Genomic DNA, 111,987 nt, shown 5'->3' with positions numbered 1-111,987 from the left:
CCGCCGCGGCGGCGAGCGGGGCTGCGGCCCCCGGCGAGGACCTCGACCGGCTCTCGGCACGCGAGCGGGAGGTCATGCGGCTGATCGCCCGCGGCTACACCTACCGGGAGGCCGGGGCGGAGCTGTTCATCTCGGACCGCACGGTCGAGACCCACGTGTCCTCCGTGCTGCGCAAGCTCCAGCTCTCCAACCGCCACGAGCTGACCCGCTGGGCCGCGCGCCGCGGATACGCCTGAGCCCCGCGGCACGCGGCGTCGCGGGGCTCAGGGGCGGGGTGGGCGGCTCAGGCGCTGAGCAGGGCGCGGATGCGCTCGACGCCCTCGGCGAGGTCCGCATCGCCCAGCGCGTAGGACAGTCGCAGGTAGCCGGACGGGCCGAACGCCTCGCCGGGGACCACGGCGACCTCCGCCTCGTCGAGGATGAAGGCGGCCAGCTCGGCCGACGTCGTGGGGGTGACGCCGCCGCGGTAGGTCTTCCCGAGCGCCTCCCGCACGTCCACGTACGCGTAGAACGCACCCTGCGGGGTGGGACAGTGGAAGCCCGGCACGGCGTCCATGGCTTCGACCATGGCCCGGCGTCGGCGGTCGAACGCCGTCTTCATCTCCGCCACGGCGTCCAACGGGCCGGCGACGGCGGCCAGCGCGGCCCGCTGCGACACGTTGGCCACGTTCGAGGTGGCGTGGGACTGCAGGTTCGTGGCGGCCTTGACCACGTCCAGAGGGCCGGACATCCACCCGACGCGCCAGCCCGTCATGGCGTAGGTCTTGGCGACGCCGTTGAGGATCACGGACTGCTCCGCCAGCTCGGGCACGGCGCGGACGATCGAGGTGAACGGCATGCCGTCGTAGGTCAGGTGCTCGTAGATCTCGTCGGTGACCACCCACAGCCCCCGCTCCCGTGCCCACTGGCCGATCGCCGCCGTCTCCTCGGGGGAGTACACGGCGCCGGTGGGGTTGGAGGGGGAGACGAACAGGAGCACCTTGGTGCGGTCCGTGACGGCCTCGTCGAGCTGGTCCACGGTGACCTTGTAGCCCTGCTCGGGCCCGGCGAACACCTCCACCGGCACGCCGCCGGCCAGGCGGATCGCCTCGGGGTAGGTGGTCCAGTAGGGGGCGGGGACGAGCACCTCGTCCTGCGGGTCCAGCAGGGCGGCGAAGGCGTTGTACACGGCCTGCTTCCCGCCGTTGGTCACGAGCACCTGGGCGGCCTCGAGGGGCACGCCGGAGTCGCGCAGCGTCTTGGCCGCGATCGCCTCGCGCAGCTCGGGCAGGCCGGAGGCGGGGGAGTAGCGGTGGTTCTTCGGGTCCCGGGCCGCGGCGACGGCGGCCTCCACGATGTAGTCCGGGGTGGGGAAGTCGGGCTCGCCGGCGCCGAAGCCGATCACCGGGCGCCCGGCGGCCTTGAGCTCCTTGGCGCGGGCGTCGACGGCGAGGGTGGCGGAGGGCGCGATGGCGGACAGACGGGCGGAGACGCGGCGGGCGGGCGCGGCCATGGGGACCTTCTTCGAGCTCGACGGGGAGGGCGGGGCGGAGCGGGGCTCCGTCCTGCCAGGGTACTGACTGCCCGGGGCCCGTTCGACTCCCGCCGCCCGATGGCGTATCCTGGATCTCCGGTACCGCGTTCACGGTCGATCCCGCGAGGGTTCGGCCGGCTCCGTCGGTCCGAAGGGTAGTGGCGCAATTGGTAGCGCAGCGGTCTCCAAAACCGCAGGTTGCAGGTTCGAGTCCTGTCTGCCCTGCTCGATGCCGGGCCTCGTGCTCGGCATCGGACGTGTAGAAAGCGATTCGGCGATCCGACGAGTGAGGCCACGTGACTGAGATGGCGGCGAACGGCGGGGGGCCCACCCCCACGCCGAGCAGGCAGCGTCGCGGGCTGTTCGCGCGGATCGCGCTGTTCCTGCGCCAGGTGGTGGACGAGCTCCGCAAGGTCGTCACCCCCACGAGCGAGGAGCTGCTGCGCACGACCGGAGTGGTGCTCGCCTTCGTGGCGTTCATGATCCTGCTGGTCATGGGGCTGGACTGGGTGTTCGGCACCGTGGCGGGTCTCCTGTTCGGCGCCGGCGGCCTCTGAGCCCGGCGCGGACGGTCCCGACGTCGCAGGACGCGTCCCCCGCACGCCCGTGAGGGCCCTCCCCGACGGCAGGGCCCGCCGTCCGTCAGCAGAAAGCAGGAACCGTGTCCGAGCAGGAACTGGATCGTCAGCCCGCCGAGGAGTCCGTCCCGATGTCGGAGGACGCCGTGGCCGAGGAGACCGCCGAGACCGCGCAGGACGCCGGGACGCCCGTCGAGGACGCCCTGGACGAGGTCGCCGGCAGCGGTGACGAGACCGCCGAGGCCACCGTGCAGGAGGCCGACCTGGCCGTCGCCGAGGGCGAGGACGCACCGACCCCCGTCGAGGAGCAGTCCGACGACGAGCCCGCCGTGGACCCCGCCGAGGAGCTGCGCACCCGCCTGCGCCGCCAGCCCGGCGACTGGTACGTCGTCCACACCTACGCCGGCTACGAGAAGCGCGTGAAGACGAACCTCGAGGCCCGCATCCTGACCCAGGACATGGAGGACTCGATCTACGAGATCGAGGTCCCCATGGAGGAGGTCGTGGAGATCAAGAACACCACGCGCAAGATCGTCTCGCGCGTGCGCATCCCGGGCTACGTGCTCGTCCGCATGGACCTCGACGACGCCTCGTGGGGCGTCGTGCGGCACACCCCGGGCGTCACGGGCTTCGTGGGCAACGACGCCCACCACCCGCAGCCGCTCAGCCTGGACGAGGTGTACGACATGCTCGCCCCGTCCGTGATCCAGGAGGCCGCCCGCGCCGCCGAGAAGGCCGGCCTGGCCGTCCCCGCCTCGGCCGAGTCCGGTGCGCCCGCCGCCCCCGCGATCCACGTGGACTTCGAGGTCGGCGAGTCGGTCACCGTCAACGACGGCCCGTTCGAGACCCTCCCGGCCACGATCTCCGAGATCAAGCCGGAGGCCCAGCAGCTCGTGGTGCTCGTCTCGATCTTCGAGCGCGAGACCCCCGTGACGCTGTCCTTCAACCAGGTGACCAAGGCCATCTGAGGACACCCGACGCTTCCGCACCGGGCCGGCCGCCTGCCGGCCCGGACGCGGCACCGGCCGCCGCGCCACGGCGGCCACCGCCCCCGGTGCGCTCCTGCGCCGAGGGTCCCCCAGTGAGAGAAGGATCCACTCATGGCTCCCAAGAAGAAGGTCACCGGTCTGATCAAGCTTCAGATCCAGGCCGGCGCCGCCAACCCGGCCCCGCCCATCGGCCCCGCCCTGGGCCAGCACGGCGTGAACATCATGGAGTTCTGCAAGGCGTACAACGCCGCCACCGAGTCGCAGCGCGGCAACGTGGTCCCGGTCGAGATCACCGTGTACGAGGACCGCTCGTTCACCTTCGTGACCAAGACCCCGCCGGCCGCCGAGCTCATCAAGAAGGCCGCCGGCGTCGCCAAGGGCTCCGCCACCCCGCACACGGCCAAGGTCGGCACGCTGACCCAGGCCCAGTGCGAGGAGATCGCCCAGACCAAGATGGAGGACCTGAACGCCAACGACGTGCAGGCCGCCGCCAAGATCATCGCGGGCACCGCCCGCTCGATGGGCGTCACCGTCGAGGGCTGACGCCCACCCCCACCCCCTTCCAGTGGCAGGGCCGAGCGCGGTCCGCAGACCACGACTGCACAAGGAGAAGAACGCAGATGGCACAGCGCAGCAAGGCATACAAGGCGGCCAAGGCCGCGATCGGCGAGGATCTGTACTCGCCGGTGGAGGCGATCCGCCTCGCCAAGGAGACCAACCCCTCCAAGACCGACGCCACCGTGGAGGTGGCCCTCCGCCTCTCGGTCGACCCCCGCAAGGCCGACCAGATGGTCCGCGGCTCCGTGAGCCTGCCCCACGGCACCGGCAAGACCGCCCGCGTCGTCGTGTTCGCCACCGGTGACCGTGCCGAGGCCGCCCGCGCCGCCGGCGCGGACGTCGTGGGCGACGACGACCTGATCGCCCGGATCTCCGAGGGCTGGGTGGACTTCGACGCCGCCGTGGCCTCCCCGGAGCTCATGGGCAAGGTCGGCCGCCTGGGCAAGGTGCTCGGCCCCCGCAACCTGATGCCGAACCCCAAGACCGGCACCGTGACCCCGGACGTGGCCAAGGCCGTGGCCGACATCAAGGGCGGCAAGATCGACTTCCGCGTCGACAAGCACTCCAACCTGCACTTCATCATCGGCAAGACCTCCTTCGAGGCCAAGGCCCTGGTGGAGAACTACGCCGCAGCCCTCGAGGAGGTCCTGCGTCTGAAGCCGTCCTCCTCCAAGGGCCGCTACATCTCCAAGGCCACCGTGGCCACCACCTTCGGCCCGGGCGTGCCCATGGACCCGAACGTGACCTCGGTGGACTCCTCGGAGCTCTGAGCCACGCGGCCCCGGTGACCGGGGCCCACGACGCCGGCCGGTCGTCCCCCGCAGCGGGGACGACCGGCCGTCGCCGTCGCGGGTCGATTTTGCGGGCCCGTCCCGGACGTGTACGCTGGTGCCTACCGAAGACCGCCGGTCGTGGTGCCCTGCCTCCGGGCAGAGCCCACCGAAGGATCTCCCTGACGGAGACGGCCCGCGCAGGTGAACGTGAGCCACGCTCGCATCCGCACGTCGACCCTCCGGGTCCGGCCGCGTCGATGCTCCTGCTGCGCCCCGTGCATCTGCACGGGGCGTTTTCTCGTCTCGGGGTGGCGGTTCCCACGCATCATCGAGAGGAGTGCCATGGCGACGTCCGCGAAGGAGTCGGCGGTGGCTGAGCTCACGGACCTGTTCCGTGAGTCCAGCGCCGCTGTTCTGACGGAATACCGTGGCCTGACGGTGACGGAGCTCAAGCAGCTGCGTGACTCCATCCGTCAGGACGCGACCTACGCCGTGGCGAAGAACACGCTGGCCGAGATCGCGGCCAAGGACGCCGGTCTGGAGGGCCTCGAGGCTCACCTGTCCGGTCCCACCGCGATCGCGTTCGTGACCGGGGACCCGGTCAACGTCGCGAAGGCCCTGCGTGACTTTGCCAAGGATCACGAGAAGCTCGTGCTCAAGGGCGGCTACATGGATGGCCAGCCCCTGGACGAGGCCGGCATCAAGAAGCTCGCGGACCTCGAGTCCCGCGAGGTGCTGCTGGCCAAGTTCGCCGGCGCGATGAAGGGCAGCATGTCCAAGGCTGCCGCCCTGTTCCAGGCGCCGCTGTCCAAGACCGTCCGCACGGTCGAGGCGCTGCGCGCCGCGCAGGGCGAGGCTGCCTGAGCAGTCCGCCCCGGGCTGCACGGCCCACCACTTCACACGTAGTCAAGACGTACCCGCAAAGGAGCCATCATGGCCAAGCTGACCACCGAAGAGCTGCTCGCCGCGTTCGAGGAGCTGACCCTCATCGAGCTGTCCGAGTTCATCAAGGCGTTCGAGGAGAAGTTCGACGTCACCGCCGCCGCCCCCGTGGCCGTGGCCGCCGCCGGCGGTGCCGCCGGTGGTGCCGAGGCCGCCGCCGCCGAGGAGAAGGACGAGTTCGACGTCATCCTCGAGGCCGCCGGCGACAAGAAGATCGGCGTCATCAAGGAGGTGCGCGCCCTCACCTCCCTCGGCCTGAAGGAGGCCAAGGACCTGGTGGACGGCGCCCCCAAGCCCGTCCTCGAGGGCGTCAACAAGGAGGCCGCCGAGAAGGCCAAGGAGCAGCTCGAGGGCGCCGGCGCCACCGTCACCCTCAAGTGATGATCGCGGCCTGAGCCGCATCACGCTTTCTCACGAGGCCCCCGGACCCGCACTGCGGACCGGGGGCCTCGTGGCGTCCCGGGTCACGCACCCCCGGCTGGACAGGGGCGACGGGCGCGGATAGGATGGATCTTTGCATCTCCCCTGTTCCGTGCCGCCCGCAGGACCTCGCGTCCCGCCGTGGCCCGCACGGTTCCGTACGGCCTTCATATAGCGGTGGGCCGGCGCCGCCGTCTCGCGGCAGGGGAGCGAACGGAACCCAGAAGGCCTGTGGAAGGATCCTACGTGGTCGCCTCGAGCACCTCCAACGAAACCGCTACCGTCTCCCCGCGATCCGGCGCCTCCGCCGGACGCGTCTCCTTCGCCAAGATCTCCGAGCCGCTGGACGTGCCGGACCTGCTGGCGCTGCAGACCGAGTCGTTCGACCGCCTGATCGGCAATGAGCGGTGGGCCGCGCGCGTGGACGCCGCCCTGGCCGCCGACGACCACTCCGTGCCCGTCACCTCGGGACTGACGGACATCTTCGAGGAGATCTCCCCGATCGAGGACTTCCAGGGCACCATGTCCCTGTCCTTCGCCGAGCCGGAGTTCGCCGACGCCAAGATGACGGAGGAGGAGTGCAAGGATCGCGACGCGACCTTCTCCGCCCCGCTGTACGTCAAGGCCGAGTTCATGAACAACACGACCGGCGAGATCAAGCAGCAGACCGTCTTCATGGGCGACTTCCCGCTGATGACCCGCAACGGCACGTTCATCATCAACGGCACCGAGCGCGTCGTCGTCTCCCAGCTGGTCCGCTCCCCGGGCGCCTACTTCGAGCGCACCCCGGACAAGACCTCGGACAAGGAGATCTTCTCCGCGAAGATCATCCCCTCGCGCGGCGCCTGGTTCGAGCTCGAGGTGGACAAGCGCGACCAGGTCGGCGTCCGCCTCGACCGCAAGCGCAAGCAGCCCGTGACGGTGCTGCTCAAGGCCATGGGCTGGACCGAGTCCCGCATCCTGGAGGAGTTCGGCCACTACGACTCCATCCGCGCCACCCTCGAGAAGGACGGCACCGCGGACCAGGACGAGGCCCTGCTCGACATCTACCGCAAGCTGCGCCCGGGCGAGCCCGCCGCCGTCGACGCCGCGCAGACGCTGCTGAACAACCTGTACTTCACCCCGAAGCGCTACGACCTCGCCAAGGTGGGCCGCTACAAGCTCAACCGCAAGCTCGGCGTGGACGTGCACCTCGGTGACCCCAACGCGTCCGTGCTCACCGAGGACGACATCGTCCAGATGGTGCACTTCATCGCCGCGCTGCATGCCGGCGAGACCGTCATCAAGGGCACGCGCGACGGCGAGCCGGTGGACGTGCGCGTGGAGATCGACGACATCGACCACTTCGGCAACCGTCGCATCCGCGCGGTGGGCGAGCTGATCGAGAACCAGATCCGCACGGGCCTGTCCCGCATGGAGCGCGTCGTGCGCGAGCGCATGACCACCCAGGACGTCGAGGCGATCACCCCGCAGACCCTGATCAACATCCGCCCCGTGGTGGCGGCGATCAAGGAGTTCTTCGGCACCTCGCAGCTGTCCCAGTTCATGGACCAGAACAACCCGCTGGCCGGCCTGACGCACAAGCGCCGCCTGTCCGCGCTCGGCCCGGGCGGCCTGTCCCGCGACCGTGCCGGCATGGAGGTCCGTGACGTCCACCCGTCGCACTACGGCCGCATGTGCCCCATCGAGACCCCGGAAGGCCCGAACATCGGCCTCATCGGCTCGCTGGCGACCTTCGGCCGGATCAACTCCTTCGGCTTCATCGAGACCCCGTACCGCCGCGTGGTCGACGGCCGGGTCACGGACACCGTGGACTACCTGACCGCCGACGACGAGCTGGCCTTCCAGATCGCCCAGGCGAACGCCCCGGTGGATGAGGACGGCCGGTTCGAGGAGGAGCTCGTGCTCTGCCGCCAGCGCGGCGGCGACGGCGAGCCCGTGCTCTCGACCGTGGACGAGATCGACTACATGGACGTGTCCCCGCGCCAGATGGTGTCGGCGGCCACCGCCCTGATCCCGTTCCTCGAGCATGACGACGCCAACCGCGCGCTCATGGGCGCGAACATGCAGCGTCAGGCCGTGCCGCTGCTCCGCTCCGAGGCCCCCTACGTGGGCACCGGCATGGAGAAGTACGTGGCCGTGGACGCGGGTGACTCCGTGACGGCCACCCAGGGCGGCGTCGTGACCGAGGTGGCCGCGGACCTGGTGACCGTCATGAACGACGACGGCACCACCACGCACTACCCGATCATGAAGTTCGCGCGCTCGAACCAGGGCAACGCCTACAACCAGCGCGTGCGCGTGTCCGAGGGCGAGCGGGTGGAGCCGCTGAGCATCATCGCCGACGGTCCCGCCACGGACAACGGCGAGCTCGCGCTCGGCAAGAACCTCCTCGTCGCGTTCATGCCCTGGGAGGGCCTGAACTACGAGGACGCGATCATCCTGTCCCAGCGCATGGTCTCGGAGGACGTCCTCACCTCGATCCACATCGAGGAGCACGAGGTCGACGCCCGAGACACCAAGCTGGGCGCCGAGGAGATCACCCGCGACATCCCCAACGTGTCCGAGGAGGTGCTGTCGCAGCTCGACGAGCGCGGCATCATCCACATCGGCGCGGAGGTGGAGGCCGGCGACATCCTGGTCGGCCGCGTGACCCCGAAGGGCGAGACCGAGCTGACCCCGGAGGAGCGCCTGCTGCGCGCGATCTTCGGCGAGAAGTCCCGCGAGGTCCGCGACACCTCCCTGAAGGTGCCGCACGGCGAGTCCGGCACCGTCATCGGCGTGCGCATCTTCGACCGCGACGAGGACGACGACCTGCCCCCGGGCGTGAACCAGCTGGTGCGCGTCTACGTGGCGCAGAAGCGCAAGATCACCGACGGCGACAAGATGGCCGGCCGCCACGGCAACAAGGGCGTCATCTCGAAGATCCTGCCGCTCGAGGACATGCCGTTCCTGGCGGACGGCACCCCGGTGGACATCGTGCTGAACCCGCTCGGCGTCCCCGGCCGCATGAACCTCGGCCAGGTCATGGAGCTGCACCTGGGCTGGGCCGCCTCGCGCGGCTGGGACATCCAGGGCGAGCCGGAGTGGATCAAGGACCTGCCGAACTTCCCGCGGCAGTCCGGTCCGGTCAACGTGGCCACCCCGGTGTTCGACGGCGCCGAGGCGTACGAGATCACGGGCCTGCTCGGCCACGTGAACGTGACCCGCGACGGCGACCGTCTCATGAGCGACAGCGGCAAGGCGCAGCTGTTCGACGGCCGCACCGGCGAGCCGTTCCCGGACCCGGTGTCCGTGGGCTACATGTACATGCTCAAGCTGCACCACCTGGTGGACGACAAGATCCACGCCCGTTCCACGGGCCCGTACTCGATGATCACGCAGCAGCCGCTGGGCGGTAAGGCCCAGTTCGGCGGCCAGCGCTTCGGCGAGATGGAGGTGTGGGCGCTCGAGGCGTACGGCGCGGCGTTCACCCTCCAGGAGCTGCTGACCATCAAGTCCGACGACATCCACGGCCGCGTGAAGGTCTACGAGGCCATCGTCAAGGGCGAGAACATCCCGGAGCCGGGTGTTCCCGAGTCCTTCAAGGTGCTCATCAAGGAGATGCAGTCCCTCTGCCTGAACGTGGAGGTCCTCTCCGCCGACGGCCAGGCCATCGAGATGCGCGACGCGGAGGACGAGGTCTACCGCGCCGCCGAGGAGCTGGGCATCGACCTCTCCCACGCCGAGCCGAGCTCGGTGGAGGAAGTCTGAGCCGGGCCCGATCCCGCATCCACAAGACGTCACCTGAGAACCACTGAACCAAGGGAGTTCACCGGAGCATGAGCGTGAACAGCATGTCCACTGACAACTCTTTCGGCCTGATGCGCATCGGCCTGGCCACGGCGGAGGACATCCGCCGCTGGTCCTACGGCGAGGTCAAGAAGCCGGAGACCATCAACTACCGCACCCTGAAGCCGGAGAAGGACGGACTCTTCTGCGAGAAGATCTTCGGCCCCACCCGTGACTGGGAGTGCGCGTGCGGCAAGTACAAGCGCGTGCGCTTCAAGGGCATCATCTGCGAGCGCTGCGGCGTCGAGGTGACCCGCTCGAAGGTGCGCCGCGACCGCATGGGCCACATCGAGCTGGCTGCGCCGGTCACCCACATCTGGTACTTCAAGGGCGTGCCCTCGCGCCTGGGCTACCTGCTGGACCTGGCGCCGAAGGACCTCGAGAAGGTCATCTACTTCGCGGCGTACATGATCACCTCGGTGGACGAGGAGGCCCGGCACCGCGACCTGGCCAACCTCCAGGCCGAGTACGACCAGGAGACCCGTGTCCTGGCCGACCAGCGTGACTCCGACATCGCCGCGGTGGCCGCCGACCTCGAGAAGGACCTGGCCAAGCTGGAGTCCGAGGGCGCCAAGGCCGCCGAGAAGAAGAAGGCCCGCGACGCCGCGGACAAGACCATGGCGCAGATCCGCAAGCGCGCGGACGCGGAGCTGGACCGCAAGGAGCAGGTCTGGGACCGCTTCAAGAACCTCAAGGTCGCCGACCTCGAGGGTGACGAGGGCCTGTACCGGGCCATGCGGGACAAGTACGGCCAGTACTTCGAGGGCTCGATGGGCGCGGAGGCGATCCAGCGTCGCCTGCAGACCTTCGACCTCGAGGCCGAGTCCGAGATGCTGCGTGAGACCATCAAGACGGGCAAGGGCCAGCGCAAGACCCGTGCCCTGAAGCGCCTGAAGGTCGTCAACGCGTTCATGACCACGGACAACTCGCCCGAGGGCATGGTCCTGGACGCCGTCCCGGTGATCCCGCCGGAGCTGCGTCCGATGGTGCAGCTGGACGGCGGCCGCTTCGCGACCTCCGACCTCAACGACCTGTACCGTCGCGTGATCAACCGTAACAACCGCCTGAAGCGGCTGCTCGACCTCGGCGCGCCCGAGATCATCGTCAACAACGAGAAGCGCATGCTGCAGGAGGCCGTGGACTCGCTGTTCGACAACGGCCGCCGCGGCCGGCCGGTGACCGGCCCGGGCAACCGCCCGCTCAAGTCGCTCTCCGACATGCTCAAGGGCAAGCAGGGCCGGTTCCGTCAGAACCTGCTCGGCAAGCGCGTGGACTACTCGGGCCGCTCGGTCATCGTGGTGGGTCCCCAGCTCAAGCTGCACCAGTGCGGCCTGCCGAAGCAGATGGCGCTGGAGCTGTTCAAGCCGTTCGTGATGAAGCGTCTCGTGGACCTGAACCACGCGCAGAACATCAAGTCCGCCAAGCGCATGGTGGAGCGCTTCCGTCCGCAGGTCTGGGACGTGCTCGAGGAGGTCATCACCGAGCACCCGGTCCTGCTGAACCGCGCCCCCACCCTGCACCGTCTGGGCATCCAGGCCTTCGAGCCGCAGCTCGTGGAAGGCAAGGCCCTGCAGCTGCACCCGCTGGTCTGCTCCGCGTTCAACGCGGACTTCGACGGCGACCAGATGGCGGTCCACCTGCCCCTGTCGCCGGAGGCCCAGGCCGAGGCGCGCCTGCTCATGCTCTCGAGCCACAACATCCTGAAGCCCTCGGACGGCCGCGCGGTCGCCGTGCCGGCCCAGGACATGATCATCGGACTGAACCACCTCACCACGGTGCGTCCGGACGAGGTCGGCGCGGGCAACCTGTACGCGACCGTCGGCGAGGCCATCATGGCGTTCGACGGCGGCGACCTGCATCTGAACGCGCCCGCACGGATCGGCGTCGAGGGCTTCGTGCCGTCGGCGGACGTGCCGGCCCCCGAGGGCTGGTCCGAGGGCGAGATCGCCCTCATCGAGACCACCCTGGGCAAGGTGCTGTTCAACGAGCTGCTGCCGGACGACTACCCGTGGCTGGACAAGCAGGCGACCAAGGGCACCCTCGGTCAGCTGGTCAACGACCTGGCCGAGCGCTACCCGATGGTCGTCACCGCGCAGACGCTGGACAACCTCAAGGACGCCGGCTTCCACTGGGGCACCTGGTCGGGTGTGACCGTGGCGATCTCGGACATCACCTCCGACTTCGACAAGGCCGCCATCATGGAGGGCTACGAGGAGCAGGCCCAGCGCGTGCAGCAGCAGTACGACAAGGGCCTGATCGCGGACGACGAGCGTCGCTCCGAGCTGATCGACATCTGGAACAAGGCCACCGACGAGGTCGCCGCGGCCATGAAGGACGGCCTGCCGGAGCTCAACACCATCAACCGCATGGTGTCCTCCGGTGCGCGAGGCAACTGGCTCCAGGTGCGCCAGATCGCGGGCATCCGCGGCCTCGTGGCCAACCCGAAGGGTGAGATCATCCCGCGTCCGATCAAGTCCTCGTACCGCGAGGGCCTGTCCGTGCTCGAGTACTTCTCCGCCACCCACGGCGCCCGCAAGGGCCTCGCGGACACCGCGCTGAAGACCGCGAACTCGGGCTACCTGACCCGTCGTCTCGTCGATGTGTCCCAGGACGTCATCGTCCGCGAGGACGACTGCGGCACCGAGCGCGGCCTGTCCGTCACGATCGCCGCCCCGAACGCCGACGGCGAGCTGGTGGCCCACGAGCAGGTCGAGAACTCGGCCTTCGCCCGCACGCTGGCCCAGGACGTCACGGGCGAGGACGGCACGGTGCTGGCCTCGGCCGGTGCGGACGTGGGCGACGTGCTGATCGGCGAGCTGGTGGCCGCCGGCGTCACGGAGATCAAGGTCCGCTCGGTCCTGACCTGCGAGTCCGCCGTGGGCACCTGCGCGAAGTGCTACGGCCGCTCCATGGCCACCGGCCAGCTGGTGGACATCGGCGAGGCCGTCGGCATCATCGCGGCCCAGTCGATCGGTGAGCCGGGCACCCAGCTCACCATGCGCACGTTCCACACCGGCGGTGTGGCCTCGGCCGACGACATCACGCAGGGTCTGCCCCGCATCCAGGAGCTCTTCGAGGCCCGCACCCCGAAGGGCGTGGCCCCGATCTCCGAGGTCGCCGGCCGCGTGACCATCGAGGACACCGAGGCGTCCGTGCGCCTGCTGCTCACGCCGGACGACGGCTCCGAGGAGATCGCCTACCCGGTGCTGCGCCGTGCGCGCATCCTCGTGGCCGATGGCGAGCACGTGCCGGTGGGCACGCAGCTCGTGGCCGGCGCCGTGGACCCGAAGCAGGTCCTGCGCGTGCTCGGCCCGCGGGCCGCGCAGCGGTTCCTCGTGGACGAGGTGCAGAACGTGTACCAGTCCCAGGGCGTGGGCATCCACGACAAGCACGTGGAGGTCATCGTCCGGCAGATGCTGCGTCGCATCACCGTCATCGAGTCCGGTGACACCGACCTGCTGCCGGGCGAGCTCACGGACCGGGCGCGCTTCGTGGCCGCCAACCGCGCCGCCGTCGCTGAGGGCCGCCAGCCGGCCTCCGGCCGCGACGAGCTGATGGGCATCACGAAGGCCTCGCTGGCCACGGACTCGTGGCTGTCGGCCGCGTCCTTCCAGGAGACGACCCGCGTCCTGACGCAGGCGGCCATGGAGGGCAAGTCCGACCCGCTGCTGGGCCTGAAGGAGAACGTGATCATCGGCAAGCTGATCCCGGCCGGCACGGGCCTGGACCGCTACACGAAGACCGTCGTGGAGCCGACGGAGGAGGCGAAGGCCAACCTGTTCGCCTCGCCGGCCGGCTTCGCGGACTTCGACTACCCGGGCCTGGACCAGTCGCTCGGCGAGAACGACTTCCACGCCGTCTCGTTGGACGACTACGACCGCGGGGGCGACTTCCGCGCCTGATCCCCGTCCCCCAGGGGGCCCGCCGTTCCGCCGCTCACGCGGGGGAGCGGCGGGCCCCTTGGCGTGCGGGGCCGGCTCGTCGACGGCGCCGGGGCGTGCTATGCTGTCAAGGATTGTTTTTCGTGTGGCAAATTGGACGCTGTCCGGGTCGCGGGGTCATTGCGCGGCAGATGCCACACTTTTGCACGCCTGCGGACGTCTGCTCGTTGCGAGCCCCCACAGGGAGAGGCAGAGCAGAGGAACGAGCAGCCGGCGCCCCGGGCGCCGGTCGATCACGTCAGCGATCACCGAAACACAGGAAGGCTGAAGAGTGCCTACGATTCAGCAGCTGGTCCGCAAGGGCCGCTCACCCAAGGTCGTCAATACGAAGGCCCCTGCCCTGCAGGGGAACCCCATGCGTCGTGGCGTGTGCACCCGTGTGTACACCACCACGCCCAAGAAACCGAACTCGGCGCTGCGCAAGGTCGCCCGTGTGCGCCTGAACGGCGGCATCGAGGTCACGGCCTACATCCCCGGCGAGGGCCACAACCTGCAGGAGCATTCGATCGTGCTCGTCCGCGGCGGTCGTGTGAGGGACCTGCCCGGCGTGCGCTACAAGATCGTGCGCGGCGCCCTCGACACCCAGGGCGTGAAGAACCGCGGCCAGGCCCGCTCCCGCTACGGCGCCAAGAAGGAGAAGAAGTAATGCCTCGTAAGGGTCCTGCGCCGAAGCGCCCCCTCGTCGTCGATCCCGTCTACGGCTCCCCGCTGGTCACGCAGCTGATCAACAAGGTGCTCGTCGACGGCAAGAAGTCCACCGCCGAGCGCATCGTGTACGGCGCGCTCGAGGGCGCCCGTGCCAAGAACGGCGCCGATCCCGTGGCCACCCTCAAGAAGGCCATGGACAACATCAAGCCGGCCCTCGAGGTGCGCTCCCGCCGCGTCGGCGGCGCCACCTACCAGGTGCCCGTCGAGGTCAAGCCGGGCCGCTCCACGGCCCTGGCCCTGCGCTGGCTGGTCGGCTTCTCCAAGGCCCGCCGTGAGAAGACCATGACCGAGCGTCTGATGAACGAGATCCTGGACGCCTCGAACGGCCTGGGCGGCGCCGTGAAGCGTCGCGAGGACACCCACAAGATGGCCGAGGCCAACAAGGCCTTCGCCCACTACCGCTGGTGATCCGTGTGGCCCGGGGCGCGCGATCCGCGCCTCGGGCCGCAGGTGCGTCCTCTCGGACGGGCCACCCACCGCATCCACCTCACGAGCCCCCCCATTCCACCCGACCAAGGGAGACACCGTGGCACAGGACGTGCTGACCGACCTGCACAAGGTCCGCAACATCGGCATCATGGCCCACATCGATGCCGGCAAGACCACCACCACCGAGCGCATCCTGTTCTACACGGGTGTCAACCACAAGCTGGGCGAGACCCACGACGGCGGCGCGACGACGGACTGGATGGAGCAGGAGAAGGAGCGCGGCATCACCATCACCTCCGCCGCGGTGACCTGCTTCTGGAACGACCACCAGATCAACATCATCGACACCCCCGGCCACGTGGACTTCACGGTCGAGGTGGAGCGCTCGCTGCGCGTGCTCGACGGCGCCGTCGCCGTGTTCGACGGCAAGGAGGGCGTGGAGCCCCAGTCGGAGACCGTGTGGCGCCAGGCGGACAAGTACAACGTCCCGCGCATCTGCTTCGTCAACAAGATGGACAAGCTGGGCGCGGACTTCTACTTCACCGTCGACACCATCGTGAAGCGCCTCGGCGCGCGTCCGCTCGTGATGCAGCTGCCGATCGGCGCCGAGAACGACTTCGTGGGCGTCGTCGACCTGCTCTCCATGAAGGCCTTCGTGTGGCCGGGTGACGCCAAGGGCGACGTCACCATGGGCGCCTCCTATGAGACCCGCGAGATCCCCGCCGAGCTCCAGGAGAAGGCCGAGGAGTACCGCAACGAGCTCGTCGAGGCCGTCGCCGAGACCTCCGAGGAGCTCATGGAGAAGTACCTCGAGGGCGAGGAGCTCACCGTCGAGGAGATCCAGGCCGGCGTGCGCCAGCTGACCGTGAACGCCGAGGCCTACCCGGTGTTCTGCGGCTCCGCGTTCAAGAACCGTGGCGTGCAGCCGATGCTGGACGCCGTGGTCGCCTACCTGCCGAACCCGCTGGACGCCGGCTCCGTCAAGGGCCACGCCGTGAACGACGAGGAGGAGGTGCTGGAGCGCGAGGCGTCGAAGGAGGCCCCGTTCTCGGCGCTCGCCTTCAAGATCGCCACGCACCCCTTCTTCGGCACGCTGACCTTCATCCGCGTGTACTCCGGCCGCCTGGAGTCCGGTGCGCAGATCCTCAACGCCACCAAGGGCAAGAAGGAGCGCATCGGCAAGCTGTTCCAGATGCACGCCAACAAGGAGAACCCGGTGGACGAGGTGGTCGCCGGCCACATCTACGCCGTGATCGGCCTCAAGGACACCACCACGGGCGACACCCTGTGCGATCCCGCGAACCCGATCATCCTCGAGTCGATGACCTTCCCGGAGCCCGTGATCTCCGTGGCCATCGAGCCGAAGACCAAGGGTGACCAGGAGAAGCTCTCCACCGCCATCCAGAAGCTCGTCGCCGAGGACCCCACGTTCCGCGTGAACCTCAACGAGGAGACCGGCCAGACCGAGATCGGCGGCATGGGCGAGCTCCACCTGGACGTGTTCGTGGACCGCATGAAGCGCGAGTTCAAGGTCGAGGCCAACGTGGGCAAGCCCCAGGTCGCGTACCGCGAGACCATCAAGCGCAAGGTCGACAAGGTCGACTACACGCACAAGAAGCAGACCGGCGGCTCCGGCCAGTTCGCCAAGGTGCAGCTGTCCTTCGAGCCCCTGGACACCGCCGACGGCGAGGTCTACGAGTTCGAGAACGCCGTCACCGGCGGCCGCGTGCCCCGCGAGTACATCCCCTCGGTGGACGCGGGCATCCAGGACGCCATGCAGTTCGGCGTGCTGGCCGGCTACCCGATGGTCGGCGTGAAGGCCACCCTGCTCGACGGCGCGTACCACGACGTCGACTCCTCGGAGATGGCGTTCAAGATCGCCGGCTCCCAGGCCTTCAAGGAGGGTGTCCGCAAGGCCAACCCGATCATCCTCGAGCCGCTGATGGCCGTGGAGGTCCGCACCCCCGAGGAGTTCATGGGCGACGTCATCGGCGACCTGAACTCCCGCCGCGGCCAGATCCAGTCCATGGAGGACGCCACCGGCGTGAAGGTGGTCAACGCCCTCGTGCCGCTGTCGGAGATGTTCGGCTACATCGGCGACCTCCGCTCCAAGACGCAGGGCCGCGCGGTGTACTCGATGACCTTCCACTCCTACGCCGAGGTCCCCAAGGCCGTGGCGGACGAGATCATCCAGAAGTCCCAGGGCGAGTGACCGCAGGTCACCTGCTCTGAACGACCTGCCCCGGGCCGGCCGCCGCAGCCGCGGCCGGCCCGGGGCGACCGGACCGCCCTCCCCGGCGCGGCGGTCCGCGATCAGGACGGGTCAGGTCCGGTCCGCTTCCGGCGGTCCCGACGGCCTGGAACCGGACTGGCCCTCGTGAGGCCGGGATTTCCCCAACCCCGCACCATCCGAGTAGACTCAGTCAAGTTGTCAGCACGTCGCAGGCGGCTGAGCAGTCTTCTTGACGATGAACCAGTTCTTAGGAGGAACTAGTGGCAAAGGCAAAGTTCGAGCGGACGAAGCCGCACGTCAACATCGGCACCATCGGCCACGTTGACCACGGCAAGACCACGCTGACCGCCGCCATCTCGAAGGTCCTGTACGACAAGTACCCGGACCTGAACGAGGCCCGTGACTTCGCGACGATCGACTCCGCCCCCGAGGAGCGTCAGCGCGGCATCACCATCAACATCTCCCACGTGGAGTACCAGACCGAGAAGCGTCACTACGCCCACGTGGACGCCCCCGGTCACGCCGACTACATCAAGAACATGATCACCGGCGCCGCTCAGATGGACGGCGCGATCCTCGTGGTCGCCGCCACCGACGGCCCGATGGCCCAGACCCGTGAGCACGTGCTCCTGGCCCGCCAGGTCGGCGTGCCGGCCCTGCTCGTGGCCCTGAACAAGTCGGACATGGTCGAGGACGAGGAGCTCCTCGAGCTCGTCGAGATGGAGGTCCGCGAGCTGCTGTCCTCCCAGGACTTCGACGGCGACGAGGCCCCGGTCATCCGCACCTCCGGTCTGAAGGCCCTCGAGGGCGACGCCCAGTGGGTCAAGTCCGTCGAGGACCTCATGGAGGCCGTGGACGAGTTCATCCCGGACCCGGTCCGCGACAAGGACAAGCCGTTCCTGATGCCGATCGAGGACGTCTTCACCATCACCGGTCGTGGCACCGTGGTGACCGGTCGCGCCGAGCGCGGCACCCTGAAGATCAACTCCGAGGTCGAGATCGTCGGCATCCGCGACGTGCAGAAGACCACCGTCACCGGCATCGAGATGTTCCACAAGCAGCTCGACGAGGCCTGGGCCGGCGAGAACTGCGGTCTGCTGCTGCGCGGCCTGAAGCGCGACGACGTGGAGCGCGGCCAGGTCGTGGTGGAGCCGGGCTCCATCACCCCGCACACCAACTTCGAGGCGAACGTCTACATCCTGTCCAAGGACGAGGGTGGCCGTCACAACCCGTTCTACTCGAACTACCGCCCGCAGTTCTACTTCCGCACCACCGACGTCACCGGCGTCATCACGCTGCCCGAGGGCACCGAGATGGTCATGCCCGGCGACACCACCGAGATGTCGGTCGAGCTCATCCAGCCGATCGCCATGGAGGAGGGCCTCGGCTTCGCCATCCGCGAGGGTGGCCGCACCGTGGGCTCCGGCCGCGTCACCAAGATCACCAAGTGATCTGACGCATCCCGTCTCGTGGCTCCGTTGAGCCGCTGACGTGCGACGCCCCCGTCTCCGGGTCTTCCGGAGGCGGGGGCGTCGCCGTGTCCGACGACGGCGCGGCGGCGGCCGCTAGGCTGGGGAGCATGCCTGAACTGATCCTCCTCATCGCGGTGCTCGCCGTGGTCGTCGTGGCCGTGCGCTGGGCGCTGCGGACCTTCCGTCCCGAGATCGACCGTGCCCGGCGCATCCGGCGTGCGAACCGCGGCGGGGAGCTGGAGCGATGAGCCTGCCCAGCCCGCGCCGCCTGTTCGCCGTCACGGCGATGGCCGAGATGTTCACCTGGGCCGGTCTGCTGATCGCCATGGGCCTCAAGTACGGCGGAGTCACGGAGCGGGTGGTGCCGATCGCCGGCGGCGTCCACGGCTTCGTGTTCCTCTGCTATCTCGTGGTGACGGTCGCCGTGTGGATCGACGGGCGGTGGCCCGTGGCCCGCGGACTCCTCGGCCTCGGTTCGACGATCGTCCCGTTCATGACGGTCCCGTTCGAGCGGGCCCAGCGGCGGCGCGGCGAGCCGGCGTCGCGGTGGCAGGTCGTGGACCGTGCGCCGGGGGAGCGGCGGCCCCTCGAACGGCTCCTCGTCGTGGTGCTGCGCCACCCGGTGGTCAGCGCGCTCCTGGCGGTCGCCGTGGTCGCCGTCGTCTTCACCCTGCTGCTCAACGCCGGCCCGCCCACCGAGTGGGGCCGCTGAGCCCTGGGGCCGCCGGGCCCGGCCCGCCGATTGGCGGACCGGGCCCGCTTCTGTCTATACTGATTCGGTTGCTCAAGCGCCATTGCGCTGTCGTCGTGTGTCTCGCGGCGGCAGCTCGGCCCAGATGTGACGTCACCACTCCGACCCGCCACAGGCGTGTGCCCTCCCAGGAATGCGACACGCCCGACCGCGTGGACCGGAGTCCGGCGGCGGCGAGGAACCCGGTCCGACCGGATTCGCCCCGCGCGGGTGGAGGACAAGAAGGCGGGCACGATCCGCCGCACAGGGACAGGAACAGCACACCCGACGAGAGAGGCGTGACGCCATGGCGGGACAGAAGATCCGCATCCGGCTGAAGTCGTACGACCACGAGGTCATCGACGTCTCGGCCCGCAAGATCGTTGACACGGTCACGCGCGCAGGCGCAACGGTGGTCGGCCCCGTGCCGCTGCCGACGGAGAAGAACGTGTACTGCGTTATCCGTTCTCCCCACAAGTACAAGGACAGCCGCGAGCATTTCGAGATGCGCACCCACAAGCGGCTCATCGACATCATCGACCCGACCCCGAAGGCCGTCGACTCGCTCATGCGACTGGACCTGCCCGCGGACGTCAACATCGAGATCAAGCTCTGAGAGGGAGGTGCTGAGAGACTATGACCAACACCCAGAACATCAAGGGCCTGCTGGGCACGAAGCTCGGCATGACCCAGGTCTGGGATGAGGACAACAAGCTCATCCCCGTGACCGTGGTCAAGGCAGACCCGAACGTCGTCACCCAGCTGCGCTCCGAGGAGACCGACGGCTACACCGCCGTGCAGATCGCCTACGGCCAGATCGATCCCCGCCGCGTGACCAAGCCCCTGGCCGGTCACTTCGAGAAGGCCGGCGTGACCCCGCGTCGCCACCTCGTCGAGCTGCGCACCGCCGACGCCGCCGAGTACTCGCTCGGCCAGGACGTGACCGTGGAGGTCTTCGAGGCCGGCCAGAAGGTCGACGTCGTGGGCACCACCAAGGGCAAGGGCTTCGCCGGCGCCATGAAGCGCCACGGCTTCGCCGGTGTGGGCGCCTCGCACGGTGCGCACAAGAACCACCGCAAGCCCGGCTCCGTGGGCGGCGCGTCCACCCCCGGCCGCGTGTTCAAGGGCCAGCGCATGCCCGGTCGCATGGGCGCCGTGCGCCAGACCACCATGAACCTGACCCTCCACGGCATCGACGTGGAGAACAACCTCCTGCTGATCAAGGGCGCGGTGCCCGGCTCCAAGGGCCAGGTCGTGCTCGTCCGCAGCGCCGTGAAGGGAGCCTGAGACCATGGCTGAGAACTCCGTGAAGACCATCCAGGTCGATCTGCCCGCCGAGCTCTTCGATGTGCAGTCCAACGTGCCGCTCATGCACCAGGTCGTCGTCGCCCAGCTCGCCGCCGCCCGCCAGGGCACGCACAAGACGAAGCGCCGCGGCGAGGTGTCCGGTGCCGGTCGCAAGCCGTTCAAGCAGAAGGGCACCGGCCGCGCCCGTCAGGGCTCCATCCGCGCCCCGCACATGACCGGCGGTGGCGTCGTCCACGGCCCGACCCCGCGTGACTACTCGCAGCGCACCCCCAAGAAGATGAAGGCCGCCGCCCTGCGCGGTGCCCTGTCGGACCGCGCCCGCAACGGCCGCGTCCACGTCGTCGAGGCCCTCGTGTCCGGGACCACCCCGTCCACCAAGGCCGCCAAGGCGGGCCTCGCGTCCCTGAACACCGGCCGCAAGAACGTGCTGCTGGTGATCGACCGGGCCGACGACGTCGCCGCCCTGTCCGCCCGCAACCTGCCCGCGGTCCACACCCTGTACGCCGACCAGCTGAACACCTACGACGTGCTCGTCTCCGACGACGTCGTGTTCACCCAGGCGGCCTACGAGGCGTACGTGGCCCAGGCTTCCGGCGCCAAGAAGGAGGATGCCCAGTGAGCGGCTCCATCAACAAGGATCCCCGCGACGTGATCATCGCTCCCGTCGTGTCGGAGAAGAGCTACGGTCTGATCGACGAGGGCAAGTACACCTTCCTGGTCGACCCGCGCTCCAACAAGTCCGAGATCAAGCAGGCGGTGGAGCGCATCTTCAACGTCGACGTGGCCTCGGTCAACACCCTGAACCGTTCCGGCAAGCGCCGTCGCACCCGCTTCGGGTGGGGCCAGCGCAAGTCCACCAAGCGTGCCATCGTCACGCTCAAGGACGGGACCATCGACATCTTCGGAGGTCCGCTCGCCTGATCGGCGTGCGGAGACCACTTAATCGAGGAACTGACACATGGCTATCCGTAAGTACAAGCCGACCACCCCGGGCCTGCGTGGCTCGTCCGTGGCCGACTTCGCAGAGATCACCCGGTCCACGCCGGAGAAGTCCCTTCTCCGTCCGCTGCACAAGACCGGCGGCCGCAACAACACCGGTCGCATCACCACCCGTCACAAGGGCGGCGGCCACAAGCGCCAGTACCGCCTGGTCGACTTCCGTCGCCACGACAAGGACGGCGTGCCCGCCACCGTCGCGCACATCGAGTACGACCCGAACCGCACCGCCCGCATCGCGCTGCTGCACTACGCGGACGGCGCCAAGCGCTACATCCTGGCCCCGGCCAAGCTGAAGCAGGGCGACGTGGTCGAGGCCGGCCCGAACGCCGACATCAAGCCCGGCAACAACCTGCCGATGCGCAACATCCCCGTGGGCACCACCATCCACGCGGTGGAGCTGCGCCCCGGCGGCGGCGCCAAGATGGCCCGCTCCGCCGGCGCGTCCGTGCAGCTGGTCGCCCGCGAGGGCAAGTACGCCCAGCTGCGCCTGCCCTCCGGTGAGATCCGCAACGTCGACGTGCGCTGCCGCGCCACGATCGGCGAGGTCGGCAACGCCGAGCAGTCGAACATCAACTGGGGCAAGGCCGGCCGCATGCGCTGGAAGGGCGTCCGCCCGACCGTCCGTGGCGTCGTCATGAACCCGGTCGACCACCCGCACGGCGGTGGCGAGGGCAAGACCTCCGGCGGTCGTCACCCCGTCAACCGGAACGGCAAGCCCGAGGGCCGCACGCGTCGTCCGAACAAGGAAAGCGACAAGCTCATCGTGCGTCGCCGTCGTACCGGCAAGAACAAGCGATAAGGGAGCAGGGAAGACATGCCTCGCAGCCTGAAGAAGGGCCCCTTCGTCGATCAGCACCTCTACCTGAAGGTTCTGGCCGAGAACGAGAAGGGCAGCAAGAACGTCATCAAGACCTGGTCCCGCCGGTCGATGATCATCCCGGACATGCTGGGTCACACCATCGCGGTCCACGACGGACGCAAGCACGTCCCGGTGTTCGTCACCGAGTCCATGGTGGGTCACAAGCTGGGCGAGTTCGCCCCGACCCGGACCTACCGCGGCCACGTGAAGGACGACAAGAAGGGCAAGCGCCGCTGAGCCTGAGGGCACAGCACGCTTGACCTTCTCGAGAATCGAAAGAGAGAAGCAATGGAAGCCAAGGCAATTGCGCGCCACCTGCGCGTGACGCCGATGAAGGCCCGGCGCGTCGTCGACCTGGTCCGTGGCAAGCAGGCCACCGAAGCACTGGCCATCCTGAAGTTCGCCCAGCAGGGCGCTTCGGAGCCGGTGTACAAGCTGGTGGCCTCCGCGGTGGCGAACGCCCGCGTCAAGGCGGACCGCGAGGGCCAGGCCTTCGACGAGGACGCCCTCTACATCACCGAGGCCTTCGTGGACAAGGGCCCGACCATGAAGCGGTTCCAGCCCCGTGCTCAGGGCCGCGCGTACCGCATCAACAAGCGCACGAGCCACGTGACCGTGGTCGTCGCGTCCAAGGACGAGAAGGGTGGGAACTGACAATGGGCCAGAAGATCAACCCCAACGGGTTCCGCCTCGGCATCACCACCGACCACGTCTCGCACTGGTTCGCGGACTCCCACAAGGAGGGCCAGCGCTACGCTGACTTCCTCAAGGAGGACGTCAAGATCCGCGAGCTGATGACCACCGGCATGGAGCGCGCCGGCATCTCCAAGGTGGAGATCGAGCGCACCCGTGACCGCGTGCGCGTGGACATCCACACCGCGCGTCCGGGCATCGTGATCGGCCGCCGCGGCGCCGAGGCTGACCGCATCCGCGGTGAGCTCGAGAAGCTCACCGGCAAGCAGATCCAGCTGAACATCCTCGAGGTCAAGAACCCCGAGACCGATGCCCAGCTGGTGGCGCAGGGTGTGGCCGAGCAGCTCGCCTCGCGCGTGGCGTTCCGCCGCGCGATGAAGAAGGCGATCCAGTCCGCCATGCGCGCCGGCGCGCAGGGCATCCGCATCCAGTGCTCCGGCCGCCTCGGCGGCGCCGAGATGAGCCGCTCGGAGTTCTACCGCGAGGGTCGCGTGCCGCTGCACACCCTCCGCGCGAACATCGACTTCGGCAAGTTCGAGGCCAAGACCACCTTCGGCCGCATCGGCGTGAAGGTCTGGATCTACAAGGGCGACCTGACCGCCAAGGAGCTCGCGGCCAAGGAGGCCGCGCAGCCCTCCGGCCGTGGCCGTGGCGGCGAGCGCCGTGGCGGCGGTGAGCGTCGTCGTCGCAACGATCGCGCCGAGCGTGCTCCCCGCCAGGAGAACGCCGGCGCCGGCGCCGAGACCCCGGCCGCCGCTCCCGCTGAAGGAGGCAACGCCTGATGCTGATCCCCCGTCGCGTCAAGCACCGCAAGCAGCACCACCCCAAGCGTTCCGGCGCCGCCAAGGGCGGCACCACCGTGACGTTCGGCGAGTGGGGCATCCAGGCGCTCACGCCGGCCTATGTGACCAACCGTCAGATCGAGGCCGCCCGTATCGCCATGACCCGCTACATCAAGCGTGGCGGCAAGGTCTGGATCAACATCTACCCGGACCGTCCGCTCACCAAGAAGCCCGCCGAGACCCGCATGGGCTCCGGCAAGGGCTCGCCGGAGTGGTGGGTCGCCAACGTCAAGCCCGGACGCGTGCTCTTCGAGCTGTCGGGTGTCACGGAGGACGTCGCCCGCGAGGCGCTCCGCCTGGCCATCCACAAGCTGCCGCTGAAGGCCCGTATCATCCGTCGAGAGGGTGGTGAGTGATCCCATGGCGATCGGCACCAAGGATCTGAACGTCGAGTCCCTGGACGGGATGGACAACGCCCGCCTGCTGGAGGCCCTGAAGTCCTCCAAGGAGGAGCTGTTCAACCTGCGCTTCCAGGCCGCCACCGGTCAGCTGGACAACGCCAGCCGGCTGAAGGCCGTCAAGCGTGACATCGCGCGCATCTACACGATCCTGCGCGAGCGCGAGCTGGGCATCCGCGGCGATGTCGCCGCCGAGGCGCAGGCCGAGAAGAACGAGGAGGCTGCCAAGTGACCGAGCAGACCCCGGCCGTCTCCGAGGAGCGCGGCTACCGCAAGGCCCTCCGTGGCATCGTCGTCTCCGACAAGATGGACAAGACCATCGTCGTCGAGGTCGAGGACCGCAAGAAGCACTCGCTCTACGGCAAGGTGCTGAAGACCTCGAAGCGCGTGAAGGCGCACGACGAGGACAACACCGCCGGCGTGGGCGACCGCGTCCGCCTCGCCGAGACCCGCCCGCTGTCCGCCTCCAAGCGGTGGCGTCTGGTGGAGATCGTCGAGCGCGCCAAGTGATCGACCCGGCCCCCTGAGGGCCGGCGACGCAGAGGGCCGCCCCGTGCACTGGCACGGGGCGGCCTTGTGCGTTAGACTCTGATATTCGTGCGCCCTCTCGTTGGCAGGACCATCCATCCTGTGTGCCGAGGGCCGCGCACGCCGATCCCGGATCCGCCTCGGCCCTGCCCTGCGCGCCCCTCCGCTCTCGACCTCCCCGACGCTGTCTGAACACGCGTCGCCGGGGGACGACGGCGGGCGGCCCGCCTCGGGGGAGGGGTAAGCGTCCCGGGATGCCCGTTCAACCGTTCCGCAAGGCTCGCCCATCGTGGGGGAGAACCGGCGCGACGCTAGGAGAGACAAGTGATCCAGCAGGAGTCGCGGCTCAAGGTCGCCGACAACACCGGTGCGAAGGAAATCCTGACCATCCGTGTTCTCGGCGGTTCCGGACGCCGCTACGCAGGCATCGGCGACACCATCGTCGCCACCGTGAAGGACGCCATCCCCGGCGGCAACGTCAAGAAGGGCGACGTCGTCAAGGCCGTGGTGGTCCGCACCCGCAAGCAGTCCCGCCGTCCCGACGGCTCGTACATCAAGTTCGACGAGAACGCGGCGGTCATCCTGAAGACCGACGGCGAGCCCCGTGGCACGCGCATCTTCGGCCCCGTGGGTCGCGAGCTGCGTGACAAGAAGTTCATGAAGATCGTGTCGCTCGCCCCGGAGGTGATCTGACCTCATGGCCAAGATCAAGAAGGACGACCTCGTCCAGGTCATCAGTGGCAAGGACAAGGGCAAGCAGGGCAAGGTCCTGCGCGTGTTCCCGGCGGATGAGCGCGTGCTCGTCGAGGGCGTGAACCGCGTGACCAAGCACCTGCGCGCCGGCCAGGACAACAACGGTTCCACCGAGGGCGGCCTGCAGGTCGTCGAGGCCCCGATCCACATCTCGAACGTGGCCGTGGTGGACCCGGAGACCAAGAAGCCGACCCGTGTGGGCTACCGCTTCGAGACCGTCGAGAAGGACGGCGTGAGCAAGACCGTGAAGGTCCGCTTCGCCAAGGCCTCGGGGAAGGAGCTGTGATGACCGAGGTGCAGCAGACCGAGAAGGTCACCCCGCGTCTGAAGACCAAGTACCGCGACGAGATCCGCGGCGCCCTGCAGGAGCAGTTCCAGTACGGGAACGTCATGCAGGTGCCGGGTCTCGTGAAGGTCGTCGTCAACATGGGCGTCGGCGAGGCCGCCAAGGACTCCAAGATCATCGACGGCGCGGTCGCCGACCTCACCGCCATCACCGGCCAGAAGCCGATGATCACCAAGGCCCGCAAGTCCATCGCGCAGTTCAAGCTGCGTGAGGGCATGCCCATCGGCACGCACGCCACGCTCCGTGGCGACCGCATGTGGGAGTTCCTGGACCGCCTGGTCACGCTCGCGCTGCCGCGCATCCGTGACTTCCGCGGCCTGTCCGACCGCCAGTTCGACGGCAACGGCAACTACACCTTCGGCCTGTCCGAGCAGACCGTGTTCCACGAGATCGATCAGGACAAGATCGACCGCGTGCGCGGCATGGACATCACCGTGGTGACGACCGCCAAGAACGACGACGAGGGCCGCGCGCTGCTGAAGGCGCTGGGCTTCCCGTTCAAGACCGACCAGTAAGACCTCCACGCCACAGGTCCTCCACCGGTGAACCGGTGGCGGAAACCACGGCGAGAAAGGGCGTGAAGCCCACATGACCATGACCGATCCCGTCGCAGACATGCTGACCCGTCTGCGCAACGCAAACTCGGCCTACCACGACACCGTGTCCATGCCGTCCTCGAAGCTGAAGACTCGCGTCGCCGAGATCCTCAAGGCCGAGGGCTACATCCAGGACTGGCGCGAGGAGGAGGCCGAGGTCGGCAAGAAGCTGACCATCGACCTGAAGTTCGGCCCGCAGCGTGAGCGTGCGATCGCCGGCCTGCGCCGCATCTCCAAGCCGGGCCTGCGCGTGTACGCGAAGTCCACGAACCTGCCCCACGTGCTGGGCGGCCTCGGCATCGCCATCCTGTCCACCTCCTCTGGTCTCCTCACGAACCAGCAGGCCGCCAAGAAGGGCGTGGGCGGAGAAGTCCTCGCCTACGTCTGGTGACGGGCAAGACGGAAGAAAGGCTGAACTGACATGTCTCGAATCGGACGTCTCCCGATCACCATCCCCGCCGGCGTCGATGTGACCATCGACGGCGACCGCGTCTCCGTGAAGGGCCCCAAGGGCCAGCTCGAGCACTCGCTGCCCACGCCCATCACGGTCACCCTCGAGGAGGGGCAGGTCACCGTGGCCCGCCCCGACGACGAGCGTGAGTCCCGTTCCCTGCACGGTCTGACCCGCACCCTCATCAGCAACATGGTCGAGGGCGTGACCAACGGCTTCTCCAAGCAGCTCGAGGTCGTCGGCACCGGCTACCGCGTGCAGGCCAAGGGCCAGGACCTCGAGTTCGCCCTGGGCTACTCCCACCCCGTCCCGGTGAAGGCGCCCCAGGGCATCACCTTCACGGTGGAGGGCAACAAGGTCACCGTCGCCGGTATCGACAAGCAGCAGGTCGGCGAGACCGCCGCCAACATCCGCAAGCTGCGCCGCCCCGACCCGTACAAGGGCAAGGGCGTGCGCTACGCGGGCGAGCAGATCCGCCGCAAGGCCGGAAAGGCAGGTAAGTGATGTCTACTCTGAAGGTGAAGGGCAAGGGCAAGTTCAACGCCCGCACCCGCCGCCACCTCCGGGTGCGCAAGCGGATCTCCGGCACCACCGTCCGTCCCCGCCTCGTCGTCAACCGCTCTGCACGGCACATGTTCGTGCAGGTCGTGGACGACACGCAGAGCCGCACGCTCGCGTACGCCTCCACCATGGAGGCCGACGTGCGTGCGCTCGAGGGCGACAAGACGGCCAAGGCCAAGCGCGTGGGCGAGCTCGTCGCCGAGCGTGCCAAGGCGGCCGGCATCGAGGCCGTGGTCTTCGACCGCGGCGGCAACAAGTACCACGGGCGCGTCGCGGCCGTGGCCGACGGTGCGCGAGAGGGTGGGCTGCAGCTGTGACCGAGAACATCAACCAGAAGGACACTCAGGTGACCGAGAGCACCGAGACCACCGTCTCCGAGACCGGGTCGGGCTCGGCGAGCCAGACCACCGAGCGCGCCACCGGTGGCCGCGGCGGTCGCGACGGCGGCCGCGGTGGCCGTGACGGCGATCGTCGTGGCGGCCGTCGCGACGACCGCAACCGTCGTGGCGCCCAGGACGACGAGAAGGACCAGTTCCTCGAGCGCGTCGTGGGCATCAACCGCGTCTCCAAGGTCGTCAAGGGCGGCCGCCGCTTCTCCTTCACCGCCCTCGTGGTGGTGGGTGACGGCGACGGCACCGTCGGCGTCGGCTACGGCAAGGCGAAGGAGGTCCCCGCCGCGATCCAGAAGGCCGTGGAGGAGGCCAAGAAGTCCTTCTTCCGCGTCCCCCGCGTCGGCTCCACCATCCCGCACCTGGTGCAGGGTGAGGACGCCGCCGGCGTCGTGCTGCTCCGCCCGGCCTCCCCGGGTACCGGCGTGATCGCCGGCGGTCCGGTGCGCGCCGTGCTCGAGTGCGCCGGCATCCACGACGTGCTGTCCAAGTCCATGGGCTCCGTGAACGCGATCAACATCGTGCGCGGCACCGTGGACGCACTCAAGAAGCTGGAAGAGCCCCAGGCCGTCGCCGCCCGCCGCGGCAAGGCCCTGGACGAGATCGCCCCCCATGCGATGCTGCGCACCATGGAGAACGATCGCGCCCAGAAGAGCGCGAAGGCAGGTGCGTGAGCCGTGTTTGAGCCCACTCGCAAGAACATCCAGCCCTCGGACGCCACCCTGGTCATCACCCAGACCCGCGGCGTCACGGGCTCCAAGCAGAACCATCGGGACACCCTGCGCTCGCTGGGCCTGAAGCGGATCGGCCACCAGGTCACCCGCAAGGCCGACGCGGTGACGGTCGGCATGGTCAACACCGTGCCGCACCTGGTGTCCGTGGAGGAGGTCAACAATGGCTGACAACGACGCCATCAAGGTCCACGACCTGCGTCCGGCCCCCGGTGCCAAGACCGCCAAGACCCGCGTGGGTCGCGGTGAGGCGTCGAAGGGCAAGACCGCCGGTCGCGGCACCAAGGGCACCAAGGCCCGTTACCAGGTCCGTGCGGGCTTCGAGGGCGGCCAGCTGCCCCTGCAGATGCGTCTGCCGAAGCTCCGCGGCTTCAAGAACCCGTTCCGCACGGAGTACCAGGTCGTGAACCTGGACAAGCTCTCCGCGCACTTCCCCGAGGGCGGTGAGGTCACCGTGGACGCGCTCGTGTCCAAGGGCCTCGTCCGTCGCGGCCAGCCCGTCAAGGTGCTGGGCACGGGGGAGATCACCTCGGCCGTGCAGGTGAAGGCGAACGCCTTCTCCTCGTCCGCCGTGGAGAAGATCCAGGCCGCCGGCGGGTCCACCGAGACCCTCTGACACGCCGACCCATCGACCGAGGGCCCTGGCCCGGAGCAGCCGCTCCGGGCCAGGGCCCTCGGTCCGTCCGTGTAGACTCGCACAGCGGCCGCCCCGGTGTGGCCGCCGTCTCGTGCCCCGCCCCGCGGCCGGCGCGCGCCCCACAGGACCACCGCAGGAGGACTCGTGCTCAAGGCCATCGCCCGGATCGTCCGGACGCCTGACCTGTTGCGGAAGATCGCCTTCACGCTCGGGCTCATCGCCGTCTACCGGATGGGCGCCTTCGTGCCGGCCCCCGGGGTGGACTACCCGGCGGTGCAGCAGTGCCTCGCGGCGGGCAACGCCCAGGGCGGCCTGTACTCCTTCGTGAACATGTTCTCGGGCGGGGCGCTCCTGCAGGTGTCCGTCTTCGCGCTCGGCATCATGCCCTACATCACGGCGTCGATCATCGTGCAGCTGCTGCGCGTGGTGATCCCGCGCTTCGAGCAGCTCCACCAGGAGGGCCCGCAGGGCCAGGCGACGCTGACGCAGTACACCCGTTACCTGACCCTCGCCCTCGCCCTGCTGCAGGCGACCACGATGGCCTCGCTGGCCCGCACCGGGGCGCTGCTCGGATGCAGCCTGCCGCTGCTGCGCGACGGCTCCATCCTCACGGTGCTGCTCGTGGTCATCGCCCTGACCACCGGCTGTCTCATCGTCATGTGGTTCGGCGAGCGGATCACCGAGAACGGCGTGGGCAACGGCATGTCCCTGCTGATCTTCACCTCCATCGCGGCGGGCTTCCCGGCCGGCCTCGGCCAGGTGGTCCAGACGCAGGGCTGGCGCGTGTTCGCGATCGTCATGGGGATCGGCCTGCTCACCATGCTGGCCATCGTCTTCGTGGAGGAGTCGCAGCGCCGGATCCCGGTCCAGTACGCCAAGCGGCAGATCGGCTCACGGACCGTGGGCGGGTCGAGCACCTACATCCCGGTCAAGGTGAACATGGCCAACGTCATCCCGGTCATCTTCGCCTCCTCCGTGCTGATGCTCCCGGGCATCCTCATCCAGTTCAACACGCCGCAGGACGGCAGTGCGCCGGCCCCGTGGATCACGTGGCTGAGCCGGTACTTCGGCTCCGGTGACCACCCGGTGTACATGGCCCTGTACTTCCTGCTCATCATCGGCTTCACGTACTTCTACGTGTCCATCACGTTCAACCCGGTGGAGATCTCGGACAACATGAAGCGCTACGGCGGCTTCATCCCCGGCGTCCGCGCCGGCCGGCCCACCGAGCGTTACCTGCAGTACGTCATCAGCCGCATCACGTTCGTGGGTGCCCTCTACCTCGGTATCGTGGCCATGATCCCGCTGATCGCCTTCGCGGTGATCGGCACCAGCCAGAACTTCCCGCTCGGCGGCACGTCCATCCTCATCATGGTGGGCGTCGGCCTCCAGACCGTGAAGCAGGTCAGCGCACAGATGGAGCAGCGCCACTACGAGGGCCTGCTGCGCTGAGCCCCGACCCGATCCCGCAACGCCGTCCGTATCGACAGTGAGGAACACACGATGACCCGCATGCTGCTCATGGGCCCTCCCGGTTCCGGCAAGGGCACCCAGGCCGCCCGGATCGCCGACAAGCTGGGGATCGTCCCGATCTCCACCGGTGACATCTTCCGCCACAACGTGAAGTCGATGACGCCGCTCGGCGTCGAGGCCAAGAAGTACATCGACAACGGCGACTTCGTCCCCGATGAGGTCACGAACCGCATGGTCGCGGACCGCATCGCCCAGGCCGATGCGGAGCACGGCTTCCTGCTGGACGGCTACCCGCGCACGAAGGGCCAGGTCGAGGCGCTGGACGCCATGCTCGCCGAGGCCGGCCTGTCGCTGTCCGCCGTCGTCGAGCTGGAGGTGCCCGACGAGGAGCTCGTGGAGCGCCTGCTCAAGCGTGCCGAGATCGAGGGCCGCGCGGACGACACCCAGGAGGTCATCGAGCACCGCCTGGACCTGTACCACCGCGAGACCGAGTCCGTCATCCAGGAGTACGTGGAGCGCGGCATCGTCGCCCGCGTGGACGGCACCGGGCAGATCGACGACGTCACCGAGCGCCTGCTGCAGGCCGTGTACTCCGTGCGCGCAGCCACGGGCTCCCTGCCCGTGATCCAGCCGGGCGCGGAGTCCTGACCCCGTGATCGGCCGCCGCTCGCTCGAGCTCAAGACCGCCCCCCAGCTGCAGGCCATGCAGCGCGCGGGGGTGGTCCTGTCCGAGGCCCTGGACGCCACGCTGACCGCGGCCGCGCCGGGCGTCACCACCGCGGAGCTGGACGCCGTGTTCGCGGGCGTCCTGGCCGAGCGCGGTGCGACCTCCAACTTCCTGGGCTACTACGACTTCCCGGCCTCGATCTGCACCTCGGTCAACGACGAGGTCGTGCACGGCATCCCCGGGGACCGGGTCCTGCAGACCGGCGACGTGCTGAAGGTCGACGGGGGCGCGATCGTGGACGGCTGGCACGCCGACTCGGCCCGCACGGTGATCCTGGGCTCCTCCGCGGCCGGCACCGCGGACCCGGCCGACGAGCGCCTCTCGGCGATCACGCGGGAGGCGCTCTGGGTCGGCATCGCGGCCTTCGCGTCCGCCACCCATGTCGGGGACATCGGGGACGCCATCGACGACTTCGTCTCGGCGCAGCCGGGCGAGGAGCTCGGCATCCTCGAGGAGTACGTGGGGCACGGCATCGGCTCGGCCATGCACCTGCCCCCGGACGTGTTCAACTACCGCACCGGCCACCGGGGCCCCAAGATCCGCCCCGGTCTGGCGCTCGCCATCGAGCCGATGCTGGTGCGTGGCTCCATCGACACGAAGGTGCTCGCGGACGACTGGACCGTGGTGACCCTCGACGGCGCCCGCGCCAGCCAGTGGGAGCACTCGGTCTGCCGGCACGACGGCGGTGTGTGGGTGCTCACCGCGCCCGACGGCGGCGCCTCCGAGCTCGCCCGGTTCGGCGTGGTCCCGGTCCCGCCGGGGGAGTGAGCGGCCCGAGCTGTCGGCCGTCCGTCCCGCCCGTCCGGCGGACCGGGCGGCCGTCGTCGTCTGTGCTGGTTCTCAGACCGAGAATGCGGTATCGTCGAATGTTGTTCGTGTGCGCGCACTCGTGTGCGCCGGCGAGCAGACCCGTTCCCGCCCCGTCACCCGGCCCTCCGCGGCCGTGCCCGGGGCATGACGATTGTGGAGGACATGGCTAAGAAGGAAGGTGTCATCGAGGTCGAGGGCACGGTGTCGGAGGCATTGCCGAACGCGATGTTCCGGGTCCGTCTGCAGAACGAGCACGTCGTGCTCGCCACGATCTCCGGAAAGATGCGTCAGCACTACATCCGCATCCTCCCCGAGGATCGCGTCGTGGTGGAGCTTAGCCCGTACGACCTCAACCGGGGTCGGATCGTGTACCGATACAAGTAAGAACCCCCGTCCAAGCGAGCGCAGGAGGAAGAGCCGTGAAGGTTCAGCCGAGCGTGAAGCGGATTTGTGACAAGTGCCAGGTCGTGCGCCGTAAGGGCCGCGTGCTGGTGATCTGCTCGAACCCGCGCCACAAGCAGCGCCAGGGCTGATCGCCTCCCCGGGAGCCCGGGGAGCGACGCCGTCGCGTTGACCACACCACCCACCGGCCATCGGGCCGAACAGCAGGGACAGCGGTCCACCCCGTGAGGGGAGGGCCCCCACCTCCGGCCGCAGGGGCCGGAGACCGACGACGGCGGACGCCCGCCGCGGAGCACGCCGGATCTTCCCCGGCGCCGCGACGACGGGTCCGCGAGGCCCAGTGCCGCGTCGTGCGGGACGTCCCTGGTGCAGACCCCTGCTGCAGAAGAACAGGAGGACGGCCACATGGCTCGTCTTGCAGGCGTTGACATTCCGCGCGAGAAGCGCGTGATCATCGCACTCACGTACATCTACGGTGTGGGCAAGACCCGCGCTGAGGAGACCCTCGCCGCCACGGGCATCGACCCGAACATCCGCGTGAAGGACCTCTCCGACGAGCAGCTGGTGCAGCTGCGCGACCACATCGAGGGCAGCTACAAGGTGGAGGGCGACCTCCGCCGCGAGGTGGCCGCCGACATCCGTCGCAAGGTGGAGATCGGCTCCTACGAGGGCCTGCGCCACCGCCGCGGCCTGCCGGTGCGCGGCCAGCGCACGAAGACCAACGCCCGTACCCGCAAGGGCCCCAAGAAGACGGTCGCCGGCAAGAAGAAGTGATCCTGCACCGGCGGTGACCGCGTCCACGTCCGGACGCCCCGCCCGCAGCATCAGCACCAGCAGCTTTCCCGGAGGAGAATCACATGCCCCCCAAGACTCGCGCATCGGCTGCCCGCAAGCCGCGTCGCAAGGCCAACAAGAACATCACCGTGGGCCAGGCCCACATCAAGAGCACGTTCAACAACACCATCGTGTCCATCACGGACACCACGGGTGCCGTCATCTCCTGGGCCTCGTCCGGCGAGGTCGGCTTCAAGGGGTCGCGCAAGTCGACCCCGTACGCCGCGCAGATGGCCGCCGAGCAGGCCGCCAAGCGTGCGCAGGAGCACGGCATGAAGAAGGTGGACGTCTTCGTGAAGGGTCCGGGCTCGGGCCGCGAGACCGCCATCCGCTCCCTGCAGGCCGCCGGCCTCGAGGTGGGGTCCATCCAGGACGTCACCCCCATGGCCCACAACGGCGCTCGCCCGGCGAAGCGCCGCCGCGTCTGACCTGAGCGCTGTGTCCGCGTCCGCCCCCGCCCGGGGCGGACGCGGACAGGTCTGCGGACCTGCCCCCACCCCGTCCTCGTTTCCACCCACCGCGTGCGTCATATGGCGGACGCTCGCCGAAAGGAAATGTCCGTGCTCATTGCACAGCGCCCCACGCTGACCGAAGAGGTCGTCTCCGACCGTCGTTCCCGGTTCGTCATCGAGCCCCTGGAGCCCGGCTTCGGCTACACCCTCGGCAACTCCCTGCGCCGCACTCTGCTCTCGTCGATCCCCGGTGCTGCCGTGACCAGCATCCGCGTGGACGGCGTGCTGCACGAGTTCAGCACCGTCAACGGAGTCAAGGAGGATGTCACCGAGATCATCCTCAACATCAAGAAGCTCTCCGTCTCCTCGGAGAACGACGAGCCCGTGGTGGCCTACCTGCGCAAGCAGGGGGCCGGCGTCGTCACCGCCGCGGACATCACCGCGCCGGCCGGCGTCGAGATCCACAACCCGGACCTGCACATCGCGACCCTGAACGCGAAGGGCAAGTTCGACATGGAGCTGACCATCGAGCGCGGTCGCGGCTACGTGACCGCCGCCCAGAACAAGTCCGCGGACGCGGAGATCGGCCGTATCCCGGTCGACTCCATCTACTCCCCGGTCCTCAAGGTGACCTTCAAGGTCGAGGCCACCCGTGTGGAGCAGCGCACCGACTTCGACCGTCTGATCCTGGACGTGGAGACCAAGGAGAACATGCTGCCGCGTGACGCGGTGGCCTCTGCCGGCTCCACCCTGGTCGAGCTGTTCGGCCTGGCCCGCTCGCTCAACGTCGAGGCCGAGGGCATCGACCTGGGTGACGAGCCCGAGGTCGTCGAGGGCTCCGCCGACCTGGCCCAGCCGATCGAGGAGCTCGAGCTCACCGTGCGCTCGTACAACTGCCTCAAGCGCGAGGGCATCCACACCGTGGGCGAGCTCGTGGGCCGTTCCGAGGCCGACCTGATGGACATCCGCAACTTCGGCGCGAAGTCCATCGACGAGGTCAAGGAGAAGCTCCAGGAGCTGGGCCTGTCCCTCAAGGACTCGCCGGCCGGCTACGACCCGCAGGCGCACGCGCGCCAGATGGACGACGACCCGTTCTCGGACTACTGAGCCGATTCCGCACCACCTGACATCTTCGACCCGACGCCGCAGCCGGCTGAAGGGTCCCACCCGAGGAGAAACACCATGCCTACCCCCACCAAGGGTCCGCGTCTGGGCGGCAGCCCGGCCCACGAGCGCATCATGCTGGCGAACATGTCCGCCCAGCTGTTCGAGCACAAGTCGATCACCACGACGCTCACCCGCGCCAAGCGCCTGCGCCCCTACGCCGAGCGCCTGATCACCTTCGCCAAGAAGGGCGATCTGCCGGCCCGCCGCAAGGTGCAGGGTCTCATCGCCGCCAAGAACCGCACCAACAAGGCGGTCGTGCACGAGCTGTTCACCGTGATCGGCCCCGCGATGGCCGAGCGCAACGGCGGCTACACCCGCATCACCAAGATCGGCAACCGCCATGGCGACAACGCGCCCATGGCCGTGATCGAGCTGATCATGGACCCGATCTCCGGCAAGCAGGCCGTGGTGCGTGAGGCCGAGCAGGCCGCCGCGTCCGCGCCGGCCGCCCCGGCCGAGTCCACCCCGGTGGAGGCCGTCGACCCGGCCGCCACCGAGGAGGTCACCGTGGCCGAGTCGCAGGAGACCGCCGCCGAGATCGACGGCGCCGTGCCCACCACCGAGGACGGCTCGGCTCCGGCCGAGGCCACCATCAAGGGCAACGCCAGCTCGAAGAAGTACCACGTCCCCGGCTCGCGCTGGTATGACCAGACCACCGCCGAGGTCTGGTTCTCCACCGTCGAGGAGGCCAAGGCCGCGGGCTTCGAGCCCGCCGGTGGCGAGGCCGCCCAGAAGATGGCCTGACGCCATCGCGGGAGTCCGCGTCCGTCCCCGTGACGACGCATCGGCGAAGGGCCGTCCACCACTCGGTGGGCGGCCCTTCGCCGTCCCCGGCCCCGACCCGCTTGAGGAGCAGCATGAGCGAGCAGCACCGCCCGGACGCCCCGCCGGCGCCCGGGGAACCCGCGTCCGTGCGAGTCCGCCTGGACCTGGCCTACGACGGCGGCACCTTCCACGGCTGGGCCCGCCAGCCCGGTCTCGACTCGGTCCAGGGTGCGCTGGAGGACGGGCTCGAGCGGATCCTGCGCCGGCCCGTGCGCACGGTGGTCGCCGGCCGCACCGACGCGGGGGTGCACGCGCGCGGCCAGGTCGTCCACCTCGACCTGACCGAGACGGAGTGGGCGGGCCTGACCCGCGGCCGGCCCGGCCTGGAACCGGCCACCTCCCTCACCCGACGCCTCGGCGGGGTGCTCTCCGGGTGGGGCGGGGCCGTCGTCGTGCACGGGGCGCGGCGGGCCCCCGCGGGCTTCGACGCGCGGTTCAGCGCGCTGTGGCGCGAGTACGAGTACCGGATCGACGACGCACCCGCCGCGCGTGATCCGCGCACGCGGGGCTTCACCCACTGGCACGGCGCCGCCCTGGACGATCGCCTCATGGCGCTGGAGGCCGACGCCGTCCTCGGACTCCACGACTTCCTGTCCTTCTGCCGGCCCCGCGCGGGCGCCACGACCATCCGCGAGGTCCAGCACCTGGAGGTGCGACGCGATGAGGACGGCGTCGTGCGCGTCCGGATCCGGGCCGACGCGTTCTGCCACAACATGGTCCGGGCGATCGTCGGGGCGCTGCTCCAGGTGGGGGAGGGGGCACGCGAGCCCGGCTGGCTCGCTCACCGGGTGGCGAGGCCTGCCCGCGACTCCGAGGTGCGCCTCGCCCCGCCCGGGGGGCTGACGCTGCTCGCCGTCGGCTATCCCGACGAGACGGAGGAGCTGCACCGGCGCGCCGAGGGCACCCGGGCGAAGCGGACCCTGTGAGCCGGGGCGGCCCGCGGTAGCGGCTTTTGGCTCCGGGGCCCGCGTTCGGTAGGATGGGTGGACGTTGCGCATGCCCGCACCCGGATGCGTCGTGCCGCGAGTGGCTCAGTTGCATGGCCTTCAGCTCGCGCCGCACCCCCGGGGCATCGGGCCCGGACGCCTTCCAGCCCTCACCTGGGGGACCGGCGCGCACGGAGAACTGACAGCGCGAGCGCGCCGGAATCACGACCCGGCGGGCAGGTGCTGTGGACCACCACCGACCCTGAAGGCAGACAACGTGCGTACGTACTCTCCCAAGCCTGGTGACGCCGACCGTCAGTGGCACATCATCGATGCCACCGACGTCGTCCTCGGCCGCCTGGCCTCCCACACCGCCGCCCTCCTGCGCGGCAAGCACAAGCCGACGTTCGCCCCCCACATGGACATGGGCGACTACGTCATCATCGTGAACGCCGAGAAGGTCGCCCTCACCGGCGCCAAGCTCGAGAAGAAGCGCGCCTACCGCCACTCGGGCTACCCGGGCGGCCTGAAGTCGCAGTCCTACGCCGAGCTGCTCGAGACCAACCCGGTCCGCGCCGTGGAGAAGGCCGTCAAGGGCATGCTCCCGAAGAACTCGCTGGCCGCCCAGCAGCTCTCCAAGCTGAAGGTGTACAAGGGCGCCGAGCACCCGCACACCGCCCAGCAGCCCCAGACCTTCGAGATCGGCCAGGTCGCCCAGTGACCCCGGCGGGCCACTGACGCAGACCTTCCCTGAGGAGAACCATGAGCATCAACGAGAACGACGACGTGGAGCTGACGAGCTACACCTCTGAGTCCACCGCCGCCGCCGAGGCCCCCGTCGCCTCCGAGCGCCCGGCCCTGACCGTGCCCGGCTCCGCCGTCGGCCGCCGCAAGGAGGCCGTGGCCCGCGTGCGCCTCGTCCCCGGCTCCGGCCAGTGGACCATCAACGGCCGCGCCCTGGAGAACTACTTCCCCAACAAGCTGCACCAGCAGGAGGTCTCCGACCCCTTCACGCTGCTGGAGCTGACCGGCGCCTACGACGTGATCGCCCGCATCCACGGCGGCGGCCCCTCCGGCCAGGCCGGTGCGCTGCGCCTGGGCATCTCCCGCGCCCTCAACGAGATCGACCGCGAGCACAACCGCCCGGCGCTCAAGAAGGCCGGCTTCCTGACCCGCGACGCCCGCGTCATCGAGCGCAAGAAGGCCGGCCTCAAGAAGGCCCGCAAGGCCTCGCAGTTCTCGAAGCGCTGATCCTGCGCCGCACGGTGTCCCCACCGTGCCCCCGCCGACGCCCCGTCCCGCTCCTCACGAGCGGGGCGGGGCGTCCGCCGTCTCCGTGGGCCGGCGGCACCTGACCCAGGGTTAATATGGAGGCGCATGGCGACGACGCCATGACGGGCCGCTCGCCCGTCCGGTGCGCGGTCCGATCGGAGACACCCTCAGGAGCCGCCGTGGCCGAGAACACGAGTCCCACGCCCGACCCCCGCACCCGTGGCGAGCACGGCACGGAGCACGCCGCGCAGGCCCCCTTCGCCGTGACCCGTGACTACGCCGCCGAGGTGGACGAGATCCGGGAGCTGGGCCGCAAGCTCGGCGGGGAGAAGAAGACCCCCACCCCGGACCCGCAGGCCTGGCGTGAGGGCTACCCGTACAAGACCAAGCTCAGCCGCAAGAGCTACGAACGACGCAAGCGCGAGCTGCAGATCGAGCTGCTGAAGATGCAGCTCTGGGTCAAGGAGACCGGCCAGAAGGTCCTGATCATCTTCGAGGGCCGCGACGCCGCCGGCAAGGGCGGCGCCATCAAGCGCTTCAACGAGCACCTCAACCCCCGCGGCGCCCGGACCGTGGCCCTGGAGAAGCCCACGGAGGAGGAGGCCTCGCAGTGGTACTTCCAGCGCTACATCCAGCACCTGCCCTCCGGCGGTGAGATCGTGATGTTCGACCGCTCCTGGTACAACCGTGCCGGCGTCGAGCGCGTCATGGGCTACTGCACGGCGCAGCAGTACCTCGAGTTCATGCGCGAGACCCCTGAGCTGGAGCGCATGCTCGTCAACTCCGGCGTGCACATCATCAAGTTCTGGTTCTCCGTGTCCCAGCGCGAGCAGCTCAACCGCTTCGCCGCGCGGGAGACCGACCCCGTGCGTCGCTGGAAGCTCTCGCCCACCGACCTGGCCTCCCTGGACAAGTGGGACGACTACACGAACGCGAAGGAGGCCATGTTCTTCTACACGCACACGGCCGACGCCCCGTGGACCGTCGTGAAGTCGAACGACAAGAAGCGCGCCCGCCTCGAGGCCATCCGCCACGTGCTGCACACGCTGCCCTACCCGGACAAGGACGAGCGCATCGTCCACCGCCCCGACCCGCAGATCTGCGGCCCGGCCAACGAGCTGGCCGAGTACGGCGAGGTCTCCGGCGGCTCGTTCCCGCGCGTGCGCTGACCGGGCCGCACACGACGGCGCCCCTCACCGTCCGGTGAGGGGCGCCGTCGTGTGCGGGGGCGGATTCAGCCGCGCTCCTCCTCCACGTACTCCGGGGTGACGTGTGCGTCGTCGAAGAGGTTGTCCGCCCCGAAGCCCTCCGAGACGTGGTACTCGCCCGAGGCCAGGGAGAGGCGGACGTCCTCGCGCAGGATCGGCAGCTTGGCGTAGAACGCGTCGCCGCAGCAGCTGGTGGCGGTGACGTCGCGGTGGCCGATGATGCGGGACGGCGGCAGCTCGTACTGCTGGCAGATGTAGGCGACGAGCGGCACCAGGCCGGCGTAGAGGCTCTGCGGCGGCGGGTTCAGCATGTACAGCCCCTCGCACTCGATGCCGAGCGCATACGCGTTGAACCCGAGCGCGTGGACGCCGAGCATGAACGTCTGTCCGCCCTCGAGCGCGTGCCGGGAGCCGTGGCGGCCCTCCATCGCGAAGCCGCCGCGGGAGACGGTGAAGTGCTGCCCGGTGTCGCCCCAGTCGTTCGCGGGGCTCATGTGCGCGTTCTGGACCACCTGCGCGATGCTCTCCGCCGCCTCCCGGGAGCCGTCCGTGACGTTCGGCGTGGTGGTGTGGTGGATCACCAGGTAGGAGGGGCGCTCGTTCAGGGTCTGCAGGTAGTAGTTGGGCTGCATGGCGCCCCACTGCGCGGTGGTGATGATGTCCGGGGCGGGCAGGCGGGTGGCCTGCTCGTCGCCCTCCGAGCTCTGCTCGGCCTGCTCATCACGCCCGCAGCCGGCCACGCCGGCAGCGATCGCCAGGCCCGTGCCGCCCAGCACGCTGCGGCGCGTCCAGGAATGGGGGAGCGGGGGCGGGGTCACGTCGGGCATGGATCGAGGTCCTTCGGGTTCGGGGCGGGGCCTCCCGGGCGGATGTGAGCGGACGGGCGCGGCCGCGGGGGCTCGACCGGTCCGATGCTACCGCCCCCCGGCCCGTTTCGTGACCCTCCCGTGATGCAGGCCGCAGGGGCGGCCCCTACACTGACTGATCATGTCGAGATTGTTCGGAACCGATGGCGTCCGTGGCCTGGCCAACGAGACCCTCACCGTGGAGTTGTCCGTCCAGCTGGCCCAGGCCGCCTCGCCCGTCCTCTGCGCGGAGGCCTTCGACGCCGGCCGACGCCCCGTCGCCGTCGTGGCCCGGGACCCGCGCATCAGCGGCGAGTTCATCGCGGCCGCCGTGCAGGCGGGCCTGGCGTCCTCGGGCGTGGACGTGTGGGACGCCGGCGTGCTGCCGACCCCCGCCGCCGCCTATCTCGTGGGGGACCTGGACGCCGACTTCGGCGTGATGATCTCCGCCTCCCACAACCCGGCCCCGGACAACGGCATCAAGTTCCTCGCGCGCGGCGGCGAGAAGCTGACCGACGCGCAGGAGGACGAGATCATCCGCCACCTCGAGGGCGTGACGCCGCGACGGCCCCAGGGCGCGGACGTGGGCCGCGTGCGCGTCTTCGCGGATGCCGAGGACCGCTACGTCCTCCACCTCCTGCAGACCCTCCCGCACCGGCTGGACGGGCTCAAGGTCGTCCTGGACTGCGCACACGGCGCGGCCGCCGGCTGCTCGCCCGAGGCGTTCCGCGCCGCCGGCGCGGAGGTCGTCGTGATCGGCGCGTCCCCGGACGGGCTCAACATCAACGACGGCTACGGCTCCACCCACCTCGAGAAGCTCCAGGCGGCCGTGCGCGAGCACGGCGCGGACCTCGGCATCGCGCACGACGGCGACGCCGACCGGTGCCTCGCCGTGGACGATCGCGGCGAGGTCGTCGACGGCGACCAGATCATGGGCGTCATGGCCGTGGCACTCAAGGACCGCGGCGTCCTGCGCGACGACACCCTGGTCGTGACCGTCATGTCCAACCTGGGCCTGAAGCTGGCCATGGGCCGGGAGGGCGTCCAGCTCGTCGAGACCCAGGTGGGCGACCGCTACGTCCTGGCCGGCATGAAGCTCGGCGACTACTCGCTCGGCGGCGAGCAGTCCGGCCACGTGATCTTCTCGGACCACGCCACCACCGGCGACGGGGTCCTCACCGGCCTGCAGCTCGCCTCGCGCGTCGCCGAGACCGGTACCCCGCTCTCCGAGCTGGCCGCGGTGATGGACCGGCTGCCCCAGGTCCTCGTGAACGTGCGCGGCGTGGACAAGTCCCGCGCCGCCGAGGACGAGGCCGTCCAGGCGGCGGTGGCCGAGGCGGAGGCCCGCCTCGGCGCGACCGGCCGCGTGCTGCTGCGCCCGTCGGGCACGGAGCCGGTCGTGCGCGTCATGGTCGAGGCCCCGGACGAGGAGACCGCCGGCCGGGAGGCCCAGGTGCTGGCCGACGTCGTGCAGCGCGAGCTGCGCCTGCACGACTGACCGGACCGATGACGTCGGACGCGGCCCCCCGGCCCCGCCGCTGGACCCTGTTCGCGGGGCTGCTCGCGGGGCTGGCGGTCCTGTGGTCGGCCGCGTTCCTCGCCGTGGAGGCGTCCGTGTGCGCGCGGCAGAGCGCCCCCGTGGAGTGGTTGCCGTGCCTGGATCCGGACCGGCAGGACTCGGAGGTCGCCCCGGACGCCGGGTCCAGCGCGGACCGGACGACGTCGCGCCCCTGAGGGAACGGCCCCCGCGCCGCCGAGGGCATGAAGGAAGGGCCCGGGGCGACTCGTGTGAGTCGTCCCGGGCCCTTCGGCGTCGGACAGGGGGAGATCAGAGGGCGGTGGTCCCGGAGGTGGGGCCGCCGCGGCGCTCGGCGAGCAGGTCGCGGATCTCGGTGAGCACGGCGACGTCGGCGGCCACCTCCTCCTCGGCGGGGTCGATGCCGAGGCGGCGGTTGCGGGCCTCGATCATCTTGTTCATTGGCATCACGATGGCGAAGTACACGGCCGCGGCGATGAGCAGGAAGTTGACGATGGCGGTGAGCAGCACGCCGAACTTCACGTCGTTGCCGTTGACCGTCAGCACGGCGAACGAGTCGAAGTTCGGCGAGCCCACGGCGGCGGCGATGAGCGGCATGAGGACCGCCTCGACGAGCGCGTTCACGATCTTGCCGAAGGCGGCGCCGATGATGACGGCGACGGCGAGGTCGAGGACGTTGCCCTTCATGATGAAGTCTTTGAATCCCTGGAGCATGGGGAGAATCCTACGTGTCACGAAGGCGGCGCGGTACAGGGTCGTGCGTCTCAGTCCGCGTAGTCCGGCGCCGGCAGCAGACCCCACGCGGTCTCGAGGACGCCGCCGGCCGCCTCGACCCGGGCCGCCTCCGCGGACCCGACGTAGCGCAGGTGCCACGGCTCGTGGGCGAAGCCCGTCACGTCCTCGGCCCCGGCGGGATAGCGGATGACGAACCCGTACTCGGCGGCGTGCGCGGCCACCCAACGGCCCGCGGCGGTGTCGCCGAAGCACGCTTCCAGGTCACACGCAGGGGTCGCGGCGTCGCCCACGTCCCAGGCCAGGCCGGTCTGATGCTCGGAGTACCCCGGACGCGCGGAGACGCGGTCGGCCTCGGCGCGGCCCAGCTCGTCGACCCAGTGGCCGTACGTCCGGACCTGGTAGTCGTACGAGCGGTAGGCGCTCAGGGTGGTGAGGCGGTGACCCGCCGCCGCGGCGGCATCCAGCAGGTCGCCGGCCGCCGTCGCGGCCTCCGCGCGCAGGGGCAGCTCGCTGCCGGGCACGGCCACCAGATCCGAGGGCGCCCAGTCGGGCGGGGCCACGGGGCGGGTCTTGTTCACGACGACGTCGAGGGCGGCCGGGTCGGCGTGCGTGCTCGACGACGGCGCCGTGCTCGAGGCGGCGCGGGACGACGCGGCCGCGCTCGCGGAGCCGGAAGCCGGCGTCGCCGAGGACGGGCCCGCGGCGGGCGTGCCGCAACCGGCCACGAGCAGCGCGAGCGCGGCCAGCGCGGCGAGAGGGAGGGTGCGACGCATGGATCAGACCTTCCTCAGCAGCACGCGGGTCACCTCGTGTTGCGCGTTCTTCGTGAGCACCAGCCGGGCGCGCCCGCGGGTCGGGCGCACGTTCTGCTCGAGGTTCGGGCCGTTGATGGAGTCCCAGATGGACTCGGCCGTCGCCTGAGCCTCGGCGTCCGACAGGGAGGAGTACCGGTGGAAGTAGCTGCGCGGGTCGGCGAAGGCCCCCGAGCGCAGACCCATGAACCGGTCGATGTACCAGGACCGGATCCAGGACGCGCGCGCGTCCACGTACACCGAGAAGTCGAAGAAGTCGGAGACGGAGAGCCCGGCGGTGCCGTCGGCCCGGGTGCGCGGCGGGGCCAGCACGTTGAGTCCCTCCACGATCAGCACGTCGGGACGGTGCACCACCTGTTCCTCGCCCGGCACGATGTCGTAGGTGATGTGCGAGTACACGGGCGCGCGCACCTCCTGCGCCCCGGACTTGACGTCCGCCATGAAGCGCAGCAGCGCGCGGCGGTCGTAGGACTCGGGGAAGCCCTTGCGGGACATGATGCCGCGCTCGTGCAGCACCGCGTTGGGGTGCAGGAAGCCGTCCGTGGTGACCAGCTCGACGCGCGGCGTCGTCGGCCAGCGGCGCAGCATCTCCTGGAGCACACGCGCCGTCGTCGACTTGCCGACGGCGACCGACCCGGCCACCCCGATCACGTACGGGGTGCGCCCCGTCCGCTCGCCGAGGAACGCGTTGGTCGCGCTGCGCAGGGCCGCGGAGGCCTCCACGTTGATGCTCAGCAGGCGCGAGAGCGGAAGGTAGACCTCGGCGACCTCGCGCAGGGACAGATGCTCGCCGAGGCCGCGCAGACGCTCCACGTCCGCCTGGTCGAAGGGCTGCGCCATCTCCGAGGCGAGACGGGCCCAGGTCTGGCGGTCCAGCTCCACGAAGGGGGAGCGCTGGTGGCCGTCGGGCACGGCGTCCGCGGGCTCCTCGGGGCCCACGAGGGGCAGCTCGGAGGTCGGGGGGGTGTAGGTCACCCGATCCATTATGGCCGCGGCCCGCCCGGAGCGGGCCCCCGCGTGACGTCACAGGGCCCGGATAGGATCGGCCCATGCGCGTTCTCGTGACCGGCGGTGCCGGATACCTCGGATCCCACACCGTGCTCACGCTGCTCGAGGCGGGCCACGACGTCCTCGTCCTGGACAGCCTGGTCACGGCGACGACGACGTCGCTCGAGCGCGTCGCCGAGCTCGCCGAAACGCGTCTGGGCGGGTCGCGGCTGCGCCTGCACGTGGCCGACATCCGCCGCCCCGAGGACTACCGCGGGGCGCTCGCGGACTTCGGCCCGGCCGCACTCGTGCACTTCGCCGGGCTGAAGTCGCCCACCGAGTCGATGACCCGCCCCGCCGCCTACTACGACGTGAACGTGGGCGGCACGGCCGCCGTCGCCGAGGCCGCGCTCGCGGCCGGCGCCCGCACGGTCCTGTTCTCCTCCTCCGCGACCGTGTACGGCGACCGCGCGCCGGTGCCGGTCGCCGAGGACGCCGCCACAGACCCGGTCTCGCCCTACGGGCACTCCAAGCTCATGGCGGAGCAGGTGCTGCGCGACGTCTGCGCCACGGTCGACGGCGGCGGGCTGGCGATGCTGCGCTACTTCAACCCGGTCGGCGCGCATCCCTCCGGGCGGCTGGGCGAGGACCCGAGCGGGGTGCCGGCGAACCTCATGCCCTTCGTGGCGCGGGTGGCCTCCGGCGTGTACCCCGAGCTGCGGGTGTTCGGCGCGGACTTCGACACGCGCGACGGGAGCGCCGTGCGCGACTTCATCCACGTGATGGACCTCGCGGAGGCGCACGTGGCCGGGCTCGAATGGCTCGCGGCCCGCGTGGCGACCGGGGGCGGTACGACGACCCGGGTCTGGAACATCGGCCGGGGCGAGGGCGTCACCGTGTTCGAGATGGTGCGCGCCTTCGAGGCGGTCACGGGCGGCCGCATCCCGTACCGCGTGGTCGAGCGCCGGCCCGGGGACATCGCCGAGTCGTGCGCCGCCGTGGACGCGATCGGCGCCGAGGTGGGCTGGCACGCCCGACGCGATGTGACCGCGATGGTGCGGGACCTCTGGGCCTGGCAGGAGGCCAACCCCGCGGGGTTCTCGTCCCGGGCGGAGTGAGCCGGCCCGCCGTGCGCGGAAGACGGGTCCGGCCCGGTATTCTCGTGCGCATGTGCGGAATCGTCGGATACATCGGCCAGCCCCAGTCGGATCGTGAGCACGGCGCTCTCGACGTCCTGATGGAGGGCCTGCGTCGTCTCGAATACCGCGGATACGACTCCGCCGGTGTGGCCGTGGTGGACGGCGGTCAGCTGTACCACCGGAAGAAGGCGGGCAAGCTCGCCAACCTCGCTGAGGAGCTCGCCGAGCACCCCATCCCCACCGGCCTCGTCGGCATCGGCCACACCCGGTGGGCCACCCACGGCGGCCCCACCGACCGCAACGCCCACCCGCAGGTGGCGGACGAGGGCCGGCTGGCGCTGATCCACAACGGCATCATCGAGAACTACGCCGAGCTGCGTGAGGAGCTGCTCGCCAAGGGCGTCGAGTTCCTCTCCGAGACGGACACCGAGGTGGCCGCCCACCTCCTCGCGGACGTCTACCGGAACGCGGCCGGCCAGGACCTGACCCGCGCCATGCAGTTGGCCTCCCAGCGCCTCGAGGGCGCCTTCACCCTGCTGGCCGTGCACGTGGACCACCCGGACCGCGTGGTGGCCTCGCGCCGCAACTCGCCGCTCGTCGTCGGCCTGGGCGAGGGGGAGAACTTCCTCGGCTCGGACGTCTCCGGCTTCATCGACTTCACCCGCGAGGCCATCGAGCTCGAGCAGGACCAGGTCGTGACGATCACGGCCGACGCCGTCGAGATCTCGGACTTCCGGGGCGGCCCCGCCGAGGGCAAGCGCTTCACCGTGGACTGGGACGCCTCGGCCGCGGAGAAGGGCGGCTTCGAGACCTTCATGGAGAAGGAGATCCACGACCAGCCCCAGGCCGTGCAGGACACCCTGCTGGGCCGCACGGACGCCGCCGGCGCCCTGATGCTGGACGAGCTGCGGATCGACCCCGAGGAGCTCAAGGCCGTCGACAAGATCATCGTCCTGGCGTGCGGCACGTCCGCCTACGCGGGCACGGTGGCCAAGTACGCCATCGAGCACTGGTGCCGGATCCCCGTGGAGGTGGAGCTCTCCCACGAGTTCCGCTACCGCGACCCGATCATCGACCCGCACACCCTCGTGGTGTCCATCTCCCAGTCCGGCGAGACCATGGACACCCTCATGGCGGTCCGCTACGCCAAGGAGCAGGGCGCCCGCACCGTGTCCATCTGCAACACCAACGGCTCCACGATCCCGCGCGAGTCGGACGCCGTGCTCTACACGCACGCCGGCCCCGAGATCGCCGTCGCCTCCACCAAGGCGTTCCTGGCGCAGATCACCGCCGCCTACCTGCTGGGCCTGTACCTGGCCCAGCTGAACAAGAAGCTGTTCAGCGGCCAGATCGAGGACATCCTGGCGGACCTCGGGGCGATCCCCGGCAAGATCGAGGAGATCCTCGCCGCCAAGGACCAGGTCAAGGAGCTCGCCCGCTCCATGGCCGACGCCACCTCCGTCCTGTTCCTCGGCCGCAACGTCGGCTACCCGGTGGCCATGGAGGGCGCGCTCAAGCTCAAGGAGCTCGCGTACATCCACGCCGAGGGCTTCGCCGCGGGCGAGCTCAAGCACGGCCCGATCGCCCTGATCGACGACGGCCAGCCGGTCTTCGTGGTCATGCCCTCGCCCATGGACCGACACTCGCTGCACGCCAAGGTGGTCTCGAACATCCAGGAGGTCCGCGCCCGCGGCGCCCGCACCTTCGCCGTCGCCGAGCGCGGCGACGCGGCCGTGCGCGGCCAGGCCGAGGTCGTCTTCGAGGTCCCCGAGACCCAGCCGATGCTCATGCCGCTGCTGACCACGGTCCCGCTGCAGATCTTCGCCCTCGAGCTCGCCACGGCGAAGGGCTACGACGTGGACCAGCCGCGCAACCTCGCCAAGTCCGTCACGGTGGAGTGATCCGCCGCTGAGGCCACCGCGACCTCTCCTGCCGGGCCCGGCCGCCACACAGCGGCCGGGCCCGCGACGCGTCCGGGGATGGCGTCCGCCCGCCCCAGTAGACTCCCCGAGGAGGCCCGCCGCACCCGGCGGGCCGCACGACGAGACCCCGGAGAGTCATGCACACAGTGGAGATCGGCCAGCCGTACCCCCTCGGGGCCACCGTGGACGAGACCGGCACCAACTTCGCCCTCGCGGTCTCCCGCGAGGTGGAGGCGGTCGAGCTGTGCCTCGTCGCCGACGACGGCACGGAGACGCGCATCCCCCTCGAGGAGCGGCACGGCACCACATGGCACGCCCACGTGGCGGGCATCGGCCACGGGCAGCGCTACGGCTACCGCGTGCACGGCCCCTGGGACCCCGCCCGCGGCCTGTGGCACAACCCGGCCAAGATCCTCGTGGACCCGTACGCGCGGGCGTTCACCGGCGACTACGAGTGGGGCCAGCAGCACCACTCATACGACTTCGACGAGCCGGACCGCATCGACACCTCGGACAACCTGGGCACGAGCATGCTCGGCGTCGTCGTCGCCGAGGACTTCGACTGGGGCGATGACGCCCCGCCCGCCGTCGAGCTCACGGACACGGTGATCTACGAGACCCACGTCAAGGGCATGACCAAGCTGCACCCCGCCGTCCCCGAGGAGCTGCGCGGCACCTACGCGGGCATGGCCCACCCGGAGGTGGTCCGCCACCTGACCGAGCTCGGGGTGACCGCCGTCGAGCTGATGCCCGTGCACCAGTTCGTCAACGACGCCACCCTGCAGGAGAAGGGGCTGAGCAACTACTGGGGCTACAACACGCTCGGCTTCTTCGCCCCGCACGCCGCCTACGCCTCCTCCTCCGAGGTGGGCGGCCAGGTCCGCGAGTTCAAGCAGATGGTGAAGGACCTGCACGCCGCCGGTCTCGAGGTGATCCTCGACGTGGTCTACAACCACACGGCCGAGGGCAACGACAAGGGCCCCATGCTCAGCCTGCGCGGGCTGGACAACGCCGGCTACTACCACCTCGTCGAGGGCGACGAGCGGCACTACATGGACTACACGGGCACCGGGAACTCGGTGGACCTCTCCAGCCCCAAGGCCCTCCAGCTGGTCATGGACTCCCTCCGCTACTGGGTCACCGAGATGCACGTGGACGGCTTCCGGTTCGACCTGGCCACCACCCTCACCCGGGTGGAGGGGGAGCAGGGCCCGGACATGTTCTCCGGGTTCTTCGACGTGGTCCGCCAGGACCCGGTGCTGCGCACCGTCAAGCTCATCGCCGAGCCGTGGGACGTGGGCTGGGGCGGCTACCAGGTGGGCAACTTCCCCGGCCTCTGGTCCGAGTGGAACGGCATGTACCGGGACGCGGTGCGCGACTTCTGGCGCGGCGAGCCCGGCACCCTCGGCGAGTTCGCCACCCGCCTGACCGGCTCGGCCGACCTCTATGAGGGGGACGGGCGCGGCCCCGGTGCGTCCGTGAACTTCGTCACGGCCCACGACGGCTTCACGCTGCGCGACCTCGTCTCCTACAACGAGAAGCACAACGAGGCCAACGGCGAGGACAACAACGACGGCGAGGCGCACAACCGCTCGTGGAACTGCGGCGTGGAGGGGGAGACCGACGACCCCGAGGTCGTGACGCTGCGCGCCCGCCAGCGCCGCAACTTCCTGGCCACCCTGCTGATCAGCCAGGGCGTGCCCATGATCAGCCACGGCGACGAGCTGGGCCGCACCCAGGGCGGCAACAACAACGTCTACTGCCAGGACAACGAGATCTCGTGGATCGACTGGTCCGCCATGGACGACTCGCTCGTGGCGTTCACCCGCGACCTGATCGCGCTGCGCCGTGACCACGCGGTGTTCCGCCGTCGCCACCACTTCGACGGTCGCCCCGCGGCCCGCGACGTCGAGGCGCCCCTGCCGGACATCGTGTGGCTCGAGCCGGACGCGACCGCCAAGACGGAGGACGACTGGGGCGCCGAGGCCCGGTCGATCGGCTTCTACCTCAACGGGCACATGCTCACCCGCGGGGACGAGGACGGGGAGGAGCCCTACCGGGACTTCTACGTCCTCATGAACGCGTGGTGGGAGCCCGTGCCGTACACCCTGCCCGGGCCCACGTTCCCGGCGGAGTGGGAGGTCGTCGTGGACACCTCGTCCCACGTCGCCCCGGACGGCACCCGCCCCCGCGTGCGTGCCGGGGACGTGCTTGAGCTCCCGGCCCGCTCCACCGTCGTGCTGCGGCAGGTCCCCGAGGGCGCATGAGCCCGCAGGTGGACCGGGGGCGCGTCCGCCGTGGCCTGCCGCGGTGGGCGCGGGCCCTCTGCGCCACCGTGGCGACCCTGGCGGCGCTGGGACTGGCCTTCGGCGCGGGGTGGGCCACGCACGCCGTGACGGATCCGCACCCGGACGACGCACCGCGCGTGGACGCCCTCCTCGTCCTCTACAGCCAGCCCCGCGTCTACGACGCCGCGATCGAGCTCGCCGCGTCCGGCGTCGCCGACCGGCTCTTCGTCTCCGCGTACCTGGGGCCGGACGGGCACGAGAAGCTGTGCGGCGGCCCGGAGGAGCGCGACCCGCGGCTGGAAGGCGTCACCGTCGAGTGCTTCGCGCCCGATCCGGTGACCACCCAGGGCGAGGTCGTCCACGCGGCCGACCGCATGCGCGAGCTGGGCCTGCACCACCTGGGCGTGCTCACCTTCCACCAGCACGTGGAGCGTGCGCGGCTGCTGGCGGAGCGGTGCCTCACACCCGAGGAGGGCCGTGTGTCCCTGTACGCGTTCGACGCCGGCTTCGACCGGCTCGGCCGCCTGCAGCACGGCGTCTACGGCGTGCTGGCCTACGGGAAGGCGATGCTCACGCCGGGCTGCGACCAGCAGCTGCCCGGCGTGCTGCAGTGGCCGCTCGACCTGGCCAAGCGACTGCGCGGGCAGCCCGTCGGGGACGAGGCCGGCGCCGTCGTCGTGGGCGCCCGGCGGGCGGGGGCGGCGTGATCGTCGGCGTGGGGGTGGACGTGGTGGACGTCCCGCGGTTCCGGGCGCAGCTCGAGCGCACCCCGGCGCTGCGCGCACGCCTGTTCACCGAGGATGAGCGGGACCTGCCGCTGCGCTCGCTGGCCGCGCGCTTCGCCGCCAAGGAGGCGATCGCCAAGGCCATGGGCGCCCCGCCCGGGATGATGTGGCACCACTGCTGGATCCCGCGCCCGGACCACGGCGACGGCCGCCCCACCGTGCACCTGACCGGCACCGTGCAGGCCCAGGCCGAGGCCCTGGGCATCACCCACTGGCACCTCTCCCTCAGCCATGACGGGGACGTCGCCACCGCCTACGTGGTCGCCGAACGCCGCGCGGCCGAGGAGGAGTCCGCATGACCGCCGATGACCTGACCCGCATCGCCGTGACCGGCTCGGCCGTGCGCACGGCCGAGGAGCCCCTGCTCGCGGCCGGCCGCGGCCCGGAGCTGATGCGCGCCGCCGCCTGGGCCCTGGCCGAGCACGCCGCGGCCCTGCTGCGTGAGCGCGGCCCGGTGGCCGGCACGACGGTGGCCGCCCTCGTCGGCCCCGGCAACAACGGCGGGGACGCGCTGTTCGCCCTCGCGTTCCTGCGCCGTCGGGGCGTGGCCGCGGTCGCCGTGCCCGTCCGCCGGGACGACGACGGCGCCCCGCGCTGGCACGCCGAGGGCTGGGCTGCGCTGCGAGCGGCCGGGGGACGCCGCGCCGACGCGGTGCCGCCCGAGGCCGCGCTCGTGGTGGACGGCGTGCTCGGCACAGGCTTCACCGGCGAGTATGAGCTGCCCGCCGCGGCGCGCGCGCTGCCGGCGGATGCGCTCGTGCTGGCGTGCGACGTGCCCTCCGGTGTGGACGCGGACACCGGCGAGGTGCGGGGGGAGGCCCTCCGCGCGGCCGCGACCGTGACGTTCGGCGCCCTCAAGTCCGGCCTCGTCCTCGGGGAGGGGGCAGGCCGCGCGGGCACCGTGCACGTGGCGGACATCGGGCTGGGACCGCACCTGCCGACGTCGCCGGCCGCGCGGCTGGGCGTGATGGACGAGGCCGCCGCACGGACCGCCCACCCGGCCCCCGCGGCCGAGGCCCACAAGTACACGCGCGGCGTGGTGGCCGTCGTCGCCGGATCGGAGCGCTACCCGGGGGCCGCCGTGCTCGCGAGCGCGGGTGCGCTGCACACGGGCGCGGGCATGGTGCACCATTCCGGCCCGCAGACCACCCGGGACCTGGTGCTCGCCGCCCACCCCGAGGCGCTGGTCTCGGCGGAGGGGCCCGAGCCGTCGCGCGCGGACGCCTGGGTGGCCGGCCCCGGCTTGGACACCGAGCACGACGCGCGGCGGCGCTGGGCCGGCGTCCTCGCCGCGCTTGAGGACCGGCCGGAGGCGGCCCTGCTCGCCGACGCCTCGGCCCTGGACCTGGTCACCGCCGCCGAGCTGCGGTCGCTGCGCGCGGCCGGCACGCCCGTGGTCCTGACGCCGCACGCCGGGGAGTGGTCCCGCCTGCGCGAGCGCGTCCCCGCGGACGGCGCCGACGCCGCCGACCCGCTCGCCGCCCTCCGCGCGTGGACGGCCGAACACGGCGCCACGGTCCTGCTCAAGGGCCCGCGCACCCTCGTGGTCGCCCCGGACGGCGAGGCATGGGCCGTGACCGGCGGCGGCCCCGAGCTCGCGATGGGCGGGACCGGCGACGTGCTCTCCGGGGCGATCGGCGCCGTCCTGGCCGCGGACGTGGCGCGGCGCTCGCGGGCGCGCCGGGCCGGGGAGGACCCCGGCCCGGCGCCCACGGCCCGGCTCGCGGCGGCGGCCGCCTGGCTGCACGCCCAGGCCGGGGCCGACCAGGCCCGCGCCGGGCGGATCACCACGGCCACGCTGCCGGCCGCGCTGGGCGCGCGCGTCGCGCACCTGTGGTGGCCGGACGACGCCGAGCCGGAGGCCGTCCGATGAGCCGCGCCGACGTCAGCCCGGCGGACACCGAGCGCGCCGTACGCATCGACCTGGCGGCCGTCCGGCACAACGTGGGCGTGCTGCAGGAGCGGATCCGCCGCCCCGACGGCAGCCGGCCGCTGCTGACCGCCGTCGTCAAGGCCGACGCCTACGGCCACGGCGCGGTTGCCGTCGCGCGCGCCGCCGCGGCCGCCGGCGCGGACCGGCTCGGGGTGGCCCACGTGCGCGAGGCCCTGGCCCTGCGCGCGGCGGGGGTGCGCCTGCCCGTGCTCGCGTGGCTGCACACCGGGGCCACGGACTTCGCCGCCGCGGTGGAGGCGGAGGTGACCCTCGGTGTCTCGGGCTGGGACCTCGACGCCGTCGCCGACGCCGTCCGCGGGCTGCGGTCCCGCGGCGGGGCCGGACCCGAGGCCCGCGCCGTCCTGCACCTGAAGGCGGACACCGGCCTGGGCCGCCACGGCTGCACGCCCGAGCGGTGGCCCGCGTTCGTCGCGCGTGCCGCCGAGCTCGAGGCCGCGGGCCTCGTGCGGGTGGAGGGCGTGTTCTCCCACCTCGGCGTGGCGGACGAGCCGGACCGGGCCGCCGAGACCACGGCGCAGCTGCTGCGGTTCGAGCGGATGGCCGCCGAGGCCGCCGAGACGCTCGGCCACCCACTGCTGCGGCACCTGGCCAACACGCCCGCCACCCTCGCCCGGCCGGACACGCACCTGGACATGGTGCGCGTCGGCCTGGGCCTGTACGGGCTCTCCCCGTTCGCGGACGTCACCGCCGCCGAGCTCGGGCTGCGCCCGGCCATGTCCCTCGTCACCGTCCTGGCCAACGTCAAGGCCGTCCCCGCCGGGCAGGGCGTGTCCTACGGGTTCCGCCACGTCACGGCGGAGCCCACCACCCTCGGGCTCGTGCCCGTCGGCTACGCCGACGGCGTCCCGCGCGTCGTCGAGGGCACGCGCGTCCACGTCGGCGGCCGGAACGTCCCCGTGGTGGGCCGCATCGCGATGGACCAGTTCGTGGTGGACCTCGGCCCGGACGCCGCGGACGCGCCCGGCGACGCCGTCGAGCTGTTCGGACCGGCCTCCGGCATTCCGGTGGAGGAGTGGGCCGCGGCCGCCGGGACGATCAACTACGAGCTGGTGACCCGCATCGGAGGCCGCGTGGACCGGCAGCACGTGGACCCCACGCCGACCCAGGAGGCCCGCCCATGAGCGACCACGAGATCCCCGCCCCCGGCCCGACCCTGCCGGAGCCCGTGCTGACGGCGACGGTCCCGCTCGAGGGCGCCGACGGCACCCGGGCGTTCGGCCGCGCCCTCGCCGGGGTGCTCCGCACCGGCGACGTGCTGATCCTCACGGGCGACCTCGGCGCGGGCAAGACGACCTTCACCCAGGGGCTGGCCAGCGGATTCGGCGTGGCCTCCGGTGTGGTCTCGCCGACGTTCGTCCTCTCCCGCGTCCACCCCGCCCCGGCCGACGCCCCGGCGGGCACCCCGGACCTCGTGCACGTGGACGCGTACCGGCTGCGCTCGGCGGGGGAGCTCACGGACCTCGACCTGGACGCGAGCGTGGACCGCTCCGTGACCGTCGTCGAGTGGGGCCGGGGCATGGCCGAGTCCCTCGCCGGGTTCCCCGAGGACCCGGACGCCTCGTGGCTGGACATCGAGATCGTCCGGGCCCGCGGGGGTGAGGACGCCCCCGCGGCCTCGGCGGGGGAGGGCGAGGACGGCATCGTCACCGACTTCTCCGACGAGGACGGGGGCCAGGCCGAGGAGCTGCGTACTGCCGTCGTGACCGGCCGCGGCCCGCGCTGGGCCGGCGTCGTGCTTCCGTAGACTGGCGGCCATGGCCCTGCTCCTCGCGATCGACTCCTCCGCCGCCGCCTCCGTCGCCGTCCTGCGGGACGGTGAGGAGCTCGCGCGCTGGGCCACGGACGACACCCACGCCCACGCCGAGGTGCTCGCCCCCGCGGTGCAGACCGTGCTCGGCGAGGCCGGCGTCACCGGCACCGCGCTGGACGCGCTCGCGGTCGGCGTCGGCCCCGGACCCTTCACGGGGCTGCGCGCGGGCCTGGCGACGGCGGCCGCCCTCGGCCTGGCCTGGGACGTGCCCGTGCACGGGGTCCGCAGCCTCGACGCGCTCGCCCACGCGGCCGGCGTCGACGCCTTCCGCCACGGGATCGAGGAGTTCGTGGTCGCCACGGACGCCCGCCGCCGCGAGGTCTACTGGGCCCACTACGCGCAGGTCGGCGGGCAGTCGACCCTGCTGCACGGCCCCTTCGTCTCGCCGGCGGACGAGGTCACCCCGCTGCCCGTCTACGGCGCGGGGGCCGGGCTCTACCCCGAGGCGCTGCGCGCGGTGCCGGGCTGGGAGACGGCCACGCCGTCCGCCGTCGGGGTGGGGCAGGTGGCCGAGCTCGCCCTGCGGCGCGGCCGCGGCCTCGTGCCCGCCGAGCCGCTCTACCTGCGCGAGTCCGACGCCAAGGTCCCCGGCCCCCGCAAGCGGGCGGGCGCGTGAGCCCGGCCGAGCCGGCCCCGGCCGGCGACGGGCGCCCGGCCGAGGAGGAGCACGGGCTGCCGCCCGGGTACCTGCTGCGCCCCATGACCGTGTGGGACATCCCCGAGGTGCTCGCCCACGAGGCCACGCTCTTCCCGCTCGACGCCTGGCCCGCGCACTTCTACGAGGAGGAGCTCGCCCAGACCGGCCCCGCCGGCGGACGGGACGCGCACGGCCGCCCGCCCACCCGGGACTACCGCGTGGTCGTCCGCGATGTGGCCGCGCCCGGCTCCACGGACGACGACGGCCCCGCCCCCGGCGAGATCGTCGGCTACGGCGGGATCATGGTGGTCGGCGACGTCGCCGACGTGCAGACCGTGGGCACGGTCGCGGCGGCGCAGGGGCGGGGGATCGGAGCAGCCCAGCTGCGCTGGATGGCCGCGGAGGCCGCGGCGCGCGGTGCGAGCTCGCTCATGCTCGAGGTCCGGGCCTCCAACGCCGCCGCCCGGCGGCTCTACGCGCGCCACGGATTCCAGGAGCTGCACGTGCGCCGCCGCTACTACCCGGGCGGCGAGGACGCCGTGATCATGCGCAAGCCCCTGTGACCGGGCCGCTCACTAGACTGGAGCCCATGCCCACCGCCACCGTAGCCCCCCTCGTGCTCGGCATCGAGTCCTCCTGCGACGAGACCGGCGTCGGCGTCGTCCGCGGCACCGCCCTGCTGGCCCACGAGGTCGCCTCCTCCGTCGAGGAGCACGTGCGCTTCGGCGGCGTGATCCCGGAGATCGCCGCCCGCGCCCACCTCGAGGCCCTTGTGCCCACGATCCGCCGCGCCCTGGACACCGCCGACGTCACCCTCGCGGACCTCGACGCGATCGCCGTCACCTCCGGCCCGGGTCTGGCGGGCGCCCTCATGGTGGGGGTCGCGGGGGCGAAGGCGCTGGCCACGGCCCTCGGCACGCCCCTCTACGGCATCAACCACCTCGTGGCGCACGTGGGCGTGGGCATGCTGGACGGCGTGCGGCCCGCGCAGTGGGACGACCTGCCCGCGGACCTGGGCGCGCTGCTGGTCTCCGGCGGGCACACCGAGATCCTGCGCGTGGGCCGGATCAGCTCCGAGGTCGAGCTGCTGGGCTCGACCATCGACGACGCGGCCGGCGAGGCGTACGACAAGGTCGCCCGGCTCATCGGGGCGGGCTACCCCGGGGGCCCCGTGATCGACCGGCTCGCCGCCGAGGGCGACCCGACCGCCTTCCGCTTCCCGCGCGGGCTCACCGCGGGCAAGTTCGTCGGCAGCGCCGAGGAGCCCGGCCCGCACCGACACGACTGGTCTTTCTCCGGGCTGAAGACCGCCGTCTCCCGGGCCGTGGAGCAGTTCGAGGCCCGCGGCCTCGAGGTGCCGCGCGCGGACATCGCCGCCTCCTTCCAGGAGGCCGTCGCGGACGTGATCACCGCCAAGGCCGTCCGCGCCTGCCGCGAGCACGGGCTCACCCACCTGATGCTCGGCGGCGGCGTCGCGGCGAACTCGCGCCTGCGCGCCCTGCTCGCCGACCGGTGCCGCTCCGCCGGCATCGAGCTGACCGTCCCGCCCGTGAACCTGTGCACCGACAACGGGGCGATGGTCGCCGCGCTCGGTGCTCGTCTGGTGCGCGACGGCGTCGCCCCCTCCGACGCGTGGTTCGGCGCGGACCCGGGGCAGCCGGTCGAGATCGTCAGCGTCTGACCGCGCCCGGTCTCTTGCCGCCACGCCCACGCGTTCCGTAGACAGAGCCCATGACCGGCCATGATTACCCCCGCCCCGAGTCCACCTCTGCGGCCGTGGACGAGCAGATGCTGGAGGACTTCCTCAATCAGCACCTGCTCGGCTCCCGCTCCGGTGTGAAGGCGTTCCGCGCCGCCGAGCAGACCTGGGCCGGCACCCCGCAGGAGGCCGCGCTGCGCCGCCTCGGCGACGCCGTCCAGGACGACCAGGACCGCCTCGAGGCGCTCATCGGCGAACTGGGTCTCCGCACCCCGCTGGTGGACCGGGCCGCCGGCGCGGCGGCCGAGGTCGGCGGACGTCTCAACCCCGTGAACGCGCTGCGCACGCGCGGCTCCGGCTGGACGCAGATCGAACTGGACCTGCTGCAGGGCACGCTCCAGGCCAAGTCCGCGATGTGGCACGTCCTCGAACAGCTCGCGCCGCACCTGCCGGCGGTCGACGCCGCCGAGATGCACGCCCTGCGCCAGAGGACCGGCGACCAGCAGCGCGAGGTCCAGCGCATCACCTCCGCCACCCTCGAGGGCCGGTTCCTGGCCGGCTGAGGCCCGGGCTATTCCTCGCCCGTCTGATGCTCCCCGGACCGACCGCCGTGCACCTCGGCGGGCAGCTCGTCCACCGGGGCGACGACGACGTCCTGCAGCTTCCAGTCCAGGGCGGCGATCGCGTCCCGTAGCGCGCAGCAGCGGCCCACCGTCACGTCCGCCCCCTCGTGCGGCACCACGAACATCTCGACGTGGAACACGTGGCCCTCATCCCGGACGCGGGCGCCCGCATGGCGCACCCACGGCTCCGCCCAGGCGACCCGCTCGGCACGGTCGATGAGCGGGTGCGGCCGGGCGCCGTCGATCGTGGCGGCGCGGCGATCCGCCAGGTTCGTGACGGCCTCCTTGAGGTTCTTCCAGCCGTCCAGCACGATGCTCACGCCCACGAAGATCGCCGCAGCGGAGTCCGCCCACCACCAGCCCAGGCCGATGCCGGCCACGCCGACGATGGTCGCCACGCCCGTCTGCCAGTCCGCCTTGTTCATGTCCGCGTCCGCGTACAGCACGCGGTCGTGGAGCTGCTCGGCCAGCTTGAGCTTCTTGTGGCCGAGGATCATGGGCCCGGGCACGGACAGGGCCATCACGGCCATCATGAACCAGCCCTGCCACACGGTGTGCCCGAACAGGTCGAACGTGCCGATGGGCGGGTGCTCCGCCGTCACCAGGCCCAGCACGGAGTCGCCGACGAGGACCACGCCCATCACGGACAGGGCGACGGCGGCCACGAGGTGCCCCACCCCGACGGACCGGTGAGAGCCGTAGGGCCGGGCCCGCGTCGGGGCCATGCGGGCCACGCGCAGGGCGACGAGGAACACGATCGGTGGGATCAGGGAGAGCAGGTCCTCGATCCACGCGGCCCGCATGGCCTGCGAGGAGCCCATCACGATCGCCACGAGGACGATCGTGACCACGATCACCCCCAGCGTCGCCCATTCGAGCCGCTTGGCCTGCTGGACCACGCGCTCGATCTCCGGGGGCAGCTCCGTGGCGCCGAACCGGCGCCCGCTCGGCCCCGTCTCCCGGGTGTCCCGCCGCGTCATCGGGCCTCCTCCGCTGCGCGCTGGTCGAAGTACGCCTCGAGGGCCGTGAGCATCTGATTCTCACCCAGGGGCACGGCCATCACGAGCTTCACCGGCTCGCCGTCCGGGCCCTCCGCCTCGGCGTAGTCGCGGGTGATGCTCGCGTGCGACGTCCACGGGGACGCCGAGGTCAGGCCACCGGCTACCAGGTCCATGTCACCCTTCTCCAGCGCGGTCATGAGCGCCTCCTCCCCGGCCACGGTCCACTCGACGCGTGCGTCGTGCGCCGCCGCGAAGCCGCGGATCAGGTCGGGCTCGGGGCCGACGGGCTCGGCGCCCGAGGCGTCCACGTGGGGCGGGTGGTGCACGACGCCGGCGCGCAGCACCCCGCCCGTGACGCGGTCCAGGGTGCCGTCCGGGTCGGCGGGGTAGCCGGAGGAGGTGCAGGCGGTGAACCCGAGGGCGGCGCCCCCGAGCAGGCCCGCCAGGGCGGCCCGACGGGTGATGGTCATCGTCCTCATTCCGTGGGCGAGTGCGAGCGGTGCCCGGCGTTGCCGAGGCCTTCGGCGCCGTCGAGATGGTCGAGCACGAGGCGGACCGCCTCCCGGGCGTCGGTGGTCTCGGACCAACCGGTCGCGGCGCGCAGGGCCGTGGTGTCCATGATGGGCGCTGCCGCGGCCATGTCCACCCACCCCGGGTCGGTGGGCTGCAGCCGTGCCCGGTAGGTCAGCGCCGCGGCCGCTCGGAACAGGCCCACGGGCAGCTCCAGGATGCGGCGCGCCCCGAGGACGGTGCCCATGGTGTGCGCGTCCAGCACGGGGTCGGCGGCCACATTGAAGGCCCCGCCCGCCCGGTGGGCGATCACGCGCCAGTACGCGTCCGCCACGTCCTGGGCCGTGAGCGCCTGGAATCGCAGGCCCCGCGGGAAGGGGAGCACCGGAGTGCGCAGGCGGGCGACCAGCCGGGCGGGGACGAGGTCGCCCAGGAAGTAGTCCTTGATCTCGGGCCCGGCCGCGGACTGGAAGATCAGCCCGGGGCGCAGCCGGGTCACCAGCAGCTCCGGGTGCTCGGCCTGCACGCGGTCGAGGATCGACTCGACCTCGGCCTTCTGCGCGGCGTAGTGCGAGGTGGGGACCCCGGTGGTGGGATGGGACTCGGCCACGGCGCGGCCCTTCGGCCCGGGCCCGTACGCGCCCACCGAGGACGCGTAGACCAGGTGGGGCACACCCGCCTCGGCCACGGCCCGGAACACCCGCTCGTTGCCGACCACGTTGACGGCGCGCAGGTGGTCGCGGTCGCGGTTGGGGCGGATCACCCACACCAGGTCGACGACGGCGTCGGCGCCGGCGACGATCTCGCGCAGCCGCCCCGCCGCCGTGGGCTCCGCGACGTCCAGGCGGTGCCACTCGACGCCGTCGTAGGGCGCTCCGGCCCGGTCCGGGCCGCGCCGGCTCACGCCCACGATCGAGCTCACCTCGTCCGCGGCCTGGAGGCGGTGCAGGACAGCGGTGCCGACGTTGCCCGTCGCGCCCAGGACGACGATCCTCACGGCTTCAGGACCACCTTGATGCAGCCGTCCTCCTTCTTCTGGAACGTCTCATAGAGGGCGGGCGCGTCCTCGAGCGGGGCGGTGTGCGTGGTCAGGTCGAGCACGCCGAGGGGGTCGGACGGGTCGTCGAGCAGGGGCAGCAGGTCGTCCACCCAGCGACGGACGTTGCACTGGCCCATCGTCAGGGTGACCTGCTTGTCGAACAGGGTGAGCATCGGCATCGGGTCCTTCATGCCGCCGTAGACCCCGGAGAGCGACACCGTGCCGCCACGCCGGACCGCGTCGATCGCGGTGTGGAGGGCGCTCAGGCGGTCGACGCCGGCGGTCTTCATGGCCGCCCGGCCGAGCGCGTCGGGCAGCAGGCCCACGGCGGTGTGGGCCGCATGCCCCGCCGGGGAGGCGTGCGCCTCCATGCCGACCGCGTCCACGACCCCGTCGGGGCCGCGGCCGCTGGTGCGCTCGCGGAGCACCTCGGCCTCGCCGCCGTCGGCGTCCAGGACCTCGATGCCGTGCCGGGCCGCCATCGCGCGGCGCTCGGGGACCGGGTCGACGCCGATCACCCGGTACCCCAGGTGCACGCCGATGCGTGCCGCCAGCTGGCCGATGGGGCCGAGGCCGAGCACCGCGAGCGTGCCGCCGTCGGGGACGTTCGCGTACTGGACCCCCTGCCAGGCGGTGGGGACGACGTCCGAGAGGAACAGCCACTGCTCATCCGGGCCGGTGTGCGGCACCTTCACGGGGCCGTAGTCCGCGTGGGGCACGCGCAGCAGCTCGGCCTGCCCGCCGGGGACGGAGCCGTAGAGCCGGGAGTAGCCGAAGAGTGCGGCGCCGGAGCCCTGCTCCCGCACCTGGGTGGTCTCGCACTGGGACTGCAGCCCGCGCTGACACATCCAGCACCGCCCGCAGGAGATGGTGAAGGGCACGACCACCCGGTCACCGGGCCGGATGTGGGTGACCTCGGACCCGACCTCGCGGACGATGCCCATCGGCTCGTGGCCGATCACGTCCCCCGCGTCCATGAACGGCCCCAGGACCTCGTACAGATGCAGGTCCGACCCGCAGATGCCGGTCGAGGTGACCTCGATGATCGCGTCCGTCGGCTCCTGGATCCGAGGATCCGGGACGTCCTCGACGGTGACGTTGCGCTTTCCCTGCCATGTGAGTGCTCGCATGGTGGGACCGTAGCCGCGCCGGGCGGGCCGGCGGAAGCCTGGAGGCGCGGCGGGGCGGCAACCTCGCCGGGGGAGCGGCCGCTCAGCCGGTGCGGCCGTCCAGCGACGCGCGGGTGCGGGCGGCGGCGTCCAGCACGACGGCGCGCAGCGGGGCCACCGCGTCATCCGCGTCCTCACCCGCGGCCGGCGGGCCGGCCAGGGCCTGTGCCTCCACGCGACGCTGACGCGCGGCGCCGCCGTCGTCGATCATCGCCTGGACGCCGGCGAGCTCCGCCGCGCAGCCCAGCCGCTCGGCGACCGGGGTCAGTCGCTCGATCTCCGCCGGCAGGTGCTCCGCCAGCGGGACCTGGGTGCCCCGGGCGTCCACGATCACGGTGGCGTCCATGCCGTACCGGGCGGCGCGCCACTTGTTCTCCTGCACGTGCCACGGCGGCAGGACCTCGACCGTCTCACCGCGCTCCAGGCTCGCGGACAGGTCATCCACGAGGCACTGCGTGTAGGCGGTCACGGCGGCGATCTCCTCGAGCGTGGCCAGGCCGTCGCACGCGCGCATCTCCACCGTGCCCAGGCGGGGCACGGCCCGCACGTCCCAGCGGCACTCGGTGACGTCCGCGATCATGCCCACCTGCTCCATCTGGGCCACGCAGCGCTCGAAGCCCTCCCACTCCTGGAACTGGAACGGCAGGCCGGCCGTGGGCAGCTGCTGGAACAGGAGGGTGCGCTGGGACTGGTAGCCCGTGTCCGTGCCCGCCCAGAAGGGGGACGAGGCCGAGAGTGCGAGCAGGTGCGGCACGCGGTTGACCAGGCCGTTCACCACCGGCATGGCCTTGGAGACGTCGTCCAGGCCCACGTGCACGTGCACGCCGAAGATCAGCAGCTGCCGACCCCAGTACTGGGTGAGATCCAGCATGCGGTCGTAGCGCTCGCTGGGCGTCGAGGGCTGCGCGATCGCGTCCGCGAACGGGTGCGTGCCCTGGCAGAACAGGGAGATGCCCCGCTCGGCCGCGGCGTCCGCCACACGCGCGGCGATCCGGCCGAGGTCCGCCGTCGCGGCGTCGACGCGCTCGTGCACACCCGTGACGAGCTCCACCGTGTTCTGCAGGAGCTCGCTGGTCATGTGCGGGTTCACGTCGTCCTCGGCGAGGCCCTCGGTCACATGCAGGGCGCGCAGCAGGTCTGGGGCCTCGGAGCGCAGCTCGCCGGACACGGCGTCCACGAGCGCGAGCTCCCACTCGATTCCGAGAGTGGACTGCGCGGAGTCGGCGAAGGGCAGAGTCATGCCGCCCATCCTAGAAGCCCCTGCCGGGTCTGCGCCCGGTGTCCACGCTTCGGACCTAGGGTGGGGCGCATGGCCCGTCCCCGCCCCGCCTCCCGCTCGCCGCGCCCCACGGCCGCGGCCTCGGAGGCGGACGCCACCGCCCTGGCCCCCGTCCTCGAGGCGGAGGGCCGGGCCCTCCTCGACTCCCTCGCCGGGTACCGGGAGGCCGACGCGCTCGCGGTCTCCTCCCGCCTACGTGCGGCCGGGCATCCGCCCGAGCGCGTGGCCGCCGCGCTGACCCAGGCCGCGCTGCGGTCCCGGGCGGAGGCCCGTCTCGGGCCGGAGGCGCGCCGGATGCTGTTCACCCGCGACGGCCTGGAGCAGGCCACCCGCCCGCTGGTCGCGGGCCTGCACGCGGACCGGCTGGCGGCCGCGGGCGCCCGACGCGTCGCCGACCTCGGCTGCGGTCTCGGCCTGGACGCGCGCGCCTTCGCCGACCGGGGCCTGGACGTCGTGGCGGTGGAGCGGGACGCCGTCGTCGCCGCGGCCGCCGAGGTGAACCTCGCCGGCCACCGCGGTGCGCGTGTGGTGCACGGCGACGCCGTGGCCTGGGCCCGCGCCCACGTGCCCGCCGAGGCGGACGCGGTGTGGCTGGACCCCGCCCGCCGTCAGGTCGGCGGGGGCGGGTCCGCGCGCGTGTTCGACCCCGAGGCGTTCTCCCCGCCCCTGAGCGTCGTGACGGACATCGCCGCGACGGGCGTGCCGGTCGGGGTCAAGCTCGGCCCGGGGCTCCCGCACGAGGCCGTGCCGGAGGGCGCCGAGGCCGAGTGGGTGAGCGTCGACGGCGACGTCGTGGAGGCCGCCCTGTGGTTCAACGCGGCGGCCCGCCCCGGGGTGCGGCGGGCGGCGCGCGTCATGACCGTCCATGGCGGGGAGACGACGACGGCGCAGCTCGTCTCCGGCGCGGACTTCGGCGACTCGCCCGAGGTCGAGGCCGTGGGGGAGGAGGGCATGGCAGGGCTCGTCGGCGCGGTCCTGCACGAGCCGGACGGCGCGGTCATCCGGGCCGGACTCGTGACGGACCTGGCCGCGTCCTGGCCCGTGCCGACGCGGCAGCTGGACCCCCACCTGGCCTACCTCGTCGCGCCCGAGCCGGTGCGGGACGGCCTGGCCCGCGCCCATCGGATCGAGGCGGTGCGCGGCTTCCACCTGGCCTCCCTGCGGCGCTGGGCGAAGGAGACCGGGGTGGGCCGGCTGGACGTGAAGAAGCGGGGCATCCGCGAGACGCCCGAGGAGGTCCGTCGCGCCGTCCTCGGCGGGACGAAGCCGGGCCGGCGTGGCGGGGCCGGACGGCACGCCACCCTCGTGCTGGCGCGCGTGGGTCGGTCGCGGTTCGCCCTCGAGGTGACGCCGTTGGACTGACGGGGCTCGAGGCCGCGGGCCCCGGGCGGCGGGAGCCGTCGAACCCCCGTTGGGGGATTACGGCACCCTCGTGTACGGTATTCGACTGAGGCAAGGCTCACCTCCACGGGAGCGCGCCCACCACCCCGACTGCTCATCCCGGGGCAGCCCCGCCGCCCAGAAGGAGAACCATGCCGCGTTCCGTCAGCGCCCCCCGCCTCGCCCGTCTCGCCCTGACCTCGGTGGCGGCCCTCGCCCTCGTCGGCTGCTCCGCCGGCGGCGCGGCCACGGGCTCGTCCTCCGCGAGCGCCTCCGGCGAGTCCTCGGCCTCCGCGAGCGCCTCCGGCGAGTCCTCGGCCTCCGCGAGCGCCTCCGGCGAGTCCTCGGCCTCCGCGAGCGCCGCCGGCGGCTCCTCGGCCGCCTCGGGCGGCATCGCGGCCGGGGTCACCGTCACCGACATGTCCGGCGCCGAGGTCACCCTGCCGGAGGAGGTCGACTCCGTCATCGCCACGGACAACCGCACCTTCCGCACGCTGGACGACTGGGGCGTCGAGCTGTCGGCCGCGCCGAAGCAGATCATGTACAAGGGCGAGGGCGGGCCCTCCTACCTCCAGGACGACTCGGTCGCCGACATCGGCAACCACCGGGAGCCGGACATGGAGCTGTTCGTCACCGCCGAGCCGGACGTCGTGTTCAACGGCCAGCGGTTCAACGAGCGCAAGGCCGAGATCGACGAGCTGACCGGCGACGCCGCCGTCGTGGACACGGACTTCGACGTCACGCAGACCCCCATGGACGAGGGCCTGAAGGAGCTGACCACCCTGCTGGGCGAGGCCACCGGCCACGAGGCCGATGCCGAGAAGCTCATCGCCGACTTCGACGCCGCCACCCAGCGCGCCAAGGACGCCTACGACCCCGAGCAGACCGTCATGGGCCTCATCGCCTCGGGCGGCGAACTGTCGTACGTCGCGCCCAGCACCGGTCGCGCCATCGGCCCGTTCTTCGACATGCTGGAGCTGACCCCGGCCCTCGAGCAGTCGGGCACCGACAACCACCAGGGCGACGACATCTCCGTCGAGGCCATCGCGAAGTCGAACCCGGACTGGCTGATCGTCATGGACCGCGACGCCGCCATCGGCGAGGAGAACGCCACCGCCGCCGAGCTGATCGAGCGCTCCGAGGCCCTCCAGGACGTGACCGCGGTGAAGGAGGGCAACATCGTCTACCTGCCCGCCGACTTCTACGTCGCCGAGGACATCCAGAACCACACCACCGTCATGGAGGACCTCGCGAAGGCCTTCGAAGGCGCGCAGTGACTCTCGACGTGCGTCACCACGTCGCCGACGCCCCGCCCCGGCTCGAGGAGCCGGGGCGGGGCGACCGCGTGTGCTGGGTCCCGCCCGCCGTCCTGCGGCCCGAGCGCACCCGCTGGCAGCGCACCTGGCCGCTGCTGGTCGGCGTCGTGGTGACCGCGGCCCTCATCGTGGTCTCGCTGTTCGTGGGCGTGTACGACGTCGGCGCGGAGGGCGGACGCGAGATGTTCGCCATCACGCGCGTGCCGCGCACGGTCGCCCTCGTGCTGGCCGGCGCCTCGATGGCGATGTGCGGGCTGATCATGCAGCTCATGACGCAGAATCGCTTCGTGGAGCCCAGCACCACGGGCACCACCGAGTGGGCCGGTCTCGGCTTATTGGTGACCATGGTGCTCGTGCCGGGGGCGGGCCTGGTGACCCGGATGGCCGGGGCCATCCTCTTCGCCTTCGTCGGCACCCTCGTGTTCTTCCTCTTCCTGCGGCGTGTGCGCCTGCAGTCCTCCCTCATCGTGCCGATCGTGGGCATCATGCTCGGCGCCGTCGTGGGCGCCGCCTCGACGTTCCTCGCCCTCCAGACGGACATGCTGCAGCAGGTGGGCGCGTGGTTCGCCGGCTCGTTCACCTCCGTGGTCCGCGGCCGGTATGAGCTGCTCTTCCTCGTGCTGATCGTGTGCGTGGCGGTCTTCGTCATCGCGGACCGCTTCACCGTGGCCGGCCTCGGCAAGGACGTCGCCACGAACGTCGGCCTCAACTACGACGCCGTGATCCTCACCGGCGTGGCCATGGTGGCCGTGGCCACCGGCGTGGTCACCGTGGTGATCGGGGCCCTCCCGTTCCTGGGGCTCGTGGTCCCCAACCTCGTGTCCATGGTCCGTGGCGACAACCTGCGCACGAATCTGCCCTGGGTGGTCATGGTCGGCGTGTGGATCGTGATTGTCTGCGACCTGATCGGGCGCACCGTGATCGCCCCGTTCGAGGTGCCCATCTCGCTGATCCTGGGCCTCGTGGGCGCGATCGTGTTCCTCGCCCTGCTGCTGAGGCAGGCCAAGCATGGTTGAGCCGCTCGCGACCGCCCCGGGTCGCCTCCCCGCCCCGCTCGGCGGCGCCACCGCCGCCGGGCCCGTCGACGCCGACGCCCCGCGCCGGTCCGGCGCGTTCGTCACCGCCGCCGACCGCCGGAGGTATGCGGTCGTCGTCGCGGTGCTGGCCGCCGTCGCCGTGCTCTCCACCGCCGGGGTCCTGCTGTGGGGCAACGAGGCCGAGCCCGGCTCGCGCGCGTTCTGGATGATCGCGCGGATGCGCGTGGAGTCCCTGGGCGTGATCGGCATCGTGGCGCTGTGCCACTCCTTCGCGACCGTCAGCTTCCACACGGTGACGGGCAACCGCATCATCACGCCCTCGATCATGGGGTTCGAGGCGCTCTACACCGCCGTGTCGACCGCCGCCGTGTACGTGCTGGGGGCCGCGGGCGTCGCGGTGCTGACCGGGGTGGGACCGTTCCTCGCCCAGGCCGCGCTCATGGTGGCGCTGGCGACGGCCCTGTACTCGTGGCTGCTCTCCCGGCCCTACGGCAGCGTCCATCTGATGCTGCTCGTGGGCGTGGTGCTGGGCGGCGGGCTGGCCGCGCTGAGCACGTTCATGCAGCGACTGCTGGACCCGAACTCGTTCGACCTGCTGAGCGCGCGGCTCTTCGGCAACATCTCCAACGCCCGGACCGAGTACGTGGCGATCGCCGCGCCCATCGCCGTCGTCGTGTGCGCGCTGCTGTGGCTGCGCTCCCGCCGCCTGAACACGGTGGCGCTCGGCGCCGACGCCGCGACCAACCTGGGCCTGCACCACCGGCGCGAGCTCATGGTGACGCTGCTGCTGGTCTCCGTGCTGATGGCCATGACCACCGCGCTCGTGGGCCCGATGACGTTCCTCGGGTTCCTCGTGGCGACGCTGGCGTACAGCCTCGTCGACACCCACGACCACCGGTTCATCCTCCCGGTGGCGGCGCTGGCCGGGTACGCGGTGCTCACGAGCGCCTACTTCGTGCTGCGGCACGTGTTCTACGCGGGGGGTGCGGTCACGGTGGTCATCGAGCTGATCGGCGGCATCACCTTCCTGGTCGTCGTGATGAGAAAGGGACGTCTGTGATCGAGCTGCGCGGCGTGGTGAAGCGCCACAGCGATGAGGTGTGCATCGGACCCGTGGACCTGGACATCCAGGCCGGGGGAGTGACCGCGCTCGTGGGGCCCAACGGGGCGGGCAAGTCCACGCTGCTGACGATGATCGGCCGGCTGCAGGACGCCGACGCCGGGACGATCGCCGTGGGCGGGCACGACATCACCACGACGCCGTCCCGGAAGATCGCGCAGACCCTGTCCATCCTGCGGCAGGAGAACCACTTCGTGACGCGGCTGACCGTGCGGCAGCTCGTGGGGTTCGGGCGTTACCCGTACACGCGCGGCCGGCTGACCCTGGAGGACGAGCGGCACGTGTCCGACGCGATCGACTTCCTCAACCTCGGCCCGTTCGAGAACCGGTACCTCGACCAGCTCTCGGGCGGCCAGCGGCAGCGGGCGTACGTGGCGATGGTGCTGGCGCAGAACACCGAGTACGTGCTGCTGGACGAGCCGCTGAACAACCTGGACATGCAGCACTCGGTGCAGATGATGCAGCAGCTGCGCCGGGCCGCCGACGAGCTGGGCCGGACCGTGGTGATCGTGCTGCACGACATCAACTTCGCCGCCCACTACGCCGACCGGATCGTGGCCATGGGCGACGGCCAGGTGGTGGAGACCGGCACCCCGGCCGAGATCCTGTGCCCTGAGGTGCTGGAGCGGATCTTCAAGACCCCCTGCAGCGTGGTGGACGGACCGCACGGGCCGCTGGCCGTGTACTACTGAGCGGGGCGACGGTGAGGTCGGCCCGGGTCGGTCCGGGCGGGGGTCGGGTGCCCGGCCGACGCGAGCGTTCCGTGGGCAGAACCCGCCGGGTCTCGCCTTCCGGGGGCAGAACCCGCGTGTTTCCAGGTTCCGTGGGCAGAAGCACCCTCGCTTCTGCCCACGGAACCCCTGCGCATGGACGGCAGGGCCATACGCGACGACGACGTCAGGCATCCCAGCCGTTCGAGACCTGTGCCCGTCGTCTGAGGACGGCCTCGATCACCCGCTCGTATCCCTCGCCGACGTCCCGGCTCGTGACGTGCAGGGTCATCTGCCCACGCTCCGCGTAGTACTGGTCTCGCCGGGCGTCCCGGGCGTGTTGCTCGGCACTCCGGTGCACCTCGCCGTCGTACTGGAGGACGAGCCGGCAGTCCTCGAACCACAGATCGGCCTCGGGGGCGTCCCGCCGCCCGGGGTCGAACACGTGCTGCAGCGTCGGCTCGCCCAGCCCCGCCTCGACGAGCGCCAGCCTCAGCCGGGTCTCCTGCGGCGAGTCGGCACCCACCCGTACGCGCTCGAGCGCCGCCGTCGCCCGCGGTCTTCCGACGAACCGCCCGAGCGGCCGCATCGCCTCGTGCAGCGCGGTGACCGTGGTGATGGGAGGCCGCCGGCCGCGCGGGGACCAGGGGTGACGGACCAGGTGGTCACCCGCCGACACGAGGGATGCCTCGTCCCAGGGGTGGCCGATCGAGCACAGATCGAGCCAGGTCCGTTCCGGCGTCGTCACCCGTAGCCCGAGCACGGAGGTGACGTGGCCGGCGGGCAGGGGTCTTCGGTGCTCCATGACGCCGGGGATCCGCGCCCGTGCGGTGCCGCGGTGCAACGTGATCTCGACGGCGGCGCGTCGCGTGGCCCCGCCCGGGGGAAGCGGGAGGCCGTGGAGGTGCGCCGCCGTCTCGTGGGAGAGAACGGCGTCGGGACGGGACCGCAGGAGGGCGGTCAGCAGGTCGAGGCCGACCCCGTGGTGCGGCGGCGGGAGCCCGGCAGACTCCCAGGTGCGCAGCGGCATGTCACGGCGACGGTGGATGCCGCGGGCGAGGCGGAGGACGTCGGACCGCCGCACCCGGCTGGGCGGCAGACCGCGTTCGAGCACGTCGCGGGTGGTGAAGACGGGGACGAGGGGGAGATCGGGGGCGAAGGACATGGGTCGACCTTGACGCGGTCGGCCTGACGACGGCCGGGCGGGCCGCGTGTCTGTGCACACCGGCGCGGGGTGGGCCGGCTGTGCAGGACTCGGCGGCGGCCGGTTGTCCCGCCGGGACGACGTCGTCATGGCTCGGTGGGCAGAACTGCGAGGAGTTCCGCCCACGCAACATCCGTGGGCAGAAGAGAGGGCGCTTCTGCCCACGGAGATCGAAAACCTGCGGATGCTGCCCACGCGACGGGCGGGGGTGCGGTTTCTGCCCACGGAGGGTGGCGAGGGGGGAGGGTGGGGAGTGGGGGAGGGACAGGTTGCGGGCCGCAGTCGCAACCACTCCGCGTGCTCTTGGGCTCGGAACCCGCCCCACCCGCCGCCCCACGGTGCCCCACCGCACCGCGCCCCACGCCTCCGCCCGCGGCGGACGGCGGGGACACGGCTGGCACTCATGTTGAAGGAGTGCCAGAACCCGGAGTAGAGTCGGCACTGGCACTCGGGGGTACCGGGTGCCAATGCCCGAGGTGGACCGTCCGGCACCGCGACGACGGAGGGTCTGACGCCCGTGGCGCACCCGCAGACCACAGCATCAGCGGACCGGCGAGCCCGCCGGAGCCGCACGTCGACGAAGAAGGAGTGTGCAGCATGTCTGTCTCCATCAAGCCCCTCGAGGATCGCATCGTTGTCCGCCCCCTGGAGGCCGAGCAGACCACCGCGTCGGGCCTCGTGATCCCGGACACCGCCAAGGAGAAGCCGCAGGAGGGCCAGGTCGTGGCCGTGGGCCCGGGCCGGGTCGCCGAGAACGGCAACCGCGTGCCCGTCGACGTCGCCGAGGGTGACGTGGTGCTGTACTCCAAGTACGGCGGCACCGAGGTCAAGGTCGGCGGCGAGGAGTACCTGGTGCTCTCCGCCCGCGACGTGCTGGCCGTCGTCGCCAAGTGACCCCGCCGCGACGGGCCCGGTGAGCGGCGCGCACCGCACCGGTGCGCGCGCCCCGGGCCCCTCGCGTCCCCGCACCCCCTGACTCCCTGAACGAAAGGAGCGTCCGTCATGGTCAAGCAGCTGGCTTTCAACGACGACGCACGCCGCGCCCTCCAGGCCGGCATCGACAAGCTCGCCGACACCGTCAAGGTCACCCTCGGCCCCAAGGGCCGCAACGTGGTGCTCGACAAGGCGTGGGGCGCCCCCACCATCACCAACGACGGCGTCACGATCGCCCGTGAGGTGGAGCTGGAGGACCCGTACGAGAACATGGGCGCCCAGCTCGCCAAGGAGGTCGCCACCAAGACCAACGACATCGCGGGCGACGGCACCACCACCGCCACCGTGCTGGCCCAGGCGCTCGTGAACGAGGGCATGCGCCAGGTCGCCGCCGGCGCCGCGCCGGGCGAGGTCAAGAAGGGCATCGAGGTGGCCGTGGCCGCCGTCGAGCAGCGCCTGCAGGAGAACGCCCGCCCGGTCGAGGGCCAGGAGGTGGCCCACGTGGCCGCCATCTCGGCCCAGAACGACGAGGTCGGCGAGTTGCTGGCCCGCGCGTTCGACACGGTCGGCACCGACGGCGTCATCACCATCGAGGAGTCCTCCACGACCTCCACCGAGCTGGACGTCACCGAGGGCATGCAGTTCGACAAGGGCTTCCTTTCCCCGTACATGGTCACCGACGCCGAGCGTCAGGAGGCCGTGCTCGAGGACGCCTACGTCCTGATCAACTCGGGCAAGATCTCCAACGTGCAGGAGCTGCTGCCCCTGCTGGAGAAGGTCCTGCAGGCCAACAAGCCGCTGTTCGTGATCGCCGAGGACGTCGAGGGTGAGGCCCTGTCCACCCTCGTGGTGAACAAGATCCGCGGCACCCTGAACGTCGTGGCCGTCAAGGCCCCGGGCTTCGGCGACCGCCGCAAGGCCATGATGCAGGACATCGCGATCCTCACCGGCGCCCAGGTCGTCTCCCCGGACCTCGGCATGAAGCTCGAGCAGGCCGACCTGGACGTGCTCGGCTCCGCCCGCCGCATCACCGTCACCAAGGACGAGACCACCATCGTCGACGGCGGCGGTGCGGCCGAGGACGTCGAGGCCCGGGTCGCCCAGATCAAGGCCGAGTCCGCCGCGACCGACTCCGACTGGGACCGCGAGAAGCTCCAGGAGCGCCTCGCCAAGCTCTCCGGCGGCATCGGCGTGATCCGCGTGGGCGCCGCCACCGAGGTGGAGCTCAAGGAGCGCAAGCACCGCATCGAGGACGCCGTGTCCTCGACCCGCGCCGCCCTCGAGGAGGGCATCGTGGCCGGCGGCGGCACCGCGCTCATCAACGCGCTGACCGCGCTCGACACCGACGCCGACGTCCAGGCCCTGACCGGCGACGCCGCCGTGGGCGTGGACATCGTCCGCAAGGCCCTGAAGCAGCCGCTGCGCTGGATCGCCCAGAACGCGGGCGAGGACGGCTACGTGGTGGTCTCCAAGGTCGCCGAGCTGGAGCCGAACCACGGCTTCAACGCGAAGACCGGCGTCTACGGCGACCTGATCGCCGACGGCGTGATCGACCCGGTCAAGGTGACCCGCTCCGCGCTGGCCAACGCCGCCTCCATCGCGGCCCTCGTGCTGACCACCGAGACCCTCGTGGCGGACAAGCCCGCCGAGGAGGACGAGGCCGACCACCAGCACTGACGCCTCCGTCGGCCCTGACGCGGCCGGTCGACGACGGCCCCTCGCCCGCCCGGGTGGGGGGCCGTCGTCGTGCGGGCGGGAGACGACCGCCGTCCGGGGCGCCCTCTATGGTGTGCCCATGGACACACCCACGCCGCCCCGTCCCACCCGGTCCCACACGACCCGGACCCCGGCCCGGCCACGGCTGCGCCGCTTCGTCCGCGAGTTCTCCTATCCGCACGGCATCCACCCGGCCCTCGTGCCGGGCGTGTCCGTGGAGGACCGCCGGGTGCGCTACGGCGTGGACCGGGTGATCCTCGCCGTCGTCGGCCTGCTGGTGGTCGGCTTCGTGGTGTGGGGCGTGCTGCAGCCGGACGCCGTGCTGGCCGTCTCGAGCGCGGCCCTCGACTGGGTGATGCTCCACGCCGGCTGGCTGTTCGCCCTGCTGGCCATCGGGATGGTGGTGTTCCTGCTCGTCTTGGCGTTCTCCCGGTACGGCGAGATCCCGCTGGGCCTGGACGGGGAGAAGCCGGAGTACTCCACGGCGAGCTGGTCGGCCATGCTCTTCGCGGCCGGCATCGGCATCGGCATCATCTTCTTCGGCCCGTACGAGCCGCTGACCTACTACCTGGCCCCGCGCCCGGGGGCGTACGAGGCGGGGAGCGAGGAGGCGGTGACGGGCGCGCTGGCCCAGGCCGCGCTGCACTGGGGCGTGAACGCGTGGGCGATCTACGCGATCGTCGGTCTGTCGGTCGGCTACGTGTCCTACCGCCGGGGCCGGGTGCCGCTGATGAGCTCGATCATCGCGCCGCTGTTCGGCGACTCCCAGCGCAGCGACTCGGTCGGCGCGCGCCTGATCGACGGGCTCGCGATCATCGCCACACTGTTCGGCACGGCGGCCTCGCTGGGCATCGGCGCCCTGCAGATCGGCCGCGGCGTGGAGATCGTCTCGGGCTGGTCGGCGCCGGGGAACACGGTGGCGCTGGGGATCATCGTGGTGCTCACGATCGGCACCATCTTCTCGGCGGTGTCCGGTGTGGCCCGCGGCATCCGGTGGCTGTCCAACATCAACATGCTGCTCGCCCTCGGCCTGGCGCTGTTCTTCTTCGTCGTCGGCCCGACGGCGTTCCTGCTGAACATCGTGCCCGGCGTCCTGATGGACTACGTCTCCTCCGCCCCGGACGCCCTCGGCGCCTCGATGGCCCAGGGGGAGGACATGCAGGAGTTCCTCTCCAGCTGGACGATCTTCTACTGGGCGTGGTGGGTCAGCTGGGCCCCGTTCGTGGGCGTGTTCATGGCGAAGATCTCGAAGGGTCGGACCATCCGCCAGTACGTCCTCGGGGCCCTGTTCATCCCGGCCGCGGTGATCGTCGGCGCGTTCACGATCATCGGCGGCACCACCATCTGGCTGCAGCGGACCCAGGGCTCCGTGGCGCCGGACGGCACAGCCGCGTCGCTGCCCGCGCCGGCGGAGATCTTCTGGGTGGTCCTGGACCAGCTGCCCGGCGGCGGGCTGGTGGCCCCGGTCGTGATCGTCATGCTGGCGGTCTTCTTCATCACGACGGCGGACTCCGCCTCGATCGTGAATTCGCAGCTCTCGCAGCGCGGCGCCCCGGCCCCGCGCCGCACGATCACGGTGTTCTGGGCACTGTGCATGGCGGGCATCGCGGTCGTGATGCTGCTGACCGGCGGCGACACCGCGCTCACCGGCCTGCAGAACCTCATCACCATCACGGCGCTGCCGTTCACCGTGGTGCTCGTCCTCATGGCGGTCGCGCTCCAGCGCGAACTGGCCAACGACCCCTTCGCGATCCGTGACCGGTACCAGCGGGCCGCCGTCGAGAAGGCGACGGTGCGGGGCCTGGTGGAGTACGGGGACGACTTCGCGTTCGCGGTGGAGCGCACCCCGCCGGGCAGCTGGTACGCGGCCGGCGAGGGATTCGACTCCACCGCCGCGGAGATCACCGACTGGTACCGCCGCACGGACGAGGACGGGAACCCCGTGGACTACGACTACGTGCTGGGCGAGTACCTGGACGAGGGGGACGGGGACAGCGCGGACGGGCCCGCCGGAGCAGGCCCGTCCGGCCGCTGACTCAGGCGCGCGGCTCCGGGGTGCCGACGAGCTGGGCGCGGGAGTCGGCGGTCGCGTGGGCGCGGGCCTCGACGATCTCCTCCTCGTCCTCGCCGAAGATGTCGCCGCGTGGGGCGTCGTAGCGGTCCCGGTCGAGGATGCCCTCCTGGGAGGCCACGAGCGCGGGGATGAGGGCCTGGCCGGACACGTTGAGGGCGGTGCGGCCCATGTCCACGATCGGGTCGACGGCCAGGAGCAGGGCCATGCCCTCGAGGGGCAGCCCGGCGGTGGACAGCGTGAGCGTGAGCATCACGGTGGCGCCGGTGGTGCCGGCGGTCGCGGCCGAGCCCAGCACGGACACGAGTGCCACGAGGGCGTACTGGCTCAGGCTCATGTCGATCCCGTAGAACTGGGCGATGAACACCGCGGCCACGGCCGGGTAGATCGCGGCGCAGCCGTCCATCTTGGTGGTGGCGCCCAGCGGGACGGCGAAGGAGGCGTAGCCGGTGGGCACGCCGAAGTTGCGCTCGGCCACCCGCTGGGTGACGGGCAGCGTGCCGAGGGAGGAGCGGGAGACGAAGCCGAGCTGGAACGCCGGCCACACGCCGGTGAAGAACTGCTTGACGGAGAGCCCGTGCAAGCGCGCCAGCACCGGGTACACCACGAGCATCACGAGGGCCAGGCCCACGTAGATCGCCACCACGAACTTGGCCAGCGTGCCCATCGTGGACCAGCCGTACGAGGCCACGGCGTTGCCCAGCAGGCCGATGGTGCCGATCGGGGCCAGGCGGATGATCCACCACAGCAGCTTCTGGATGATCGCGAGCACCGAGCGGGAGAACGTGAGGAACGGGGCGGCCTTCTCGCCGACCTTGAGCGCGGCCACGCCCACGACGATCGCGATCACGAGGATCTGCAGCACGTTGAACGTGGGGGAGGAGGCCAGCGCGCCGTCCTCGCCCGCCGTGGTCTTGACGGTCAGGCCGAGGAAGTTCGCCGGCACCAGGGAGGTCAGGAAGTCGAGCCAGCCGACGTCCTTGGCCTGGTACGACGCCGGCGCGGTCTGGCCGGTGCCCACGCCCGGCTGCAGCACGACGCCGACGGCGAGGCCGATGAGCACCGCGATCAGGCTCGTGATGGCGAACCACAGCAGGGTCTTGGCGGCCAGGCGGGCCGCGTTGGTCACCTGGGCCAGGTTGGCGATGGAGGCGACGACGGCGAAGAAGACCAGCGGGACGACCGCGGCCTTCAGCAGGCTGATGTAGATGCTGCCGACGGTGGCCAGCGTCTCGCCGAGCCAGGTCGGGTGCTCGGAGGTGTGCCCCGTCGCGCGGGCGATCAGGCCCAGGACGAGGCCGAGGACGAGGGCGGCGGCGATCTGCCAGCCGAAGTTCGACGTCCAGGCGGGGAGCCGGCGTCGGGGCGCCGGTGCGGGGGAGGACTGTGCGGTGCTCATCCGGGGAGGTTAGGCGGTCCAATACCATGACGCCGAAACGGATTGCTCCATGTGACGTCGTGGTGACGTCCGTCTCGCCCCCGCGTGGCCCAGCGCGGGGGTCCTGTGATGTGGCCCGCACCCGGGTCGCCGGTTTGGCCCCCGGGCATAGAATCGCGGAAACACCCGTCCCGAAAGGCGCCTTCGTGACCACCACCAGCACCGGTCCCAGCCCCGAGCCCGTCCGCTCCTCCTCGGATCCCTTCGGCTTCTTCGGCCTCACCTATGACGACGTCCTGCTGCTGCCCAACGCCACGGACGTGATCCCCGCGGACGCGGACCCGGGCACCCGGCTGACCCGCAACATCCGCTTGAACATCCCCATCGTCTCCGCGGCGATGGACACCGTGACGGAGGCCCCGCTGGCCATCGCCATGGCCCGCCAGGGCGGCATGGGCATCATCCACCGCAACCTGTCCATCGAGGACCAAGCCCGCCACGTGGACACCGTGAAGCGCTCCGAGTCGGGGATGATCAAGGACCCCGTGACCATCGGCCCCGACGCCACGCTCGCCGACCTGGACGAGCTGTGCGCCCAGTACCGCGTCTCGGGCCTGCCGGTGGTGGCCGAGGACATGACGCTGCTGGGCATCATCACCAACCGCGACACCCGCTTCATCCCGCGCGAGGAGTGGGCCACCCGCACGGTGGACACCGCCATGACCCGCATGCCGCTGATCACCGCGCAGGAGGGCGTCTCGCGCGCCGAGACCATCCGCCTGTTCTCCCAGAACCGCGTGGAGAAGCTGCCGCTCGTGGACGATGCGGGCCGCCTGACCGGCCTGATCACCATCAAGGACTTCGACAAGGCGGAGCAGTACCCGGACGCCGCGAAGGACGACGAGGGCCGCCTGCGCGTCGGCGGCGCCGTCGGCTTCTTCGGCGACGGCTGGGAGCGCGCCATGGCGCTCGTCGAGGCGGGTGTGGACGCCCTCGTGGTGGACACCGCGAACGGCCACACGCACGGCGTGCTGGACATGATCGCGCGCCTGAAGAAGGACAAGGCGGCCGCGCACGTCGACGTCATCGGCGGTCAGGCCGCGACCTACGCGGGCGCCAAGGCGATCGTCGACGCCGGCGCGGACGCCGTGAAGGTGGGCGTGGGCCCGGGCTCGATCTGCACGACCCGTGTGGTGGCCGGCGTCGGCGTCCCGCAGATCACCGCCATCTACGAGGCGGCCAAGGCCACGCGCCCCGCGGGCGTCCCGCTGATCGCCGACGGCGGTCTGCAGCACTCCGGTGACATCGGCAAGGCCCTCGTGGCCGGCGCCGACTCGGTGATGCTCGGCTCCCTGCTGGCCGGCACCGCCGAGTCCCCGGGCGACCTCGTGTTCTACCAGGGCAAGCAGTTCAAGACCTACCGCGGCATGGGCTCCCTGGGCGCCATGCAGACCCGCAACGGCACGCGCTCCTTCTCCAAGGACCGCTACTTCCAGGCGGACGTGCCGGACGAGGACAAGCTGATCCCCGAGGGCATCGAGGGCCAGGTGCCCTTCCGCGGGCCGGTCGCCTCGGTGGTCCACCAGCTCGTGGGCGGCCTGCGCCAGACGATGTTCTACACGGGCGCGTCCACGGTGGCCGATCTCAAGGAGAACGGCCGCTTCGTGCGCATCACCGCGGCGGGCCTGAAGGAGTCCCACCCGCACGACATCATGATGACCGTCGAGGCCCCGAACTACCGTTCGCGCTGACCCGCACGTCGGTTCCGGGGGGGGGGGGGGAGCCCCCGGACGGGGCGGCGCCGACGACACGGTCGGAGCCGCCCCCGTGGCGCCTGGGCTAGGCTGGCCCGGTGACGAACCAGATTGAGATCGGCCGCGGCAAGCGCGGCCGCCGGGCCTTCTCCCTCGACGACGTGTCCGTGGTGCCCGCGCGGCGCACCCGGGATCCCCAGGATGTCAGCCTCACGTGGCGCATCGACGCCTACACGTTCGACATGCCCGTGATCGGTGCGCCCATGGACTCCGTGATGAGCCCGGAGACCGCCATCGCGATGGGGCGGCTGGGCGGTCTCGGCGTCCTCAACCTCGAGGGCCTGTGGACCCGCCACGAGGACCCGCGCCCGCTGCTCGAGGAGATCGCCGCCCTCGAGGCCGGCCCGGCCGGGACCGAGGCCACCCGCATGCTGCAGGAGGCCTACGCGGCCCCCATCCGCCCCGATCTGATCACCGAGCGCCTCGCGCAGATCCGCGAGGCCGGCGTCGTCGTCGCGGGCTCGCTGACCCCGCAGAACACGCAGGAGTTCTACCGCACCGTCGTGGCGGCGGGCGTGGACCTGTTCGTCATCCGCGGCACCACCGTCTCGGCCGAGCACGTCTCCTCCACCCAGGAGCCGCTGGACCTCAAGCAGTTCATCTACGAGCTGGACGTGCCCGTGATCGTGGGCGGGGCGGCCGGCTACACGCCGGCCCTGCACCTGATGCGCACCGGCGCGGCCGGCGTGCTCGTCGGCTTCGGCGGCGGCGCGTCCACCACCACGCGCCGCGCCATGGGCATCCGCGTGCCGATGGCCACGGCCATCTCGGACATCGCCGAGGCGCGCCGCGACTACATGGACGAGTCCGGCGGCCGCTACGTGCACGTGATCGCCGACGGCGGCGTCTCCACCTCGGGGGAGATCGTCAAGGCGATCGCCATGGGCGCGGACGCGGTCGTCCTGGGCGCCGCCCTGGCCCGCGCCACCGACGCCCCCGGCGGCGGCTGGCACTGGGGCCTCGAGGCCGTCCACCCGGAGCTGCCGCGCGGGCACCGCACCCACGTGGGCCAGGTGGCTCCGCTCGAGGAGGTCCTGTGGGGGCCCGGCCGCCACGCGGACGGCACGTCCAACCTGATGGGCGGCCTGAAGCGCGCCATGGCCACCTGCGGCTACACCGAGCTCAAGGACTTCCAGAAGGTGGAGGTCCTCGTGACCCCCACCCAGACCGTCTGATCCCCGCCGCCCCGAGGCGGCACCCCGACCGGAAGAGTTGATACGGCGTGCTGCGCACCGCCCTCAAGCCCGTCTGGCTGGCCACCCTGGTGCTGGCCCTCGTGGCGGCCGCGGTCTTCGTGGCGCTGTCCAAGTGGCAGTTCGAGTCCGCGGAGACGAACGCGCCGCCGCCGCGCACCCAGACCGAGAACGCCGTGCCGTTCCTGGAGCACGTGCGTCCCTACGAGGCCCTGCTCGGCTCGCAGGCAGACCAGGTCGTCACGGTCGAAGGGGAGTTCGTGCCCGGCACGGACGTCCTGGTCGGCCCGCGCCTGCTGAACGGCCGCGACGGCTACTGGACGGTCACGGCCCTCCGGGTGGCCGGCGCCCCGGACGGCGAGGTCGTCCCGGTGGTCCGCGGCTGGTCGGCCCGCGCCGACGTCGTGGACCCCGCGCCCGCCGGGCAGGTCACCGTCACCGGACGCCTGCTGCCCCCGGACGGGCCCCTGCCGCGTGAGGCAGCGGCCGAGGACACCGCCGACCGGCTCCTGTACCGCAGCCTGGCCCCGGCCCAGCTGGTGAACGTGTGGGACGAGCCGTCCTACGCGGCGTACGTCGCGGCGTTCGAGATGGTCGACGCCGCGGGCGCCGAGACGGGCGCGGCCGGCCCCGGCGGGCTCGAGCCGGTGTGGGTGGCCCCGCAGCCGGAGGAGACCCAGATCATCTGGCTCAACGTCTTCTACGCCGTGGAATGGATGCTCTTCGCCGGCTTCGCCCTGTTCCTGTGGTGGCGGTTCGTCCGCGACGACCACGTCCGGGACGAGCACGAGCGCCGGCTCGACGAGGAGTGGGCCGCGCAGTGGCGCGCCGAGGAGCTCGAGCGGCGCCGGGCGGCCGCGCGCGAGGCCAAGGAGCGGGCCGTCGCGGCACAGTCCGCGGCGCACCCACGCCAGGACCACGACGACGACGGGGCCGCGCGCCCCGACCCCCGCGACCCGGGCCCCCGTGGGCCCCGAGAGGAGCAGAGCCGATGAGCACCCAGCACCCCGGCCCCCAGCCGGTGGACCCGGCGAGCCTGCCGGATCCCGAGGACATCACGGAGGCCGACCTGCCCGAGCCGCCCCCGCGGCCAGGCCGGGAGCATCGCCGTTTCGCCGGCACCCAGCAGCAGATCCGCTCCGCCACCCGCCTCTACGTGGTGTGCGCGTGGATCACCGGCATCATGCTCCTGCTGCTCGTGGCGGAGATGGTGCTGAAGTACGGCATGCACGTGGAGCTCTACGCGGGCGGCACCACCCTGGACGGAGAGGCCAACGGCCTGGGGCTGCACCCCACGGACAGCGTGACCGGGGGAGTGAACCTGTCCCTGTTCATCCTCATCGCCCACGGCTGGATGTACGTGGTGTACCTGCTCGCCTCGTTCCGCCTGTGGTCCCTGATGCGCTGGGAGCCGCTGCGCCTGCTGGCGATGGCCGGCGGCGGCGTCGTGCCGTTCCTGTCCTTCGTGGTGGAGAAGCGCATGACCCGCGTGGTCCGGGACGAGCTGCACCGCTTCCCGGACGCCGCGCGGCGCTACTGAGCGCCTCGACTATCCTGGACGGGTGACGCAGAACGCCCCCCACCCCGACACCCCCGCCCCGCTCAGCGACGTGATGCCCACGGTGCTGGTGCTGGACTTCGGCGCCCAGTACGCACAGCTCATCGCGCGTCGTGTGCGCGAGGCCAACGTCTACTCCGAGGTCGTGCCCGCCTCCACCCCGGTGGCGCAGATCCTGGAGCGCAAGCCCGCGGCGCTGATCCTCTCGGGCGGGCCGTCGTCGGTGTACGAGCCCGGCGCCCCGCAGCTGGATCCGGCGCTCCTCGAGGCCGGGGTGCCCGTGCTGGGCCTGTGCTACGGCTTCCAGTCGATCGCGCACGCCCTCGGCGGCACCGTGGCCAAGACCGGCACCCGGGAGTACGGCTCCACCCGCCTGGACTCGGTGGACGCCGACTCCGTGCTGTTCGCGGACCAGGACCTCGAGCAGGTCGTGTGGATGTCCCACGGGGACGCCGTGACGCAGGCGCCCGAGGGCTTCGCCGTGACGGCGTCCACCGCGGGCGCCCCCGTCGCCGCGTTCGAGGACCGCGAACGCCGCATCTTCGGCGTGCAGTGGCATCCCGAGGTGGGCCACTCCTCCCACGGTCAGCGGGTGCTCGAGCAGTTCCTGCACGTGGGTGCGGGCCTGGGCGCGGACTGGACGGCCAGCGGCGTGATCGAGGAGCAGGTCGAGCGCATCCGCGAGCAGATCGGGGACAAGCGGGCCATCTGCGGCCTGTCCGGCGGCGTGGACTCCGCCGTGGCCGCGGCCCTCGTGCAGCGCGCCATCGGCGACCGCCTCACCTGCGTCTACGTGGACCACGGCCTCATGCGCGAGGGCGAGTCCGCCGAGATCGAGCAGGCGTTCGGCGAGGCCCACGGCGGCGCCCGCCTCGTGATGGTGGACGCGCGCGAGGACTTCCTGTCCGCGCTGGCCGGCGTCACCGACCCGGAGGCCAAGCGCAAGATCATCGGCGAGCGGTTCATCCGCACCTTCGAGAAGGCGCAGGCGGACATCGTCCTCGAGTCCGAGCACGACCCGGACGCCACCGAGGTCCGCTTCCTCGTGCAGGGCACGCTCTACCCGGACGTCGTCGAGTCCGGCGGCGGGGACGGGGCGGCCAACATCAAGTCCCACCACAACGTGGGCGGCCTGCCGGACGACATCGAGTTCGAGCTGTGCGAGCCGCTGCGCGAGCTGTTCAAGGACGAGGTCCGCGCCGTGGGCGCCGAGCTCGGCCTGCCCGAGGGCATCGTGCACCGCCAGCCGTTCCCGGGCCCGGGTCTGGGCATCCGCATCATCGGCGAGGTCACCCAGGAGCGCCTGGACCTGCTGCGCCGCGCGGACGCGATCGTGCGCGCCGAGCTCACCGCGGCCGGGCTGGACCGCCAGATCTGGCAGTGCCCGGTGGTGCTGCTCGCGGACGTGCGCTCCGTGGGCGTGCAGGGTGACTGCCGCACCTACGGCCACCCGGTCGTCCTGCGCCCCGTCACCAGCGAGGACGCCATGACGGCGGACTGGGCGCGGATCCCGGACGACGTCCTGTCCCGCATCTCGAACCGCATCACCAACGAGGTCGACGGCGTCAACCGCGTCGTGCTCGACGTGACCAGCAAGCCGCCGGGCACCATCGAGTGGGAGTGAGCGGCGCGTCCGGCGCCGCATCCGGCCGCCCCTGACCGGGGCGGCCGTCCGCACGAAGACCGCCTGGACCCAGGCGACGGAGGAAGGACCGCACGCACGTGACCGAGCAGGAGTTCCCGCGCCTGGCCCGCGCCCGCGCCGCCGCACGCCCCGACGAGGGGCAGACCCGCCCCGACCCGGCCGCCTGGGTGTCCTCTCTGGGCTCGGGCGCCGAGAACGACACGATGCTGCGGTTCGCGCCCTCGGCGGCCAACAGCATCGACCTCACGGAGGCGAACTCGTCCGGCGTCTCGCAGCTGCTGCTGGGGCGGCGCACCCGCCTGTCCACCCTGCTGCCGGCCGGCCCGGAGCTGGACGCGGCGCACGAGGTGTCCCTCGGCCTGCGTGCCAAGGTCCGCGAGCTGGCGGAGGAGCGCGGCATCGACGTCGGCGCGCTCGCCGTGGGCGTGGCCACGTGGACGGCCGAGGAGGACGGCCGGCGGGAGCGCCGCTCCGCCCCCGTGCTGCTGGCCCGCGTGGCCCTGACGGTGCGCCGCGGCGCCCGGGGCCGGGACGAGCTGGAGGTCCAGATCACCGAGCCGGCCCGCCTGAACCCGGCGCTCGTGCGGAACCTGCGCCGGCACCACGGCATCGCCCTGGACCCCGAGGCGTACCAGCAGGCCGCCTACGCCACGGCGCGCCTCGAGCCCGCCCCCGCGTTCGCCCGCCTGCGCGAGGAGACCGCCGCGATCGCGGACCTGCACATCGAGGACTGCCTGCTCGTCTCCACGTTCGCGGACCTCGGGGAGACCGCCTCGCTGCCCGCCTCCCTCGAGGATCTGCCCGTCGTGCAGGCCCTGTACGACGCCGGCACCGGCATGGTGCCGCGCCCGGCGGCGCTGCAGCCCACGGGCGCGCCCGCGGAGGACGACGTCGCCCCGGCGGACGAGCGCCTCGTCGTCGACGTCGACGCCGCCCAGGCGCGCGTGCTCGAGCACGCCGCGGCGGGGGAGTCCCTCGTGGTGGCGGCCGCCCCCGGCACCGGACAGACCCAGACCGCCGCCGCCCTGGCCGCACGCCTGGCCTGGGAGGGCCGGCGCGTGCTGGTCGTGGCCGAGCGCTCCGCCGCCCTGTCCGACGTGCTCGACCGCCTCGAGGAGGCGGACCTGCGCTCGATCGCGCTGGATGTGCCCGCCAACGCGGACCCCGAGCTGCTCCGCCGCCAGCTCGTGCAGGCCGTCCTGCGCTCCGAGCGGGCCGTGGACCCCGACACCGCCCGGGACGAGGCCGCGCTGGCCGAACGGCGGCGCCGGCTGCAGGAGCACGTCGGCTCGCTGCACCACGTCCGCCCCCGCTGGGGCTGCTCGCCGTTCCAGGCGATGCAGGCCCTGGCCGCCCTGACCGGGCTCGAGACGCCGCCGGCCACCACCGTGCGCCTCAAGCGCTCCGTGCTGGACTCCACCGTGAACCGGCAGGCCGTGGGCGAGCAGCTCGTGCGCGCCGGGGAGCTCGGCGCGTTCTCCGCCGCCGCCACCGAGAGCCGCTGGTTCGGCGCCCGCGTGCGCAACGTGCAGGAGACCGAGGCCGCCTCGGAGCTGGCCGACGAGCTGGCGGCGGCCCTGCACACCACCCGACGCGCCGTGGACACCGCCGCCGCCCAGGCCGGCCTGCGCCCCGAGCGCACGGTGGCCGGCTGGGCGGAGCAGGCGGACCTCTACCGCCGCGTGGCCCGCACCCTCACCGAGTTCACCCCCGAGGTGTTCTCCCTCGACGTGCCGCAGCTGGTCGCGGCGACCGCCACCAGCTCGTGGCGGCGCCTGCACCTGGTCGAGATGTCCTCGGTGGCCCGGTCCCGCCTGCGCCGCGCGGCGAAGGACGCGGTCCGCCCGGGCGTGCAGCCCACGGACCTGCACGGCGCCCTCGTGGACGCCGCCGCCGTCCTGGAGGACTGGAACCGCCACGCCGCCGAGCCGGGCACGCCCCCGCAGGTGCCGGACCAGGGCGAGCACGTGATGGGCCACGTCGGCCAGGTGCGCGAGCACCTGCGCCGGCTCGAGGCCGTCCTCGCCCCGGAGGCCGTGGCCGAGGGGCCGCTGGACGAGCGCGACGTGGACGACCTCGTGGCCGCCGTCGACGGGCTCGTGGCGGACCGCGACACCCTGGCCACGCTGCCCGAGCGCACCCTCGTGCTGGACAGCCTGCGCGACCACGGCCTGGCGGAGCTGCTCGAGGACCTGCGCGACCGTGAGGTGCCCACCGAGGCCCTGACCGCCGAGCTCGAGCTGGCGTGGTGGCAGTCCGCGCTCGAGGCGATGATCTCCGGGGACGACTTCCTGGCCATGATGAGCGGCACGGACCTGGCCGAGGTCGAGCGCGGGTTCCGCGACCTGGACCGCGCCCATCTCGAGCGCGGCGGCGCCCGGCTCTCCGCTGCGCTGGCCGCGCGCTGGCGGGAGACGCTGCGCACCTATCGCGCGGACGCGGCCGTGCTGCGCACCCTGCTCAAGCAGGGCAGTCCCACGGTCGAGTCCCTGGCCACGATCACCCCCGAGCTCCTGCAGCCGCTCGTGCCGGTGGTCACCACCTCGCCCATGGCCCTGTCCGAGTTCCCCCCGGAGTGGCGCGCCGACGTCGTCGTGCTGCTGGAGGCCGACGCGACCGCCCTGGCCACCGCGATGGGCGCGCTCACCCGCGCCCCCCAGGTGGTGGCCCTCGGCGACCCGGTGATCGGGCGCCCGCAGTCGTTCCAGGTCTCCGTGGACCCGACGGCGACCGCCGGGCCCCTGCGCCCGCTGCGCTCAGCCCACGACGCGCTGGACGAGGTGCTGCCCACCCTGCCGCTGCGCACCGTGCACCGCCCCCTCGAGCGGCGCCTCGTGCGCCTGCTCTCCGCGCTCGCCTATGACGGCGCCCTGGACGCGCTGCCCACCGCGGGCGAGGCCACCGGCCGGGATCGTGCCGTCACGGCCGAGTACCTGCCCGAGGGCACCGGCATCCCGATGACCGGCGGCGACGTGGTCGAGTCCACGAACGCCGAGGTCGCCCGCACCGTGGAGCGCGTGTTCGAGCACATCCGCGACCGGCCCGAGCAGTCCCTGGCCGTGGTCACGGTGTCCGAGCAGCACGCCCGCCGGGTGGCCGCCGCCGTGCAGGCCACGGCCGCGCAGGCGCCGTGGGCCCACGAGTTCCTCGCCCGCGGCCGCGGCGAGGACGCCGCCGACGCCGAGCCGTTCGTGATCGTGCCGGTCGTGCGCGCCGCCTCCGTGGTGCGCGACGCCGTGATCCTCACCCCCGGCTACGGCCGCACCCCGCACGGCCGCGTGGTGCACCACTTCGGCGCCTTCTCCGACCCGGACGGCGAGCGCATGGTCACGGTCGCGCTCACCCGGGCACGCCGCCGCCTGCACCTCATCTCCGCGCTGCGCGCCGCGGACCTGGACGAGGACCGGCTCGACGGCGGCGCCCTCTGGTTCCTGCGGCTGCTCGAGGCCTACCTGGGCGACGACGCCGCGGACCCGGTGGGCATGGTGGGCGATCCGCTGCTGGCCGATCTGCGCGACCGACTCGAGGAGCACGGCGCCCGCGTCCTGCCCCGCCACGGCGGCGTCATGGACCTGGCCGTGCTCGACCCGCGCGCGGACCAGGACGAGGCGCCCCGTCCGCTGGCCCTGGCCGGCGACGGCGGCGAGGTGTACCGCGCCCTCACGGTGCGGCAGCGCTCGCGGACCCTGCCCGAGGGGCTCGAGGCCCGCGGCTGGGAGCCCCGGACCCTGTGGTCGATCGACGTGTTCGCGGACCCCGAGTCCGTGGCCCGCGAGCTGGCCGACCGGCTCGGCGTGGAGCCGACGGACGAGACGGACGAGACCGACGACGATGTCCGCTGACGGCGCGCCGCGCCGCCGCGGACCGCGCCGGGCAGACGCCCCGGGCACCGGTCCGGCCACCGCCGACGGCCGCGAGCCGCGTCTGCTCGGGATGCCCCGCCTGACCGGGCAGGCCGGGACGTCGCCGGCGACCGCGCCGACCGGACATGAGGCCGGGGTCGAGTCCGGCCCGGCCGAGGCCCAGCGCGACCGCTGGCTGCGCGAGCAGCGCCCGCCCCACTGGGGCTGAGCCGGCCCGATCCGGCCGGGTCAGTCCGCGGCGGCGGAGGACGAGGACGACGTCGAGGACGTCGAGGACCCGGCGGCCGAGTCCGAGGTCGATCCGCCGGCCGAGCCGGTGCCGGAGCGCGAGTCGGTCCGGTAGAAGCCGGAGCCCTTGAAGCTCACGCCGACCGAGCCGTACTGCTTGCGCAGGACGCCGCCGCACGCGGGGCACTCGGTGAGGGCGTCGTCGGTGAAGGCCTGGACGGCGTCGAAGGCGTGGCCGCAGTCCTTGCAGCGGTAGGCGTAGGTGGGCATGCTCAGCTCCAGCTCGCTCGGGGCGCGCCGGGGCGCGCGATTCTGGGGGGATCCGACCCTCGATGCTACTCCGCGCCGCGGGCCGGGCTCAGATCCAGCGCAGCCCGGCCGCGGTGACGACGCCGTCCACGGGTCGGTCCGTGGGCTCGGCGGGGATGGCGCCCGCCGGCAGCAGCTCGTCCTCGAACACGAGGGCCACGGTGGGCACGGCCTGCGGCAGCTCGGCGAGGAAGCGGTCGTAGTAGCCCCCGCCCTGGCCCAGGCGCATCCCGTCCTCGGCCACCGCGAGCGCCGGCATGACCACCGCGGCCGCCGCCGCCAGCGCGTCGGTCCCGAGTCGTTCGCCCACGGGCTCGTCCACGGGGGCGTTCGCGGCGCGCGCCGTCGCGGCCTCCGGGTGCCACGGAGCCCAGCTGAGGCGTCGTTCCGGCTCGATCACGGGGACGAGCACCCGCGCCCCCGCGGCCAGCAGGCGGGTGCGCAGCACACCGGTGTCCGGCTCGGTGGCCATCGGCAGCACGGTGGCCACCACCGGGGCGGCCCCGCCCGCGGTCGCCGCGGCCACGCGCGGACCCAGCCACGCCCACAGGTGCTCGACGGCGGCCGCGGACTCGGCGGCGCGGCGCGCGGGGGAGCGGTCGCGGCGGGCGGCGCGCAGGCGGGCACGCAGGGCGGCCTTGGCGTCCACGACGTCGTCGACGCCGGCGACGGGGCCCGTGGTGGCGGGCTCGGGCACGGGAGGGGGAGTGCGCATGTCCCCATGATGCCCGCCGCACCGGAGCCGCGCCCGGCCGCGCATAGGATCGACGCCATGTCCTGGCAGCGTTCCCCCTGGCCCGTGACCCTGCGGCACGGCACCCTCGCCCTGCGGCCGCTGCGGCGGCGGGACCGGGAGGCGTGGGAGGAGCAGCGGGCGCACAACCGGGAGTGGCTGACGCCGTGGGACGCCACGAGCCCCGTGCCGGGCGCGGGCCCGTCATCGTTCGGGCAGATGGTCCGCTGGCACGGCCGCCAGGGCCGGGACGGCAGCGCCTACACGTGGGGCATGGTCCTCGACGACGACCGCCCGGACCGAGACCGTCTGGTGGGGCTGCTGTCCCTGGGCGGGATCCAGTACGGCTCGCTGCTCTCCGGCTCGATCGGCTACTGGGTCGACCGTCGCGAGGCCGGCCGGGGGCTGACGCCGACGGCCGTGGCCATGGCGACGGACTGGGCGTTCCGCGGCGCCGGTCTGCACCGGGTCGAGGTCAACATCCGCCCGGAGAACGCGGCCAGCCTGCGGGTCGTGGCGAAGCTCGGCCTGCGCGACGAGGGCCTGCGGCGCGCGTACCTGCACGTGGACGGCGCCTGGCGGGACCACCGGACGTTCGCGGTGACCGCCGAGGAGGTCCCCGAGGGCCTGCTGGCCCGGTGGCTGGCCACCCGGCCGCGCCCCTGAGCGGCCCGGAGGGACACGCCGCGTGAGGACACGCCGCGATGGCCGGGCCGGTCCGCCCCCGGCGCTAGGCTGACCGCATGGATGAGACCACCGCGCCGACGACGGCCGTGCAGGCCGCGCTCGACGCGCTGGCCGACGCCCGGGTGAGCGCGTCGCTGGTCATCGTGGCCCTCGTGGCCTTCCTGGCCTGGCGGCTCGTGCTGCGCCGCCATCGTCTCGCGTCCGCCCCCGCCCGCCCGTCGATGCCGAGGTCCTTCATGCACCGCCTGCAGAGCTCGCCCGCCGTCCGTGCCCTGACCGCCCGGCTCTCGGGCCGCCTGAGCGCCGCCGCCGACGCGGCGCGCACCGCCCGCGGCCGGACCGGCCTGCACATCCGGTGGGGGCGCACGGCGCTGTTCCTCGCCGCCCTCGTGGCCCTGCTCGTGTTCCTCGTGGCCGGGCTCGCCGCGGCATTTGGCGCGGGCACCCTTGCCCTGGCCGGCTGGTCGCTCCTGTTCGCCGTGGCCGGGCTGGCCGGCCTGCGGGCCCTCGCGGTCCGCGACCGCACCCGTCGCGCCCGGCCCGCCGCCGCCGTCGTCGTCCCGGAGCGCCCCGCCGCCCCGGCGGCCGAGGAGCGCGAGGCCCCGGCGGCGGACCCCGAGCGGGACCGCCGCGTGCTGGAGACCGTGCTGGCCTTCGAGACCGAGGCGCCGCGTCCGGCCGCCGCGCCCGCCGCGTCCCGGGTCGATCCCGTGGTGGTGACCGCCTCCGCCGGCGCCCCCGCAGCGGACCGCGCCGTGACCATCCCCGCGGTGCCGCGCCCCACCTACCTGGACGCCCCGGAGATGGCCCGCCCCCTGCCGGCGCCGCTCGAGACCCCCGCCCCCACCGGCGCGGACACCCGGCTCCAGGACGGCGCACACACGGCGGACGATCAGATCAGCGCCGCCGCCGAGCAGGACATCGCCGCCCTGGACCTGGACAACGTCCTGGCGCGGCGCCGGGCCTGCTGAGCCCCGCCGGGCGGCCACGCCCGTGAGCATCGACCGAGCCGCCGCGCGCCAGGCCGTCCGCGCGTCGGGGGAGCGCTGGCTGCGCACCCGCGCCGACGCCCTGCACCTGCAGCGGGGGCGTCGGCTCGCGCGCGTCCTGGACCTGGACGTGATGACCGGACGCGCGGGCGACGCCCGCGTGCGCTCCCGCACCCTCGTCCTCGCCCGCGACCCCCGGCACCCCGCCGCCCCCGCCGCGGCGTGCCCGCCCGTCCCGGGCGAGCGCGGGATCCTGGAGGACGGCACCCTGTGGTGGTGGGCCCCCGCCGACCCCGTCCTGCCGGGCCTCACGCTGACCGGCGACCCGGATGCGCTCGCGGCCCTGCTCGGCACGGCGCCGGGCCGGGCCCGCCTCACGTGGCGCGGCTACCGGCCGCGGGACCGGGCGGTCCTGGCCGTCGAGGCGACCGGCGACGACGGCGTCGTGGCCCGCACGTTCCTGAAGGTGCTCCCGCCCGCGCGCGCCGCACGGGTCGCCCGGCGCATGGCCGCCGCGGGGGCGGCCGGGGTGCCGGTGCCCGCCGTCCGCGCGGCGCCGGAGCACGGGGTGCTCCCGCTCGCGAGCGTGCCGGGCCTGCCCTGGCGGGCGCTGCTGGCCGGGCCCGAGGCTGCCGCGCTCGACCCCGCGCGGGTCGCCGCGCTGCTGGACCGGCTGCCGCCGGTGCCCGAGGAGCCCCCCGGCCCGGCGGGCCCCATGGCCGGGGCGGCCGGGGGCGCCGACGCGGACGCCGGCGGACCCGCCGTCCTGCTCGAGCACGCCATGTGGGCCGCCGTCGTGCTGGACCCCGAGGCCCAGGACGAGACCGCCGTCCGCGCCGACCGGCTCCGCGCGGGGCTCGCGGCCGGGGACCCCGGCCCGCGCGTGCCCGTGCACGGCGACCTGCACCCGGGGAACCTGCACGTGGACGCGGCGGGGGAGCGGATCACCGGCGTGCTGGACGCCGACGACCTGGGCATGGGACACCGCGTGGACGACTGGGCGGTCCTGATCGCCCATCTCGAGGCGGGCGCCGTGGACCTCGGCGCCGGCGGCGCCGCACTGCGCGCCGTGGCCGCACGGTTCCGGCACCACGCCCGCACCGAGGTCGACGAGGTGGCGCTGGCCGCCCGTGTCGCGCTCGTGCTCGCCGCCCTCGCGGCGCAGCCGACCGCGCCCCGCGCCGTGCGGTCCGCCCGCCGTGCCGCCGCCGACGCCGCCCTGGCCCGCGTCGGCCTGTGACCCGCGGCGGCTGCGCCACCGTCGGGCCGGGCCGGGCCACCGGGCCGGGCCACCCCCTCGAGCGGCGGTCAGTCCGCGCCGAGCCCCTCCCGGAGCGCGTCGAGCTCGTCCCGGACGCGCGCGGCGCCGTCGTGGTCCCCGAGGGTGGACAGGCACTGGTGCAGGCCCGTGAGCGCGCCGAGGCGCACGAGCGTGGAGTCGGTGGCGTCGCACACCAGGCGGAAGAGCGTCGCGGCCTGCTCGGGGCTGCCGTCCTCGGCCACCACGTAGGCGGCGAAGAGCTCGGCCTGCGCGGCGCCCTCGCGGTCCCCGGCGGCGGTGAACAGGTCGGCGGCCTGCAGCGCGGTGGCGATCGCCTCCGGCCCCCGCTCGAGCGACCACAGGGCCCGGGCGCGGGTGTCCGTGTAGTCGGCCACCTGCCAGTCGGCGCCGGCGTCCCGCACGAGGGCGAGCGCCTCGTCGAGGAGGTCGAGGCCCTCCGCCTGGCCCGACTCGCACAGCAGGTACCCGTGCGCGTGCAGCGCGGCCGGCAGCACCGCCGGGTCCTCGTCCACCGCCTGGCGCGCGGCCGCGACCGCCCGCTCGAACAGGTCGAGGGCGGAGGGCCGGGTGCGTGCGTCGCGCTCGCGGTTCACGAGGGCGCCGGCGGCCAGGAGCGTGCGGGCGGCGTCCTCCCACTGGCCGTGGGCCTCGAACAGGCCGGCCGCCTCCCGCCACAGGGGCAGCGCGTTCTCGGCGCGGTCCTGGTCGTGGTGGGCGTGGCCGAGGTCCACGAGGGCGCGGGCCTGCTCGACGTCCCGGCCGTGGGTGGCCTCGCGGCGCACCAGCCGGGCGAGCAGGGGCTCGGCCTCGTCGGCGCGGCCGGCGAGCACGAGCTGGTGCGCCCACCAGTAGCTCAGGCTCGAGGCCTCCGGCGCCTCGGCCTTCTCCGCGTGCACGGAGGCCAGTTCCCACGCGGCCACGGCGACCTCCTCGAACCCGTCGAGGTCGCCGGCCACGCGCCCGGCCAGGGCCGCCGCGGAGGCGGCGCCGCGCCGCAGCCCGACCGAGGCCATCCGCTCCGCCGCCTCGAGCGCCAGGTCGAGGGCCGCCGTCGGACGGTCCAGCTCGTGGGCGGCGATCGCCCGCACCGTGGTGGCGGAGGCGAGGACGGCCCGGGCGGCGGGCAGCGCGGTGACGACGGCGGCCACCGCGTCCGCCTCGGCGTGCTCGCCCCGCCACAGGTGCAGGCGGGCGAGCAGCAGGTGCGCGCTGGACCACGAGCCGGTGGGCAGCAGGGCACCGGCCGCGCGCAGCCCGCCCAGGACGGCGATGACGCGGCGGGCCAGCTCGAGCGCGGTGTCCAGGTCCCCGGTGTGCACGCGGTGCACGGCCAGGGCCAGGGCGGCCTCGGGCAGGACGGTGTCCCCGGGGTCCTCGCCGGGAGCGCCCGGCTCGTCCTCCACGACGCCGGCCAGCACCGCCGCCTCGACCGTGTCCGGATCGCGCACGAGGGCGGCGCCGAGCTGGGACTCGAGCCCGGCCTGCCGGGGCCGGCCGAGGTGGCGCAGCAGCGCCGCCCGGGCCTCCACCCAACGGGTCAGGGCGGCCTCGTCCCCGACCTGGCCCGCGGCGACGGCGAGCGCCCGCAGCAGGGCGAGGCGGACGTCGTCCTGGCCGGGCACGAGCGCGGCCAGGCCGGAGTCGGCGAGGCGCGCGGACTCCCGGGGCTCGTCGCGCAGCGCGGCCTCGAGGGAGAGCTCCCACCAGCCGCGGGCGTCCAGGGCGGACGGGGCGTCGGGCGCCGCGGTGACGCGGGCCTGCCGGAGCAGGGCGTGCACCCGGTCCAGGGCGGCGTCGACGGCCGACTCCACGGGGCCGCCGGAGGGGTCGTCCCGGCGGGGCGGGTCCTGCGGGGTGTCCACGGGCGCTGCTCCTTCCGGGGGTGGGACGGCTGGTCCTCCAGCCTAGGGCGCGGGTCGGTGGGCCGTGCCGCTGTTCGCGGTGGGCGGTGCTCGTAGACTGGCCGGGCCCGCAGCGTCGCCCGCCGCGGGCCGTCCCACCGCCGCCAGGAGCCCGCAGCCATGAGCACCACCCCCGCCGCCCCGGATGCCGCCGGAGTGCACCCCGCCGGCCCGTTCCAGACGCGCGCCGGCGCCTACGCCCTGATCGTGGACGGCGGCCGCGTCCTGCTCAGCTCGTGGCAGGGGCCCGAGTTCCTGCAGTGGACGCTGCCCGGTGGCGGCATCGAGCTCGGCGAGAGCCCGGAGGAGGCGTGCCTGCGCGAGGTCTGGGAGGAGACCGGCCACACCGCCGAGCTCACGGGCCTGCTGGGCGTCACGACCGGGACGATCCCGGCGGAGAAGCGCCTGCGGGGCGAGCCGCTGCCGCTGCTCACCGTGCAGGTCCTCTACACCGCCCGCATCACGGGCGGCGTCCTGCGCCCTGAGGTCGGGGGATCCTCGACGGACGCGCGCTGGTTCGACCTCGCGGAGCTCAGCGGGCTGCGCACCGCCTCCTGGGTCACCGAGGCGCTCGCCCGTGCCGGGGTGGCCGCGTGAGCCGCCCCGCCCACCGACGCCCCGTGGCCCTCGCCGCCTCCGCCCTCGTGCTGTCGCTGGCCCTGGGGGCGTGCGCGCCGCAGGCGGACGCCCCGCCGACGCCCTCGGCGTCAGGCGCGCCGATCACGGTCGTGCACGGCGGCGAGGGCCTGGAGGCCGCCGTCGCGGCGGTCCTGGCCCGTCACCTGCGCCTGCACGGCCACGCCGTGGCGGACGAGGACGGCGTCGCCGTGGAACAGCCCGCGTGGTCCGCCGCCGGCGGGGACACGGTCGCCGTCGTGGACACCCTGGCCCTGGCCGCCGCCGCCGACCCCGCAGCGGCGCTGCCGTCCCCGCCCACGCCGACGCCCACGCCGACGCCGACCGGGACGGAGGCCGGCACGTCCACGGGCACCGTGCCCACCCCCTCGGCCACCGCCTCCACCGCCGCCCCGAGCCCCACCGCGCTGCCCGTCGGCGACCCCGCGGCGGACGCCCCGGCGGCCGGGCGCGTCCTCGAGACGCTGCTCGCCGAGGAGACGGCCGCGGCGGGGACACCGCAGGACGAGGCCCCGGCGGCGCTGTCCTCGTCGGCGGGCGTGCTGCGCCTGACCGCGGTCGTCACCCAGACGACCGCGGCCCGGCTCGAGCTCGAGTCGATCACGGACCTCAACGGCCGGTGCGAGTCACTCACCGCCGTCGCACCCCCGGCCCTGACCTCCGCGGCGGACGCGGCCGCGGCCCTGCGCGTCCGCCTGGACCGGCTCGCCGGCTGTCGCCCCGAGACCTGGCTGGCCGACACCGAGGACCCGGCCGCCGCCGTCGTCGCGGACGAGGCCCAGGTCGCGCTTCTGACCGGCACGGATCCGGAGATCGACGCGAGCACCCTCGTCCCGCTCGAGGACGACGGCCGCGTGCTCCCCGAGGGGCGACTGACCGCCGTCGGCTCCGCCGCGATGCTGGACGACGACGCCGAACGGCGCATCGCCGAGGTGATGTCCGCCCTCGACGGCGACGGCCTGCGGGAACTCGAACGGCTCACCACGGGCGACGACCCGCTCCCGCCCGCCGAGGCCGCGCAGTACTGGCTGGTGGACCATGGCCTGGAGGACGCGCCCGAGGACTGGTTCGTGCCCCGCGGCTCCTGGTTCTGAGCTCGCGCGAGGGAGGGGCGCCGGCCCTCGTCGCACGACCGCGACTGTGATGCACACCGCCCGGGGGGTGCCATGATGGGGGCATGCCGACCCCGCATCCCCGCCAGATCCGCCAGTCCGCCAAGCTGCTGAACGTCCGCTACGACGTGCGCGGCCCCATCCTGGAGGAGGCACAGCGGATGGAGGCCGCGGGCCACCGGATCATGAGGCTGAACATCGGCAATCCGGCCCCGTTCGGCTTCGAGGCGCCGGACGCCGTCCTGGCGGCGATGCACCAGCACCTGCCGCACGCGCAGGGCTACTCGGACTCCAAGGGCATCTACTCGGCGCGCACCGCCGTCTCGCAGTACTACGAGTCCCGGGGCATCCGGGACATCGGCGTGGACGACGTGTTCATCGGCAACGGCGTGTCCGAGATGATCACGATGGTCCTGCAGGCCCTGGTCGACGACGGCGACGAGATCCTCGTCCCCTCGCCCGACTACCCGCTGTGGACCGGCGCCACCACCCTGGCCGGGGGTCGGGCGGTGCACTACCGCTGCGTCGAGGAGGAGGGCTGGGAGCCCGACCTCGAGCACATCGAGTCCCTCGTCACGGAGCGCACCAAGGGCATCGTCCTGATCAACCCGAACAACCCCACCGGCGCGGTCTACTCCCGCGCTGTGCTGCAGGGCATCGTGGACGTGGCCCGCCGCCACAACCTCGTCCTCATGGCGGACGAGATCTACGAGAAGATCACCTACGACGGCGCCCGCCACATCAACGCCGCCGGCCTGTCCGACGACGTGCTCACCCTGACGTTCTCCGGCCTGTCCAAGGCATACCGGGTGGCGGGCTACCGCTCCGGCTGGGTGGCCGTGTCCGGGCCGAAGCACCGGGCCGCAGACTTCCTCGAGGGGCTGACCCTGCTGGCCAACATGCGGATGTGCGCCAACGTGCCAGCGCAGCACGCCATCCAGGTGGCACTGGGCGGCTACCAGTCCATCAACGACCTCGTCCTGCCCGGCGGCCGGCTGCTCGAGCAGCGCAACCTCGCCCAGGACCGCCTGAACGCCATCCCCGGCGTGTCCGTGCAGCCGGCCCACGGCGCCCTCTACCTGTTCCCGCGGCTGGACCCGGAGGTCTACGCGATCGACGACGACGAGGCGTTCGTCATCGAGCTGCTGCGGGCGAAGAAGATCCTCGTCTCGCACGGCGGGGCGTTCAACTACCCGCACACCGACCACTTCCGGCTCGTCACGCTGCCCAGCGTGGAGGACCTGAGCGTGGCCCTGGACCGCCTCGAGGACTTCCTCGAGGACTGGAGGGAGCGCCATGGGTGACACCTCGGACGCCGAGGCGGGCCGACCCGCCCGCGCCACCGACGGCCACAGTGTCTTCGACGCCCCCGCGCGGGAGCTGTTCGCCGCCCGCCGCGGGGACGAGGTCCGGGGCCCGGCCGACGTCGACGCCGCCGCGACGCCCGGCTACGGCGGGGACAAGGCGAAGGGCAAGAAGGACCTGGCCGCGCGCGGCGGGGCGCTCGCCGACCTGCAGGAGCTGCTGTTCGCCCAGTCGGTGCGCGACGCGCCCGTGGGGGAGGTGCCGTCCCTGCTGGTGGTCCTGCAGGGCATGGACACCGCCGGCAAGGGCGGGATCATGCGTCACGTGATCGGGGCGATGGACCCGCAGGGCGTCCACCTGCACGCGTTCAAGGCGCCGACCCCGGAGGAGCGCGCCCACGACTTCCTGTGGCGCATCCGCCCGCACCTGCCGCGGCCCGGCCTGGTCTCCGTGTTCGACCGCTCGCACTACGAGGACGTGCTCGTGCACCGCGTGCGCGGGCTCTCCCCGCTGGCCGAGGTGGAGGAGCGGTACGGGGCGATCCTCGAGTTCGAGGCGGCCGTGCGCGCCGCGGGGACGCGGATCGTCAAGGTGATGCTGCGGATCTCGCCGGAGGAGCAGGCCGAGCGGCTGCTGGCCCGCCTGGACGACCCCACGAAGCACTGGAAGTTCAGCGAGGCCGATCTCGACGACCGCGCCTACTGGGACCAGTACATGGACGCGTACCGGATCGCGATCGAGCGGACGGACACCGAGGACGCGCCGTGGTTCATCGTGCCGGCGGACCGCAAGTGGTTCGCGCGGCTGGCGGTGCAGCAGCTGATCATCGAGACCCTGCAGGGGATGGGGCTGGACTGGCCGGAGGCGGACTTCGACGTCGCGGCGGCCCGCCGTCGGCTGCTGGAGGGCTGAACGCCGCCGTCGTCGCGATGGGCGGGCCGTGGTGGCCGGACCTTGCCAAGCACGTGGTCGCGGTGAGTGGATGGAGGAACACCGGGCGCCGCAGAGGCGCGCCGGACCCGATCCGAAAGGTGCACTCATGACTGAGAACGCTGTCCAGAACGCCCCGCTGTCCGGCAAGACCGTCGCGTTCCTCGCGACCGACGGTGTCGAGCAGGTCGAGCTGACCTCCCCGTGGGAGGCCGTGATCGCCGCGGGTGCGACCCCCGTGCTCGTCTCCTCGAAGTCCGGCACCATCACCGCGATGAAGTCCGACTGGGAGCACGGCGAGTCCTTCGAGGTGAACACGACGGTGAAGGACGCCAAGGCCGAGGACTTCCACGGCCTCGTGATGCCGGGTGGCACCCTGAACGCGGACACCCTGCGCATCGACAAGGACGTCCAGGCGTTCGTGCGTGCCTTCTTCGAGCAGCACAAGCCGGTGGCGGCCATCTGCCACGCCCCGTGGACCCTGATCGAGGCCGGCGTCGTGGACGGTCGCCGTCTGACCAGCTACGCGTCCCTGGAGTCTGACCTGAAGAACGCGGGCGCCCAGTGGGTGGACGAGGAGGTCGTCGTGGACAACGGGCTGACCACCTCGCGCACCCCGGACGACCTCGACGCCTTCAACGCCAAGCTCGTGGAGGAGCTGGGCGAGGGGAAGCACGAGGACCAGACCGCCTGACCGACGTCGGGCGCGAGTCGCGTGGGGGCGGGGGCCGATGGCCCCCGCCCCCGCCGTTTCTCGAACGACAGCGTGGCGGAGGCCGCCGTTTCCCGAACGAAAGCGCCCCGAAGGCCGCCGTTTCCCGAACGAAAGCGCCCCGAAGGCCGCCGTTTCCCGAACGAAAGTGGGGGGCGGGGTCAGTCGGCGTCGGGGGCGGCCTCGCCGCGCACCTGGTCGAGGCGGGCGCGGGCGCCGTCGAGCCAGGCCTGGCAGCGGTCGGCCAGCGCCTCCCCGCGCTCCCACAGGGCCAGGGACTCCTCGAGGCCGGCGCCACCGGCCTCCAGCCTCCCCACGGTCTCCACCAGCTCGGCGCGCGCCTGCTCGTAGCTCATCCGGGCCACGTCCGAGACGTCCGCGGAGGTGAAGCCCTCCACACCGCTGGGGCGGCCCGCGTCCTGCGTCTGCTCCATGCCCTGTTCACTCATGCCTGTCGTGTCCTCTCGTGGGATGGGGTCGGGGTGGTCCGATGCGTCGCGACGACGTCCGCGACGATCCGCCCGGCCGCCACGAGGATGTCGAGCCGGTCGTCCGGGGCGACCTGGTCCGCGTCGCGCACGACCTGTCCGGCGTGCTGGACCACGGCGTAGCCGCGGTCGAGAGTGCGCTGCGGGGACAGGGCGCGGACGCGGGCGCGCAGCTGCGTGAGGGCGTCCTCCTCGCGGACGAGCCGGTGGCCCAGGGCGGACCGGCCGCGCTCGCGCCACCGGTCCGTCTCCTCCTGCCGCGTGTCCACCATCACGTGCGGGCGGGCCAGCACGGGCCGGGAGCGCAGGGCCGCGAGCCCCTCGGCCTCGGCGCGCACGCGGCGCTCGACGGCCGAGGCCAGCCGCAGGCGCGCGTCGGCGAGTCCCGCGGCCTCCTGGGCCGCGTCCGGCACGATCCGCTTGGCCGCGTCCGTGGGCGTGGAGGCGCGCAGGTCAGCGACGTCGTCGAGGACCGGACGGTCCGCCTCGTGGCCGATCGCCGAGACGACGGGCGTGCGCGCCGCCGCCACGGCGCGCACCAGCGCCTCGTCCGAGAAGGGGAGCACGACCTCCTCGAGCGCGCCGCCGCCGCGGGCGATGACGATGACGTCCACGGCCGGGTCGGCGTCGAGCTCGGCGAGCGCGGCGGCCACCTGCCGAGGGGCCTCGGCTCCCTGCACGGCGACCTCACGGATCTCGAACTCGGCCGCAGGCCAACGCAGCAGCGTGTTGCGCAGCACGTCCTTCTTCGCGTCCGAGTCCCGGCCGGTGATGAGCCCGATCCGGTGGGGGAGCAGGGGCAGCGGCCGTTTGCGCGCGGGGGAGGTCAGCCCCTCCTCGGCGAGGGCCCGGCGCAGCAGCTCCACGCGGGCCAGCAGATCGCCGAGGCCGACCGGGCGCATCTCCTGCACGTTCATGGACAGGCGCCCGGCCTTGAGCCAGAAGTTCGGCTTCACGCGCGCCACCACGCGGGAGCCCTGCTGGACGGTCCCGTCCAGGGTCATGGCGACGTTCCGCCAGGCGGTGAGCGGCAGGGAGACCTCCTCCTCGAGGTCCCGCATGGTCATGTAGACGTTGCCGCGGTTGTTCTTGAACTCGATGAGCTGGCCCTCGATCCACGTGGCGGGGGCACGCTCGATGTGGGCCTTGAGGTTCTCGGAGAGCCGGCGCAGGGGCCACGGCCGCTCGGCGGAGGTCTCGCCCGCGCGGGCGGGTGCCGAGACGGGCACGTCCGGCGCCGCCGAGGCGCCCTCGGTCACGGGCTGGTCCATCCGGGTCCCTCCTGTCCGCGCCCGGTCCGCCCGGGCACGGGCCCACCGTACCGCCCTCGCCGGACGCGCAAGACGGCGCCCCGGCGTCCCGCGGGGCCGCCGCCGGACCGGTCGGGGCGCTCAGACCGGGGAACCTCCGGCCAGGATCAGTACGCTCGACGGGGTCGGAACGGAACGGAAAGGACCTCATGCGCACCACCCTCAGCTTCCTCGTCGCAGCCCTGGCGGGCCTGCTGGCGGTGCTCGCGACGGCCGGCGCCCTCGTCGACGAGGCGACGCACCGCCCGGAGCTGCTGCGCGGGGTGACGGAGCAGGTCGCCGTGGACCCCGAGGTCCGCGCCGCCGTGCCGGGGGTGATCGACGACGTCGTGCACGACGCCATCCCCGAGCAGGTGCCGGGCCCGCTGGCCCAGACGGCCGAGGACCTGTTGCGCCCGCTGGCCCAGCGCGTGGCGGACGACCCGCAGTTGGTGCAGGGCTGGTCCGACACCGCTGACGAGGCCCGGCGCGCCTGGCTCGCCCAGCTCGAGGACCCGCAGGGCGCGGACGAGCCCGGCTCGGGCGCGGACGTGACCATCCCGTTCGGTCCCGTCGCGCAGTCCGGGATCACCGCCGCCCTGGGCGACATCGAACGTGACCTGCGCGAGGACCGGTTCGACCTGCCCGGGCAGGCGCTGCTGGAGACGATCGTGGGCGCGGACGTCGGCGACTGGGCCGCGGACACGCTGCTGGCGCCCCTGTACGACCGCGCCGCGGAGCTGCGGGACAGCACCGCGCTGCGCATGGACGCGCGCATCGACGCCCTGGACGGCACGGATCGGGCCACCGTGCACCGCTGGGTGGACGCCTCCGCGCACTGGCGCTGGGCCGCCGCGGCCTCCGTGCTGGCGCTCGTGGGCGCCCTGCTGCTCGCCCCCCGACGGCGGCGGGGCCCCGCCGTGGCCGTGGCGGGTGCGGTCGCCCTGGTCGGTGGGCTGATCGGCGGCGCCCGTCTGGGTCCGGACGCGGTCCACCTCACGGCGCCCGAGGGGGCCTCCCCGGGGGTGGCCGCGTTCGTCCAGCAGATGGAGGAGGCCGCGGGCCCGGCGTTCGCGGCCGCCGTCGCCCCCTACCCCCAGACCCTGACCACCTTGGGCTGGATCGTGCTGGCCGCGGGCCTGCTGCTGGCCCTGGCGGAGCTGTGGGTCGCTCGGCGTGGGCGGGTCCGTGCCGCCCGGGTGGACGGTCCCCCCGCGGTGGGCCGCTCCCACACCGCGGCCGACGTCACGTCGCGCTGAGCCCGCGGCGAAGCCCGGGCCCGGTCTGCGTCCCGGCCGATAGCATGGAGGGCATGTCCACTCCCTCCGTCTCCGCCCGTCCGTCCGCCGTCGGCCTCGGGATGCCGCAGGTCCCGCGCGTTCGCCGATCCCGTGAGGAGGTGGAGGCGGCCGCGCCCGTGTCCGGTGAGAAGCGCGTGCTGCTGGCCGCCCCCCGTGGCTACTGCGCCGGCGTGGACCGCGCCGTCGTCGCCGTCGAGAAGGCCCTCGAGCACCACGGCGCCCCCGTGTACGTGCGCAAGGAGATCGTCCACAACCGGCACGTCGTGGACACCCTGACCGAGCGCGGCGTGGTGTTCGTCGACGAGCTGGACGAGGTGCCCGAGGGCGCCCTGACCGTCTTCTCCGCGCACGGCGTGTCCCCGGCCGTCGTCGAGGAGGCCGCCCAGCGCAACCTGCACACCATCGACGCCACGTGCCCGCTCGTGACCAAGGTGCACCGCGAGGCCGTGCGCTTCGCCAAGCAGGACAAGCGGATCCTGTTGATCGGCCACGACGGCCACGAGGAGGTCGAGGGCACGTTCGGCGAGGCGCCCGAGCACACCACGGTGATCAACGACGTCGCCGAGGCCCGCACCGTCCAGGTGGACGACCCGGACAACCTGATCTGGCTCTCCCAGACCACGCTCTCCGTGGACGAGACCCTCGAGATCGTCTCCGTGCTGCGCGAGCGGTTCCCGAACCTGCAGGACCCGCCCTCGGACGACATCTGCTACGCCACCTCCAACCGGCAGGCGGCCATCAAGTCGATCTCGCCGGAGTGCGACCTGGTGATCATCGTGGGCTCGGCGAACTCCTCGAACTCGGTGCGCCTCAAGGAGGTCGCCGCCGAGTACGGGGCCTCCCGCGCCGAGCGCGTCGACTTCGCCAACCAGGTGGACGAGTCCTGGTTCGAGGGCGTGGCCACCGTGGGCCTGTCCTCGGGCGCGTCCGTGCCCGAGGTGCTGGTCCAGGAGGTGCTCGCGCTGCTCGCCGAGTACGGCTACGGGCAGGTGGACGAGGTGGTGACCGCCGAGGAGGACATCATCTTCTCCCTGCCCAAGGAGCTGCGCGCCGAGCTCAAGCGGGTGGGTGACGAGTCCCGCTCGCTCGGCGGACGCCGCCGCGACGCCGAGGCCTGACCGCGCCCCTCGTCTCCTCGCTGAGGCCCGCAGACTCGCCGTCACGACGCCGGCGTAGCGGCGCGTCTGCGGGCCTCGGCGTGCCCGGGCCTCGGCGTTCCGGGCCGGCGGGTGGTCAGGGACTCAGAGCCCGAAGACCCAGACGAGCAGGGTCATCGACGCGATGGAGATCAGCACGACGGCGATGATGTTCAGCCACACGCCGCCCTTCACCATCTGGCCGATGGTCACGTAGCCGGAGCCGTACGCGATGGCGTTCGGCGGGGTGGCCACGGGCAGCATGAACGCGCAGGTCGCGGCGAGGGCGACGGGCGCGGCCAGCATGAGCGGGGCGACGCCGGTGCCCAGGGCCACGCCGGAGGCGACGGGCAGGAACGTGGCCGCGGTGGCCGTGTTCGAGGTCATCTCGGTCAGCAGCAGGATGCCGACGGCGGCGATCACCACGAGCACCCACACGGGGATGTCGCCGAGGCCCTTGACCTGCTCACCGAGCCACGTGGACAGGCCCGACTTGGAGAACTGACCGGACAGGGCCAGGCCGCCGCCGAATAGCAGGAGCACGCCCCACGGCAGCTCCTTCGCGGCCTCCCAGTCGAGCAGGCGCACGCCGCGCCCGGCCCCGCCACCGGCCGGCAGGAGGAACAGGATGAGTCCGACGACGATGGCGATGGCCGCGTCCGAGAGCAGCGGGGACGTCAGGTCCAGGACGTACTCGGAGATCAGCGGCACGGTGATCCAGGCCAGCGCGGCGAGGACGAAGACGGCGAGGACCTTGGCCTCGGGGGCGCTCATGCGGCCGAGGCGGGCCAGCTCGGTGGCGATCAGGTCGCGGCCGCCGGGGACCTCGTCGATCTCCGGGCGGAACAGCACGCGGGTGAGCAGGAACCAGCACGCGAAGAGCAGGACGACGGCGATCGGCACGCCGACCAGCATCCACTGGCCGAAGCCGATCTCCACGCCGTGCTCGGCGGCCATGTGGCCCGCGAGCAGGGTGTTGGGCGGGGTGCCGATGATGGTGCCGAGCGAGCCGATGGACGCGGCGTAGGCGATGCCGAGCATGAGCGCGGTGCCGAAGTTCGTCTTCGTGAGGGAGCGGATCTCGGCCTGCGTGGGGGCCTCGCCGGGCGCGGATGCGGGCGCGGCGGGGCGGTCGGCCTGGCCCGCTGCCTCGTCCGCGGTCAGGGCGCCGTCCGTGCCGTAGCGCTGGACGAGCACGAGGATGGACACGCCGATGGGGAGCATCATCACGGCAGTGGCGGTGTTGGACACCCACATGGAGATGAACCCGGTGGCGATCATGAAGCCCAGGACGAGGTTCACGGTCCTGGCGCCCATGAACTTCAGGACGCCGAGCGCGATGCGCCGGTGCAGGTTCCACCGCTGCATGGCCAGGGCGAGCATGAAACCGCCCATGAACAGGAAGATGATGTTGTTGCCGTAGCTCGCGCCGACGGCGTCGAAGGTGATGCCGCCGTCGGACTCCTCGGCGGGCACGCCGAGCGGGAAGACGACGAGCGGCAGCAGGGCGGTGGCGGGGATGGGCAGGGCCTCGGTCATCCACCACACGGCCATGAGCACGGCGGTGGCGGCGACGAGGCGGGGCCAGACGCCGAGGTCGCCCGGCATCAGCAGGAACAGGGCGACGGCGAGCAGGGGGCCGGCCACGAGGCCGATGATGCGCTTGACATTCTCGCCGCCGGGCAGCGGCTCGTCACGCATGCCCGGGGAGAGCTCGTGTTCGAACTCCTGGGCGGCCGCTCGGGGGTCGAAGCGGGAGACGTGCTCGTTGACGTTGCTCGGCGGGGGGAGCGGGCGGGACTGCATGGGGCCTCCTCATCAGGTCAGGCCCTCGGCGCGGCCTGGCAATTCTCTGTGAGTTTCACGGTAGCAAGTGGCCCGGGGCACGGAAAGACGACGTCAGGGCCGCGACGGCCCATCCGCCCGGCCCCGCTCACGCCTCCCGCGCCGGCTCCGCCCGACGACGGCGCAGCTCGTCCTCCTCCACGCCCGCGACCAGTTCCGGGGCGGCCAGGGGCCGGGGCGCGGACTCGAGCGTGCGGATGTCCGGCGTGGGGGCCAGGCCCGGGTCGGCGTCGCGGAGGCGCCGGGCGGCGGGGAGCACGCGCGACTCGACGTTGCCGACGAGCTGGTTGTAGCGGTCCACGGCGGTCTTGAGGGAGCCGCCCATGCGGTCCAGGTGGGTGCCGAGCGTGCCGAGGCGCTCGTAGAGGTCCTTCGCGCTGGCCACCACGGTGTGGGCGTTCTCGGCCAGGGTGTCCTGCCGCCAGGCATAGGCCACGGACTTCAGGGCGGTCAGGAGGGAGACGGGGGCGACGAGCGCGACGTTCCGGGAGAACGCGTGGTCCAGCAGCCCGGGGTCCGCGTCCAGGGCCGCGGCCAGGAGCGACTCGGCGGGCAGGAAGCACAGGACCAGCTCGGGGGAGTGCTCGAGGCCGGCCCAGTAGGACTTCCCGGAGAGCTGGTCCACGTGGCGGCGCACGGCCGCGGCGTGCTGGGCGGCCAGCGCCTGGCGCCGCTCGTACGCCTCCTCGCCGGGCTCGTCCGCGAGGGCCTCGGCGGCCAGCGCGTCCCCGATGGGGGCCTTGGCGTCCACGGCCATGGCCTTGCCGCCGGGCAGGGACACCACGAGGTCCGGGCGGAGGCGCTCGCCGTCCTTGCCGGACAGCGTGGCCTGCTCCGTGAAGTCCACGTGGTGGAGCATGCCCGCCGCCTCGACGACCCGCCGCAGCTGTGCCTCGCCCCAGTGGCCCCGCGCGGAGGTGGATTTGAGCGTGGCCATGAGCGACGTGGTCTGGTTCAGCAGGTCCCGGTCGGTGGCCGCGGCGGCGCGGAGCTGCTCCCCGAGCCGGCCGAACTGGGACGCCCGATCCCGTTCCAGCACGCTCACCTGCTCCTGGAGGGCCGCCAGCCGCTGGCCCAGCGGGGCGAGCGTGGACATCACCTGGGACTCCGCGCGCTGGCGTTCGGCGTCCTCGGCGCGCGCGGCCGTGAGCGCGCGCTGCTCCGCCCGGGCGGCCGCGAGCTCCTCTCGCGCCCCCTGGTGCTCGGTGCGCAGCGCGGCCAGCTCGGCCTGGGCCCGGCGGGCCTCCTCACCGCCGCCGGCGGCCCGGCGCCACATGAGCCACGCGCCCACCAGGGCGCCCAGCACAAGTCCGAGGATGAGGGCGAGCAGCAGGCTGAGGATCTCCATGCCCCCACCCTCGCAGGCCGCAGGGACACGTTAGGCGGCGGCGCGCCGTCGTCGTGGTGGGCGGCTCAGCCGAAGAGCGGGTTGGGGCCGTTGGCCACGACCTGCGGGTCGCCGTCGACGCGGGCGGCGATGCCCGCCGCGGCCACGCCGGGCAGATACGGGAAGACCATGCGGGTCGAGGCCAGGGCGGCGGCGTCGAAGGCCTCCACCGCAACGGCCGGGCGGGGCCCGTCGGCCGTCTCGATCTCGCCGTCGAACACCGCCACCGCCCGCGTGGGGCGCGGGCTGATCTTCGCGACCGTGGCGGCCGCCTGCTCGGGCTCGAGGTCCGGGTGCTCCCACATGCCGCGCTGGCCGTCGGCGGTGACGGCGAGGATCGTGGGGGCGAACACGGGCTGCCGGCCGAGCGTGTCGAACACGTGCTCCACCGCGAGGCTGATCAGCGGCAGCAGCTCGCCGCCGGGAGGCGTGGGGGTCGGTCCGGTGGGCGTCGGGGTGCTCATGGGGCCGAGGCTACCGGCCCTGTCCGACGGCGCCCACCCGCGCCTAGCGTGAACCCATGCAGCTCACCATCGCCCCCGGGGACATCACGGCCACGCACGCGGACGCCGTCGTCAACGCCGCCAACTCCACCCTGCTCGGCGGCGGAGGCGTGGACGGCGCCATCCACCGGCGTGGCGGCCCCGAGATCCTGGCCGAGTGCCGCCGCCTGCGCGAGACCGACCTGCCGGAGGGGCTGCCCGCCGGGCAGGCCGTGGCGACGACGGCGGGGCGCCTGCCCGCGCGCTGGGTCGTCCACACGGTGGGCCCGGTGTGGGCCAAGACGATCGACAAGTCCGACACCCTCGCCTCGTGCTACCGCGAGTCCCTGAAGGTGGCGGCCGGGCTCGGCGCCCGGACGGTCGCGTTCCCGGCGATCTCCGCGGGGATCTACGGCTGGCCCATGGAGGACGCGGCGCGGATCGCCGTCGAGACCTGCCACGCGATGGCGGACGAGGTGGGCGGCACCGTGGACGAGGTGCTGTTCGTGCCCTACGGGAAGGAGGCGGAGACGGCGTTCCGGACCGCCCTGGACAGGGTTGAGCGGGGCTGACTCAACTCCGTGGAATACCCCGTGGGGGGACGGCGTTGCACAGGACAGTCGCCGCTCAACCGGAGCGGCCCGCCCTGCATGAGGAGTGATCGACCATGGCTCGTCCCATTGATCCGTTCCGCGAGATGGAGCGCCTGATGACCGGCTTCGCCCGCACCTCCGGCGCCGCCTCCATGCCCATGAACCTCTACCGCGAGGGCGACGTGTTCGTCGCCGAGGTGGAGTTGCCGGGCGTGGACCCGAGCTCGATCGACGTGGACGTCGAGGAGCGCACGCTCACCGTCCGCGCCGAGCGCAAGGAGGCCCCCGCCGGGGAGGACCGTCGCTGGCTCACCAAGGAGCGTCCGGCCGGCACCTTCGCCCGCCAGCTCAACCTCGGCCAGGGCCTGGCCCTGGACAAGATCGAGGCCGACTACAGCGACGGCGTGCTGCTGCTGACCATCCCGGTGGCCGAGCAGGCCAAGCCGCGCAAGATCCAGGTCAAGCACACCGGCTCCGCCGCCCAGGTGGAGGGCGAGGCCGTAGAGGGTGAGGCAGTGGAGGACTCCGCCGTCGAGACCTCCGGCGAGTGATCGCCCTCTGACGGAGCCGCGCGTGACCGGCGCGCGGCCCGCCCCCGAACGCAGTTGCGGCGGGTCCCCACCGGGGGGCCCGCCGCTTCCGCGTGGTGGTCAGGCGCGGTCGGCCAGGATCAGCTGTGCCGCCTTCTCGCCGATCATGAAGCACGTGATGTTGGGGTTCACGGTCACGTGCTCGGGCATCACGGAGGCGTCGGCCACGCGCAGGCCCGTCACACCCTTGACGCGCAGGCGGGCGTCCAGGGGGCTCATGGGGTCGTCGTCGGTGCCCATGCGCACCGAGCCCACCGGGTGGTACACGGTGTTGTGGGTCCGCTTCACGTAGTCGGCGATCTCCTCATCGGTCTGCACGTCCACGCCCGGGGCCAGCTCGCGCCCCGCCCACGCCGCCATGGACGGCTGGGAGACGATCTCCCGGGCCAGCCGGATGCCGGCCACCGCGACGGCCACGTCATGGCCCTCCGGGTCGGTGAAGTAGCGCGGGTCCACGGCCGGCTTGTCCCGGTAGTCGTTGGAGCGCAGGCGCACGGTGCCGCGGGGACTTGGCGTGGGGTGGACCCGGTGGCCCTGCGGTCTCGGCTGTCGTCCTCTGGTCGGCAGACACAGGTGTGCTTCCTCTCGTCGGGGTCTGGGCGGCCCGCCCACCCTACGGATCGGTCATCTGGGCGGGGATGCGTGCTGGGTGGTGCGGGTCTCTGGGTTCCGTGGGCGCGTGGGGGCGGGGGGCTGGGCCTCTGGGTTCCGTGGGCAGGAGAGCGAAGGTTTCTGCCCCCGGGAGGGAAAACCCTGCCGGTTCTGCCCCCGAAACAGGGGAGAGCGCGCTTCCTGCCCACGGAGCGGGCGGGGATGCTGGTTCTGCCCACGGAGCGGGGCCGGTGCGGGACGCCTCCGCCGCGGCGGGCCCGCCGGTAGACTGCCGGACTGTGGCTTTGACAATCGGATTCGTGGGACTGCCCAACGTGGGCAAGTCGACCCTGTTCAACGCGCTGACGCGCCAGACCGTGCTCGCGGCGAACTACCCGTTCGCGACGATCGAGCCGAACGTGGGCGTGGTGAACCTGCCGGATGAGCGCCTGCCGCAGCTGGCTGAGATCTTCGGCTCCGAGCGCATCCTGCCGGCCACGGTGTCCTTCGTGGACATCGCCGGCATCGTGAAGGGCGCCTCCGAGGGGGAGGGCCTAGGCAACCAGTTCCTGGCGAACATCCGTGAGGCCCACGCGATCGCCCAGGTGGTGCGCGCGTTCGACGACGGCGACGTCGTCCACGTGGACGGCAAGGTGGACCCGGCCTCGGACATGGAGACCATCAACACCGAGCTGATCATCGCGGACATGCAGACCGTGGAGAAGGCCATCCCGCGCGTCGAGAAGGAGGTCAAGGGCAAGAAGAAGGAGCCCGCCGACCTCGAGGCGCTCAAGGCCGCGCTCGCGGTGCTGGAGCGGGGCGAGACGATCTTCGCCGCGAAGGACAAGGACAAGCTGGACATGGACCGGCTGCGCGAGCTGAGCCTGCTCACCGCCAAGCCGTTCATCTACGTGTTCAACTCGGACGAGGGTGTCCTGGGGGACGAGGCCAAGCAACAGGAGCTGCGCGATCTGGTGGCCCCCGCCGACGCCGTGTTCCTGGACGCCAAGCTCGAGTCCGACCTCGTGGAGCTCTCCGAGGAGGAGGCCGCCGAGATGCTGGAGATGGCCGGGCAGGACGAGTCCGGGCTGGACCAGCTGGCCCGCGTCGGCTTCTCCACCCTCGGCCTGCAGACCTACCTGACCGCGGGGCCGAAGGAGACGCGCGCGTGGACCATCCCGGTCGGCGCGACGGCGCCCGAGGCTGCCGGCGTGATCCACACCGACTTCCAGCGCGGCTTCATCAAGGCTGAGATCGTGTCCTTCGACGACCTGGTCGCTGCCGGCTCCATGGCCGACGCCAAGGCCGCAGGCAAGGTGCGCATGGAGGGCAAGGACTACGTGATGCGGGACGGCGACGTGGTTGAATTCAGATTCAATGTCTAAAACGGGCTTCTGACCAGGGATTTATCCTCGCAGCTTCTGATCTGGCTCGTCAGTCGAGTTCCGATCTGCCATCAGTTGCTACGCTTTCGCCCTGCTGACCTGGGATTATGATCGGCCTCTGTGGAACTTCCGCAGGGGCCGATCCCGCTTTCTGCGGTGCTGTAGCATCTCTGGGACGCAGCCTCGGGTGGTCCGTTGGAGGGTGGTCAAAGTCGTTCAGCGGGGGATTTGTCGGTGAGAGGGCTGACTCAGAGCTCCCGCTGATTCAAAACCCGGAACTCGACTGGGATCGATCGTTGCAGGTCCTAGCTTCAACATCATGGTCGCCCGACTACCGGCATCTCGCCGCTCGAACACGATCAATGCGCTCACCGAGGCAGCCCCTGGCCACGTTGCCATCACAACTAGGGCATGTCTGACAATCGTTTTGACCATGCGATCACAGCATTCAGGACCACAGCGGCCCTGTAGATGATCGCGTACTTGTCATACCGGGTCGCCAGACCCCGCCACTGCTTCAGGTGCGCGTACTGACGCTCGATGACGTTGCGGCCCTTGTAGGCGTCCGCGTCGAGGCTGACGGGGCGCCCGCCGCGGGCACCGCGCCGTCTGCGGTGGCCCTGCTGGTCGGCCGGTTCGGGGATGACCGCTTTGATCCCACGGGCGCGTAGGTGGGTGCGGATCGCCCGGGAGGAGTACGCCTTATCGCCCAGCACGGCCTCGGGGCGGGTCCGGGGCCGCCCTACTGGCCGGGTCACGCGCAGCTGCTCCAGAAGAGGAAGCAGCATCGGGGAGTCCCCTGCCTGGCCGGGGGTGATCAGGCTGACCAGCGGCAGCCCGGTCCCGTCCACGAGCTGATGGATCTTCGTGCTCAGCCCGCCACGGGAGCGCCCGATGCCGTGATCGGCCGGCTCCTCACGCGGATTCTTGTAGTTCGATCCATCCCCCTGTGTGGCGGGTGATGTTCGTCGCGTGCTGATGCGCGCGGGCGATCGTGGAGTCCACCGAGACCGACCAATCGATCAGGCCTTCGGCGTCAGCGGCGGCGGTCAGCGTGGCCAGCACCGTGTCCCATGTGCCTTCTTCAGCCAAGCGCCGATGCCAGGTCCACACGGTCTGCCAGGGCCCGTAGACCTCGGGCAGATCCCTCCAAGCGATTCCGCACCTGTATCGGTAGATGATCGCCTCCACCATGGTGCGGGCGTCGGCGAACGGCCTGCCGGCGCGGCCGGTCCGGGTCGGGAGCATCGGGGCGATCAACTCCCATTGGGTGTCAGAGAGCATCTGGAACCGGGACATGTCCCCAGGGTCTCAGCTGACTCGTGCATCTATTCTCAGACACGCCCTAGGTCTCCTTGTATCGGGTCGAGGATAGCTGTGCTTGGATAGCCGGTGAGGAGCCGGACGCCGGTGAGAGCGGGAAGGTACTTCAGAAAGGGGAAGATCCCCAGTATTAAGATGGTGAGCCCGAGTTCGAGCGGGACGAGCATCACCAGAGTCACGATGAAGCTGCGGGCCAAGACGGTGAATAGGTCCCGCTCGACCGGACGCGGTTCTGGGCTAGCCGTCGTGGCGACTCTGCCGTGCTTATAAGTCGCCCTCCGGCGCGGTCGCCGGGTGGGAGAGTGCGGACCGAACTTGTGCTCGATGGGACAAACAAGGCAAAGGAGATTCGTGGTTACTGAAGAGAAGTTGGCTGGGTGGACGGGACCCTCGAGCCCGACCGAGAAAGACAAGCAGGAGCGCACCGAGCGAATGATTCGAGAGGCGATCGACGCTCACGAGGGGTTCGATGGCTACCGCAGTGACTTCTCCGTCTACGCGAAGGGCTCCTACGCCAACAACACGAACGTGAAGTCGGACAGCGACGTCGACATCGTCATCGAGTGCACAGATGTCTGCTACTGGCAGGAGTACGATCCTGCCAAGGGTGGACACCCTGCAGGGAGTCCTTACACGGGTCCATGGACCCCGGAGAAACTGAGGGCGGAGATCGCCGCAGCGCTTGAGAAGAAGTTCCCCGGGGCTGTCACGGCGGGGTCGACGGCGTTCGAGGTTGATGCCAGTTCGGCACGCGTCAACGCCGACGTGGTGCCCTCGTTCCAGTACAAGCTCTACTTCTCAGACGGTACCTATCGCCAAGGTACGAAGGTCTTCAAAAAAGACGGCACGTCCATCGTTAACTATCCGAAGCTCCAGCTTGAGCGCGGCAAAGAAAAGAACGTGCGCACGAATGGTTTCTACAAGAAGACTGTGCGCATCCTCAAGCGGCTGGAGAACGAGCTCGTCGCGAAGGGCCTAACTGAGGAAGTTCCGTCATACCTTCTCGAGTGCCTTATCTATAACTGCCCCGAAGAGTACTTCTCGCGAGACACTTGGCGCGGAACGATGCGCGGATGCCTGGCGAAGATCTTCAACTCCACCATGGGACGTGAGCCTGATAATGATCGATGGATGGAAGCGAATGGTTCGAAGTTCCTGTTTCACCCTGCTCAGAAGTGGACTAGAGCGCAGGTTCATAAGTTCGCGAGCGACGCCTGGGATTATATGGAGTTCGAATGATCAGCGGGACCCTTATTCGAGTGCTCGTGGTAATTGTCTCCTTGGTTTTCGTCGTCGGATCGTGGATTACCACTGGTGCGCCGAATATTAGCCTGTTCAGCTTCTTCTCGATCGCTGTTTTCGTGTGCACGGTCTTGTTCCTGCTGTGGGACCGATGGATCTGGAAGTTGAAGCTCGCCCAAATGATCCCGGGAGTGAGTCGCAACTTGAGCGGCACCTGGGAAGCCACCCTCGAGTCGTTCTGGATCAATCCCGCGACGAGCTCGTCGCCGCCTGCGAAGACCGTCTACGTGGTTATTCGGCAGACAAGCTCCGCCGCGTCTGTCACGCTCATCTCGGATGAATCCAAGTCGAAGTCGTCGCTTGCCCGCGTGGTCAAGGAGGACGGGTCTTGGCTACTTCACTACGTCTATACAAATGAGCCGCGCCTCGAAATCCGTGGGCGAAGCCCAATCCACCACGGGTCAGCGGTGCTTGCTGTGACAGGCTCGCCGGCGAGGCGCCTGGAGGGTGGTTACTGGACAGACCGTGATTCGAAGGGGCAGCTCAAGCTGATGAAGCGATCGAAGACGCTCGCTGAGGACTTCGAGGAAGCATGTGATGCTTTGAAGGATAGGGGCTAGCTACGCGCTCCACGTAGCTGTCCGGTTCTCCTTCGTGGTGGTTTCCGTGCTCCAGGCGCGCGGGTTCGAAGCGATTCTGCGTGGGGTGGCCTGACGGACTATCGCGTAGAAGCGCCCGCCGCGCAGAATACGATGAGCGACCTCTGGCCTTTTGTGACGCCCCTCTGCGTAGTCTACCCGAGCTTTAGGCTGGCAGCTCTTCCCCGGCCAGGCTCTTGACCCTGATTCCCGCGCCCTTTCACCGTCGTTCGCAACGAACTGTCTTCATAATTTCTTCGATGCGTTCGCCGTGCTATGGCGGGCTGGAAATTCGGAATGGGCTACTTCTACAGCATTCCGGTCAGCGGCCTCGACTCGCACGACCAGCGTTCCTCGGAACTGCTCGCCGGAGGCGATTTAGGCACGGGCGCGGCCCTGACCATGCTCGTTGCCGCTGTCGTCGCCTTCATCGCCCGCCGGCGCAATAGTTGAGAGTGCGTCGCAGGCCGATTCCGCGCCGGAGCCGAGTGCGGTCGGGCAACTACTCTACGTAAGCCGGCTCCATCAGGTTGTATGCCCCTGTCGCGACCGCGGCGACGCGGTTGAACTCCGCTTCAATGTCTAAGAGGGGCGTCTGACCAAAGTTTTTACTCTCGCAGATTCCGACCTAGTTCGGCGGACCATTTCAGATCTACCATCAGTTGCTAAGCGTTTTCTTCGCTCACCTGGGGCTTTGATCGACCTCTGTGGAGCTTCTGCAGGGGTCGAGTCTTCCTTTCGCGGCGGGTAGGCGGAGCGTGCAAGCCGCGTCGGATGGCCAGTTCCGGGGTGGGTTCGAGTAGTGCGACACGCAATCTCTCGGCAGGTGCGCCGACTCAATAAGCAGCCTGACTCAAAAGTCGGTTGTCTCAACGACGGTGCGGTTCACTGGGGCAGGTCTCGCTCCGCCAGTGTGCGAGTGATCTCGTCCCGTTGGGAGCTCGCGATCAATTGGTGGTGCCGGCGCAAGGCGGTCTGCCATGACCCGAACTCTGCTGGGAGCTTGCGCCCAGTGATGCCAGTGCGGGTCTTGTAGAGAGTCGCGTCGACGATCGTGCGACGTCAGCGCGTGCCCGCCCGTGGCGAGGACCGTCTTCTGTGTGAACGATGTCCTCGATCCAGCTCCATTGCTCATCTGTGAGCCGTTGATAGCCAGGCTGGAGTCCCTCGGCGACGCTGCCGCCGACATCAGGCTTCGCCTTGTGATCGATCCGCACGGTTTTGACCACGGCGCGGATGACGGCGCATTCGGTGCATTGGACGGTTGGTCCAACGTAGCGAGGGGAATGCCAGCCCAGGGTCTCGACATGTTGGCAGGTCAGTTCCACTCGTAGGTGGCGCTACGGTCAATGTGCAATGAGGGTGGGTACAGGAGTTGCCGGAGCTCATCGCGCTGAGCTGGCGAAAGTGGCGGGAACGGGCAGCACAGGTGGCAGTGCTCCACGCAGTTGCCCTCGGGGCGCCAAACACCCATGTTGCATGGCGTGTGCTTGGCTCGGAACTCGGCGTTGTCGGCGCCGATCAGCGCAAGACTCTCTTGATCGGCCCCCAGGGCTGGCTCACCGAGAAGGGCACGCCCACACGCGCGATATGGTTCGCCCGCTGCATAGGGTTCGTACGTCAGCTGGAGGTTGTCCCCTACCCGCTCTCTCCGCTCTGCCTCCTCTGCTGGGGCCCACGATTCCGAGAGTAGTGCCCTGCTAAACGGTGTGTGCAGGACGCGGGGGAGAGCTTGTCAAGGGCCATTGAGTTCTGCCCATAGGCGGCCAGTGTTTCTTCCCGCTGGTGGCCATCAGAACTGCCCACTGGTGGCCAGCTGGTTTGCCCGTTTGGGTGGTGGTGCTGGCCACCGTGATGGGA

General features: G+C 72.0%; 116 protein-coding genes, 1 tRNA gene and 1 pseudogene (1 of these 118 only partly in view). 94 read left to right on the top strand and 24 right to left on the bottom strand.

The window, feature by feature from the left end; all coding sequences use genetic code 11:
- Window positions 1–236, top strand: the end of a protein-coding gene (locus MF605_RS04430; RefSeq protein WP_134416839.1) for a LuxR C-terminal-related transcriptional regulator. 463 nt of this gene lie to the left of the window's left edge; only the last 236 of its 699 coding nucleotides appear in the window; its start codon lies off the left edge, out of view; it ends in the stop codon at window positions 234–236.
- Between the two features lie 47 nt (window positions 237–283).
- Here MF605_RS04430 and MF605_RS04425 read toward each other — a convergent pair whose 3' ends face one another.
- Entirely contained in the window at window positions 284–1,492 is a 1,209-nt protein-coding gene (locus MF605_RS04425) for a pyridoxal phosphate-dependent aminotransferase (RefSeq protein ID WP_134416840.1), read from the bottom strand.
- Window positions 1,493–1,665: 173 nt separating this feature from the next.
- Between MF605_RS04425 and MF605_RS04420 the strand changes: the two genes are divergently transcribed.
- The 48 genes from MF605_RS04420 (at window position 1,666) to ppk2 (ending at window position 39,265) form a co-directional block, all read left to right on the top strand.
- Window positions 1,666–1,738, top strand: a tRNA-Trp gene (locus tag MF605_RS04420).
- A gap of 80 nt (window positions 1,739–1,818) precedes the next feature.
- Entirely contained in the window at window positions 1,819–2,070 is a 252-nt protein-coding gene (gene secE / locus MF605_RS04415) for a preprotein translocase subunit SecE (RefSeq protein ID WP_002854774.1), read from the top strand.
- 104 nt (window positions 2,071–2,174) lie between these two features.
- Window positions 2,175–3,059, top strand: a complete 885-nt coding sequence (gene nusG, locus MF605_RS04410) for a transcription termination/antitermination protein NusG (protein ID WP_134416841.1) — start codon at window positions 2,175–2,177, stop codon at window positions 3,057–3,059.
- Window positions 3,060–3,191: 132 nt separating this feature from the next.
- The gene (gene rplK, locus MF605_RS04405; protein ID WP_134416842.1) at window positions 3,192–3,623 is read left to right on the top strand and encodes a 50S ribosomal protein L11; all 432 of its coding nucleotides are present in this window, start codon (window positions 3,192–3,194) and stop codon (window positions 3,621–3,623) included.
- A 77-nt stretch (window positions 3,624–3,700) separates the two neighbouring features.
- Window positions 3,701–4,408, top strand: a complete 708-nt coding sequence (rplA, locus tag MF605_RS04400; RefSeq protein WP_036317746.1) for a 50S ribosomal protein L1 — start codon at window positions 3,701–3,703, stop codon at window positions 4,406–4,408.
- Between the two features lie 345 nt (window positions 4,409–4,753).
- The gene (gene rplJ / locus MF605_RS04395; RefSeq protein WP_002854782.1) at window positions 4,754–5,275 is read left to right on the top strand and encodes a 50S ribosomal protein L10; all 522 of its coding nucleotides are present in this window, start codon (window positions 4,754–4,756) and stop codon (window positions 5,273–5,275) included.
- A gap of 69 nt (window positions 5,276–5,344) precedes the next feature.
- Window positions 5,345–5,734, top strand: a complete 390-nt coding sequence (rplL, locus tag MF605_RS04390) for a 50S ribosomal protein L7/L12 (RefSeq protein ID WP_087114527.1) — start codon at window positions 5,345–5,347, stop codon at window positions 5,732–5,734.
- A 285-nt stretch (window positions 5,735–6,019) separates the two neighbouring features.
- Window positions 6,020–9,526, top strand: coding sequence for a DNA-directed RNA polymerase subunit beta (gene rpoB, locus MF605_RS04385; protein ID WP_036381530.1), 3,507 nt, complete (start codon window positions 6,020–6,022; stop codon window positions 9,524–9,526).
- Window positions 9,527–9,609: 83 nt separating this feature from the next.
- Window positions 9,610–13,506, top strand: coding sequence for a DNA-directed RNA polymerase subunit beta' (locus tag MF605_RS04380; RefSeq protein ID WP_134416843.1), 3,897 nt, complete (start codon window positions 9,610–9,612; stop codon window positions 13,504–13,506).
- 310 nt (window positions 13,507–13,816) lie between these two features.
- Window positions 13,817–14,191 (top strand): 30S ribosomal protein S12, encoded by a 375-nt coding sequence (gene rpsL / locus MF605_RS04375; RefSeq protein WP_078025929.1) that lies wholly within the window; start codon window positions 13,817–13,819, stop codon window positions 14,189–14,191.
- On the top strand, window positions 14,191–14,661 hold the full coding sequence (gene rpsG / locus MF605_RS04370) for a 30S ribosomal protein S7 (RefSeq protein WP_010080379.1): 471 nt from the start codon (window positions 14,191–14,193) through the stop codon (window positions 14,659–14,661). The genes rpsL and rpsG overlap by 1 nt, the downstream gene beginning before the upstream one ends.
- Window positions 14,662–14,779: 118 nt before the next feature.
- Window positions 14,780–16,894 carry an elongation factor G gene (gene fusA, locus MF605_RS04365; protein WP_041103560.1) on the top strand — a complete coding sequence of 705 codons (2,115 nt, stop codon included), beginning with the start codon at window positions 14,780–14,782 and terminating at the stop codon, window positions 16,892–16,894.
- Window positions 16,895–17,175: 281 nt separating this feature from the next.
- Window positions 17,176–18,366: an elongation factor Tu gene (gene tuf / locus MF605_RS04360; RefSeq protein ID WP_036381538.1), complete on the top strand. Its 1,191-nt coding sequence runs from the start codon at window positions 17,176–17,178 to the stop codon at window positions 18,364–18,366.
- Between the two features lie 128 nt (window positions 18,367–18,494).
- Window positions 18,495–18,635: a hypothetical protein gene (locus tag MF605_RS04355; protein WP_166795266.1), complete on the top strand. Its 141-nt coding sequence runs from the start codon at window positions 18,495–18,497 to the stop codon at window positions 18,633–18,635.
- Entirely contained in the window at window positions 18,632–19,099 is a 468-nt protein-coding gene (locus MF605_RS04350; protein WP_089529312.1) for a DUF3817 domain-containing protein, read from the top strand. Before MF605_RS04355 ends, MF605_RS04350 begins: the two co-directional genes overlap by 4 nt.
- Before the next feature lie 325 nt (window positions 19,100–19,424).
- The gene (gene rpsJ / locus MF605_RS04345) at window positions 19,425–19,733 is read left to right on the top strand and encodes a 30S ribosomal protein S10 (RefSeq protein ID WP_002857463.1); all 309 of its coding nucleotides are present in this window, start codon (window positions 19,425–19,427) and stop codon (window positions 19,731–19,733) included.
- 20 nt (window positions 19,734–19,753) lie between these two features.
- Window positions 19,754–20,404 (top strand): 50S ribosomal protein L3, encoded by a 651-nt coding sequence (gene rplC / locus MF605_RS04340; protein WP_010080384.1) that lies wholly within the window; start codon window positions 19,754–19,756, stop codon window positions 20,402–20,404.
- A gap of 4 nt (window positions 20,405–20,408) precedes the next feature.
- A complete protein-coding gene (gene rplD, locus MF605_RS04335) occupies window positions 20,409–21,044 on the top strand; it encodes a 50S ribosomal protein L4 (RefSeq protein WP_010080385.1) in 636 nt (211 codons plus the stop codon).
- Window positions 21,041–21,346 carry a 50S ribosomal protein L23 gene (gene rplW, locus MF605_RS04330; protein ID WP_002857471.1) on the top strand — a complete coding sequence of 102 codons (306 nt, stop codon included), beginning with the start codon at window positions 21,041–21,043 and terminating at the stop codon, window positions 21,344–21,346. The genes rplD and rplW overlap by 4 nt, the downstream gene beginning before the upstream one ends.
- A 37-nt stretch (window positions 21,347–21,383) precedes the next feature.
- Window positions 21,384–22,223 (top strand): 50S ribosomal protein L2, encoded by an 840-nt coding sequence (gene rplB / locus MF605_RS04325; protein ID WP_010080386.1) that lies wholly within the window; start codon window positions 21,384–21,386, stop codon window positions 22,221–22,223.
- Between the two features lie 15 nt (window positions 22,224–22,238).
- Window positions 22,239–22,520, top strand: a complete 282-nt coding sequence (rpsS, locus tag MF605_RS04320) for a 30S ribosomal protein S19 (RefSeq protein ID WP_002857475.1) — start codon at window positions 22,239–22,241, stop codon at window positions 22,518–22,520.
- A 51-nt stretch (window positions 22,521–22,571) separates the two neighbouring features.
- Entirely contained in the window at window positions 22,572–22,937 is a 366-nt protein-coding gene (gene rplV / locus MF605_RS04315; protein ID WP_134416844.1) for a 50S ribosomal protein L22, read from the top strand.
- 2 nt (window positions 22,938–22,939) lie between these two features.
- Window positions 22,940–23,758 (top strand): 30S ribosomal protein S3, encoded by an 819-nt coding sequence (gene rpsC / locus MF605_RS04310; RefSeq protein WP_002857479.1) that lies wholly within the window; start codon window positions 22,940–22,942, stop codon window positions 23,756–23,758.
- Window positions 23,758–24,174 carry a 50S ribosomal protein L16 gene (gene rplP / locus MF605_RS04305; protein ID WP_036317764.1) on the top strand — a complete coding sequence of 139 codons (417 nt, stop codon included), beginning with the start codon at window positions 23,758–23,760 and terminating at the stop codon, window positions 24,172–24,174. Before rpsC ends, rplP begins: the two co-directional genes overlap by 1 nt.
- A gap of 4 nt (window positions 24,175–24,178) precedes the next feature.
- Entirely contained in the window at window positions 24,179–24,448 is a 270-nt protein-coding gene (gene rpmC, locus MF605_RS04300) for a 50S ribosomal protein L29 (RefSeq protein WP_036317766.1), read from the top strand.
- On the top strand, window positions 24,445–24,726 hold the full coding sequence (gene rpsQ, locus MF605_RS04295; protein ID WP_036317768.1) for a 30S ribosomal protein S17: 282 nt from the start codon (window positions 24,445–24,447) through the stop codon (window positions 24,724–24,726). The genes rpmC and rpsQ overlap by 4 nt, the downstream gene beginning before the upstream one ends.
- Before the next feature lie 342 nt (window positions 24,727–25,068).
- Entirely contained in the window at window positions 25,069–25,437 is a 369-nt protein-coding gene (gene rplN / locus MF605_RS04290; RefSeq protein ID WP_002857487.1) for a 50S ribosomal protein L14, read from the top strand.
- Window positions 25,438–25,441: 4 nt separating this feature from the next.
- Window positions 25,442–25,783, top strand: a complete 342-nt coding sequence (gene rplX / locus MF605_RS04285; RefSeq protein ID WP_036317770.1) for a 50S ribosomal protein L24 — start codon at window positions 25,442–25,444, stop codon at window positions 25,781–25,783.
- Window positions 25,783–26,358 (top strand): 50S ribosomal protein L5, encoded by a 576-nt coding sequence (gene rplE, locus MF605_RS04280; RefSeq protein WP_036317773.1) that lies wholly within the window; start codon window positions 25,783–25,785, stop codon window positions 26,356–26,358. Before rplX ends, rplE begins: the two co-directional genes overlap by 1 nt.
- A gap of 73 nt (window positions 26,359–26,431) precedes the next feature.
- Entirely contained in the window at window positions 26,432–26,830 is a 399-nt protein-coding gene (gene rpsH, locus MF605_RS04275; protein WP_002857494.1) for a 30S ribosomal protein S8, read from the top strand.
- A 30-nt stretch (window positions 26,831–26,860) separates the two neighbouring features.
- Entirely contained in the window at window positions 26,861–27,394 is a 534-nt protein-coding gene (rplF, locus tag MF605_RS04270; RefSeq protein ID WP_036317775.1) for a 50S ribosomal protein L6, read from the top strand.
- Entirely contained in the window at window positions 27,394–27,768 is a 375-nt protein-coding gene (gene rplR, locus MF605_RS04265) for a 50S ribosomal protein L18 (protein WP_002857498.1), read from the top strand. Before rplF ends, rplR begins: the two co-directional genes overlap by 1 nt.
- Window positions 27,765–28,514, top strand: coding sequence for a 30S ribosomal protein S5 (gene rpsE, locus MF605_RS04260; protein WP_002857500.1), 750 nt, complete (start codon window positions 27,765–27,767; stop codon window positions 28,512–28,514). Before rplR ends, rpsE begins: the two co-directional genes overlap by 4 nt.
- A 3-nt stretch (window positions 28,515–28,517) precedes the next feature.
- Window positions 28,518–28,742, top strand: coding sequence for a 50S ribosomal protein L30 (gene rpmD, locus MF605_RS04255; protein WP_002857502.1), 225 nt, complete (start codon window positions 28,518–28,520; stop codon window positions 28,740–28,742).
- Window positions 28,735–29,187, top strand: a complete 453-nt coding sequence (gene rplO / locus MF605_RS04250; RefSeq protein ID WP_036317776.1) for a 50S ribosomal protein L15 — start codon at window positions 28,735–28,737, stop codon at window positions 29,185–29,187. The genes rpmD and rplO overlap by 8 nt, the downstream gene beginning before the upstream one ends.
- A gap of 165 nt (window positions 29,188–29,352) precedes the next feature.
- The gene (gene secY, locus MF605_RS04245) at window positions 29,353–30,660 is read left to right on the top strand and encodes a preprotein translocase subunit SecY (RefSeq protein WP_012751035.1); all 1,308 of its coding nucleotides are present in this window, start codon (window positions 29,353–29,355) and stop codon (window positions 30,658–30,660) included.
- A gap of 51 nt (window positions 30,661–30,711) precedes the next feature.
- Entirely contained in the window at window positions 30,712–31,329 is a 618-nt protein-coding gene (locus MF605_RS04240; RefSeq protein WP_044659554.1) for an adenylate kinase, read from the top strand.
- 4 nt (window positions 31,330–31,333) lie between these two features.
- Window positions 31,334–32,176: a type I methionyl aminopeptidase gene (gene map / locus MF605_RS04235; protein WP_036317782.1), complete on the top strand. Its 843-nt coding sequence runs from the start codon at window positions 31,334–31,336 to the stop codon at window positions 32,174–32,176.
- A gap of 204 nt (window positions 32,177–32,380) precedes the next feature.
- Window positions 32,381–32,602: a translation initiation factor IF-1 gene (infA, locus tag MF605_RS04230; protein WP_010080397.1), complete on the top strand. Its 222-nt coding sequence runs from the start codon at window positions 32,381–32,383 to the stop codon at window positions 32,600–32,602.
- Between the two features lie 35 nt (window positions 32,603–32,637).
- Window positions 32,638–32,751, top strand: coding sequence for a 50S ribosomal protein L36 (rpmJ, locus tag MF605_RS04225; protein ID WP_002857509.1), 114 nt, complete (start codon window positions 32,638–32,640; stop codon window positions 32,749–32,751).
- 274 nt (window positions 32,752–33,025) lie between these two features.
- Window positions 33,026–33,394, top strand: coding sequence for a 30S ribosomal protein S13 (gene rpsM, locus MF605_RS04220; protein WP_017487821.1), 369 nt, complete (start codon window positions 33,026–33,028; stop codon window positions 33,392–33,394).
- 83 nt (window positions 33,395–33,477) lie between these two features.
- Window positions 33,478–33,882 carry a 30S ribosomal protein S11 gene (rpsK, locus tag MF605_RS04215; protein ID WP_002857513.1) on the top strand — a complete coding sequence of 135 codons (405 nt, stop codon included), beginning with the start codon at window positions 33,478–33,480 and terminating at the stop codon, window positions 33,880–33,882.
- 132 nt (window positions 33,883–34,014) lie between these two features.
- Complete coding sequence (locus MF605_RS04210; RefSeq protein ID WP_044659560.1) at window positions 34,015–35,013, top strand: DNA-directed RNA polymerase subunit alpha; 999 nt, start codon at window positions 34,015–34,017, stop codon at window positions 35,011–35,013.
- Between the two features lie 75 nt (window positions 35,014–35,088).
- Window positions 35,089–35,817: a 50S ribosomal protein L17, sunset domain variant gene (gene rplQ, locus MF605_RS04205; RefSeq protein WP_078025925.1), complete on the top strand. Its 729-nt coding sequence runs from the start codon at window positions 35,089–35,091 to the stop codon at window positions 35,815–35,817.
- Window positions 35,818–35,930: 113 nt separating this feature from the next.
- A complete protein-coding gene (gene truA / locus MF605_RS04200; protein ID WP_134416845.1) occupies window positions 35,931–36,824 on the top strand; it encodes a tRNA pseudouridine(38-40) synthase TruA in 894 nt (297 codons plus the stop codon).
- 277 nt (window positions 36,825–37,101) lie between these two features.
- The gene (rplM, locus tag MF605_RS04195; RefSeq protein ID WP_036337972.1) at window positions 37,102–37,545 is read left to right on the top strand and encodes a 50S ribosomal protein L13; all 444 of its coding nucleotides are present in this window, start codon (window positions 37,102–37,104) and stop codon (window positions 37,543–37,545) included.
- Between the two features lie 41 nt (window positions 37,546–37,586).
- Window positions 37,587–38,075 carry a 30S ribosomal protein S9 gene (gene rpsI, locus MF605_RS04190; RefSeq protein ID WP_036317791.1) on the top strand — a complete coding sequence of 163 codons (489 nt, stop codon included), beginning with the start codon at window positions 37,587–37,589 and terminating at the stop codon, window positions 38,073–38,075.
- Window positions 38,076–38,275: 200 nt separating this feature from the next.
- Window positions 38,276–39,265, top strand: coding sequence for a polyphosphate kinase 2 (gene ppk2 / locus MF605_RS04185; RefSeq protein ID WP_061867116.1), 990 nt, complete (start codon window positions 38,276–38,278; stop codon window positions 39,263–39,265).
- A 65-nt stretch (window positions 39,266–39,330) separates the two neighbouring features.
- On the opposite strand, the gene MF605_RS04180 is transcribed toward ppk2, so the two are convergent.
- The gene (locus tag MF605_RS04180; protein WP_044659421.1) at window positions 39,331–40,131 is read right to left on the bottom strand and encodes a peptidoglycan recognition protein family protein; all 801 of its coding nucleotides are present in this window, start codon (window positions 40,129–40,131) and stop codon (window positions 39,331–39,333) included.
- A gap of 160 nt (window positions 40,132–40,291) precedes the next feature.
- Between MF605_RS04180 and glmM the strand changes: the two genes are divergently transcribed.
- Together glmM and MF605_RS04170 are read left to right on the top strand one after the other, a co-directional pair.
- Complete coding sequence (glmM, locus tag MF605_RS04175; protein ID WP_208857721.1) at window positions 40,292–41,647, top strand: phosphoglucosamine mutase; 1,356 nt, start codon at window positions 40,292–40,294, stop codon at window positions 41,645–41,647.
- Between the two features lie 8 nt (window positions 41,648–41,655).
- A complete protein-coding gene (locus MF605_RS04170; RefSeq protein ID WP_134416847.1) occupies window positions 41,656–41,883 on the top strand; it encodes a hypothetical protein in 228 nt (75 codons plus the stop codon).
- Window positions 41,884–41,977: 94 nt separating this feature from the next.
- Here MF605_RS04170 and mscL read toward each other — a convergent pair whose 3' ends face one another.
- The 3 genes from mscL to coaA are packed head-to-tail and all read right to left on the bottom strand — an operon-like array spanning window position 41,978 to window position 44,208.
- Complete coding sequence (gene mscL, locus MF605_RS04165; protein WP_036315841.1) at window positions 41,978–42,400, bottom strand: large conductance mechanosensitive channel protein MscL; 423 nt, start codon at window positions 42,398–42,400, stop codon at window positions 41,978–41,980.
- Between the two features lie 50 nt (window positions 42,401–42,450).
- On the bottom strand, window positions 42,451–43,194 hold the full coding sequence (locus tag MF605_RS04160) for a M15 family metallopeptidase (RefSeq protein ID WP_208857722.1): 744 nt from the start codon (window positions 43,192–43,194) through the stop codon (window positions 42,451–42,453).
- A gap of 3 nt (window positions 43,195–43,197) precedes the next feature.
- Window positions 43,198–44,208: a type I pantothenate kinase gene (coaA, locus tag MF605_RS04155; RefSeq protein WP_044659424.1), complete on the bottom strand. Its 1,011-nt coding sequence runs from the start codon at window positions 44,206–44,208 to the stop codon at window positions 43,198–43,200.
- Between the two features lie 74 nt (window positions 44,209–44,282).
- Here coaA and galE point away from each other — a divergent pair, with 74 nt between their 5' ends.
- The 12 genes from galE to MF605_RS04095 all read left to right on the top strand — a co-directional run bounded on the left by galE (window position 44,283) and on the right by MF605_RS04095 (window position 57,017).
- A complete protein-coding gene (gene galE, locus MF605_RS04150) occupies window positions 44,283–45,338 on the top strand; it encodes a UDP-glucose 4-epimerase GalE (protein WP_134416848.1) in 1,056 nt (351 codons plus the stop codon).
- A gap of 50 nt (window positions 45,339–45,388) precedes the next feature.
- Window positions 45,389–47,260 (top strand): glutamine--fructose-6-phosphate transaminase (isomerizing), encoded by a 1,872-nt coding sequence (gene glmS, locus MF605_RS04145; protein WP_134416849.1) that lies wholly within the window; start codon window positions 45,389–45,391, stop codon window positions 47,258–47,260.
- 158 nt (window positions 47,261–47,418) lie between these two features.
- Window positions 47,419–49,548 (top strand): glycogen debranching protein GlgX, encoded by a 2,130-nt coding sequence (gene glgX, locus MF605_RS04140; RefSeq protein ID WP_134416850.1) that lies wholly within the window; start codon window positions 47,419–47,421, stop codon window positions 49,546–49,548.
- The gene (locus tag MF605_RS04135; RefSeq protein WP_063190077.1) at window positions 49,545–50,276 is read left to right on the top strand and encodes an ElyC/SanA/YdcF family protein; all 732 of its coding nucleotides are present in this window, start codon (window positions 49,545–49,547) and stop codon (window positions 50,274–50,276) included. The genes glgX and MF605_RS04135 overlap by 4 nt, the downstream gene beginning before the upstream one ends.
- Window positions 50,273–50,653: a holo-ACP synthase gene (locus tag MF605_RS04130; RefSeq protein ID WP_010080417.1), complete on the top strand. Its 381-nt coding sequence runs from the start codon at window positions 50,273–50,275 to the stop codon at window positions 50,651–50,653. Before MF605_RS04135 ends, MF605_RS04130 begins: the two co-directional genes overlap by 4 nt.
- Entirely contained in the window at window positions 50,650–52,227 is a 1,578-nt protein-coding gene (locus MF605_RS04125) for an NAD(P)H-hydrate dehydratase (protein WP_134416851.1), read from the top strand. Before MF605_RS04130 ends, MF605_RS04125 begins: the two co-directional genes overlap by 4 nt.
- Window positions 52,224–53,429, top strand: coding sequence for an alanine racemase (alr, locus tag MF605_RS04120; protein WP_134416852.1), 1,206 nt, complete (start codon window positions 52,224–52,226; stop codon window positions 53,427–53,429). The genes MF605_RS04125 and alr overlap by 4 nt, the downstream gene beginning before the upstream one ends.
- Window positions 53,426–54,052 (top strand): tRNA (adenosine(37)-N6)-threonylcarbamoyltransferase complex ATPase subunit type 1 TsaE, encoded by a 627-nt coding sequence (tsaE, locus tag MF605_RS04115; RefSeq protein ID WP_049146659.1) that lies wholly within the window; start codon window positions 53,426–53,428, stop codon window positions 54,050–54,052. The genes alr and tsaE overlap by 4 nt, the downstream gene beginning before the upstream one ends.
- A gap of 10 nt (window positions 54,053–54,062) precedes the next feature.
- Window positions 54,063–54,734, top strand: a complete 672-nt coding sequence (gene tsaB / locus MF605_RS04110; RefSeq protein WP_134416853.1) for a tRNA (adenosine(37)-N6)-threonylcarbamoyltransferase complex dimerization subunit type 1 TsaB — start codon at window positions 54,063–54,065, stop codon at window positions 54,732–54,734.
- Window positions 54,731–55,318, top strand: a complete 588-nt coding sequence (locus MF605_RS04105; protein WP_134416854.1) for a GNAT family N-acetyltransferase — start codon at window positions 54,731–54,733, stop codon at window positions 55,316–55,318. Before tsaB ends, MF605_RS04105 begins: the two co-directional genes overlap by 4 nt.
- A 26-nt stretch (window positions 55,319–55,344) precedes the next feature.
- Window positions 55,345–56,436: a tRNA (adenosine(37)-N6)-threonylcarbamoyltransferase complex transferase subunit TsaD gene (tsaD, locus tag MF605_RS04100; RefSeq protein WP_134416855.1), complete on the top strand. Its 1,092-nt coding sequence runs from the start codon at window positions 55,345–55,347 to the stop codon at window positions 56,434–56,436.
- Window positions 56,437–56,486: 50 nt separating this feature from the next.
- On the top strand, window positions 56,487–57,017 hold the full coding sequence (locus MF605_RS04095) for a hypothetical protein (protein WP_044659437.1): 531 nt from the start codon (window positions 56,487–56,489) through the stop codon (window positions 57,015–57,017).
- Window positions 57,018–57,025: 8 nt separating this feature from the next.
- Here the strand turns inward: MF605_RS04095 and MF605_RS04090 are convergent, their stop codons facing one another.
- From MF605_RS04090 to MF605_RS04070, 5 genes are all read right to left on the bottom strand, one after another.
- Window positions 57,026–58,057: a cation diffusion facilitator family transporter gene (locus MF605_RS04090; RefSeq protein ID WP_044659438.1), complete on the bottom strand. Its 1,032-nt coding sequence runs from the start codon at window positions 58,055–58,057 to the stop codon at window positions 57,026–57,028.
- A complete protein-coding gene (locus MF605_RS04085; protein ID WP_061867101.1) occupies window positions 58,054–58,548 on the bottom strand; it encodes a transglycosylase SLT domain-containing protein in 495 nt (164 codons plus the stop codon). Before MF605_RS04085 ends, MF605_RS04090 begins: the two co-directional genes overlap by 4 nt.
- 5 nt (window positions 58,549–58,553) lie before the next feature.
- Entirely contained in the window at window positions 58,554–59,585 is a 1,032-nt protein-coding gene (locus MF605_RS04080) for an NAD-dependent epimerase/dehydratase family protein (protein WP_060973710.1), read from the bottom strand.
- On the bottom strand, window positions 59,582–60,757 hold the full coding sequence (locus tag MF605_RS04075) for an alcohol dehydrogenase catalytic domain-containing protein (protein ID WP_134416856.1): 1,176 nt from the start codon (window positions 60,755–60,757) through the stop codon (window positions 59,582–59,584). Before MF605_RS04075 ends, MF605_RS04080 begins: the two co-directional genes overlap by 4 nt.
- An 82-nt stretch (window positions 60,758–60,839) precedes the next feature.
- Window positions 60,840–62,036 (bottom strand): glutamate--cysteine ligase, encoded by a 1,197-nt coding sequence (locus MF605_RS04070; RefSeq protein ID WP_134416857.1) that lies wholly within the window; start codon window positions 62,034–62,036, stop codon window positions 60,840–60,842.
- Between the two features lie 69 nt (window positions 62,037–62,105).
- Here MF605_RS04070 and MF605_RS04065 point away from each other — a divergent pair, with 69 nt between their 5' ends.
- From MF605_RS04065 to MF605_RS04045, 5 genes are all read left to right on the top strand, one after another.
- Window positions 62,106–63,437 carry a class I SAM-dependent methyltransferase gene (locus MF605_RS04065; protein ID WP_134416858.1) on the top strand — a complete coding sequence of 444 codons (1,332 nt, stop codon included), beginning with the start codon at window positions 62,106–62,108 and terminating at the stop codon, window positions 63,435–63,437.
- A gap of 170 nt (window positions 63,438–63,607) precedes the next feature.
- Window positions 63,608–64,732, top strand: coding sequence for a siderophore ABC transporter substrate-binding protein (locus MF605_RS04060; protein ID WP_134416859.1), 1,125 nt, complete (start codon window positions 63,608–63,610; stop codon window positions 64,730–64,732).
- On the top strand, window positions 64,729–65,787 hold the full coding sequence (locus MF605_RS04055) for an ABC transporter permease (protein ID WP_084776545.1): 1,059 nt from the start codon (window positions 64,729–64,731) through the stop codon (window positions 65,785–65,787). Before MF605_RS04060 ends, MF605_RS04055 begins: the two co-directional genes overlap by 4 nt.
- Window positions 65,780–66,868 carry an iron chelate uptake ABC transporter family permease subunit gene (locus MF605_RS04050; protein WP_044659445.1) on the top strand — a complete coding sequence of 363 codons (1,089 nt, stop codon included), beginning with the start codon at window positions 65,780–65,782 and terminating at the stop codon, window positions 66,866–66,868. Before MF605_RS04055 ends, MF605_RS04050 begins: the two co-directional genes overlap by 8 nt.
- Window positions 66,865–67,620: an iron ABC transporter ATP-binding protein gene (locus tag MF605_RS04045; protein ID WP_036315901.1), complete on the top strand. Its 756-nt coding sequence runs from the start codon at window positions 66,865–66,867 to the stop codon at window positions 67,618–67,620. Before MF605_RS04050 ends, MF605_RS04045 begins: the two co-directional genes overlap by 4 nt.
- A 205-nt stretch (window positions 67,621–67,825) precedes the next feature.
- Here the strand turns inward: MF605_RS04045 and MF605_RS04040 are convergent, their stop codons facing one another.
- A complete protein-coding gene (locus tag MF605_RS04040) occupies window positions 67,826–68,803 on the bottom strand; it encodes a hypothetical protein (RefSeq protein ID WP_134416860.1) in 978 nt (325 codons plus the stop codon).
- A gap of 636 nt (window positions 68,804–69,439) precedes the next feature.
- Between MF605_RS04040 and groES the strand changes: the two genes are divergently transcribed.
- From groES to MF605_RS04025, 3 genes are all read left to right on the top strand, one after another.
- Window positions 69,440–69,736, top strand: a complete 297-nt coding sequence (groES, locus tag MF605_RS04035) for a co-chaperone GroES (protein ID WP_044659448.1) — start codon at window positions 69,440–69,442, stop codon at window positions 69,734–69,736.
- 108 nt (window positions 69,737–69,844) lie between these two features.
- Window positions 69,845–71,452: a chaperonin GroEL gene (gene groL / locus MF605_RS04030; RefSeq protein ID WP_134416861.1), complete on the top strand. Its 1,608-nt coding sequence runs from the start codon at window positions 69,845–69,847 to the stop codon at window positions 71,450–71,452.
- Between the two features lie 118 nt (window positions 71,453–71,570).
- Entirely contained in the window at window positions 71,571–73,526 is a 1,956-nt protein-coding gene (locus MF605_RS04025) for a BCCT family transporter (protein WP_134416862.1), read from the top strand.
- Window position 73,527: 1 nt separating this feature from the next.
- On the opposite strand, the gene MF605_RS04020 is transcribed toward MF605_RS04025, so the two are convergent.
- Window positions 73,528–74,961, bottom strand: a complete 1,434-nt coding sequence (locus MF605_RS04020; RefSeq protein ID WP_060973979.1) for a dicarboxylate/amino acid:cation symporter — start codon at window positions 74,959–74,961, stop codon at window positions 73,528–73,530.
- Window positions 74,962–75,146: 185 nt separating this feature from the next.
- Here MF605_RS04020 and guaB point away from each other — a divergent pair, with 185 nt between their 5' ends.
- The 7 genes from guaB (at window position 75,147) to MF605_RS03985 (ending at window position 85,221) form a co-directional block, all read left to right on the top strand.
- The gene (gene guaB, locus MF605_RS04015) at window positions 75,147–76,691 is read left to right on the top strand and encodes an IMP dehydrogenase (protein WP_134416863.1); all 1,545 of its coding nucleotides are present in this window, start codon (window positions 75,147–75,149) and stop codon (window positions 76,689–76,691) included.
- Window positions 76,692–76,792: 101 nt separating this feature from the next.
- The gene (locus tag MF605_RS04010; protein WP_036317609.1) at window positions 76,793–77,929 is read left to right on the top strand and encodes a GuaB3 family IMP dehydrogenase-related protein; all 1,137 of its coding nucleotides are present in this window, start codon (window positions 76,793–76,795) and stop codon (window positions 77,927–77,929) included.
- Between the two features lie 47 nt (window positions 77,930–77,976).
- Window positions 77,977–78,942: an SURF1 family protein gene (locus MF605_RS04005; protein ID WP_134416864.1), complete on the top strand. Its 966-nt coding sequence runs from the start codon at window positions 77,977–77,979 to the stop codon at window positions 78,940–78,942.
- Complete coding sequence (locus MF605_RS04000; RefSeq protein WP_036340922.1) at window positions 78,939–79,487, top strand: DUF3817 domain-containing protein; 549 nt, start codon at window positions 78,939–78,941, stop codon at window positions 79,485–79,487. The genes MF605_RS04005 and MF605_RS04000 overlap by 4 nt, the downstream gene beginning before the upstream one ends.
- A gap of 22 nt (window positions 79,488–79,509) precedes the next feature.
- Window positions 79,510–81,129, top strand: a complete 1,620-nt coding sequence (guaA, locus tag MF605_RS03995; protein ID WP_166795267.1) for a glutamine-hydrolyzing GMP synthase — start codon at window positions 79,510–79,512, stop codon at window positions 81,127–81,129.
- A 98-nt stretch (window positions 81,130–81,227) separates the two neighbouring features.
- Window positions 81,228–84,992 carry a DUF4011 domain-containing protein gene (locus MF605_RS03990; RefSeq protein ID WP_134416865.1) on the top strand — a complete coding sequence of 1,255 codons (3,765 nt, stop codon included), beginning with the start codon at window positions 81,228–81,230 and terminating at the stop codon, window positions 84,990–84,992.
- Complete coding sequence (locus tag MF605_RS03985) at window positions 84,982–85,221, top strand: hypothetical protein (protein ID WP_134416866.1); 240 nt, start codon at window positions 84,982–84,984, stop codon at window positions 85,219–85,221. The genes MF605_RS03990 and MF605_RS03985 overlap by 11 nt, the downstream gene beginning before the upstream one ends.
- Window positions 85,222–85,241: 20 nt before the next feature.
- Here MF605_RS03985 and MF605_RS03980 read toward each other — a convergent pair whose 3' ends face one another.
- Together MF605_RS03980 and MF605_RS03975 are read right to left on the bottom strand one after the other, a co-directional pair.
- Window positions 85,242–85,511, bottom strand: a complete 270-nt coding sequence (locus MF605_RS03980) for an FmdB family zinc ribbon protein (RefSeq protein WP_060775382.1) — start codon at window positions 85,509–85,511, stop codon at window positions 85,242–85,244.
- An 88-nt stretch (window positions 85,512–85,599) separates the two neighbouring features.
- A complete protein-coding gene (locus tag MF605_RS03975) occupies window positions 85,600–86,265 on the bottom strand; it encodes a 5-formyltetrahydrofolate cyclo-ligase (RefSeq protein ID WP_223246441.1) in 666 nt (221 codons plus the stop codon).
- 57 nt (window positions 86,266–86,322) lie between these two features.
- Here MF605_RS03975 and MF605_RS03970 point away from each other — a divergent pair, with 57 nt between their 5' ends.
- From MF605_RS03970 to MF605_RS03960, 3 genes are all read left to right on the top strand, one after another.
- Window positions 86,323–86,949, top strand: coding sequence for a GNAT family N-acetyltransferase (locus MF605_RS03970; protein WP_065573527.1), 627 nt, complete (start codon window positions 86,323–86,325; stop codon window positions 86,947–86,949).
- A gap of 77 nt (window positions 86,950–87,026) precedes the next feature.
- Window positions 87,027–87,941: a hypothetical protein gene (locus tag MF605_RS03965; protein WP_134416867.1), complete on the top strand. Its 915-nt coding sequence runs from the start codon at window positions 87,027–87,029 to the stop codon at window positions 87,939–87,941.
- A 22-nt stretch (window positions 87,942–87,963) separates the two neighbouring features.
- Window positions 87,964–89,199, top strand: a complete 1,236-nt coding sequence (locus MF605_RS03960; RefSeq protein WP_134416868.1) for a phosphotransferase — start codon at window positions 87,964–87,966, stop codon at window positions 89,197–89,199.
- Window positions 89,200–89,267: 68 nt separating this feature from the next.
- On the opposite strand, the gene MF605_RS03955 is transcribed toward MF605_RS03960, so the two are convergent.
- On the bottom strand, window positions 89,268–91,103 hold the full coding sequence (locus MF605_RS03955; protein WP_134416869.1) for a hypothetical protein: 1,836 nt from the start codon (window positions 91,101–91,103) through the stop codon (window positions 89,268–89,270).
- A 159-nt stretch (window positions 91,104–91,262) separates the two neighbouring features.
- Between MF605_RS03955 and MF605_RS03950 the strand changes: the two genes are divergently transcribed.
- From MF605_RS03950 to MF605_RS03930, 5 genes are all read left to right on the top strand, one after another.
- Window positions 91,263–91,739, top strand: a complete 477-nt coding sequence (locus tag MF605_RS03950; protein ID WP_063190123.1) for an NUDIX hydrolase — start codon at window positions 91,263–91,265, stop codon at window positions 91,737–91,739.
- Window positions 91,736–92,872 (top strand): glycine betaine ABC transporter substrate-binding protein, encoded by a 1,137-nt coding sequence (locus MF605_RS03945; protein WP_134416870.1) that lies wholly within the window; start codon window positions 91,736–91,738, stop codon window positions 92,870–92,872. Before MF605_RS03950 ends, MF605_RS03945 begins: the two co-directional genes overlap by 4 nt.
- Window positions 92,873–92,955: 83 nt before the next feature.
- Window positions 92,956–94,194 (top strand): pyridoxal phosphate-dependent aminotransferase, encoded by a 1,239-nt coding sequence (locus tag MF605_RS03940; protein WP_134416871.1) that lies wholly within the window; start codon window positions 92,956–92,958, stop codon window positions 94,192–94,194.
- Window positions 94,187–95,107 carry a PPK2 family polyphosphate kinase gene (locus MF605_RS03935; protein ID WP_002857839.1) on the top strand — a complete coding sequence of 307 codons (921 nt, stop codon included), beginning with the start codon at window positions 94,187–94,189 and terminating at the stop codon, window positions 95,105–95,107. The genes MF605_RS03940 and MF605_RS03935 overlap by 8 nt, the downstream gene beginning before the upstream one ends.
- Before the next feature lie 127 nt (window positions 95,108–95,234).
- Window positions 95,235–95,819: a type 1 glutamine amidotransferase domain-containing protein gene (locus MF605_RS03930; protein ID WP_134416872.1), complete on the top strand. Its 585-nt coding sequence runs from the start codon at window positions 95,235–95,237 to the stop codon at window positions 95,817–95,819.
- A gap of 179 nt (window positions 95,820–95,998) precedes the next feature.
- Here the strand turns inward: MF605_RS03930 and MF605_RS03925 are convergent, their stop codons facing one another.
- Window positions 95,999–96,286, bottom strand: coding sequence for an exodeoxyribonuclease VII small subunit (locus tag MF605_RS03925; RefSeq protein WP_036316619.1), 288 nt, complete (start codon window positions 96,284–96,286; stop codon window positions 95,999–96,001).
- Complete coding sequence (gene xseA / locus MF605_RS03920) at window positions 96,283–97,596, bottom strand: exodeoxyribonuclease VII large subunit (RefSeq protein WP_134416873.1); 1,314 nt, start codon at window positions 97,594–97,596, stop codon at window positions 96,283–96,285. The genes MF605_RS03925 and xseA overlap by 4 nt, the downstream gene beginning before the upstream one ends.
- Before the next feature lie 188 nt (window positions 97,597–97,784).
- On the opposite strand from xseA, the gene MF605_RS03915 reads away from it, so the two are divergent.
- Together MF605_RS03915 and MF605_RS03910 are read left to right on the top strand one after the other, a co-directional pair.
- Window positions 97,785–98,873 (top strand): hypothetical protein, encoded by a 1,089-nt coding sequence (locus MF605_RS03915; protein WP_095354149.1) that lies wholly within the window; start codon window positions 97,785–97,787, stop codon window positions 98,871–98,873.
- 53 nt (window positions 98,874–98,926) lie between these two features.
- Window positions 98,927–100,033 carry a 4-hydroxy-3-methylbut-2-enyl diphosphate reductase gene (locus MF605_RS03910; protein ID WP_134416874.1) on the top strand — a complete coding sequence of 369 codons (1,107 nt, stop codon included), beginning with the start codon at window positions 98,927–98,929 and terminating at the stop codon, window positions 100,031–100,033.
- Window positions 100,034–100,156: 123 nt separating this feature from the next.
- On the opposite strand, the gene MF605_RS03905 is transcribed toward MF605_RS03910, so the two are convergent.
- The 3 genes from MF605_RS03905 to MF605_RS03895 form a co-directional block, all read right to left on the bottom strand.
- Window positions 100,157–101,857 (bottom strand): SLC13 family permease, encoded by a 1,701-nt coding sequence (locus tag MF605_RS03905; RefSeq protein ID WP_134416875.1) that lies wholly within the window; start codon window positions 101,855–101,857, stop codon window positions 100,157–100,159.
- A 127-nt stretch (window positions 101,858–101,984) separates the two neighbouring features.
- Window positions 101,985–103,244: a DNA recombination protein RmuC gene (locus MF605_RS03900; protein ID WP_134416876.1), complete on the bottom strand. Its 1,260-nt coding sequence runs from the start codon at window positions 103,242–103,244 to the stop codon at window positions 101,985–101,987.
- A 65-nt stretch (window positions 103,245–103,309) separates the two neighbouring features.
- Entirely contained in the window at window positions 103,310–103,747 is a 438-nt protein-coding gene (locus MF605_RS03895) for a hypothetical protein (RefSeq protein WP_044658983.1), read from the bottom strand.
- 56 nt (window positions 103,748–103,803) lie between these two features.
- Here MF605_RS03895 and MF605_RS03890 point away from each other — a divergent pair, with 56 nt between their 5' ends.
- Window positions 103,804–104,337, top strand: a complete 534-nt coding sequence (locus tag MF605_RS03890; protein WP_134416877.1) for an O-acetyl-ADP-ribose deacetylase — start codon at window positions 103,804–103,806, stop codon at window positions 104,335–104,337.
- Between the two features lie 95 nt (window positions 104,338–104,432).
- Window positions 104,433–104,909, top strand: a complete 477-nt coding sequence (locus MF605_RS03885) for an Hsp20/alpha crystallin family protein (protein WP_041104345.1) — start codon at window positions 104,433–104,435, stop codon at window positions 104,907–104,909.
- A gap of 99 nt (window positions 104,910–105,008) precedes the next feature.
- On the opposite strand, the pseudogene MF605_RS03880 reads toward MF605_RS03885, so the two are convergent.
- Window positions 105,009–105,452, bottom strand: a pseudogene (locus tag MF605_RS03880) (GMC oxidoreductase); the annotation flags it as partial.
- 386 nt (window positions 105,453–105,838) lie between these two features.
- Here MF605_RS03880 and ychF point away from each other — a divergent pair.
- Window positions 105,839–106,924: a redox-regulated ATPase YchF gene (gene ychF, locus MF605_RS03875; protein ID WP_134416879.1), complete on the top strand. Its 1,086-nt coding sequence runs from the start codon at window positions 105,839–105,841 to the stop codon at window positions 106,922–106,924.
- Between the two features lie 404 nt (window positions 106,925–107,328).
- On the opposite strand, the gene MF605_RS03870 is transcribed toward ychF, so the two are convergent.
- Window positions 107,329–108,223, bottom strand: a protein-coding gene (locus MF605_RS03870; protein ID WP_134416880.1) for an IS5 family transposase whose coding sequence is annotated in 2 segments (ribosomal slippage) — window positions 107,329–107,865 and window positions 107,867–108,223 — 894 coding nt in all. Because the reading frame shifts where the segments join, the coding sequence is not laid out codon by codon here.
- Between the two features lie 35 nt (window positions 108,224–108,258).
- A complete protein-coding gene (locus tag MF605_RS03865) occupies window positions 108,259–108,417 on the bottom strand; it encodes a hypothetical protein (RefSeq protein ID WP_166795268.1) in 159 nt (52 codons plus the stop codon).
- A 181-nt stretch (window positions 108,418–108,598) separates the two neighbouring features.
- Between MF605_RS03865 and MF605_RS03860 the strand changes: the two genes are divergently transcribed.
- The 3 genes from MF605_RS03860 to MF605_RS03850 all read left to right on the top strand — a co-directional run bounded on the left by MF605_RS03860 (window position 108,599) and on the right by MF605_RS03850 (window position 110,580).
- Complete coding sequence (locus MF605_RS03860; RefSeq protein ID WP_134416881.1) at window positions 108,599–109,486, top strand: nucleotidyltransferase domain-containing protein; 888 nt, start codon at window positions 108,599–108,601, stop codon at window positions 109,484–109,486.
- The gene (locus MF605_RS03855; protein WP_134416882.1) at window positions 109,483–110,109 is read left to right on the top strand and encodes a Cap15 family cyclic dinucleotide receptor domain-containing protein; all 627 of its coding nucleotides are present in this window, start codon (window positions 109,483–109,485) and stop codon (window positions 110,107–110,109) included. The genes MF605_RS03860 and MF605_RS03855 overlap by 4 nt, the downstream gene beginning before the upstream one ends.
- A gap of 315 nt (window positions 110,110–110,424) precedes the next feature.
- A complete protein-coding gene (locus MF605_RS03850) occupies window positions 110,425–110,580 on the top strand; it encodes a hypothetical protein (RefSeq protein WP_166795269.1) in 156 nt (51 codons plus the stop codon).
- A 432-nt stretch (window positions 110,581–111,012) separates the two neighbouring features.
- Here the strand turns inward: MF605_RS03850 and MF605_RS12065 are convergent, their stop codons facing one another.
- Window positions 111,013–111,144 carry a hypothetical protein gene (locus tag MF605_RS12065; protein ID WP_339328584.1) on the bottom strand — a complete coding sequence of 44 codons (132 nt, stop codon included), beginning with the start codon at window positions 111,142–111,144 and terminating at the stop codon, window positions 111,013–111,015.
- Between the last annotated feature and the right edge of the window lie 843 nt (window positions 111,145–111,987).

Source organism: Micrococcus luteus (genome assembly GCF_022664405.1).
Lineage (GTDB): Bacteria > Actinomycetota > Actinomycetes > Actinomycetales > Micrococcaceae > Micrococcus > Micrococcus luteus.
The sequence above is the reverse complement of the archived record's forward strand: the minus strand, read 5'-3'. Positions and strand labels throughout refer to the sequence as shown.

Coding starts and splice junctions, on each gene's coding strand:
- MF605_RS04425 (WP_134416840.1), bottom strand. CDS start 1,492: ATGGCCGCGCCCGCCCGCCGCGTCTCCGCCCGTCTGTCCGCCATCGCG.
- secE (WP_002854774.1), top strand. CDS start 1,819: ATGGCGGCGAACGGCGGGGGGCCCACCCCCACGCCGAGCAGGCAGCGT.
- rplK (WP_134416842.1), top strand. CDS start 3,192: ATGGCTCCCAAGAAGAAGGTCACCGGTCTGATCAAGCTTCAGATCCAG.
- rplA (WP_036317746.1), top strand. CDS start 3,701: ATGGCACAGCGCAGCAAGGCATACAAGGCGGCCAAGGCCGCGATCGGC.
- rplJ (WP_002854782.1), top strand. CDS start 4,754: ATGGCGACGTCCGCGAAGGAGTCGGCGGTGGCTGAGCTCACGGACCTG.
- rplL (WP_087114527.1), top strand. CDS start 5,345: ATGGCCAAGCTGACCACCGAAGAGCTGCTCGCCGCGTTCGAGGAGCTG.
- MF605_RS04380 (WP_134416843.1), top strand. CDS start 9,610: ATGTCCACTGACAACTCTTTCGGCCTGATGCGCATCGGCCTGGCCACG.
- rpsG (WP_010080379.1), top strand. CDS start 14,191: ATGCCTCGTAAGGGTCCTGCGCCGAAGCGCCCCCTCGTCGTCGATCCC.
- MF605_RS04355 (WP_166795266.1), top strand. CDS start 18,495: ATGCCTGAACTGATCCTCCTCATCGCGGTGCTCGCCGTGGTCGTCGTG.
- MF605_RS04350 (WP_089529312.1), top strand. CDS start 18,632: ATGAGCCTGCCCAGCCCGCGCCGCCTGTTCGCCGTCACGGCGATGGCC.
- rpsJ (WP_002857463.1), top strand. CDS start 19,425: ATGGCGGGACAGAAGATCCGCATCCGGCTGAAGTCGTACGACCACGAG.
- rplC (WP_010080384.1), top strand. CDS start 19,754: ATGACCAACACCCAGAACATCAAGGGCCTGCTGGGCACGAAGCTCGGC.
- rplD (WP_010080385.1), top strand. CDS start 20,409: ATGGCTGAGAACTCCGTGAAGACCATCCAGGTCGATCTGCCCGCCGAG.
- rplB (WP_010080386.1), top strand. CDS start 21,384: ATGGCTATCCGTAAGTACAAGCCGACCACCCCGGGCCTGCGTGGCTCG.
- rpsS (WP_002857475.1), top strand. CDS start 22,239: ATGCCTCGCAGCCTGAAGAAGGGCCCCTTCGTCGATCAGCACCTCTAC.
- rplV (WP_134416844.1), top strand. CDS start 22,572: ATGGAAGCCAAGGCAATTGCGCGCCACCTGCGCGTGACGCCGATGAAG.
- rpsC (WP_002857479.1), top strand. CDS start 22,940: ATGGGCCAGAAGATCAACCCCAACGGGTTCCGCCTCGGCATCACCACC.
- rplP (WP_036317764.1), top strand. CDS start 23,758: ATGCTGATCCCCCGTCGCGTCAAGCACCGCAAGCAGCACCACCCCAAG.
- rpmC (WP_036317766.1), top strand. CDS start 24,179: ATGGCGATCGGCACCAAGGATCTGAACGTCGAGTCCCTGGACGGGATG.
- rplX (WP_036317770.1), top strand. CDS start 25,442: ATGGCCAAGATCAAGAAGGACGACCTCGTCCAGGTCATCAGTGGCAAG.
- rplE (WP_036317773.1), top strand. CDS start 25,783: ATGACCGAGGTGCAGCAGACCGAGAAGGTCACCCCGCGTCTGAAGACC.
- rpsH (WP_002857494.1), top strand. CDS start 26,432: ATGACCATGACCGATCCCGTCGCAGACATGCTGACCCGTCTGCGCAAC.
- rplF (WP_036317775.1), top strand. CDS start 26,861: ATGTCTCGAATCGGACGTCTCCCGATCACCATCCCCGCCGGCGTCGAT.
- rplR (WP_002857498.1), top strand. CDS start 27,394: ATGTCTACTCTGAAGGTGAAGGGCAAGGGCAAGTTCAACGCCCGCACC.
- rplO (WP_036317776.1), top strand. CDS start 28,735: ATGGCTGACAACGACGCCATCAAGGTCCACGACCTGCGTCCGGCCCCC.
- MF605_RS04240 (WP_044659554.1), top strand. CDS start 30,712: ATGACCCGCATGCTGCTCATGGGCCCTCCCGGTTCCGGCAAGGGCACC.
- infA (WP_010080397.1), top strand. CDS start 32,381: ATGGCTAAGAAGGAAGGTGTCATCGAGGTCGAGGGCACGGTGTCGGAG.
- rpsM (WP_017487821.1), top strand. CDS start 33,026: ATGGCTCGTCTTGCAGGCGTTGACATTCCGCGCGAGAAGCGCGTGATC.
- rpsK (WP_002857513.1), top strand. CDS start 33,478: ATGCCCCCCAAGACTCGCGCATCGGCTGCCCGCAAGCCGCGTCGCAAG.
- rplQ (WP_078025925.1), top strand. CDS start 35,089: ATGCCTACCCCCACCAAGGGTCCGCGTCTGGGCGGCAGCCCGGCCCAC.
- truA (WP_134416845.1), top strand. CDS start 35,931: ATGAGCGAGCAGCACCGCCCGGACGCCCCGCCGGCGCCCGGGGAACCC.
- rpsI (WP_036317791.1), top strand. CDS start 37,587: ATGAGCATCAACGAGAACGACGACGTGGAGCTGACGAGCTACACCTCT.
- MF605_RS04180 (WP_044659421.1), bottom strand. CDS start 40,131: ATGCCCGACGTGACCCCGCCCCCGCTCCCCCATTCCTGGACGCGCCGC.
- glmM (WP_208857721.1), top strand. CDS start 40,292: ATGTCGAGATTGTTCGGAACCGATGGCGTCCGTGGCCTGGCCAACGAG.
- MF605_RS04170 (WP_134416847.1), top strand. CDS start 41,656: ATGACGTCGGACGCGGCCCCCCGGCCCCGCCGCTGGACCCTGTTCGCG.
- mscL (WP_036315841.1), bottom strand. CDS start 42,400: ATGCTCCAGGGATTCAAAGACTTCATCATGAAGGGCAACGTCCTCGAC.
- MF605_RS04160 (WP_208857722.1), bottom strand. CDS start 43,194: ATGCGTCGCACCCTCCCTCTCGCCGCGCTGGCCGCGCTCGCGCTGCTC.
- galE (WP_134416848.1), top strand. CDS start 44,283: ATGCGCGTTCTCGTGACCGGCGGTGCCGGATACCTCGGATCCCACACC.
- glmS (WP_134416849.1), top strand. CDS start 45,389: ATGTGCGGAATCGTCGGATACATCGGCCAGCCCCAGTCGGATCGTGAG.
- glgX (WP_134416850.1), top strand. CDS start 47,419: ATGCACACAGTGGAGATCGGCCAGCCGTACCCCCTCGGGGCCACCGTG.
- MF605_RS04135 (WP_063190077.1), top strand. CDS start 49,545: ATGAGCCCGCAGGTGGACCGGGGGCGCGTCCGCCGTGGCCTGCCGCGG.
- MF605_RS04125 (WP_134416851.1), top strand. CDS start 50,650: ATGACCGCCGATGACCTGACCCGCATCGCCGTGACCGGCTCGGCCGTG.
- alr (WP_134416852.1), top strand. CDS start 52,224: ATGAGCCGCGCCGACGTCAGCCCGGCGGACACCGAGCGCGCCGTACGC.
- tsaE (WP_049146659.1), top strand. CDS start 53,426: ATGAGCGACCACGAGATCCCCGCCCCCGGCCCGACCCTGCCGGAGCCC.
- tsaB (WP_134416853.1), top strand. CDS start 54,063: ATGGCCCTGCTCCTCGCGATCGACTCCTCCGCCGCCGCCTCCGTCGCC.
- tsaD (WP_134416855.1), top strand. CDS start 55,345: ATGCCCACCGCCACCGTAGCCCCCCTCGTGCTCGGCATCGAGTCCTCC.
- MF605_RS04095 (WP_044659437.1), top strand. CDS start 56,487: ATGACCGGCCATGATTACCCCCGCCCCGAGTCCACCTCTGCGGCCGTG.
- MF605_RS04090 (WP_044659438.1), bottom strand. CDS start 58,057: ATGACGCGGCGGGACACCCGGGAGACGGGGCCGAGCGGGCGCCGGTTC.
- MF605_RS04085 (WP_061867101.1), bottom strand. CDS start 58,548: ATGACCATCACCCGTCGGGCCGCCCTGGCGGGCCTGCTCGGGGGCGCC.
- MF605_RS04075 (WP_134416856.1), bottom strand. CDS start 60,757: ATGCGAGCACTCACATGGCAGGGAAAGCGCAACGTCACCGTCGAGGAC.
- MF605_RS04070 (WP_134416857.1), bottom strand. CDS start 62,036: ATGACTCTGCCCTTCGCCGACTCCGCGCAGTCCACTCTCGGAATCGAG.
- MF605_RS04065 (WP_134416858.1), top strand. CDS start 62,106: ATGGCCCGTCCCCGCCCCGCCTCCCGCTCGCCGCGCCCCACGGCCGCG.
- MF605_RS04060 (WP_134416859.1), top strand. CDS start 63,608: ATGCCGCGTTCCGTCAGCGCCCCCCGCCTCGCCCGTCTCGCCCTGACC.
- MF605_RS04050 (WP_044659445.1), top strand. CDS start 65,780: ATGGTTGAGCCGCTCGCGACCGCCCCGGGTCGCCTCCCCGCCCCGCTC.
- MF605_RS04040 (WP_134416860.1), bottom strand. CDS start 68,803: ATGTCCTTCGCCCCCGATCTCCCCCTCGTCCCCGTCTTCACCACCCGC.
- groES (WP_044659448.1), top strand. CDS start 69,440: ATGTCTGTCTCCATCAAGCCCCTCGAGGATCGCATCGTTGTCCGCCCC.
- groL (WP_134416861.1), top strand. CDS start 69,845: ATGGTCAAGCAGCTGGCTTTCAACGACGACGCACGCCGCGCCCTCCAG.
- MF605_RS04025 (WP_134416862.1), top strand. CDS start 71,571: ATGGACACACCCACGCCGCCCCGTCCCACCCGGTCCCACACGACCCGG.
- MF605_RS04020 (WP_060973979.1), bottom strand. CDS start 74,961: ATGAGCACCGCACAGTCCTCCCCCGCACCGGCGCCCCGACGCCGGCTC.
- MF605_RS04000 (WP_036340922.1), top strand. CDS start 78,939: ATGAGCACCCAGCACCCCGGCCCCCAGCCGGTGGACCCGGCGAGCCTG.
- MF605_RS03985 (WP_134416866.1), top strand. CDS start 84,982: ATGTCCGCTGACGGCGCGCCGCGCCGCCGCGGACCGCGCCGGGCAGAC.
- MF605_RS03980 (WP_060775382.1), bottom strand. CDS start 85,511: ATGCCCACCTACGCCTACCGCTGCAAGGACTGCGGCCACGCCTTCGAC.
- MF605_RS03975 (WP_223246441.1), bottom strand. CDS start 86,265: ATGCGCACTCCCCCTCCCGTGCCCGAGCCCGCCACCACGGGCCCCGTC.
- MF605_RS03970 (WP_065573527.1), top strand. CDS start 86,323: ATGTCCTGGCAGCGTTCCCCCTGGCCCGTGACCCTGCGGCACGGCACC.
- MF605_RS03965 (WP_134416867.1), top strand. CDS start 87,027: ATGGATGAGACCACCGCGCCGACGACGGCCGTGCAGGCCGCGCTCGAC.
- MF605_RS03950 (WP_063190123.1), top strand. CDS start 91,263: ATGAGCACCACCCCCGCCGCCCCGGATGCCGCCGGAGTGCACCCCGCC.
- MF605_RS03940 (WP_134416871.1), top strand. CDS start 92,956: ATGCCGACCCCGCATCCCCGCCAGATCCGCCAGTCCGCCAAGCTGCTG.
- MF605_RS03935 (WP_002857839.1), top strand. CDS start 94,187: ATGGGTGACACCTCGGACGCCGAGGCGGGCCGACCCGCCCGCGCCACC.
- MF605_RS03930 (WP_134416872.1), top strand. CDS start 95,235: ATGACTGAGAACGCTGTCCAGAACGCCCCGCTGTCCGGCAAGACCGTC.
- MF605_RS03925 (WP_036316619.1), bottom strand. CDS start 96,286: ATGAGTGAACAGGGCATGGAGCAGACGCAGGACGCGGGCCGCCCCAGC.
- xseA (WP_134416873.1), bottom strand. CDS start 97,596: ATGGACCAGCCCGTGACCGAGGGCGCCTCGGCGGCGCCGGACGTGCCC.
- MF605_RS03915 (WP_095354149.1), top strand. CDS start 97,785: ATGCGCACCACCCTCAGCTTCCTCGTCGCAGCCCTGGCGGGCCTGCTG.
- MF605_RS03910 (WP_134416874.1), top strand. CDS start 98,927: ATGTCCACTCCCTCCGTCTCCGCCCGTCCGTCCGCCGTCGGCCTCGGG.
- MF605_RS03905 (WP_134416875.1), bottom strand. CDS start 101,857: ATGCAGTCCCGCCCGCTCCCCCCGCCGAGCAACGTCAACGAGCACGTC.
- MF605_RS03900 (WP_134416876.1), bottom strand. CDS start 103,244: ATGGAGATCCTCAGCCTGCTGCTCGCCCTCATCCTCGGACTTGTGCTG.
- MF605_RS03895 (WP_044658983.1), bottom strand. CDS start 103,747: ATGAGCACCCCGACGCCCACCGGACCGACCCCCACGCCTCCCGGCGGC.
- MF605_RS03890 (WP_134416877.1), top strand. CDS start 103,804: ATGCAGCTCACCATCGCCCCCGGGGACATCACGGCCACGCACGCGGAC.
- MF605_RS03885 (WP_041104345.1), top strand. CDS start 104,433: ATGGCTCGTCCCATTGATCCGTTCCGCGAGATGGAGCGCCTGATGACC.
- MF605_RS03855 (WP_134416882.1), top strand. CDS start 109,483: ATGATCAGCGGGACCCTTATTCGAGTGCTCGTGGTAATTGTCTCCTTG.
- MF605_RS03850 (WP_166795269.1), top strand. CDS start 110,425: ATGGGCTACTTCTACAGCATTCCGGTCAGCGGCCTCGACTCGCACGAC.